65 protein-coding genes, 2 tRNA genes and 1 pseudogene (1 of these 68 only partly in view) are annotated in these 82,043 nt (G+C 37.6%); 41 read left to right on the forward strand and 27 right to left on the reverse strand.

Annotation, left to right across the window (positions count from 1 at the left end):
- From SVZ03_10065 to SVZ03_10110, 10 genes are all read left to right on the forward strand, one after another.
- Positions 1–70, forward strand: the 3' end of a protein-coding gene (locus SVZ03_10065) for a CoA transferase (protein ID MDY6934551.1). The gene continues 1,211 nt to the left of window position 1, outside the view; only the last 70 of its 1,281 coding nucleotides appear in the window; its start codon lies off the left edge, out of view; it ends in the stop codon at positions 68–70.
- 20 nt (positions 71–90) lie between these two features.
- A complete protein-coding gene (locus SVZ03_10070) occupies positions 91–1,314 on the forward strand; it encodes a CoA transferase (protein ID MDY6934552.1) in 1,224 nt (407 codons plus the stop codon).
- Positions 1,315–1,588: 274 nt separating this feature from the next.
- Entirely contained in the window at positions 1,589–7,090 is a 5,502-nt protein-coding gene (locus tag SVZ03_10075; protein ID MDY6934553.1) for an AAA family ATPase, read from the forward strand.
- Between the two features lie 138 nt (positions 7,091–7,228).
- Complete coding sequence (locus SVZ03_10080) at positions 7,229–9,553, forward strand: PAS domain S-box protein (GenBank protein ID MDY6934554.1); 2,325 nt, start codon at positions 7,229–7,231, stop codon at positions 9,551–9,553.
- Between the two features lie 31 nt (positions 9,554–9,584).
- Positions 9,585–10,043, forward strand: a complete 459-nt coding sequence (locus SVZ03_10085; GenBank protein MDY6934555.1) for a response regulator — start codon at positions 9,585–9,587, stop codon at positions 10,041–10,043.
- Positions 10,044–10,198: 155 nt separating this feature from the next.
- Positions 10,199–11,353, forward strand: a complete 1,155-nt coding sequence (locus SVZ03_10090) for an ATP-binding protein (GenBank protein MDY6934556.1) — start codon at positions 10,199–10,201, stop codon at positions 11,351–11,353.
- A gap of 493 nt (positions 11,354–11,846) precedes the next feature.
- The gene (locus SVZ03_10095) at positions 11,847–12,728 is read left to right on the forward strand and encodes a MaoC/PaaZ C-terminal domain-containing protein (protein ID MDY6934557.1); all 882 of its coding nucleotides are present in this window, start codon (positions 11,847–11,849) and stop codon (positions 12,726–12,728) included.
- Positions 12,729–13,352: 624 nt separating this feature from the next.
- Positions 13,353–14,534, forward strand: coding sequence for a pyridoxal phosphate-dependent aminotransferase (locus SVZ03_10100; protein ID MDY6934558.1), 1,182 nt, complete (start codon positions 13,353–13,355; stop codon positions 14,532–14,534).
- A gap of 6 nt (positions 14,535–14,540) precedes the next feature.
- Positions 14,541–15,839 (forward strand): hypothetical protein, encoded by a 1,299-nt coding sequence (locus SVZ03_10105; GenBank protein ID MDY6934559.1) that lies wholly within the window; start codon positions 14,541–14,543, stop codon positions 15,837–15,839.
- Between the two features lie 164 nt (positions 15,840–16,003).
- A complete protein-coding gene (locus tag SVZ03_10110; protein MDY6934560.1) occupies positions 16,004–17,032 on the forward strand; it encodes a DUF3943 domain-containing protein in 1,029 nt (342 codons plus the stop codon).
- A gap of 35 nt (positions 17,033–17,067) precedes the next feature.
- Here SVZ03_10110 and SVZ03_10115 read toward each other — a convergent pair whose 3' ends face one another.
- From SVZ03_10115 to acpS, 4 genes are all read right to left on the reverse strand, one after another.
- Positions 17,068–19,035, reverse strand: coding sequence for an aldehyde ferredoxin oxidoreductase N-terminal domain-containing protein (locus SVZ03_10115; GenBank protein ID MDY6934561.1), 1,968 nt, complete (start codon positions 19,033–19,035; stop codon positions 17,068–17,070).
- A gap of 23 nt (positions 19,036–19,058) precedes the next feature.
- A complete protein-coding gene (locus tag SVZ03_10120) occupies positions 19,059–20,786 on the reverse strand; it encodes a cation:proton antiporter (GenBank protein ID MDY6934562.1) in 1,728 nt (575 codons plus the stop codon).
- A 211-nt stretch (positions 20,787–20,997) separates the two neighbouring features.
- The gene (gene mazG / locus SVZ03_10125) at positions 20,998–21,777 is read right to left on the reverse strand and encodes a nucleoside triphosphate pyrophosphohydrolase (protein ID MDY6934563.1); all 780 of its coding nucleotides are present in this window, start codon (positions 21,775–21,777) and stop codon (positions 20,998–21,000) included.
- A gap of 112 nt (positions 21,778–21,889) precedes the next feature.
- Positions 21,890–22,270 carry a holo-ACP synthase gene (acpS, locus tag SVZ03_10130; GenBank protein ID MDY6934564.1) on the reverse strand — a complete coding sequence of 127 codons (381 nt, stop codon included), beginning with the start codon at positions 22,268–22,270 and terminating at the stop codon, positions 21,890–21,892.
- A 302-nt stretch (positions 22,271–22,572) separates the two neighbouring features.
- Between acpS and SVZ03_10135 the strand changes: the two genes are divergently transcribed.
- The 20 genes and pseudogenes from SVZ03_10135 to SVZ03_10230 all read left to right on the forward strand — a co-directional run bounded on the left by SVZ03_10135 (position 22,573) and on the right by SVZ03_10230 (position 43,459).
- Entirely contained in the window at positions 22,573–23,562 is a 990-nt protein-coding gene (locus tag SVZ03_10135; GenBank protein MDY6934565.1) for a FecR domain-containing protein, read from the forward strand.
- 247 nt (positions 23,563–23,809) lie between these two features.
- Positions 23,810–24,046, forward strand: a complete 237-nt coding sequence (locus SVZ03_10140; GenBank protein ID MDY6934566.1) for a hypothetical protein — start codon at positions 23,810–23,812, stop codon at positions 24,044–24,046.
- 304 nt (positions 24,047–24,350) lie between these two features.
- Positions 24,351–25,034: pseudogene (rpsB, locus tag SVZ03_10145) on the forward strand (30S ribosomal protein S2).
- Positions 25,035–25,537: 503 nt separating this feature from the next.
- A complete protein-coding gene (tsf, locus tag SVZ03_10150) occupies positions 25,538–26,134 on the forward strand; it encodes a translation elongation factor Ts (GenBank protein MDY6934567.1) in 597 nt (198 codons plus the stop codon).
- 3 nt (positions 26,135–26,137) lie between these two features.
- Positions 26,138–26,869 carry a UMP kinase gene (pyrH, locus tag SVZ03_10155; protein ID MDY6934568.1) on the forward strand — a complete coding sequence of 244 codons (732 nt, stop codon included), beginning with the start codon at positions 26,138–26,140 and terminating at the stop codon, positions 26,867–26,869.
- A gap of 12 nt (positions 26,870–26,881) precedes the next feature.
- Positions 26,882–27,439, forward strand: coding sequence for a ribosome recycling factor (frr, locus tag SVZ03_10160; protein ID MDY6934569.1), 558 nt, complete (start codon positions 26,882–26,884; stop codon positions 27,437–27,439).
- Positions 27,440–27,444: 5 nt separating this feature from the next.
- Positions 27,445–28,161 (forward strand): polyprenyl diphosphate synthase, encoded by a 717-nt coding sequence (uppS, locus tag SVZ03_10165; protein MDY6934570.1) that lies wholly within the window; start codon positions 27,445–27,447, stop codon positions 28,159–28,161.
- A complete protein-coding gene (locus SVZ03_10170; GenBank protein MDY6934571.1) occupies positions 28,158–29,039 on the forward strand; it encodes a phosphatidate cytidylyltransferase in 882 nt (293 codons plus the stop codon). The genes uppS and SVZ03_10170 overlap by 4 nt, the downstream gene beginning before the upstream one ends.
- Before the next feature lie 17 nt (positions 29,040–29,056).
- Entirely contained in the window at positions 29,057–30,223 is a 1,167-nt protein-coding gene (dxr, locus tag SVZ03_10175) for a 1-deoxy-D-xylulose-5-phosphate reductoisomerase (protein ID MDY6934572.1), read from the forward strand.
- Positions 30,220–31,788 (forward strand): RIP metalloprotease RseP, encoded by a 1,569-nt coding sequence (rseP, locus tag SVZ03_10180; protein MDY6934573.1) that lies wholly within the window; start codon positions 30,220–30,222, stop codon positions 31,786–31,788. Before dxr ends, rseP begins: the two co-directional genes overlap by 4 nt.
- A 91-nt stretch (positions 31,789–31,879) precedes the next feature.
- Positions 31,880–33,061: a radical SAM protein gene (locus SVZ03_10185; GenBank protein MDY6934574.1), complete on the forward strand. Its 1,182-nt coding sequence runs from the start codon at positions 31,880–31,882 to the stop codon at positions 33,059–33,061.
- 141 nt (positions 33,062–33,202) lie between these two features.
- A complete protein-coding gene (gene ispG / locus SVZ03_10190) occupies positions 33,203–34,300 on the forward strand; it encodes a flavodoxin-dependent (E)-4-hydroxy-3-methylbut-2-enyl-diphosphate synthase (protein ID MDY6934575.1) in 1,098 nt (365 codons plus the stop codon).
- 25 nt (positions 34,301–34,325) lie between these two features.
- Positions 34,326–35,126, forward strand: coding sequence for an SUMF1/EgtB/PvdO family nonheme iron enzyme (locus SVZ03_10195; protein ID MDY6934576.1), 801 nt, complete (start codon positions 34,326–34,328; stop codon positions 35,124–35,126).
- A 386-nt stretch (positions 35,127–35,512) separates the two neighbouring features.
- Positions 35,513–35,929, forward strand: a complete 417-nt coding sequence (locus SVZ03_10200; GenBank protein MDY6934577.1) for a PaaI family thioesterase — start codon at positions 35,513–35,515, stop codon at positions 35,927–35,929.
- Between the two features lie 228 nt (positions 35,930–36,157).
- Positions 36,158–36,241 (forward strand) — tRNA-Leu (locus SVZ03_10205).
- A 254-nt stretch (positions 36,242–36,495) separates the two neighbouring features.
- The gene (locus tag SVZ03_10210) at positions 36,496–37,983 is read left to right on the forward strand and encodes an AAA family ATPase (protein MDY6934578.1); all 1,488 of its coding nucleotides are present in this window, start codon (positions 36,496–36,498) and stop codon (positions 37,981–37,983) included.
- A gap of 490 nt (positions 37,984–38,473) precedes the next feature.
- Positions 38,474–39,220, forward strand: a complete 747-nt coding sequence (locus tag SVZ03_10215; protein ID MDY6934579.1) for a flagellar filament outer layer protein FlaA — start codon at positions 38,474–38,476, stop codon at positions 39,218–39,220.
- 49 nt (positions 39,221–39,269) lie between these two features.
- Complete coding sequence (locus SVZ03_10220) at positions 39,270–40,115, forward strand: flagellar filament outer layer protein FlaA (GenBank protein MDY6934580.1); 846 nt, start codon at positions 39,270–39,272, stop codon at positions 40,113–40,115.
- 494 nt (positions 40,116–40,609) lie between these two features.
- Positions 40,610–43,321 carry a transcription elongation factor GreA gene (gene greA / locus SVZ03_10225; GenBank protein MDY6934581.1) on the forward strand — a complete coding sequence of 904 codons (2,712 nt, stop codon included), beginning with the start codon at positions 40,610–40,612 and terminating at the stop codon, positions 43,319–43,321.
- Positions 43,322–43,375: 54 nt separating this feature from the next.
- Positions 43,376–43,459: transfer RNA gene (locus tag SVZ03_10230), tRNA-Leu, on the forward strand.
- 19 nt (positions 43,460–43,478) lie between these two features.
- Here the strand turns inward: SVZ03_10230 and SVZ03_10235 are convergent.
- The 3 genes from SVZ03_10235 to SVZ03_10245 are packed head-to-tail and all read right to left on the reverse strand — an operon-like array spanning position 43,479 to position 45,207.
- Positions 43,479–44,474: an FAD:protein FMN transferase gene (locus SVZ03_10235; GenBank protein ID MDY6934582.1), complete on the reverse strand. Its 996-nt coding sequence runs from the start codon at positions 44,472–44,474 to the stop codon at positions 43,479–43,481.
- A 51-nt stretch (positions 44,475–44,525) separates the two neighbouring features.
- Positions 44,526–44,942 carry an HAD hydrolase-like protein gene (locus SVZ03_10240; protein MDY6934583.1) on the reverse strand — a complete coding sequence of 139 codons (417 nt, stop codon included), beginning with the start codon at positions 44,940–44,942 and terminating at the stop codon, positions 44,526–44,528.
- A complete protein-coding gene (locus SVZ03_10245; protein ID MDY6934584.1) occupies positions 44,917–45,207 on the reverse strand; it encodes a hypothetical protein in 291 nt (96 codons plus the stop codon). Before SVZ03_10245 ends, SVZ03_10240 begins: the two co-directional genes overlap by 26 nt.
- A 131-nt stretch (positions 45,208–45,338) precedes the next feature.
- Here SVZ03_10245 and SVZ03_10250 point away from each other — a divergent pair, with 131 nt between their 5' ends.
- Both SVZ03_10250 and hisC read left to right on the forward strand, forming a co-directional pair.
- Positions 45,339–46,298 (forward strand): dihydroorotate dehydrogenase, encoded by a 960-nt coding sequence (locus SVZ03_10250; GenBank protein MDY6934585.1) that lies wholly within the window; start codon positions 45,339–45,341, stop codon positions 46,296–46,298.
- Positions 46,295–47,347, forward strand: coding sequence for a histidinol-phosphate transaminase (gene hisC, locus SVZ03_10255; protein ID MDY6934586.1), 1,053 nt, complete (start codon positions 46,295–46,297; stop codon positions 47,345–47,347). Before SVZ03_10250 ends, hisC begins: the two co-directional genes overlap by 4 nt.
- Here hisC and SVZ03_10260 read toward each other — a convergent pair.
- The 18 genes from SVZ03_10260 to SVZ03_10345 all read right to left on the reverse strand — a co-directional run bounded on the left by SVZ03_10260 (position 47,331) and on the right by SVZ03_10345 (position 66,678).
- Positions 47,331–47,891 (reverse strand): hypothetical protein, encoded by a 561-nt coding sequence (locus tag SVZ03_10260; protein MDY6934587.1) that lies wholly within the window; start codon positions 47,889–47,891, stop codon positions 47,331–47,333. The two genes, hisC and SVZ03_10260, sit on opposite strands and share 17 nt — an antisense overlap.
- 296 nt (positions 47,892–48,187) lie before the next feature.
- Positions 48,188–49,060 (reverse strand): 3-keto-5-aminohexanoate cleavage protein, encoded by an 873-nt coding sequence (locus SVZ03_10265; protein MDY6934588.1) that lies wholly within the window; start codon positions 49,058–49,060, stop codon positions 48,188–48,190.
- A 148-nt stretch (positions 49,061–49,208) separates the two neighbouring features.
- A complete protein-coding gene (locus SVZ03_10270; GenBank protein MDY6934589.1) occupies positions 49,209–49,646 on the reverse strand; it encodes an acyl-CoA dehydrogenase in 438 nt (145 codons plus the stop codon).
- A complete protein-coding gene (locus SVZ03_10275; protein ID MDY6934590.1) occupies positions 49,631–50,341 on the reverse strand; it encodes an acyl-CoA dehydrogenase family protein in 711 nt (236 codons plus the stop codon). Before SVZ03_10275 ends, SVZ03_10270 begins: the two co-directional genes overlap by 16 nt.
- 42 nt (positions 50,342–50,383) lie before the next feature.
- A complete protein-coding gene (locus SVZ03_10280) occupies positions 50,384–51,571 on the reverse strand; it encodes an acyl-CoA dehydrogenase family protein (protein MDY6934591.1) in 1,188 nt (395 codons plus the stop codon).
- Positions 51,572–51,629: 58 nt separating this feature from the next.
- Positions 51,630–52,991, reverse strand: coding sequence for an MmgE/PrpD family protein (locus SVZ03_10285; protein MDY6934592.1), 1,362 nt, complete (start codon positions 52,989–52,991; stop codon positions 51,630–51,632).
- A 336-nt stretch (positions 52,992–53,327) separates the two neighbouring features.
- Positions 53,328–53,741: a cobalamin-dependent protein gene (locus SVZ03_10290; protein MDY6934593.1), complete on the reverse strand. Its 414-nt coding sequence runs from the start codon at positions 53,739–53,741 to the stop codon at positions 53,328–53,330.
- Positions 53,742–53,822: 81 nt separating this feature from the next.
- Entirely contained in the window at positions 53,823–54,047 is a 225-nt protein-coding gene (locus tag SVZ03_10295) for a HypC/HybG/HupF family hydrogenase formation chaperone (GenBank protein ID MDY6934594.1), read from the reverse strand.
- A gap of 129 nt (positions 54,048–54,176) precedes the next feature.
- Positions 54,177–55,178 (reverse strand): hydrogenase expression/formation protein HypE, encoded by a 1,002-nt coding sequence (gene hypE / locus SVZ03_10300; GenBank protein ID MDY6934595.1) that lies wholly within the window; start codon positions 55,176–55,178, stop codon positions 54,177–54,179.
- Positions 55,178–56,245 carry a hydrogenase formation protein HypD gene (gene hypD, locus SVZ03_10305; GenBank protein MDY6934596.1) on the reverse strand — a complete coding sequence of 356 codons (1,068 nt, stop codon included), beginning with the start codon at positions 56,243–56,245 and terminating at the stop codon, positions 55,178–55,180. The genes hypE and hypD overlap by 1 nt, the downstream gene beginning before the upstream one ends.
- The gene (gene hypF / locus SVZ03_10310) at positions 56,238–58,511 is read right to left on the reverse strand and encodes a carbamoyltransferase HypF (protein MDY6934597.1); all 2,274 of its coding nucleotides are present in this window, start codon (positions 58,509–58,511) and stop codon (positions 56,238–56,240) included. Before hypF ends, hypD begins: the two co-directional genes overlap by 8 nt.
- A 123-nt stretch (positions 58,512–58,634) precedes the next feature.
- Positions 58,635–60,065: an MATE family efflux transporter gene (locus SVZ03_10315; GenBank protein ID MDY6934598.1), complete on the reverse strand. Its 1,431-nt coding sequence runs from the start codon at positions 60,063–60,065 to the stop codon at positions 58,635–58,637.
- 184 nt (positions 60,066–60,249) lie between these two features.
- Entirely contained in the window at positions 60,250–61,092 is an 843-nt protein-coding gene (nadC, locus tag SVZ03_10320; GenBank protein MDY6934599.1) for a carboxylating nicotinate-nucleotide diphosphorylase, read from the reverse strand.
- Positions 61,093–61,096: 4 nt separating this feature from the next.
- Positions 61,097–63,097: an excinuclease ABC subunit UvrB gene (uvrB, locus tag SVZ03_10325; GenBank protein ID MDY6934600.1), complete on the reverse strand. Its 2,001-nt coding sequence runs from the start codon at positions 63,095–63,097 to the stop codon at positions 61,097–61,099.
- A 279-nt stretch (positions 63,098–63,376) separates the two neighbouring features.
- A complete protein-coding gene (locus SVZ03_10330) occupies positions 63,377–63,982 on the reverse strand; it encodes a hypothetical protein (protein ID MDY6934601.1) in 606 nt (201 codons plus the stop codon).
- 100 nt (positions 63,983–64,082) lie between these two features.
- Positions 64,083–65,465 carry an alginate export family protein gene (locus tag SVZ03_10335; GenBank protein MDY6934602.1) on the reverse strand — a complete coding sequence of 461 codons (1,383 nt, stop codon included), beginning with the start codon at positions 65,463–65,465 and terminating at the stop codon, positions 64,083–64,085.
- On the reverse strand, positions 65,462–65,920 hold the full coding sequence (locus SVZ03_10340) for a hypothetical protein (protein MDY6934603.1): 459 nt from the start codon (positions 65,918–65,920) through the stop codon (positions 65,462–65,464). Before SVZ03_10340 ends, SVZ03_10335 begins: the two co-directional genes overlap by 4 nt.
- Positions 65,917–66,678 (reverse strand): FecR domain-containing protein, encoded by a 762-nt coding sequence (locus SVZ03_10345; protein ID MDY6934604.1) that lies wholly within the window; start codon positions 66,676–66,678, stop codon positions 65,917–65,919. Before SVZ03_10345 ends, SVZ03_10340 begins: the two co-directional genes overlap by 4 nt.
- A 294-nt stretch (positions 66,679–66,972) precedes the next feature.
- Between SVZ03_10345 and SVZ03_10350 the strand changes: the two genes are divergently transcribed.
- The 3 genes from SVZ03_10350 (at position 66,973) to SVZ03_10360 (ending at position 70,797) form a co-directional block, all read left to right on the forward strand.
- On the forward strand, positions 66,973–68,589 hold the full coding sequence (locus tag SVZ03_10350; GenBank protein MDY6934605.1) for a hypothetical protein: 1,617 nt from the start codon (positions 66,973–66,975) through the stop codon (positions 68,587–68,589).
- Positions 68,590–68,592: 3 nt separating this feature from the next.
- On the forward strand, positions 68,593–69,462 hold the full coding sequence (locus SVZ03_10355; protein MDY6934606.1) for a hypothetical protein: 870 nt from the start codon (positions 68,593–68,595) through the stop codon (positions 69,460–69,462).
- Between the two features lie 546 nt (positions 69,463–70,008).
- Positions 70,009–70,797, forward strand: coding sequence for a response regulator (locus SVZ03_10360; GenBank protein MDY6934607.1), 789 nt, complete (start codon positions 70,009–70,011; stop codon positions 70,795–70,797).
- Positions 70,798–70,939: 142 nt separating this feature from the next.
- Here SVZ03_10360 and dctP read toward each other — a convergent pair whose 3' ends face one another.
- Both dctP and SVZ03_10370 read right to left on the reverse strand, forming a co-directional pair.
- Positions 70,940–71,968: a TRAP transporter substrate-binding protein DctP gene (gene dctP, locus SVZ03_10365; GenBank protein MDY6934608.1), complete on the reverse strand. Its 1,029-nt coding sequence runs from the start codon at positions 71,966–71,968 to the stop codon at positions 70,940–70,942.
- A 282-nt stretch (positions 71,969–72,250) separates the two neighbouring features.
- The gene (locus SVZ03_10370) at positions 72,251–72,493 is read right to left on the reverse strand and encodes a glutaredoxin (GenBank protein ID MDY6934609.1); all 243 of its coding nucleotides are present in this window, start codon (positions 72,491–72,493) and stop codon (positions 72,251–72,253) included.
- Between the two features lie 323 nt (positions 72,494–72,816).
- On the opposite strand from SVZ03_10370, the gene SVZ03_10375 reads away from it, so the two are divergent.
- From SVZ03_10375 to SVZ03_10400, 6 genes are all read left to right on the forward strand, one after another.
- On the forward strand, positions 72,817–73,740 hold the full coding sequence (locus SVZ03_10375; GenBank protein MDY6934610.1) for a LysM peptidoglycan-binding domain-containing M23 family metallopeptidase: 924 nt from the start codon (positions 72,817–72,819) through the stop codon (positions 73,738–73,740).
- A gap of 546 nt (positions 73,741–74,286) precedes the next feature.
- Complete coding sequence (locus SVZ03_10380; GenBank protein ID MDY6934611.1) at positions 74,287–74,778, forward strand: hypothetical protein; 492 nt, start codon at positions 74,287–74,289, stop codon at positions 74,776–74,778.
- Positions 74,771–75,841, forward strand: a complete 1,071-nt coding sequence (locus tag SVZ03_10385) for a hypothetical protein (protein MDY6934612.1) — start codon at positions 74,771–74,773, stop codon at positions 75,839–75,841. Before SVZ03_10380 ends, SVZ03_10385 begins: the two co-directional genes overlap by 8 nt.
- A 393-nt stretch (positions 75,842–76,234) precedes the next feature.
- Positions 76,235–77,038 (forward strand): hypothetical protein, encoded by an 804-nt coding sequence (locus tag SVZ03_10390; GenBank protein MDY6934613.1) that lies wholly within the window; start codon positions 76,235–76,237, stop codon positions 77,036–77,038.
- Positions 77,039–77,706: 668 nt separating this feature from the next.
- Positions 77,707–79,077, forward strand: a complete 1,371-nt coding sequence (locus SVZ03_10395) for a hypothetical protein (protein MDY6934614.1) — start codon at positions 77,707–77,709, stop codon at positions 79,075–79,077.
- Positions 79,078–79,094: 17 nt separating this feature from the next.
- On the forward strand, positions 79,095–82,043 hold a 2,949-nt coding region (locus SVZ03_10400; GenBank protein MDY6934615.1), incomplete at its 3' end, for a chitobiase/beta-hexosaminidase C-terminal domain-containing protein.

The raw sequence follows: 82,043 nt of genomic DNA on the forward strand, positions 1-82,043 counted from the left end.
ACGTAGTGAAGGTGCTCAGATCATCAGGATGCCTAGCGAGGAAGAAATATCTGAGCAATCGAAAGAGTAATAAGTTTAGGAGGATAATGAATGGCAATTACTAAAGGACCATTGAGTGGAATTCGGGTCCTCGATTTGAGTCAGGCGGATGCCGGTCCTGTTACGACAATGCTTTTGGGAGATTTGGGGGCAGAAGTTATTAAGTTGGAGTCTCCATTGGGGGATTTGATGAGATTTGGTGATTCAGAAATAAAAGTAGATGTCAAGAATTATTATATGTTAACCCTTAATCGAAATAAAAAGAGTGTGGTATTGGATTTGAAGGGGAAGCTTGGGAAAGAGGCCTTTAATGAATTGGTTAAGGTCTCAGATATAGTCTTTTCTAATTTTCGAGCGGATGTTCCCCAGAGACTTGGTATTGACTTTGATGCTTTGAAGAAAATTAATCCCAATATTATTCAGTGTAATCTTACTGGCTTTGGGGCCACAGGTCCATATACTGAATATCCCTGCTTTGATATAGTTGCCTGCGGTCATAGCGGTATATTGAGCGTCTGTGGCGAGCCTGGTGGTTCACCCGTGGTGCCAGGGGGAATTGCGTTGGCAGATTTGATGAGTGGAATATATGCGGTTCTATCTATCTTGGCTGCCCTAATTAATAAAAATCAGGATGGGGAGGGTATAAAGGTAGATGCTAATATGCTAGATTCCCTTTTATTTATGCAGAAGGTGCTTTTTCAAAGCTACTTTTCTAGCGGTAAGGTTGTCAGTTTCCAGGGAAGAAGGCATCATATGCTTCCAACGTATGGTATTTTTAAGACTAAAGATGGATCAATGACATTAGGCCCAACCAATGAAGATAAATTAATAGAGCTTGTAGGTCTTGGATGGATGTTGGAAGATCCAAAGTATAACAATATAGTGAGCAGAGTTGTAAACAAGGAAGAGTTTACGAAATATTTTGAGGAGGCATTGCTGCAGAAGACCACAGAGGAGTGGGTTAGGCTCTTTCGCGATGAGAATGACTGGGCTTCAGGTCCTGTTTATAATTATGATCAGGTTACTAAGGATCCGCAGGTTTCGCATAATAATATGATTAAAGAAATGGAACTTAAGGGGAAAAAATATAAGACTATTGGTTCAGTATTCAAGATGCATGGAATGATAGAGGGGGAGCCCGATCCACCTCCTGATCTTGGTGAGCAAACAGAGGAAATATTGAGGGATGTATTGGGTTATTCTGGTAAACTGATCAATGATATTAAATCAGAAAATGAGATTGGCGCCTGGAGAATGAGAGGATGTAAGAAATAATATGATCACCCATCATTTGAAATCATTGAGATATCCACGCAAGAAATGTCTTATAGTACTATCATAAATAAAATTTAGCGATATTTATTTTATGGATTAAATATATCATCACAATAATAAAACATGCCACTGACATAATATAAATAGAATGTCATAGAACAGATACCTACCTATAGAAATCAAGAATTACCCATAGACATTATTAAATGCATGTTTTCTAATATAGTGTTTATTCAATTTGATGGATTTATACAAATGGTCGAAGAGAATGAAGATGATTGAATTATCTGGGTATTTGATCAAGGAAAAGCTCTTTCATGGGTATCATTCTGCCCTTTTCCGTGGAATCAGGAAGAGCGATGACTTGCCTGTAATGATTAAGACTTTTGACAAAGTCGCAGTTTCTGAGGCGCGTTTTGCACATTTTAAACAAGAATTTTCTGTGATACAGAATCTGGAATCTGATTTTATTGTAAAAACCTACAGTTTGGAAAGATATAGCCATGGCCTTGCCCTTGTATCAGAGGATTTCACCGGAATACCACTTAGAGAGTATTATCATAATAGCTATCAAAATATTTCAGTTTTTATAGAGATTGCCATTCAACTTTCAAAAGCGTTGATAGATGTTCATCATTCGGGTCTAATCCATAAAGATATTAAACCTATAAATATTTTAATCAATAAAAATACAAGAAGGATTAAGTTAATAGATTGGGGGATTTCGTCCATCCTGATCAATGAGATTGAGGACATCTATAATTCAGAAGTGTTAAGAGACACGCTGCCCTACATATCACCTGAGCAGACTGGTCGCATGAATCGTTTCATGGATTATCGCACTGACTTCTATTCCCTTGGTGTTGTGTTATACGAAATGTTGATTAAAAGGCTTCCCTTCTTTTCATTTAATCCAATTGAGCTTTTTCACAGTCATATTGCAAAAAATCCGCAACCCCCAGTGGAATATAATCCAGAGGTTCCTGAGGCTATTTCTCAGATCATAATGAAAATGCTCTCTAAGAATGCTGAGGATAGGTATCAGTATGCTGGTGGAATTGTAGAGGATCTGGAAAGATGTATAAATCAAATAAAAAGGGAAGGTAAGATTGAGCCCTTTGTCATTGGTGGCGATGACCTATTACATGTAGATAGAATATTGATCCCTCAGAAAATCTATGGCCGGGAGGAAGAGATCGGCATATTGATGAGAGCCTTTGACCGCATCAGCAATGGAGCATCAGGTCTGATGCTGGTAGCCGGTTATGCAGGTGTAGGGAAAAGTGTACTCATAAATGAAGTGCATAAGCCCATTGTGGAGCATAGAGGTTATTTTTTATGGGGGAAGTTTGATCAATTGAGAATGAATGTGCCATACAGTGCCATTATTCAGGCTTTCCAGGGTTTTATAAGGCAGTTGCTTACAGAAAGCGAGGAGCGAATTAATTTATGGAAAGAACTTTTAAAAGAAGCCCTTGGAAACAATGGCAGGATAATTGCTGAAATTATTCCAGAGGTAGAACTGTTAACTGGGAAACAACCTGAGATTCCTGAACTCAGGGCTGATGAATCTCAAAGGAGATTTCATCTTGTTTTTCAGGATTTTATTAGGGTATTATCTAAAGCAGATCATCCTATTGTTGTATTTTTTGATGATCTCCAGTGGGCGGATTCTGCAAGTTTGGATCTTATTAGGATATTGATTGATGATTCGTCTATACAATATATATTGTTTATTGGCGCTTTCCGAGACAATGAGATTACGCCTTCTCATCGCTTAACGCTGTGGCTAAATGATATTGAAAATTTAGGGATTAAGTTTGATCAAATAATATTACAACCTCTCAGTATAGATAGTATCAATCTGTTGATTGCTGACACTTTAAAGCGTAGTCCCGATGTTATCAATTCTCTGTCTGAGCTTATATATAAAAAAACTGGAGGCAATCCCTTTTTTATTAAACAATTTTTAGAAAAACTTAGTGATGAAAAGTTGCTGGTCTTTTCAACGCAGACTGGATGGCAATGGGATGTTGAAAGCATTGAGGAGATGGATGTAACAGATAATGTAGTTGATCTTATGACTGAGAAGATACTCAGACTGCCGGATGGCCCCCTGGATATTATAAAGACAGCTTCATGCTTTGGAAGCAAGTTTAGTATTGAAGTGCTGGCAGAATCTTACAATAAAACTGTTTACGAAATATATGAAAATATTGTTGTGTTACTTGAGAGTGGTTTTGTGCTTTTAATGCATGATGCATTTAGATTTTCTCATGATCGAATACAAGAGGCTGTTTACTCCATTACCTTGGATGAGGAAAGGAAAAGGAAGCATTATAGAATTGGAAAGCTTCTGCTTCAAAAGGCAGGGATTGAGGAGATATCAGAGAATGTGTTTAATATAGTAGATCAGTTAAACCTTGGAATGGAGCTTATTACTGACCAGGGGGAGCTGAGAGAGCTTGCCAGATTGAACCTTTTAGCCGGGCAGAAAGCCAAGGCCTCGACAGCATATGAAACAGCAGATCTATATCTTGAATTTGGGATAAATCTTTTGCATTGCGATGCATGGGAAAAGGAATATGATTTAGCCCTTTCATTATATACAGAGATTGGCGAAGTAAAATATCTAATTGGAGAAAATGAGCAGGCTGAAATCTTTTTAGATACTGTTTTAAAGAATGCAAAGAGATTATTGGATAAAGTACGAGTATATGAGACAAAGATTACAAGCTTTACCATTCTTAATAGGAGGCTTGAGGCTATAAGTTTGGGGAGAGAGGCTCTTACCATGCTGGGTGTTGACATGCCAGGAGAGGCAAGCCCTGAATTAATAAATGAAGAGATGAATCTTGTGAAACAGAATATAGGGGGTAGAGAAATAGAGGAACTTGCCTACCTCCCTGATCTAAATGACGTTAATAAAATAGCAATTGCCCGTATTCTAATATCCTGCTCAGTCGCTGCATATACGACAACTCCGGAATATATGTCATTGATAATATTGAAGCTGGTAAATATATCATTAACCAGCGGTAACACAAAAAATACCTCCTTTGCGTATGTTGTCTATGGTTTAATATTATGCGGTAGATTGGGGGAAATTGAACTTGGGTATAGATTTGGTAGGCTCGCGTTGGAGCTTGTTTATAGATTTAATGCAGTAGAATTTAAAGCAAAGGTATTTTATGTTTATGGAGATATGATAAATCACTGGAATAATCATTACAGGGAAGATCTTCCCTATCTCCTTGAATCATACAGAAGCGGCTCAGAAACAGGGGACCTGTCATATGCGTCATATGCTGTGAACCATCTTATTATTACTTCATTCCTTATGGGTGAGCCCTTAGGTGAATTACGGGAAATGATAGATAAATACTATGAAGTTATACTGAAGTACAAGCAGTTAAGCGTTATTCAGGAGTATAAACTTTGGTACCAGATGGTGATCAATCTCTTGGAGATGAGTGAGGATAAGCTGTTTATTAAGGGTGAGATATGCGATGAAAAGGAGATAGTTCAGGAATGGGAAAGAACAAATATGCTTACTGGTATTGGATATTATACTGTAGCAAAACAAATAATTTTATATTTATATGGCGATTATAGAAATTCCATAACTATATCCGAAAAAGGTGAAAAATCCATAAATACTATGATAGGCATGAATCTTGTAGCTGAATATTATTATTATTATTCATTATCATTGCTTGCTTATTATCCTAGCGCAAGCGATGATAAACAAGCGGATTATCTGGAAAAGGTAGAGTCTAATCAGGAGAAAATGAAGAAGTGGGCTGCACACGCGCCGGAAAATTTTGAGCATAAATATTTGTTTGTTGAGGCGGAAATATCCAGATTATGGGGAGAAATAAAGTCAACTATCAACCTTTATGACGGAGCGGTTGAATTGGCCAATCAGAATGGATTTATTCAGGATGAGGCCATGGCTAACGAACGCGCTGCTCATTTTTATCTTTCTGAAGGAATGGAGAAGATAGCTCGGGTATATATGCAGGAAGCTTATAGAGGATACAGACGCTGGGGAGCTGTTATTAAGGCAACTGATCTGAAGAATGAATATCCTTATCTTTCAGAATTGCATAATCATTTACAATCTGATGCAACAATAATGCTTGATTACTTAAGCATTGTAAACTCACTTCAAGCGATCTCCAGCGAGATTGTTTTAGAGGAATTGCTTGATAAATTGATGAAGATCGTTCTTGAGGGTTCAAGCGCAAACAGGGGGGTTATAATTCTAATTAAAGACGATAAACCTTTTGTAGAGGCTGAAAGGATAGTGTTGGATAAAGAGTTATCTATTATTAAAGCTGTACCTCTTGGGGAGAGGGATGACCTGTTAAAGCCTGTTATAAATTATGTAAAAAGATCATTGGATTTTATCGTTTTAGACGATGCCCCCAACAAAGGAGATTATAGATTCGATGCTTATGTGGTTAAGAGCAAACCGAGGTCTATATTCTGTCTGCCTGTAATAAAACAGGCAGAATTGATTGGTATTCTTTATCTGGAAAATAATATAACTGCAGGCGCCTTTACCCCTGATCGGGTGGAGCTTCTTCAGTTATTAGCTTCTCAGGCAGCCATTTCCCTTCAGAATGCAATGTTGATAGACGATATGAGAAAAGCAGATGAAGCGCTGAGGGAATCAGAGTTTCGTTATCGCACACTTTTCGAGAGAGCCCCCATTATCATTGGCATTACTGATCATAATGGCAAGATCCTTACATGGAGTGAATATACTCAAAAGTTGTTGGGATACTCCAAGTCCGAGATGGCGAGAGTTAATGTAAAGGAAATGTATGTGAATATATTAGATCGCGATCATTTAATACAACAATTACAGACCGATAGCATGCTCCCCGGTAGAGAAGTTCAATTTAAAAAAAAGGATGGATCGTATTTTTATGCAAACCTTTCTTTACTTCCATTTAAATGGGAAGGCAAGGGTGCGATCTTGTTAATGGCACAGGATATTACCGAACGGAAGCGAATGGAGGAGAAGATACGTACCCTTAATGTGGAGTTAGAAGAGCGCGTAGAGGAGCGTACAGCAAGGCTTGAAGCCGCTAATAAGGATCTCGAATCCTTTTCATATTCAGTTTCGCACGATCTAAGAGCTCCGCTGCGCGCCATCAGTGGGTTTGCTCAAATTATCAGTCGGCGTCACAGGGACAGCCTGAATGAAGAGGGTAGGCATTACTTTGATAACATTGTACAGGCAAGCTCTCAGATGGATCAGCTTATTAATGATCTGCTCGATTACTCTCGCGTTGGGCGACAATCAGTATCAATTCAACCTATTCCATTAAGTGAAGTTTTTTCCTGGATTAAGAGTAGCCTATCTGACCGAGTAAAAGAAACAGGATCACGTATTTGTGTATCCGATGATCTGCCGGTAGTATTGGGTGATAAAACCCTTCTTATACAGATTTTTACAAATTTGATCGATAATGCTCTAATCTATCATGACTCTAGCGTTATTCCTGAGGTCAGGGTAAGCTGGTGTAATGAGTCTGACCGCGCTGTAATTTATGTTTCTGATAATGGCATAGGCATTTCCACTGAATATCATGAAAAAATATTTCGCATATTTCAACGGCTTCACAGTCAGGATGAATATCACGGAACTGGCATTGGTTTGGCTATTGTAAAAAAATCTGTGGAGTTGTTGGGGGGGCATGTAAGTGTGAAGTCGGAGGTGGGAGGGGGTAGCACCTTCATTGTGGAGTTGCTGAGTGTGTAATTATATATAAGATAAGGCAGGTCATTAATACTGAAGATAATTATATAGCTATTCATCTATTTTCGAATTAATTAATGTAACAGGAAAATTAGATATCCTTAGGTTGAACGCTATGAAGTTTCATATTAATGAGGATGTATGAAATCCAAGGGGATACTCATTACACTTTCAATAATATTTGGTCTGATTGTCTGGTTCATCGATGCTGCTGTTGATTGCTTATTTTTTTATGAGGTGTCATTCTGGGACTCTCTGATTCTTGGTATCCCTAATCATGAGATGTTTATGAGATCTTTAATGATGATAAGTCTTACTGCATTTGGTTTAACGATATCAGGAATAATTGCAAGTCGTGAAGCTGCAAGGAAGGAGATGCTGGACTCAGAGGCTCGTTGGCATAGGATTTTTGAAAATGTACCATGCGGCATAGGCCTTATCACTCAAGACGGTGTGATGCAGTTATGTAATAGGTTTATGCTTAACATGATTGGCTACACTAAGGAGGATATAAATCGAATAAACCTGAGAGATATTTATCAAAATATAGAAGAGTATGATTCAATGTTGAATCAACTCCAAAGGGACGGTTCCATTCATAGTTATGAAGCTAAATTGAAGCGCAAGGATAGTGCCTTAATGGATGTTGATGTTTCAATGCATACGCATAATCTTAAGGGGGAGTTGGTAATTATTATTATATTGCGGGATATTACCGAAACTAAGCTGAAGGGGGATCGTCAGTACTTAGCAACTCAAGTTCTGGAAATACTCAATCAGTACGGAAATAAGCAAGATGTAATACAGAATATTCTTCGAAAGATTAAGGAGATTACTGGATTTGACGCCATTGGTCTCCGTTTACAGGATGGTGAAGATTATCCATATTACATGATAAATGGTTTTTCAACTCAGTTTGTTGAGGTTGAGAGATATCTTTGTGCAAGAGACTCAGTTGGGAGGCTGATGCGAGATTCGACGGGCAATCCAGTTTTGGAATGCATGTGTGGCAATGTTATTTGCGGAAGAACTGATCCTTCGTTGTCATTTTTTACTGAGGGCGGCAGTTTTTGGACAAACAGCACAACTGAACTTATTGCTTCCACTACAGAAGAAGATCGTCAGGCTCGTACCAGAAACCGATGTAATGGGGAGGGCTATGAATCTGTTGCGCTTATCCCTCTTCGCTCAGGTAGCGAGATCATTGGTCTTTTGCAATTAAATGATAAGCAAAAGTACAAGTTTACTCCGGAGATGATCACATTCTTTGAAAAGATTGTAGAGAGCATTGCAATTGCCCTTGCAAATAGAAAGTATCAGGATACAATTCAGAAGGAGAGAGATACTACAAGGAAATACCTCGATATTGCAGGAGTGATGTTTGTGGCGATAGATTCAAAAGAGAAGGTTACACTTATTAACAAAAAGGGTTGCGAGATTCTTGGATATCCTCAAGAGGAGATAATTGGTAAGAACTGGTTTGAAAATTTCCTTCCGGAAAAGTTAAGTGAAAATGTGAAATCAGTTTTCCAGAAATTGATGTCAGGGGGGATCGAACCGGTTGAGTATTATGAGAATCCAGTATTAACAAAAGGTGGCGAGGTGAGGATCATTGCCTGGCATAACACAATTCTAATAGATGAGGTGGGAGACATCGTTGGCTCTCTCAGTTCAGGAGAGGATATCACTGAACGCAGAAAAGCGGAGGAAGAGCTGGAGAGGTATCGCGATCATCTGGAGGATTTGGTAAAAGAGCGGACAATAAAGCTTGAATTAGCAAACAGGGAGCTTGAATCGTTTTCATATTCAGTATCACACGATCTGAGGTCTCCACTTCGCGCTATCAGTGGATTTGCTGAAATAATTAGCCACCGCTATTGGAATGACTTGAATGAGGAGATCAGGCATTACTTTACAAATATAATTCAAGCAAGCTTTCAAATGGATCGACTTATAACTGACCTATTGCGTTACTCCCGCCTTGGACGTCGCTCTATAGCTTTTAGACCTGTACCATTAAACGGGGTGTTTGCATTGGTTATGGGTAGCCTATCTGATCGATTGACGGATATGGGGGCAACTATTAGCATTCCTGATGATCTACCGGTTGTTATTGGTGATAAGACCCTTCTGATCCAGGTTTTTTCAAATTTGATCGATAATGCTCTAACATATCATGCCCCTGATGTTATTCCTAATATTATTGTAGACTGGCGCAATAATGCCAAGAGTATTATTGTCAGCGTGATTGATAACGGCATAGGTGTTCCCATTGAATTTCACGATAAGATATTTCATATATTTCAACGGCTGCACAGTCAGAATGAATACCCAGGCACGGGCATTGGTTTAGCTATTGTGAAAAAATCATTGGATTTATTGGGGGGGCAGATATGTATAGAATCTGCTGTGGGACAGGGGAGTTCTTTTATTGTAGAGTTGCCGTTAGAATCATTATTCACATAACAAATACAAATAATAGTAAAAGGAAGATAATATGGCTAAAGCTGCAAACATTCTTCTTGTAGAAGACAATCTCATGGATGTGGAGTTGATACTCGACGCCTTTCGAGAGGCACATCTGGGAAATAAAATCAATTATGTTAATTGTGGCAAGGATGCGCTTGACTATCTTTTTGGTAAAAATAAATATTCAGACAGACAGAAATATCCTATTCCTGACTTGATTCTTTTGGATTTAAAGATGCCTGGTGTTGATGGTCATGAGGTGCTGCAGAGGATTAAACAGGCTCATGGTCTTAAGCGAATACCTGTTGTTATACTTACGTCATCTATGGAGGATGGGGACAGGGCTTTAAGTTATGACAATGGCGCAAACAGCTATCTGGTTAAACCTGTATCTTTTGAAGGTTTTATGGAAGTGATTCGGAAAATAGATGAATATTGGATGCTGCTAAATGTTGGCCCTCCGGATTGGATAAGTAACAAGGAATGATTTTTATGTTTTGTATTTAAGATATGCTTTACCAAAATTAAATTGTTTAATTGTAACGCAATTCCTTCTCTTTTACAGGGGGGAGGGGTTGTGCATTTTCTTTTGTGGAATTTCATAATTAACAATAGTTGATTGTTTTAGTATAAGGGGAAATTATGAGTAAAATGAATCGTATTCTATATATAGATGATAATTCGCTAGATAGAGAACTGGTAAGGGATTCGCTTGAAATTGAGTATGGGAATTTTCAGGTAATCGAGGCTACTTCAATTGAGGAATTCAATATTCAGTTGTCAGATGGAGATTTTGATCTCGTTCTGAGCGATTTCAACATTCTAGGTTTCGAAGGGCTGGAGGTGATCGATGCAGTTAAGAGAAAAGATTTCTCTTTGCCGATTGTAATTGTCACTGGCACAGGATCAGAGGAGATAGCTGTGGAGGCGATGAAGAGGGGGGCTGATGATTATGTTATCAAAACCCCAAGTCATATCCGACGGCTTCCGCAGACCATCCATGCTGCTATTGAGAAGAAACGATTACAGGTTGAGCATAAATTGGCAGAGGAGGAACTGGTAAAATATCGCTATCATCTGGAGGAACTGGTTAAGGAAAGGACAAAAGAACTGAATGAAGCTCAGGAGAAGCTCATCATAGCTGAACGACTGGCTGTTCTCGGCGAATTTTCGGGAAATCTATCTCACGAACTCAGGAATCCTCTAGGTATTATTGAGAGCTCTGCATACTATATTCAAACAAAATTATCAGATTCAGATTCAAAATTGAAGCAGCATATCAATCGTATCAGAGAACAGGTGAGACGCTCAAGAGATATAATTAATAGTCTTGTGAATCTAGCAAATCTGAAGAAGCCAAGGAAAGATAGGATTGACCTCACAGTAGCGCTGAATTATGCTATCTCGACATTAAACATACCCAATACAGTGGAAATTAATGTAGATATACAGGATGAGAAGGTGGCGGTTTATGGGGATATGGAACAACTCTGTATAACCTTTAACAATATCATTAATAACGCCATTGAAGCGATGGAAGGAAAGGGAAGGCTTGCGATTAAAATGAGGGTCTCTAATGAAGACGATATTGTCGAAATCATCTTTGAAGATACAGGCCCAGGTATTGCTTCAGAGAATAAAGATAGAATTTTTCGGCCGCTTTTTTCAACAAAGAATAAGGGCATTGGTTTTGGTCTTTCGATATGTCAGCAGATAATATTGAATCACAATGGAATAATAGAGGTTGAATCAGAACCCGGAAGGGGGGCATGTTTCATCATACGTCTTCCCATTTAAGAGAAGTATTTATCAAGGGATAACAATTTCATGCTATGTAATTTTAAATATAAATGCTGTCACCTGTTATCTGTATTCAAGTATGTGATAAATTATGATGTATGAATTTGGTTTTAATGCATTAGAAAAAATATTTGCTAAGTTTATAACTGAGGAAACTGCGTTGTATCGACTCCCTTAGTGAATCAGGATATGGGTAAACATCCATTACTCATACATAAAATTATTTCACTCTCCCACCAAAAGATAGTGATTCATTAATCCAACTCAAGACTGGATGAATGTTATTCAGGTTACAGAGTGCATTACGAAAAGGAACAAAGCTCATGAATTCACTTGACAATGAATATATGTTCTGTGATATGGTTCTATGAATTAAAAGATTCTCAATCTTTAATCAGAGTTAATAATTTTAAACCAATCTTAGGGTTTCCATTAGTATACTACTATTGGATTCATCCCTAAATAGTACTTACAAAGGAGGATTTGTTATATGCCTATTGACAGAGAAAAAGCATTAGGTGCAGAGCTGGAAGGCGGAGAGTTTACTTGGGATGCTGACAGGCTCATACTCTATGCATTGGGAGTTGGAATTGGGGTTAATCAGAATCAAGTTGATCCTAAAAAGGTGCTTCAATACACCTATGAGAATGGGCTTAAGGCGCTGCCCACTTTTGGTGTTGTTCCTGTATTCGGGGCCATTGGCAATCTTATTAGTCTGCCTGGTTTAGATATCAATTTGATGATGCTACTTCATGGAGAGCAGTATACTGAAATTGTTAAATCTCCCCTGCCAATAAACGCCAAAGTTATTAGTTCAGGCAAGGTGACCGGCATTTACGACAAGGTTAAGGGAGCGCTGCTTGTAATGGATGTTGATTCCAAGGATGCTGATACCGGTGAAATTATGATAAAAAATACATTCTCGGCATATATTCGTGGCGAGGGTGGATTCGGGAAGCCGGATGATCCTAAGGCTCCTGAGCCTGGTAATGAACCGCCAGATCGAGAACCCGATAAGGTAATTGAATATCCCACAATGACACATCAGGCAATTCTATACCGCCTATCCGGGGATAAGAATCCGCTACATATTGATCCAGAAATGGCTAAAATGGGTGGATTCGATGTGCCCATACTTCATGGGCTCTGTACATACGGAAATGTGGGTCGAGCTGTAATTGAAGCCTATACGGACAATAATCCCGAGAAATTCAAGAGCATTAAGGTTCGTTTCTCTAAACCAGTATTCCCTGGCGAAACCATTGTTGTTCAGATGTGGAAAGAGTCGAATACAGAAATCATCTGTAAGGCAAAGGCTAAAGAGAGGGATATTGATGTTATTACTAATGCAAAGGTAACCCTAACTGGTTAGTCTTTTTTGTAATGGTGGTGAAGGAAGAGGCATAACCCATTGGGAATAGCCTCGTTTTATGCTTCCCAATGGGTTGCTGTGAAATGATTGTGCCCTAGGGAGAAGAAAAATCTCACCCCAAGGGGGAGAAATTAGAATCTATTTCAGTAGGTATCTTTAAACACTTAAATTCAGTATTCTCGTGGGATTTTTTATATCCCACCTCCCTGCTGAAATAGATTTTGAAAATTATTGCAATGGAAGGTTTAACAGTCACAAGGTTGCACATGCAGGGGGGAACATAGAAATAGACTCTGGTTAGCCCTTTGTATATCTCTATCTTGTAATTTGAAGATATAATTTGTCTAAGCTCCCTTTCTCATTTATGTAAAGAAACATACCTTTGCCAATGGATAATAGATCATTAGAAATGACTTTATCGCTCAATGGGGTGTTGAGATATAATTTAAACCCCAACCAGAAAATACATAATAATGCATATTGGATATCATTGTTATAATATTAGTATTTCCCTCTATGTATGAAAAAGTCTGGATAAATAATCTCTCTCTTAATCTTTATTAAATCACACATAAGCCTGTTTTATGTATTATCAATTTTTTTCAAATAGGGAGTATAGCTTTAATGCACATTTCAGCAAAAATTATTGATTCTATTGAGAGGTCTTCATGGATCAGGAGGATGTTTGAGCAGGGTGTTAAGTTAAAATTGAGGCTTGGCGAAGAGGGAGTTTTCGACTTCAGTCTGGGGAATCCGGATTTGAATCCCCCAGAAGAGTTTTACAGTGTGTTAAGGGGTATAATAGAAGATCAGAGTCCTGGTGTTCATGGGTACATGCCAAATGCTGGATTCCCTGATTCCCGTGAGTCGATTGCTAAAAGGGTATCCCTGGACCATGAGATCCATATTGATGGGGAGCATGTTATTATCACCTGTGGCGCAGCTGGTGGATTGAATATTATTTTAAAGACGATCCTAAATCCAGGTGAGGAGGTTATTGTTCCGAAACCATATTTTGCTGAGTATGGGTTTTATATTGATAATCATCAGGGCAGGATGATCCTCGTTGATACTGAGGAGGATTTTTCCCTCAATATTGAAAAAATTGATAAATCCATAACCAACAAAACAAAAGCAATACTTATCAATTCACCAAACAATCCCACTGGGATTGTATATTCCGAGGATGAGATAAGAGAACTCTCAGGATTATTGGAGAGTTATGCCAGGAAGAATAGAATAATCTATCTTATTTCCGATGAGCCCTATAGAGAGATTGTGTATGATGGCATCAAAGTGCCAAGCATTTTGAAGCAATATGCTCACTCAATTGTTGTATCATCCTTCTCAAAAACATTCTCTATTCCAGGCGAGAGGATCGGATACATCGCTGTAAATCCTTCAAGCGTTGAGTGTGATATGCTTATGTCAGGTCTCATCCTCAGTAACAGGATTCTTGGGTTTGTTAATGCCCCGGCTCTTATGCAGAGGGTTGTTGTACAGATCTGTGATCTCTCGATTGATGTTGATGTTTACAAAAGTAGAAGGGAGCTACTGGTGAACGGGCTGCAAGAGGCGGGATATGAGTTTACAAAACCTGGAGGGACATTCTACCTATTTTGCAGATCGCCAATTAGTGATGATATTAAATTCGTTGAGCATCTGCAGAAGTATAATATTCTTGTGGTTCCTGGAAGCGGATTTGGTGGTCCTGGCTATTTCCGGATATCCTTTTGTGTCTCTGAGGAGGTGATCCGTAGGGCTCTCCCGAAATTTAAGGAGGCCATTGATTCAATAAGGCGATAAAGTATTATGAAAGGGATATTAAAAATAGTAGACACAGCTCTTAGGCTTTACCTGATCGCAATACCCTCTCTTCCAGTTTTTGCCTTTTCTTCAAATTCCGAAAACATATCTCAAGAGGAGATTCAGAAGAACATTCATTATCTACTTCGTGAATACAGGCAAATCCTTCAGAAGAAGGATTGGAAGGTTGTAATAGAGACTAATCAACTGAGAGCCTATTATTATAATTATAAATACAGAGAGATCAGAGCACAAATTGAAGTAGCAGAGGAAACAGACCAGATTAAATTTGTTATATCCCTTGCTAATGGGGGTCAGCACTGGCAAAGGAATTTTATTATCAAAGAGAAACTCCCACTGGATAATGCTTATGCCAGGAATATGATGCTAGCCTTCATGTTGAATCCATTATTTTCAGAGGACAGGTCCCAGGTTAATAACCAGATATTTTTTTCACATGTGGCCATAGGATACAACAGAACCCATGATAATAGAGAGTTTTATCCTCAATGGAAAGAGGGTAGCATATATTTTGCAGGAGAACTGCAATACGATCCTTCAATAAACACCAAGGAGAGGGATATCCCCTTGTCAATAGGGGATTATATGTCATTTGACTTTTATGTTGCCTATGATTCACAGATTAGGGAGAATTATTCAAATATTGACATTCTCTTATTTGGCAAGCATAAATACGGAATTTCTGATTCCAGCAGTACTAGATCCCTTCATGGCTTTTTCAATGGTATAGAGTATTTCCGACCGAGTTTCAGGGACTCAACAATGCATTGGGATCACCAAATATACAAAAAACAGCCCCACATTCAGTTCTTCCTGTATAGAGTCCTCTCGTGGGGATTTATTAGGTCCACAACTGGACAAGGTATATATACAACATCATTTATGGCTGGAATTGGTCCTTCAATAAATTCTTCTCTCACTGCCACAGGTATCTCAAGAGCAGAAGAGGATAATCTCAGTCACATCTTTAAATCATACCCAGTATATCGAAGACAAAATTTTTATTACAGTGTAGCATTACCCCTGTCTGTTTCATTCTTGGTTGATAAAATCCACAACCTAAGGTTACAAACCGGATATAACTGGTATCTATTTTATGCTATAGAGAATGAGAGAGCCTATGAAATGCTAAATATGCTAAAATTATCTGTTGGTTACTATTTATTGGATAATCTTTTATTTGACATAAATTATGAATTCTGGAATATAAACAGCAGAGTAGCAAGTGACACAAAACAGCATCAATGGAATAGGATAGTGCTTGAAATAGAATATCTCTTATGATGTTTTATACATCTTAGTATAAACCAAAAGCAATGACTAATTTAAAGAGAATAATGAAATCCTGGGAAATAATATGCATTGTTTGCATAATATGTGTATTGATATCCGATATCCTCTACTCCAAGGGTAATCATAACTATAATAGTAGGATAAATCTGATTGATATGGATATAAATTCTCCTGTATTGAAACTAATGCAAAATACGGGATTATTCAATTACCATAGCGCTGATGTAAACTATTTATCAGATAGGTATAAATTATTCGACTCTAATGATCAGATAAGCATCATAAGCAATTCAAAAAATTACGAAGGGGCGGATTATATCGCCTTTGATATATACTCCAAGGATAATCAAAATCAACAATTTAGGCTTAACTGGGACATAAGGAATGATATTGAATCGAACTCACTCAGGGATGAGTCAATGAAGAAGATTATGAATTTTGTTATGTCCACACGTGGAAGAGATATAAATGAAGTGATTCTTAATGACACTATATATTCTAAAGAGATTAAGAATTTCAATTTAGCCTTTTATGATGATGAAGGTGGGAGTCATACAAGTAACTATTCCATTACTTTCGAATCAAGTCCATCATTTCAATATCGGTTTTTAAGAACCAGTGTGGAGATTATATTTTTGAATGGCCTCGGTGTTGCAAACTATTGGATAAACAAACATGAAAATGAGGTTGATTGGGAATACGGATATAGCTGGAAAGAACAGAAACGGAAGGTGGAAGAGGGATGGTCCTTGGATACAAACAATTTTCGGACGAATACGGTCTATCATATCTATTCTGGGGCAGTCTATTATCAAGCCGCTAGAAGTAATGGTTTCGGTTATTCAGCATCAACAGCATTTGCCTTTGCAGGAAGTTTGATGTGGGAATATTTTGGTGAGTTTCATGAACAGGCTTCTGCTAATGATATGATATTCACAACTATGGGGGGCGCAATCCTTGGAGAGGCTTTAAGAAATGCCAGTATCTATGTTGAAAGAAGGTTTAAAGTGGGTCTCTTTGGTAATATATTTGCCTTTCTGCTTGATCCCCTCAGGATTATTAATAAATACATTGATTCCAAGATGGGAGATGACTATAATTTTAATGTTACCTTCTCCAACCCTGCTCAAACCATCCTAGGAAGAAATATTGATGATATTGTAACATCCAAAGATGGGAGGTAAAACATCAAGCTCTTTTGCTGCCCTATTACTAAGGATCAAGCGAGAAGGCCTTCACTCTCAAGTGTTTGAGCCACATCTTTCATATTGAGTTCATTTAGCTTGGCCTTTGTTTGGAGACCTGTGGATACATCCCAACCCCTGATATCATAATATTCGTCCATCATCTTCTTAAATGCCTCTCTATCAACAACCATACCCCTTCTTGAAAAGGGTTCTCCATCCTTTCCAGGCACAAGGCATTCTGGATTGCCAAAGTCTCCTTTTAGGGGATCAATGAAATTGAACTCCTCCAGTGTATCATACTCTCTTCCCTTGCGTCCCTCTCTATTATGAACCGCTCTTTGTAGATTATAGATTCGTTCACCAATTTTGTATAGTCCATTTTCATCGATCTCCTGACCCGTTACTGCTGTATAGAGTTGGCTCTCCAGGGTGGGATCGCCCACATGGTCATCAGATACAGCCGAATATAGGATGGGCCATGTGAAATCACATAGAATGAGACTCTCCTTTGCATATTGACGATCCTGAATCCTGACTCCAGCCATGGCCTTGCCCTCATATGTTGAAAAATCAGCAGCTACCTCGCTTCCCCAAAACCTTTTGCCAATCCCTCTAATCGCATCAGAGCTGATGCCAATATTTCTCAAGCTGTCTAACATTGAAAATTCTCCAAGGGGAGATTGTGAAGTTGATGCTTGGGCTTGAATAGCCCACCTAACGGCCAAGGTGCTTACTTCATGAAGGAGTTGGATCGGAAGCCTGGGCTCAGTTGCATAGAATATACCAGTTGTAAGGTACATCCTTGCCCCATAGACAGGATTGTAACCGGTTTTTGTGATATAATCTGTAATGAGCTTCTCTCCCTCTTCACCTAAAGTACTGGCTGCCTTGTGGGTGCCTTGGGCAAGCACATCTCCAAAATCCTCTCGATGTGATATCTTTCTTATCAAGGTCTCAATAAATTCCCTGCTTCCGATTTTAGAAATGGGAATGCCGGTCTGTTCATCTGTTAAAAGCCCTGACTTATAGCATCTGCTCAACCACATTATCATTGTCTCAACGCCATGGGTATCTAGGCCATAATCATCGCACAGCTTATTTGCCAGATATGGGACCTCATTGTATTCACCATAATAGCGAAATGCTCGAATTTCATAGAATATAGAAGATTGACACATGAACTTGCCCCTCTTGCCGTCCTCACCAGGAAAGGTCGCGCGTATGCATGCTCCCATACAACCATAGCATATGTTTTTTTTTAGCCTATCTATAGGAATCATTGGAGAGAGAGGTAAAACCTCCTTAACAGGCCCTCCAATCATTACCAGTATCTTTTCCTTTATATCCCGAATCTTTTGGCGATTAGCTACATGGATCTTGTTCTCCCCCCTTACAGCAATAGCCTTTAGGTTTTTAGAACCCATCACAGATGCTAATCCGCTCGATCCGCTGGAGTCGCTGTCCGCTAAGAAGGTGGAAAAGGTTACGCCATTCTCGCCAGCAGGGCCAATGGCCACTACTCGAACGGAAGAGCCATGTTTTTCCTTTAGTTCTTCACGGCAGGTAATTGCGCCCTTGCCCATAAGGTGAGTTGCATCCCTTAGCTCTATATCATCTCCATTGATCCAAAGATAGACAGGTTTATCCGCCCTGCCGTGAAGAACCAGGGCATCAAAACCTGCATGCTTCAATTGAGCGCCCCATGCGCCGCCTAGATTGCAGAATGAGAACTGATTGTGTATAGGTGATTTTCCACAGACCTGCCACCTGGAACCGGCAAAACCTGTAACCGCTGTCACAGGGCCAGTAGCAAAGATGAGCCTGCTCTCTGGATCAAATGCCTCAACATGGGGGGGGGATTCATCCCAATATATCTTGACAGCGATACCCCTTCCCCCTAAGTAAAGATCAGCATAGTCTTCTGTAGGGACTCTTTCATTTAAACCTGTCGAAAGATTTACCTTTAGAATACTTCCAGCATATCCTTTCAAGTAAGTCATTTAATTTCTCCTGTATGTTTTAATTAAAATTTTCGGAACACAGCCAGTACGTCATTCTGGCTAATGATTCCTTTAAGACGATCAGTCTCATTTTCATCAACTACTGGGAGATAACTTATATTTTTATGTTTCTTAAAGATTTTGAGGACATCACCTATTGTGCTGTTTGGATGAGTTACTATTTGAACCTCTTTAACCAGATCGAGCGCTACTATCAAATTTGTAAGAATTGGATCGAATAATACATTACGAATGTCGCTATAATCAATTACCCCCACAAAGCGTCCCTCTTTATCTAGGATTGGGAAGCGATCATAGCGACTGTGAGCAATTAAATGCAAAAGTTCGTCAAAAGGAGTGTCTTCATGTATTGTATTCACATTAGTTCGCATTATATGCTTCACTAATATATCCTTGGCGTTATCTACACTATGCCCCATGGGTATTCCGATAGAAGATCTGAAGTAGTTGACCACCTGGTGTACTCCCTCAAAAGAACCAATAGGCGCCTTTTTAGCTAGTAATGTGAGAAGTGGCACCTCCCCGGCTCGAACAAGCCCGAACCGAATGCTTATTGGTCCAATGAGTTCAAATATTACAACCGAACCCAATACTACTGTGCTAATTATTTCTTTGCCAGGCATATTCATATCCCTTAATGAGTGACATAAGCCAATAGCTACTCCTGCCTGGGCTAGCATCGCAAATCCTGACCAATTCTGTTCAGGATTTTTGAATTTGCCAAATTTAGCACCAAGTCGGCATCCTAATAATTTCCCTATAATTCTAGCCACTATATAAGCAAATCCCAATACACCAATATGAGTTAATGCCTCCAAGTGCAAAGTCGCTCCTGCTAATACAAAGAAAATCACATAGAGGGCATAATCGAACTGTTTAATAGAGTTTAAAACCTTATCCGCTTGTGGAGAGAAGTTTACAAACAACATCCCACAGGCAAAACTCCCAAGTAAGAAATTATATCCAAATAATTTGCATAAACCAAGAACAGCTATGTTGCCTCCAAGTGTCAATAACTGAAATTCTGTTACAAGTTCGAGTCGTTGAGCCCAAATACTCATGATGAATCCTAAAATCCCACCAATTAGAATAGGATTTATAATCTGCGATAATAAATCGAATATGTTGTCTTTAGGGGTTATTAACAAAAAAGTAGCGATAATAAATGCTATAATTGTGAAGAGATTATTAAAGCCAATAAGTGTAGTTACTGCATCTGTTACAGGTCCCTCAGATTCGTATTCACGAATTACCATAAGCGTTGCCGCAGGCGCTGTAGCAATGGCAAAAATGCTCAAGAATATGCTAAGATAAAGTGGAAGGCTAATATCATGCGTAAATCCTTCGATTAAATGTTCAGTATACAGGAGTGAAGCAACAAGGATACAGAGGAAAACCAGGCTACATGTGATAACTATTTCAGATATCGAGAAGATTATGATGCGACGCTTCCATCGCTGTAACAATTCACCCCGAAATTGCATAGCAATAGAAAATACAATCAATGTTAAGGCAATTTCCGATATAGTATAAAGCCGATTTAATATATATGCATTTAAGATGGGTTGTATGTTGAATAAATCAGCAAATGATGGTCCAACAAATAAACCGGTTAACAGATAACCAGTAACCCTAGGAATATGAAGCCTGGCGACAAGTCTGCCGATAAATAGCGCTAATAGAAATAGAACTGCAAGTAAGACAAATGTTGTGGCTAAAGAGTCATTCATATACTAATTCCCCTACATGTTGTTGAGCAATAAATGGGAAAAGGATTTATTTTAGTCCCGAAGGAGGATATATATACTCACCATTAGAGTGTTATTCGGGTTTCATTACATTTGTATACATTACACATAATAAATAACATCCTCTTTTGTGATGGCATTACACAAATAGCCTATAGTTATTACAACCTTCATGCTGGCACAGTTGACACCATTAAGGTTCTTTTGCTCTTTCCCAGATTTCATCTAACTCATTAAGGCTCATCTCATCCATCTTTTTCCCAGACTGTAATGTCTCTTTTTCAATATATTGAAATCTCTTTATGAATTTTTGTATAGTCTTTTTAAGCGCCTCTTCCGGATTGATTCCAATAAAACGAGATATATTGACAAGTGTGAAAAAGATGTCTCCAATCTCCTCATAAATCAATTCTGGATCATTTTGAGATAGCGCCTCCCTGAATTCTCTGATCTCTTCTTCGAGTTTGATGTTTACATCTTCAATCCTGTCCCAGTCGAAACCAATTCTGGAGACCTTTTGTTGTACCCGATAGGCCTTTAGAAGGGCTGGTAGATGTTTGGGTATCCCGTTGAGGATGGATTCCTCTGGTTTTTTTTCTTCTCTTTTAATATTTTCCCACTTCTTTATAACATCCTTCTTGTTATCAATCCTTTCATTTCCAAATACATGTGGATGTCTACGAATTAGTTTATTGATGATGCCCTTGGCAACATCGTCTATATTGAAGTTTTTCTCTTCACTGGCCAACTGTGCATGCGCATAAACCTGGTATAGTAGATCGCCAAGTTCTTCTTTTAAATTATCTATGTCACCATTTTCAATTGCGTCGATAACCTCATAGGTCTCTTCAATGAGGTATGGTTTCAGGGTATTGGAGGTCTGAGCTTTATCCCATGCGCAACCTTTCTCTCCCCTTAAAATTGAGGCGATATCCTGCAACTGATATAGTGGTTCATTTCTCTTTAACTCCATAAAGCAACTCCAGTATAGAAAAAATATAAGTAATATTCATTTTAATAATAACTTATCCCTCAAATTAGCAAGATAAATGATGTCTGTCTAAATAATATCTATAATTAAGCCTCTATGGTATTTCAATTATGACTAAGGCAATAGCATAATCCCTTTCATGGCTTATGCTAATGTTGACAATAGGTTGCCCTGCATCAATGTGTATGGATAGCTTTTCCATAATTATGCTTGTGTTATTAATATAGGGTTTACCTTTATGGTCATTTAAGATTTCAATTTCACTATATCTAATATCATGTCTCTCTCCCATGGCTTTAATTATTGCTTCCTTAGCCGCAAATCTTCCAGAAATATAAATATGCTGATTCAGATCATGGAGTTGTTCTATCTCTGCCTTTGATAATATCCTTTGAATAAATCTATTATGATAGATATCAATAAGTCTTTTGATTCTGTTAATTTGAACGATGTCAATACCAATGCCATAAATCATTAATTGCCCTATAATATAGTAATATATTTTCTTGGAGAAGTGTTCATTATGCCAATCAATGCATTGAATGGGTCATCTTTTCTATTGATTTTATAACTGTCACTAGGTTTTTTGTTGATCAAATCGAATTGATACCAAATATGCTTATATCCCTTCCTCCACTTTACAACCTTATGGATGGTGTTATAATAAAGATGATTTTAGTAATTTTTACTTGACGCTCCCTTTTTGTACTGTAACTTTAATCAACATTGTTGTGATGATGGAAAAGTATTGATTTCTTTATTACCTAGGAGGAGTGCATGAAACGAGTAATTTCATTTTGTGTTTTACTTTTTATCATTATTGGATTAAACTGTAAGAAGAAAGACGAATTCATTGATATTAGTGGTATTATTAACTTTATCAATGGAGATGTCAAACTAATTCTTGAGGATGGGAAGATAATCAAGGCTAATGTGGGTGATGAGATCAGACAGGGGATAACCCTAAAGACTAGCGGTGATAAATCTTTTGTTGATATATATTTCGGAGATAATATTGTAAAGGTCTTAGGAAATACTGTTGTTAACATTAAGAGGCTTTTATCTAATGTTAATGCTGATACAGAAGAGTATCAATTCTTTGTTGAAAAGGGGGGGATGTTTTCGAGAGTCAAGAGAAAACTTGCAAAAGGGGATGTGTATAGCGTTATGACTCCCACAACCACTGCTGGTGTTAGGGGTACAGATTTTCTGGTTTCTGAAGAGGATGGTCAGGCTAATGTAGCATGTTTATCCGGCCTCGTTTCAGTGTTGAATAATTCATTAACAGATACCGAGCCTGTTGTGTTAGAGGAGAGGGAAGAGACTGATATCATTCCTGGGCAGAATATGGTCAAGAAACAGATTTCAGCGGATAGAATGAGAATGTTGAATATTCTTCTTGAAATAAAGGAGATGAGGGAAGAGATAAGAAGGAAGTTTGAGAAGCAGCGGGAGGAGATCAGGAAGCATGTAGTTGATCAAAGGGAAAAGGACAAGGATATTCTGGATAAACAGAGGGAAAAAGATCGATCCCTTGTGGAGGATCAGAAGAAGAGAGATCAAGGGTTGATTAAGGGGATCCAGGATGAGACAGAGGGATTGAGGGATGATGTGGTGGGAGATGCTAAGGGGAAGATGGATGAGGCAAAGGATGTTGATAAGGAATCAGCAAAGAAAAGGGCTGAAGACCAGAAGGAAGCTATGAAGCCAAAAATTGAGAAGTTTAAGTTTAATAAGGATCAATTTAAGGGAAAGCAGAAAGAATAATTAGCCTTGATCCCTAATATTGATTGGGGATTATATATAATTAAGCGCCTTTGTTTTTTATTATTACAAATGATGCTATTTTATCAGGATTTAAAAGTGGGATGCAAATCCTTATCCTGCAAGTGTATAAATCTGCTATTGTGATTTGATGAGAAATTATTTGGAAGTAACAGACTTAAGAGAAAACTAAGCGTAAATAGCTTGACAGAAATTTATATGTAGAGGAAGTGTTGAAAGCAAATTTATTATGACTTTTATTAAAGGGAATCTTGGTTTTTTTATAGTTTTTCTGATAATCGGCGGTATTTTGGGTTCAGCAATGGGGACGCTTTTGGCTAAATTGTTCCCAACCTTATCTATTGTAAAGAGTAATTTGACTGCACCAATTGGATTTAATTTAGAGATTATCAGTTTCAGCATTAGATTGAATTTGGCAGCCATAATAGGCATGATTGTTGGAATTTTTATTTATCAGAGGGTATAATTTATTGAGCTTAGGGCTGTATATCATATATAACAGATTCTTGCTGATAAAGTCGCATCTCCAGATAGGTTAGACATATATTCCTTATAATTGAAAAATCATTCATAATACAAATGACGTAATTATAATGATGTTGTATGTTTAATGAAATTTAATTGTAATAAGCAGCATAGATATTATGGATATAGATTTTTTAAAGGAATGCTAAAAAATAGATACAATTTGAGTACAATGAGCATTTTATTTCATGTGCTTATATAATTAAAAATACTGAAGAGAGGAGACAGGTTAATTGGGAGTAACAATGAAGGAGCTTTTAGAGTCTGGTGTACATTTTGGGCATCAGACGAGAAGATGGGATCCCAGAATGTCCTATTATATATTTGTAGCTAGGAACGGGATTCACATTATAGATCTTCAAAAGACGATGCAGTTATTGAAGGTCGCTATTAAGGCAATGAAGAATATTGCTGCTGAGGGCGGTAAGGTGCTTTTTGTAGGCACAAAAAAACAGGCAAAGGCAGCTGTTGTTCAACATGCTGAACGCTGTGGAATGTTTTATATCTCAGAGAGATGGCCAGGTGGTTTGTTGACTAATTTCCAGACTGTTAAAAAATCAGTCCAAAGATTGAAGGATTTAGAGGGGATGCAGGAGACTGGTGTATGGCAGGCTGAGACTAAAAAGGAGATTCTTGATCTACAGAGGGAGTTAGCTAAAAAGAACAAGATGCTTTCCGGTATTAAAGAGATGCATAAATTGCCTGACGCCCTTTTTGTAATAGATCCCAAGAGGGAGACTATTGCAGTAAGGGAAGCGAGAAAGCTGGGAATACCCATAATTGCTGTTGTAGATTCTAATTGTAATCCAACTGAAATTGATTATCCAATACCTGGTAATGATGATGCTATCAGGGCTATTGATTTATACTTAAGCGTTATGGCCAATGCTATAATTGAAGGCATTTCAGCCGGTCAGTTAGTAGAAGAGAATGAGTTAAAAGAGGAAGGGGATACAGTATCGAGTGGAGAAGCTGATGTGGCTGATAAAGCTAATGCGGAGGCTGTAGAAGGGAGCGCGTCAAAGGATGTTGTAGCAGGTGTTATTGAAGATGGAGCGGTTAGCGAAGCTGTATCGGAGGTTGCGGAAGGGGAGGTCTCTAATGATGTTGTAGCTGGGGGTGTTGAGGATCAAGTAGTTGATGATGTTAAAACTGAGGTTGAGGGCGCATCTGAATCTGTAGCAGAGGTTAATGAAGATGAAGTGGTTGGTGAAGTCGCTTCTAAGGTTGCGGAAGAGGTTTCGCCTAGTGATGCTGTGAAAGGGGTTGAAGAGGAAAGGAAAGCTGATGAGGTTGATGCTGAGGTTGGGGGTGAGGATTCAGAAGATAGCGCCAATGATGATCAAACTGGTTAGGACAGTGGTGTTGGGACGAGATATCGGAGAATGAAAATGGGATTTGATGTTCAAAACAACATGTTAGGAGATATCGAATGGCAGAAATAACAGCTGGAAAGATAAAGGAATTGAGGGCGGCGACTCAAGCAGGCATGCTTGATTGTAAGAAGGCATTGGTTGAGTGTGATGGTGATATTGATAAATCAATAGAATATTTAAGGAAAAAGGGTCTTGCCTCAGCCGGGAAAAAGATGGATAGAATAGCAAAGGATGGTATCATTGCTTCATATATACACAACAATTCAAGGCTTGGAGTGCTTTTAGAGTTGAATTGTGAGACTGATTTTGTTGCCAAAAATGAGGATTTTGAGGAATTAGCAAGGGAATTATGTATGCAAGTAGCTGCAGCAAATCCATTATATGTGTCCATTGATGAAGTTCCTGAAGAGGATAAGGAGAGAGAGAGAGAAATTCTACGAGAACAGCTTAAGGAGTCAGGGAAGCCACCTGAAATAGTGGAAAAGATAGTGGAAGGGAAGATGAAAAAATTCTATTCTGAAGTCTGCTTGCTAAATCAGGAATATATAAGGGATTCTAACCAGATAATTGAGGATGTTATTAAAAATAAAATCGCTACATATGGAGAGAATATTTCAGTTGGAAGGTTTGTTCGTTATTCTATAGGGAATTAACAAATGGATAATGAGAATGAGAAGGAACCACCTTCATTTAAAAGGATTCTGATTAAGTTAAGCGGAGAGGCTTTAGCAGGTCAGGATAAGGTTGGAATTAATACAGATACGATAAAGAGGATAGCTAATGATGTAGTAGACGTCTATAGGCTTGGGATTGAGGTCGCAATTGTTATTGGAGGTGGGAATATATTCAGGGGGGAGACAGGAAAGGCTCTTGGGTTGGATCGAATTACAGGTGATTACATGGGAATGCTCGCAACTGTGATAAATTCATTGGCATTCCAAGATGTTCTTGAAAAGATCGGGCTCCCTACCAGGGTAATGACATCAATAGAAATGCATACGGTTGCTGAACCTTACATTCGTAGGCGAGCGATACGTCATCTTGAAAAGGGTCGAATAGTGCTTCTCTCAGGGGGAAGCGGTAATCCTCTATTTACTACAGATACAGCCGCAGGGCTTCGCGCAATTGAGATAGAAGCCGATATTTTAATGAAGGCTACCAGGGTTGATGGCATATATGATAGTGACCCAGAGAAGGTTAAAGATGCGGAAAAAATTGAATCTATATCGTATATAGATGTAATACAGAGAAAACTAAAGATAATGGATCTTACCGCGATATCGCTTTGTATGGATAATAGTATGCCTATTGTTGTATTTAATCTTTTTCAAAAGAATTCTATTTATAGGATTGTAAAAGGCGAGAAAATTGGAACAATGGTTTCATGAAAAGGGTGAATTATGATTGAGGATATTGTATCTGATGTTGAAGAGAGAATGACTAAGAGTATGCAAAACTTGGAGAAGGGATTTGCCTCCATAAGAACTGGAAGAGCGAGCCCTTCCATTTTTGATAATGTTAAGGTTGATGTGTATGATACTGAGATGCCACTTAATCAGCTTGCTACGATCTCATGCCCTGAGTCAAGATTGGTAGTGATCCAACCCTGGGACAATCAAAATTTGTCTACTATAGAAAAGGCGATACTTAAATCGGATCTCTCTCTAAATCCTAATAATGATGGGAATCTCATAAGAATTCAGATACCCGATTTAACAGAGGAAAGACGAAAAGAGTATGTAAAGCTGGCTAAAAAGAAGGCGGAGGAATGCAGAATCGCAATTAGGAATATCAGAAGAGATGGTAATGAAATGGTGAAGGAACTAGAAAAGGATAAGGAGATTTCAGAGGATGAATCGAGAACAGCTATTAATAGACTTCAGAAGATTACAGATAAAAAAATAGAAGAGATTCAGAGATTAACCGAGAATAAAGAGAAAGATATTTTAAATATCTAAATTCAATGAAGGACTATAAAAGGTTAATTGATCCGAATAGAGTTGCAGCACATGTGGCAATCATAATGGATGGCAATGGTAGATGGGCAGAGAAGAGATCGTTACCCAGGTTAGAAGGACATAGGAGGGGGGCAGAAGTAATAGACTCCTTAATGGATGTTGCCGTAGACTTAGGTCTTCAAGTCGTAACTCTTTATACATTTTCCACCGAAAACTGGTTGCGTCCCAAAGCTGAGGTTGATGGCTTATGGGAGATAACTGAGTCCTTTATAATTTCCAAAAAGGAAAAGATAAAGCAAAATGATTTAAGAATTATCTTTTCAGGAATAAAGAATGGACTTCCAGCCTCAACACTCAGAATTATTGAAGAGTTGATCGAGGAGACAAAAAATAATAAAAAGATGACCATTAATTTCTGCGTAAACTATGGTGGGCGCCAAGAGATAGTCGATTCAGTAAATCAATGGATTCAGCACCGCAAACTGAATGAAAGTTTGACAATCGATAAATTGAATAAATATCTCTACACCTCTGAATTGCCAGATGTTGATTTGATGATAAGAACAGGTGGAGAATATAGAATCAGTAATTTTTTGCTATGGCAATTGGCCTATACTGAATTCGTTTTTTTGAAGGTATTATGGCCAGACTTTAAGCCTAATCATCTCTATAAGGCTATTTATGAGTACCAGAATAGGGATAGGAGATTTGGTGGATTGTGAATGATGTAAATAGAGTCACAATAACAAGGATATTAAGCGCTGCCATAGCTTTGCCTGTTTATGTTTTTGCCTTTATATCGGACTACCTGCATTCAATTCCTGTATTGATTGTCTCTATGATAATTTCTATTATTTCACTCTATGAATTTTATCATATGTGTGTTAGATCAAATGATGAGAAGCCATTCATTTTTATTGGGTTATTTACTGGCGCAATTGTTAATATTGTGATGTACTATTTTGCATATGGAGAACTCTATCAATCCATAAATAGCCAAGTCTTTGATGCTAGAATTATCTTTGCAATAATTATTTTTCTAATAGCTACTATCCTAATCCTACAGCTCTGTAGGAGACCTATCAAGGGAGGAATATATTCCCTGTCTGTCACTGTCTTTGGAGTAATGTATATTGGATTCTTCTTTTCACATATTATACTAATGAAGGCCCTGCAGGATGGCTTTTTCTATATTTTGATATTGAACATCGTTGTAATGCTTAATGATACAGGTGCCTATTTTGGTGGGATCCTGTTGGGTAAACACAAGACAAATTTTGCAGTGTCTCCTAACAAGACCTGGGAGGGATACGCTTCTGGTATGCTGATTAGCATTTTGTCTATGATAATAACAAATGAAATATTTATGGCTTTTTATAATAAATACCTCTTCACCTTGATCGAGTCTGTAGTGTTAGGTATATTCTTAAGTATATTTGGGCATATGGGCGATCTCGTTGAGTCCTTAATAAAGAGGGATAGCGTCAGAAAGGATTCTGGCTCAATAATACCCGGACATGGCGGAATGTGGGATGCCTTTGATGCCCTTATATTTACGTTTCCATTCTTCTATTATTATATTGTTCTAAAAGGAGTTTAGTACAACATATCGTAACAATGTCCTCTAACGTTACAATACTTGGTTCAACTGGATCGGTTGGTGTTTCTACATTAAGAGTCATCAAATCCTTAGGCAAAGAATTTCAGGTATATGGTTTAAGCTGTCATCGGAATTTAGATTTGATCAAAGATCAGATACGCGAGTTTGATCCAATAGCTGTTGCTGTTAGCTCAGATGAGATTATAAAATCAGAGGAGTATATAAAATTTAAAGAAGAGTTCCCTGAGGTTGAATTTTTTGATGGAGAGGCTGGAGTAACTGAACTTGCTAGCAGGAGAGTCGATATACTGGTTTCTGCGATTGTTGGAGCCGCTGGTCTTAAACCTACGATATCTGCCATACCGAGTGTTAAAAGGGTTGCCCTTGCTAATAAAGAGACATTAGTTATGGCAGGCGATATCATTTCACAAAAGGTGAAAGAATATGGGACTGAGCTAATCCCAGTAGATAGCGAACACAATGCTATTTTTTTCTTATTAGAAAAAGTTAAAATACAAGACATTAAGAGAATTATTCTAACAGCCTCAGGCGGAAGCTTGAGGGATCGATCAATTGCCGAATTGAAAACTGTTACACCTGAAGAGGCATTAGCTCATCCTACTTGGAATATGGGCGATAAGATAACTATTGATTCGGCCACAATGATGAATAAGGGATTAGAGGTAATTGAGGCTCATCATCTTTTTGATATTGATTATGATTTTATCGATGTGGTAATTCATCCGGAGAGCATAATCCATTCAATGATTGAAACGATTGATGGTGCAGTTTATGCATATATGAGTGTTGCTGATATGGCGTTTCCTATCTTAAATGCGCTTACATTCCCAGATAAAAGAGATAATGATTTTGGGGGTTTGGATTTGGTAAAAATAGGTAATCTTAACTTCCAATCATACGATAATAATAGATATCCAGCATTGGGACTGTGCTATCAAGCAGGGAAAACGGGAGGGACAATGCCTTCTGTTTTGAACGCCGCTAATGAGGTTGCGGTTATGGCATTTCTGAATGAGGAGATACCCTTTACAGATATTGTAAAAATTGTCGAAAAGATTATGGGACTTCATAATACAATATATGAACCAGACATCAATGAGATATTTGAGGCTGATGTATGGGCAAGGGCAGAAGCGAATAGAATAATAAGAGGAAGAGTATGATGACACTAACGTATATCTTGGCAGCTATAATCCTTCTAGGATTTTGCATATTCGTTCATGAGTTAGGGCATCTCCTAGGGGGAAAAATGGTTGGCATAAAGGCTAAAATTTTTTCCATAGGATATGGAAAGGGAATTGTGAAAAAGAAGGTTGGTGATACTACCTATCAAATAACCCTTATCCCTTTTGGGGGATATTGCCAGTTCTATGGAGAGGATCCTAAGGAGAAGAGGGCTGGGGAGGACTATGAATTTCTATCAGCACATCCATTGAAGAGGATCGTAGTAGTTATAATGGGGCCATTGTTTAACCTCTTTTTTGGTATTCTTTTATTTTTTATAATGAATACAATTGGTTACCCTACTGAGACAAATCGAGTGAGTATTCCAGATGCCATGAAATCTGAAGGATTAATGTCACCAGCGTATAAAGCTGGAATCAGGGACGGGGATCGAATTATTGAAATTAATGGCGAAAAGGTATATACATTCTCTGATATTAGAATTGATACCCTCTTTAGCAAAGGAGAACCCTTAAGGGTCAAGGTGGAGAGGAATAGTAAGAATCTTGATTTTCTTGTTGAGCCAAAAAGATTTTCTGAGAAAGGATTTTATGCCATGGGAGTAATGCCCTATGGTGAAAGGGTGTTGATTGTTCGAACATTAGAGGATGATGTTGCAGATGAGGCTGGTATTGAGCAATTTGATGAGATCAAGAGGATTGATGGAAGAATAATAAAGACTCCTAAGGAATTTACCAAATACATAAGAGCAAATCCAGGGAAGGATGTAAGTCTGCAAATATATAGATCGGGTAAGGATATTGATCTTACAATAAAACCCCGATTGAAGGAATTGATTACAATCCAGCATTTTGAGGATAATAGATTTAAGGGGGAAAAATACACAACAACGATTGAAAGATTGGATATTATCCGAAATGCAATAAACGATAGGAAATTAAAAATCAATGGCAAGATTATTGCCTCCTTTGGAGATTTTGTAAATAACCTCAACAGAAATGCGGGTAGGGCAATTAGGATTGAAAATTCTGGCGGTACATATTATGGGATATGCAAATATGAGAAATTTGGTTTTGTTGGTGTGGAGACTGCGGTTTCTTCTGAAATGATTGAAGTTAATTACGGCATATTGAGTGGATTTGCAAGGGCGATAGTAGAGCCCTTTGATTTTATAATAATGAATATGAAGGCTTTTGGAATGCTGTTCTCCGGTAAGTTGAATGTGAGAGAGAGCATTTCCGGACCAATACGAATTGCTAAGATTGCGGGTGACGTGGCGTATTATAAGGGTAGCTCAGCATTTATAATTTTAATGGCAAAGATTTCAATAATATTGATGATAATGAATCTTCTCCCCATCCCAGCAGTGGATGGAAGTTATATCATCTTTTTCATCTATGAGACAATTAGAGGAAAACCTATCAATGAAAAGGTGCTTGAGAAGATTCAATTTGTAGGTATCTCAATACTCATTATTTTGGGTGGATTTGTGATATTTAATGATCTCTCATTTTTTCCTTTTTTCCAGAAGCTCTTCAATTAATTGTAATATCCGGTAATCAATTTGTTATGAAATTTTTATCCTTATTATAGAATCAATATTGCTTTGCAGAGGATAATTATAAAGGTGCCATATGATAAGAAGGGATGAACTCTCCACACTATTTGATGCTGAGTCGGAACGGCTATCTTATGAGAAGGGTCCATCAAGGCCACCAAGCGAGGCGCGTTCACTGCTTATAAGGATTACTCGTGGGTGTCCATGGCATAGATGTATATTCTGCTCAAGTCATCGAACGATGAAGTTTAGTTTGAGATCGGTTGATGAGATTAAGGAGGATATTAAGACTGCTAGAAAGATTTATGACAAGATTAAGGAGATATCCTGGAAATTAGGATTTGGAGACGATCTAAGACGTGCTGCGGCTTTTGTCTATGATAATCCGTTGAATGAAAGCTATGCTAACGTTGCGATGTGGCTGTATTATGGCGAGAATTCTGTTTTTTTGCAGGATGCTGACGCTCTTTCGATGAAGGCTTCAAGATTAGAAGAGGTGTTGAGATTTTTGAAAGAGAATTTTCCTGAAATAAGCAGGATCACCTGTTATGCTAGATCTACATCAGCCGCTAAGAAGACCTTGGAAGAGTTGAATGCGCTTCATGATGCAGGACTTACTAGATTGCATATGGGAATGGAGAGTGGATGCGATGAAGTGCTCGATTTCACCCGAAAGGGGGTTACGGCTGACATTCATATCGATGGCGGGAAGAAGGTTGTTGAATCCGGAATCTCACTTTGCCTATATATTATGCCAGGACTTGGTGGTAGGCGTTGGTCTTCTGAGCATGCCCATAAGACAGCGATTGTCCTAAATGAAATAAATCCTGCCTTTATTCGTCTGAGAAGCATCTCTATTCGAGAGGATATACCATTATTTGAAAAACTTCAGAATGGGGAATATGAATTACAGACAGACGATGAGGTGGTTCAAGAGATAAGAAGCATAATTAGTGAGTTAGAGGTTACAAGCTATCTCGCTAGTGATCACATAGAAAATCTTTTACAGGAAGTTGAGGGCCAATTGCCGGAGGCAAAGGAGGGGATGCTGAAGATCATAGATAAATACCTATCAATGCCATCAGCAAAGCGAATAAATTTTCAATTAGGCAGAAGGGCAGGATACTATGCGTCTATGGAGGATCTTAATAATCATATCAAGTATGAGCAGATTGAGCAGATGCTTCGGAGTATAAAAGCCGGCGGTGAGGATTTTGAAAGGGTGATTTTTAAATTAAAACGTCGTTTTCTTGTATAATTAAATAGAACTCATCGTTAATCTTATCTTCTAATTCTTCTACTACCGCAAGGGATAGGGTAACATAAATCATATAGCGGTATCTATTGTTTCCCTTCAGCCAATCCTAATGCAGACAATACTTCAGGATTATTATATACATTGAACGAAGAACGAGTTCATACTAAAAGAATCAATGTAAGGGGCCTTCCGATCGGGGGTGGAGCTCCTGTATCGATACAGTCGATGACCAATCTTCCCATTGAGGAGGTTGAGGCTACTATTAGACAGATTGAAATGCTCAGAGATGAAGGAGCAGATCTTGTTAGGTTAGCAGTAAGAGGGGAAGATTCCATCATTTATCTAAAAGAGATAAGGAGTATGATTGATATGCCTTTATCTGCTGATATTCATTTTAACTACAGGATTGCAATAAAGGCTATTAAGGCAGGGATTGATAAAGTAAGAATAAATCCGGGCAATATTGGCGATCAGAAAAGGGTAAAAGAGATTGTTCGGGTTTGCAAGGAATTTAATGTTCCAATCAGAATTGGTGTAAATAGCGGTTCAATTGATAGGAAAAGATTTCAGGATGTTTCTGCTCAATCTCTTGTGGCCTCGGCATTGGAGCATATCAATATATTAGAGGATAGTGATTTTTATGATATAATAGTGTCTATAAAATCATCGGATCTATTTCATACTATAGCCGCAAACAGACTCTTTTCCTCACTAAAGGATTATCCTCTTCATATAGGCCTAACAGAGGCTGGATTTGGCGTGAGTTGTGTGGTACATAGCGCCATAGCGATAGGTTCTCTGCTCCTTGAAGGGATCGGTGATACTATAAGGGTTTCAATGACTGGCGATCCAGTTGAAGAAATAGTAGTTGCTAAGAGGATTCTTGAATCTGTAGGGATGAGAAATCCTGTAATTAGGGTTATTTCTTGTCCTACTTGTGGGAGAATTGATCCTTCAGTGAATCTCCTTGATCTTGCAACTGCAATAGAAGAGGAATTAATGTGTAGGTTTGGTAATGTCCTACAGGATGGGAATAGGAATATCACAGTAGCAGTTATGGGATGTGAGGTTAATGGCCCTGGCGAGGCTTCACATGCCGATGTCGGAGTAGCTGCTTGTAGGGGGGGGGAGATGTTGCTTTTTTCTGAAGGGCAGAGATTAAATAAGATTATGAAGAAGGATGCAGTGGCTTCCCTAAAAAAAGAAGTAGAGAAAATTATTTCGCTTTGGAAAAAGTAATCAATTGGTAAGGATTGAAGAGCGAGTGAATATTGATATAGATAGATATGTAGAAATAGAAAGGGGAAGCTATAGTATCGGTGTATGTAAAGACATTATCGAAAAAATGTCTAAAAAAATTGGATGTGCTGATATTAAAAGAGAATTTCTTTATAATTCTTATCCCTTGCATGATGTTGAGATAGAGGGATGCCAGATAGCGAAGAGACTAGTGACACTATCAGAGTTTGAGAGATTTGTTGATGAGAGTGGATATCTGACCGATGCGGAGAGGGATGGATGGGGATGGACATGGGAGGATAGATGGATCAAGAGGAGGGATGTTTATTGGAAGGCTCCCTTCCATGGAAAAGCAGATGATATATACTATAAGAATAAGAATATCATTCCAGTTTTACAAGTAAGCTGGAACGATGCAATTGCCTATTGTGGTTGGCTTTCAATGAAGGCCAATTGTGTGAGACTCCTATACGAGAGGGAGTGGGAGGTCTTCGCACAAGTATCTTCTTTTGCAGGGATGGGGGATATAGATTCAAATAATAACAGAAAGCTGTATAATTGTAAGGTTGATTATTTGAAAGATCTCATCAGTATGATTAATTCCAATCCTGAAGATCATTATCCAGGTATGCTTTGGGAATGGAATTATGATTGGTTCGATATCTATCCTAATGGTATTTCTAATAAGGAATATGGCACAGTGTATAAGGTGTTAAGGGGAGGCTCCCTTCAGAGTTATGCTGTTCAAAGAACGAGAGAGTATAGATTTAGGAGATGCCCGAGTGCAAGGAGTCCCTTCTATGGATTTAGGATTGTGATAGCTTGAATTAAGAATAAGGAATAATTATCAGCATTTTCCCACTACCATTCATACAAGGATTCATTAAGGCACTTGGTAGTTGTACATGTTTAGATAATTACTATGATTATGGCAGATTGATGCATGGCTTATTAAGGTTGAGATTTCTCGGTTAGGCATTGAATCAGTTCTTTTGGCACATAGCTATTAGGATTAATCGTGTGTTAATATACCTAATCATATTAAAATATAGTGATGAATACAGATGAATCTTCCTACCTGTATTGGATTATTACTAGGCTCCATATATAATACCTAAAATTGATTTGAATTTCCATATAAGATAGTGAGTGATGTTCGTGAATATAGAAAAAGTCTTGACAAAGGATAATTGATATTTCTTAATTGAGTCCATGATTGAATTTGAAGATAGCACATGCTTTGGTTGTGGTGAAGAAAATGAGTGTGGACTCAAGCTAAAACTAAAGTATGACAAAGATACTAAAACAACTTATGGCGAGTATGTTGTTTCACAGAGATTTGAGGGACCACCCAACATCATACATACGGGGATTGTGACTGCATTGTTAGATGAGACGATGATGACAATAAATAAGTATATGGAATTGACAGCAATAACAGGCGAGTTATCCATCAGATGTCTTCAGCCAGCCTTTATAAATGAGACCTTACATTTGCGTGGATGGCATGTAAAAAAGAACAAACGGATAATAGAGAATAGGGCTGAGATAGAAAATGAAATGGGTAAGATTGTTGCAAGAGCCAAGGGAAAGTACCTTGAGGTTGATGATATTCCCCAACCCGAATAATTGGGATATAGTGTAACAAAACTCAAGAAGATGCCACTTATTTTAACACATTAGTTTAATGATATAATTCCGATACATTTATTCACAACTAAACTAATTGATTGCCATAATCGATAATATTTTGTAAAGATGAAGGAAAGGCAACCAGGGAGGGATCATCTTCATCAATCATATTAAACTGTCTTATATCAATTTTTTGTAGGTTTGTCTTCAGATTAATTGATTGTTGCCGAAGTGGTGAAACTGGTAGACGCAGCGGACTCAAAATCCGCCGGGGGCAACCCCATGAGGGTTCGAGTCCCTCCTTCGGCATATGAGTATATAGGTTTACTTATTAGAATGGGTGAATTATTGCACTATAATGATAAGGGGTATTCTTACTTAAAGATCTGTTTTTTTCTTGTTTGATTAACCAATGATATATGTTAGAATAGGGTGATTACAGCTAACCTGTTAAGGTGATTAGGTTATTTTAATTAAAATCAATGAAGAAGGAATAGTGCGTATTTTATTTCTATGATATGATGGAGTCTAAAATTATATAGATAATAATTAAGGTATGAAAGATGTCAACTACTTTATTTGATCCCCAGAAGGAATGGGATGAAATGCTTAAAATAAGTTCCGAGAGGATTGCGGAGACCGATGCTGAGACCATCGGTTCCGAATCAGGAAGTAATATTCATGAATCCGACGTCAATTTTGATATTAGACCTGAAGAATTGGAGAGTTATTTAAACAAATATGTAGTGGGTCAGGAAAGCGCTGTCGAGATAATAGCGACCAAGGTATGTACCCATTTTAACAGGATGAAGTTAGAGGAGTCAATACCAGAGGATGAGAAGATTGTCGGAAATATCAAAAGTAATATGCTCTTGATAGGGCCAACTGGTGTAGGCAAGACATATATTATTAAGCTGATTGCAAAAAAGATTGGGGTTCCTTTTGTTAAGGCCGATGCTACAAAGTTTAGCGAAACGGGCTATGTAGGAGGAGATGTTGAAGATTTAGTTAGAGAGTTAGTGCATGAGGCCAATGGTGATATTAGTAGGGCAGAATTTGGAATAATATATCTTGATGAGATAGACAAGATTGCATCTTCAGGTGGGCTTTATGGTCCGGATGTATCAAGAACCGGTGTTCAGAGGAATCTATTAAAGCTTATGGAAGAGGCTGATGTGGATTTGAAGACACCGCACGATTTAGCCTCCCAGGTTGAGGCTGCAATGGAAGCCCAGAGGACAGGACGGGTTATTCGTAAAAAGATAAGGACAAGAAATATACTCTTTATAGTTTCAGGTGCTTTTAATGGATTAGATGAGATTATAAAGAAGAGATTGAATATGCAGGCCATTGGCTTTGATAAAGCATTTACACCAAGTGAGGAAAGACAGGATGTATTAAAGATGGTAAAGACCGAGGATCTCATAGAATTTGGATTTGAATCGGAATTTATTGGAAGACTCCCTGTGACAGTAATTTTGGATAATCTTAATGAAGAGGGGTTGTACAAAATTCTAAAAAATAAATATAGTAGCGTAGTCATAGGCAAGAAGCTCGATTTTAAGGCTTATGATATTGAACTCGATTTTACAGATGATGCATTGAGGTTGTTCTCTCAAAGAGCATACCATGAAAAGACGGGAGCGCGAGGTCTTATTAGTGTATTTGAAAATTCATTAATTAAATTTGAAAAAACATTACCATCAACAGATATTAAAAAATTGCAAGTTACCGGAGATTTAGTGGAATCGCCACAATCGTTTCTTAGAAAGATGCTTTTAGCTGATAATATTAAAAGATTTCAAAAAGAGTATATTTTAAAGCATGAAATATATCTAGAATTTGATAAAGAAGCAATTACTAAAATTCAGGAAATAGCGGTTAATAACCATAAGAGTATCAAACAGGTATGTGAAGAGCTCTTTCATGATTATCATCATGGGATAAGGCTACTGGGTATGGATAGTTTTGTGATTAAGAAGGAGGCAGTGGAGAATCCATCAAAATATCTGGATGAATTTATTCGCAATCATATAAAAAAAGATCAATAGCATCATCCCTAATTACAACTTTCATATTCGTTCGATTCAATTATGTCAATATGCTGCTGTCTCTTAATATTGAATAGATTATGTTTTAGGGGTTATTCCTTTGTTTTGGGATTAGACTATTATACTTAAGAGCTAAATCTCATTATATATTATTTGTTGGAATTTACATTATTAAATTTCATTGTTTGTAATAATTGCATCACTAATCCGTTATTGAAAGATATTACCTAAATTATCCTCACAATATCACACCTATCTGGAATTCAGGGTTTATAAATATTTTCGTATAAAATATCTTTTTATGTTAAATTTCTTTACATTTTCTTCCGATTAATTTATAAGGTATATATACATACTATTAATTGGATATATAATGTTTATTAACAATTAATTAATTATATATCGTTTAATTTATAATTTTATTCAGAGAGCGAAACTAATTTATTGATTCTATCTTAAAGCTAATAATTATTAATAAAGGAGTGCGACGATGAAAAGGGAGGTTAGATCTATTCTATTATCAGTTTTAATTGGTTTTACGGTCTTATTTATAGGGAGTGGGAATATTACTCTACAGGCTCAAGAGGATGTATCCGGGGCTAAGACAGAGGTAAAGAAACAGAAGACGGGATTAATAGAGGATTGGTTTAGTGATTTTGAAACCTGTGAAGACTGGAGGGCGGTAGCCACATCTCCTCTTGGTGATACCAAAATAAGAAAGATACCAGGTAAACCCAAACCTGTTGATGAATCAGGGAAGGTGGTGGAGTTTCCTAATGAGATTGCAGACGAGAATGGGATAACACATAAGACTGAATATGTTCTTGGAGTGAAGACCTATTATTCAGATAGAGGTTATGATAGGGTAGAGGTCTTTCCACCCAATGAGTATATTGTAAGGGGTAAAGCGAAGGAGGTTAAGCTTTGGGCATTGGGCCGAAAGTTCAGGCATACACTGTATATTAAATTTAGGGATTTTCGTGGAAAAATTCATAAGGTAAAGGTCGGCAGATTAGATTTTTGGGGCTGGAGGGAATTGACAACTGTTGTCCCAGGTTGGATGCCACAGGCATCCCGTTATGCGTTATTGGATAAGAATTTACATTTTGTCTCTTTTTTCGTTGAATCTGATCGTTTTGAGCCAGCGGGTACCTTCTATTTTTATTTAGATAATTTCAGAATTATTACTGATCTTTCAGAGTTTACTGGAGATCCATCAATAAGAGATACTTGGTAAAATACTAATACAATAGTTGATAAATTGATCTTGTATGGGAGGATTTACAATGACTAATAAACACAAATTCCTAATGATGACATTCAGCGCTTTCATTGTTGTTGTAATTGGACTATTAGGGTATAATAACGCGAATTCAAAGATAATAACAAATATTGAACCAGATATCAGTGCTGAGGAGTGGAAAGCTGTGGTTATTGAGGATTTTGAAAAGCCGCTTGATTGGAGTCTTGATTCTGTACCCAAGAAAAACACTGAACCCAAAAAGGATCCTACACCAGTTTTAAAATTGAAATATATTCAGGGTGGACCCTCGGCTTTAAGACCGGAAAGGTGGACTGCAGACAAGAGGGGTATGGAGAAGAAAACCTGTTTAGGGATTCATTTCAAGTTTAGATATCCTGGATATAATTCTATTCACCTATTGCCACCATTAGAAGTGAGTTGGGACGATCCTAACAAAAAGGTTTTAACCTATGATTCAAGAACAGGAAAGGAAATCCAGGAGAAGGCTATACAACTTCCAGGTAGGGTTAAGGCAATATCTGTGTGGTTTCATGGTAGAGGGAATGACTATAATTTAGAGTGTTGGATTAAGGATCATATTGGCGAGGTACACATTCTTAAATTCGGATCTTTAAATTTTGTCGGTTGGAGGCCATTAAAGGCGTATATACCTAAATATGTGCCACAAAAAATGGAATCATACCCCATGACAAGGGGTTTGAAAATTGTAAGATTTGTTATAAGATCCACACCGGATGCCAAACCTGTAGATGTATATATGTTTTTTGATCAATTAAAGGCCTTAACTGATACATATGAGGTTAGTTTTGATGGTCAAGATCTTCATAAATCCTTTGAGCAGGGGACTTTGGCGCCTGAAGAAAAATAGAAAATAGGCTTGAATTTTTACATAATATTATTGAAAATACCCATCTAATAAGGATGGGTATTTTACTTTGCTGCATCGCAATATGAATGATTTCTGGTTGATGTTTTACTAATGATTTTCATTCCTATTCTATATCACCACCATCCACTTGTTCAAGTTATATTAGAAATGCGGTTATTGGATATACATAAACTCAATCTTCCCATCTTTTTTCCCATTTTTTGAGGATATGATGGAAAATAATGGATTTAGTATAAATGTTCTTAATCCTAGGTATGTATTATATAGAATTTTATCAGTGTATTAGAGATGGAGGGAACTACCTTATATTATATTCCTGCCTTCAGCTAGTATGAGAGTATATTAACTCCCTTTTCGGGGACCAATCAACAAGTACAAAAGAATAATCCAAAGATGGGTTTGTAAATCTTTGTTTATCAAAGATAAAATGCTTATTTGTGACTAACCAATTATATGGTAATCGGGGTATGATTATGGAAAGAGGGAAAATAGTAGAAAAGTTGAATTCCTTGTTTAATGAAGAGCAGTGGGGACGAATTGAACCAAAGGATATTGGTATATCTAAGTTTAAAATATTAGATGATCTCTTTAATAGTATTGTAAGTGAAGGACTGTTGCAAGAGGTGCTCACTATTTGTAAGGAACATATTGATAATTATTCAGAATCTATTACGGCCTCCTATCTTATTGGACTTATTGGACATCATATTGATCAGATTGAGGATACAGTTCAATTGAGAAAATTGATTGATATCTTTATTCGAAATCATAAATGGATCGTTGTAGAGAGAATTGCTGAAAAAGTGCTAGAATATGGAGAAAATAGCGTTGCCCTCAAGGCCCTTGCCACAAGTCTTGAGAGAATGGGACGAAATAGAGAAGCGATACCAGTATTGGAAAGCCTCCTCAAAATAGATAGATTTGATGCTGATGTTGCTAAAAAGCTTGCCTTTGCGATAATTGAAGATGATTCAGAGAAGAGCATTCAGTATATGAAACTCTCTATTGAAGGATTTATTAAAAGCGGGAATTATGAAGAGATAACTGAACTTTGGAGCAAGCTAATATCTGTATCATGGGAAGATATTCAATTCTTTGAAAGAATTGAGAGGATGCTAATTGAGGCCAGCCAGACTGAAATGGTTTCCAGCCTGCTGAAATTGTTGATGCATAAATACATGGAGCAGGAGAATATTGATCAGTCTATCGATTTATTGAGAAAGATACTTGAATATACCCCAAATGATAATGTAGCAAGGAATGAATTAATAAAATGTTATGAGAAGAAGTATGGAGAGCATTCTCAATACCAACAATTTTTGAAGATATCAAAATTAAATAACTTTAAGTATTCAGTAAAACATGCGATTCAGAATTTTGAAAAGAATATTGTTTTTGATAAAGCGAACTATGTTATCCATCGATCATGGGGGATAGGTAAGATAACTGATATTGACAGTGAATATATAACGATTGATTTTCAAGATAAGACAGATCATAGGATGTCTATTCAGATGTCTCTTCAATCTTTAACCCCTGTTAATAAAGATCATATTTATGTAATGGAGTATGAAGATTTTGGAACAATAGAAGCAATTTTTAAAGAGGACTTCAGACATTTTTTTGAGTTATTAATTAAGTCATACGAAGGCACAATTACATTAGCTGATATTAAAAAGGAACTGATCCCAAAATATATAGATGCAAAGGGTTGGTCAAAGTGGTGGAGCAAGACTAGAGTTGAGCTAAAAAAAGATCCTCATTTCCATTTCTCTGAGAAGAGGAAGGATCTAATTATTATGAGGGATAGACCTGTTACCTTTGCTGAGGAATTGTTAAATATCTTTACTAAAGCCGAATCATTTAGTGAAAAATTAGATGTTGCAATAGAATTTATAAATAATATTGAGATAGAAGATGGAGCGTCAGTATCTCAATATTTTATAGATTATTATACAGATGAGGGTAAGGATGGCTCCCCAACTAAGCGGATTCTATCCTATTTTGTACTGAGAGGCCTTTCAAGGTATATTGATCCCAAGAAGATCAAGATTGACGCCATCAGAGAAAAGGTTGTTCATTTTATTAAAGAGAGTAACGAGATTCCCTTGATATCCCTGAAGATCAATTCATACGATTATAAAAAGGATCTTGTAAATTTAATAGAGGATGTGAGGGAGGACTGGCCCAATATTGTATCTGAGATTCTATTTGAAACACCGGTTAGAATCCACAAATATATATTCAACAACCTGATTAGGGCTCATGAGTATAATATTATAAATAATTTTATTGATAGGGTTATAACCGGCGCAAAACAATATCCAGATATTTTTATCTGGGTTGCTAAAAATATTTTAACTAAAAGCTGGGATTATGATTGGTTGGATTTTTCCAAGGATAGAATGATTCTTACATTTTTCAGATTATTAAATGAATTAAAGAAGATTGAAACCAAGGGAAATCGGCGTAAGAATATGATGATTGATATTCTCTATGATAATGAATGTACTGTCTTGATTGATATTGTTGATCAAAATGAGGAATCATTCATTAGTAAAATATATGATCTCTTTAGTAGTGTAACCTATATAGATGAAACACACATTGAAAAGTTTTATGCTATAATAAAAAATAAATATCCTGAATTTCAAGTGAAGACGCACCTTCAGGTTGCGGAGGATTGGGATATTGATGTAGAGAAGTTGATAGTCTCACAAGAGGGTTACGACAGGATGAGGGCTGAGTTGAATCGAATGGTGAATGTTGAGATGGCTAGTCTGTCAAAGGAGTTGGCAAAGGTGTCTGATGTATCCGGGGATATTAAGGAGAATGTGGAATATAATGCATTGATGGAAAAGCAGGCGATATTGAAGATGGCAATTAATAAACTTGAGGATGAATTGAAAAAGGCTGAGATTTTGAATATAGATAATATTTCAAGGGATGTTGTGGATATTGGGGCTAATGTTATATGTGAGGATATTAAGACAGGAGAGAGGGATAGTTACATATTGCTTGGTCCATGGGATGCGGATTATGAGAAAAAAATTCTTTCCTACAGATCACCCATAGCTAAGGTGCTATTGGGTAAGGGTATTGGTGAGGAGATTGATATGAAGATTGGGGATGATGAGAGACGATTGAGGATTTCAGCAATAGAGAGATATACGGAGATAGGATGATATACCTTCTTGGTCCGTAAGGACATTAACTGGATATATTAGATATATTTTTAGGCCGCGATGGCGGAATTGGTAGACGCGTCAGGTTCAGGGTCTGGTGGGCTTATGCCTGTGAGGGTTCAAGTCCCTCTCGCGGCAATTCAAGATAATTAGGGTGTTAGAACCACTCGATTACCTTGTTACCTAATAGAATAACCCTATCCTTCAACTCTTCGGAGGCAGAGATATTCATATCAAGATCAATGAATACCGCTGAAATATTTTTGTCATGTTTTACAAATTGCATAGCTTTTCTTCCCCCCATAATGAATAGGGCTGTGGCTAGTGCATCGGACTGCACGGGATCAATGGATATCACTGAAACGGAGGAGAAGGTTTTCGATGGGAAGCCGGTTTTAGGATCGATTATGTGATGATATCTCTTATCCTTGTATATGACGTATCTCTCATAATCTCCGCTTGTGGCAATGGATTCCATATCATCAAGGGTTAGGGAAAGGATAATATTTTTCTCTCTGGGATTCCTAACACCTACGCGCCATGGATTATTAAACTTCTTCCCAATTACTTGAAGATCTCCGCCTGCCTCAACAATAGCGCAATCTATCCCTATTCTCCTTAAACATTCGATACCCTTATTTATAGCATATCCCTTGGCTATTCCACCAAGACCAATTCGTGTTTTCCTGTTATTTATTTTAACGCTGAGATTATCAGGATTAAGTTGAATATGTCGATAATCTAACATCGGTAATAGCTTCAAAACCTCATCTCTTCTTGGCGGCACAAAGGGATTTCTACGGAAATTCCATAGATGGGAAATTGAGGCAAAGGTTATATCAAAACAACCATTAGTTCTAGTGGATGTCTCAATAGAGGTTTCTAATAATGAAAAGGTCTCTTCAGATACAATCACAGGTCTCTTCATGGCAAGGTTGTTTATTCTGTAAACATCGCTCTCCTGTCTGAAGGGACTCATTATTTTCTCTAGGCGACCTATTTCATTGAACACAAGTTCAGCAGACCTATTCGCTCTTTTCTCGGAGTCCGTGATTAGTGTAAGATTTACTATAGTCCCGAGGAGAGATGTGTTGTGATTGTAGATGGATTTCTTTTTGCATGAGTTGAGTAATAATGAAACCGATAGAAACAATATTATCACCCTACAAGGACTATATCTATATTGTAAGTTAAGGCTGATCATTTATCTTAATTCCTTTTCAATTGTTCTAATAATACACGGAATCTTGCTGAATCTATTAACTCTCCATTTTAAGTCTTTGAACTCGTTGTTTTCTGAAAATCCGAAAGAGCATCCTATAAAGGGAATTCCGTTCTCTATTGCTGCGATCATATCTGACTCCCTATCCCCGATCATTATAAGCAGATTATTTTTAGAAATGGTTTCCTTATAGTATCTAACAATATCGTTTTTCCCTCGAATCATGTTATCAATGGTTACAATAGGATAGGTGAAATATTTTTTTATATCCTTTGAATTTAGTATTGCTTCAATATAGTCTATTTTTCCATTGGAAGCAACAAGCATTGTATAACCTCTATTATAAATAGTCTCTAGCGTTACATAGACATCATCAAAGAGTTCCCCCCCCCCCCTCACATATTATCTGAGCCAAGCCCTGAGTACAGTAATCCACTACACGTTTAAGGTGATGGGCCCCTAATTCAGGAAAGAGTCTCTTAAATATTATATCTGTAGGCATCCCGATCATTGACATTATTATATCTTTGTTTGGCAAGGCGATATCCATTGATGATTGTTTATTGAATATAGCAATACCAAGCTGGAAAGCATCTATAATAATGTCATTACAATCGAATATAGTGCCGTCTATGTCAAAGGCTATATAGGTCATATAATACATATTTATTATTACTTACTCTTTGTTGCAACCAAAATTGTGTTTATACTTCTATAGAAAGGAGAGTGAGGGATTTTATTCCTTGACTGGAATAATTTGATATTGTGTTTATATGTCAATGTATAAAGACATAAATGATCGTGGGGTATGGCATATTGGATCTATCTATTCAGATAGGGGACTTTAAATTAAAGAATCCTATTTCCCTGGCTTCCGGTACAGCTGGATATGGGGAGGAGTTAGCTGTATTTATGGATATCTCACGTATTGGCGCTATCTTTACAAAGGGAATCTCGTTAGAGCCAAGAAGGGGTAACAGGGGACCCAGAATAGTCGAAACACCATCAGGTGTTTTAAACTCCATAGGTCTTGAAAATATTGGTTTGAATAGATTTTTGAAGGAGAAATTACCCTTTCTTTTGGAAAGGGGAGCAACAGTTATTCCAAATATTGCTGGATATTCTATTGATGAGAATGTGGAATTATGTAGGATATTGTCGAATACCAATGGGATACCTGCAGTGGAGTTAAATGTATCATGCCCGAATGTTAGCAAGGGGGGTATGGCTTTTGGGAGAGAGATGAATATCTTTTCAAAACTTATAAAGAGGGTAAGGAGAACCACGGACAAGGTTTTAATAGTAAAATTATCTCCAAATGTTGCTGATGTTGTTGAGTTCGCTTCTGCTGCAAAAGATTTAGGGGCAGATGCAGTTTCTGCTGTTAACACATATTTGGGTATGAAAATAGATATAGAGAGAAGGAAGCCGCTTTTTTTTAATAAAGTTGCGGGTCTCAGCGGACCAGCGATAAGACCCCTTGCAGTAAGGACAGTATATGAGATATTTGATAGAGTCGATATACCAATAATTGGTATTGGCGGGATTACAGATATTGATGATGTTATTGAATTTATAATGGCAGGCGCTTCAGTAATATCAATCGGCACTATGAATATGATTAATCCAAGGGCGGGGATAGAATGCCTTGAAAATCTTGAAGAATATATGGAAATTCGAGGTATCAATTCCATGCATGAACTAATCGGATCAGCTCATAAGGGCTTTAATAAGAAACAATGGAGTGAGATATGAGATACTGGAATAGTCGATTACAGAAGATGTCAGCATATATTCCAGGGGAACAACCTGATAAGATAAATGAGTATATTAAGCTGAATACAAATGAGAATCCATTTTCACCATCAGAGGTGGTTCTGAATGCGATAAAGAGTGCATGTAATGAACAACTGAGACTGTATCCCAATGTCACCTCTCAGTCTCTGAGGGAATCCTTTGCAAAGTTGAATAATATCGAAGTGGATAATATTTTTGTGGGCAATGGATCTGATGAAATATTTACACTTATATTTAGAGGTTTTATTGATCCAGATGGATCGGCTGCTTTCCCCTATCCATCATATTCACTCTATTATACAATGGCAGAGGCAAATGGTATAAAATATGATAGGATAAATCTCACAGATGAAATGGATGTCGATTTTACTAGATTCCTCGAAAAGCAGTATAACTTAGTAATAGTAGGCAATCCAAACAATCCAACTGGAAAGGGTTGTGATGAGGATGAAATAAGGATTTTTTTAGATCAATTTAACGGGCTTTTGGTTGTGGATGAGGCTTATGTAGATTTCTATGGCGAGACAGTGATTGAATTAGTCGAGGATTATGATAATCTCATAGTGACTAGATCATTCTCAAAATCCTACTCTCTAGCTGGGCTTAGGATTGGTCTTGCTGTAGCAAATAGGGATATAATTAAGGGTTTATTTAAGCTGAAGGATTCTTATAATGTTGACAGACTCGCTGAAGTTGGGGCAAGGGCCGCATTGCTTGATATTAAGGGATTTGAATATAATATCCGCTTGGTGCTCGATAATAAGGAGTACTTAGAGGAGAATCTCGAAGAACTCGGTTTTGATATCATACCATCAAAGGCAAACTTCTTGTTTGTCAAACATCCGGAAATGCCTTCCAAGGATATCTTCGAGTTGTTAAAGGAGAAAAAGATATTGGTAAGGTATTTCGATGGATCAATTCAGTCAGACTATATTAGAATTACTGTTGGCACAATGTTAGAATTGAAAGCACTAATAAAGGAACTAACCTCTATATTGGAAGCCTGATTATCTTTCCATCAGTATTGGTGATAATATTTCTTTCAATAAGCTCATTTAGTGTAATCATATTATTTTCATATTTTAGAACATCATTTTTATCTATCCAGATGTTTAGCATCTCAGACTTATCCTTAAACCTCCAGTGAATTCCAAATACAATTCCGATAATTTCATTTTCTATAAAGAGGGTCTTGCAGGAATTGATGATAAAAAGCATATCCTGGATATTTTCTTTCAGTAAACTAGTCGCCCTTGTAAAATAGGAGGTCTTGGATAACTTTGAATCAGGGAGTGTTAATATATCAATACCTATATAGAGTTTGTTTTTACTATTATTTTTTTTATCATAATAAAAACCTATGCTATTATTCTTAATAGTTAAGTTTTTGCCTTCGGTGATAATTCTGGCAATACCAATGAGATGTCGGTAGTATTTTGTATGATAATGAGTTCCATTGGTCGTATATTGCTCAACCTTAACAAGAAAACGATCATATTTTTTTATTTCATTATCTGAATAGTCCAATATCGCATTTTCTCTTTGGGACATCGATCCGCAAGTAGCAAAATAAAGCAGAAATAATGAAATTAATATTTTTTTTATTATCATATAATATTAGTTATTTTCTGTTCAAATAATAAGTATTCTTAAATGTATAATTTTCAAAACATATTAAGATTTTTTCTGAAGAGACTATAACTAATATTAACATGAAACATATATTAAAAAAACCATTTTTTTGACAAAATGTGATTTATGATATATTGATTTGAATCCTATGGGTTTCAATAATATATACTAAGATTACTCTTAGATATATCGGAGTTGATTCAAATTCGTAATTATTATGATTTGTTTCGCAGGTTAAGTATCTTTCGTGCTTCAGCTGGGCTGGCGATATCTCTTCCTGCCTCGCGAACAATATTGGCCAGCGCCTCAACTAACTGCCCATTGCCTGTAGCCTTTTCTCCGTTTGGCAAATAAAAGGTATCCTCAAGGCCTGTCCTTACATTACCTCCATATTCAACACATTTTCGGTGCAGATCCCATATCTCCTGTCGTCCAATGGCAATCACCTGCCAATGGCTTCCTTCAGGCATCTCCTCAATTAACAGGGGCAGCCAATTCGGTTTGGCCGGCATACCGCTAGCGACCCCCATCACTAATGAGAGGTGGGCATCACCATCGAACATCCTGTTTCGCTTATACAACCCTACGCTTCTCACAATTCCTGAATCAAAACACTCGAACTCTGGCACAACACCATTGGCATTCATGACATCCAAGAATTTTTTAACTTTCTCTACTGAATTATCAAAGAGCATTGGAGGCCATGCCCAGTTGCCATCGCTCTTTAGCTTTAAATAATTGAGTGAGCCTGCGTTGCATGCAGCCATCTCCGGTTTGTATTTTTCAATACAAGCTGCTGGTTCGGAAATATCATCACCACCTACGCCAGTACTCATATTAATTATAATTTCTGGAACGCGCTTTTTGATAGCCCCCAAGATTTTTCCCACAGATTCAACATCCCAAGTAGGAAGGAAACCCATCCCTTCTCTCTGGTCTCTGAAATGACAGTGAACGATAGTTGCACCAGCATTGAATGCCTCCTCAGCCTGTTCAGCCATTTGATCTGGAGTAACAGGCACATTATACACTGCTGGATTAGTCGCAACACCCGTAAGTGCGCAGGTTACAATTGTCTTAGAACTCATTCTTCCCTCCTCATTACATAATAATTGTGACACTATATTTTCTTAAATGATCAGTGACATACGACTATCATCATAATATATTATTAACAAGGCAAATTTGATCTTGTTAATATTATACCTTTTTAGAAAGGTATGGCCAGTTTTCTGCTTATAATCCTAGCTCTCTGGAAACTTTCTTTAGATTGAAGTCAGCATCACCAAAGGCGACCTCCCCAGCTTTGGCTCGCCTGAAGTAGAGATGCATGTCCTGTTCATCACAAAAACCCATGGCTCCATAAATCTGATGTCCCAATATGGTCACTCGATGTGAGGCGCTGCTTGTCCAGGCTTTTGCCATAGCCGCATTCATTGTTGCGGGAAGTCCTTCAGCAATCATCCATGCCGCCTTATATGTAATAAAACGTGAAGCATCTACATCAGTCACCATATTGGCACAGTGATGCCATATGGCCTGGAAAGCGCCAATGGGTCGTCCAAACTGCTCGCGTTGTTTTGCATATGTGACGGTCATGTCCAATGCAGCCTGAATAACCCCGAGCATATCAGCACATTTTGCTACTGCCGCCTTTTCTAAAAGCTTATCCACGACACTCCATCCTCTTCCAACTTCGCCAAGGTGTTGTCCTTTGACACTCTCACATTATCAAAAAACACCTCGCATTGCTTTTCATAGGACATGGTCTTGAGCAAGGTTAGTTTAATTCCTGGGCTCTTGCGGTCTACAAGAAATATTGTGAGGCCCTCTTCAGGAGGGTTGCCTTCACTGGTTCGCGCGACACATATGATATAATCCGCTATATGCGCATTTTCAACAAAGAGCTTCGTCCCATTAATAATGAAATCTTCATTATCAGGTATGGCGCAGGTATGGATTCCATCAGCCTGAAACCATGAGTCTGGTTCAGCTAAGGCAAAGGCAAGTATTAGATTTCCGCTAGCTATTTTAGGTAGGATTTCGCGCCTCTGTCCCTCATTGCCACCAGACAATATGGCTTCTCCCCCAAGCACAACAGTGGAAAAGTAGGGACCTGGCAAACATGATTCACCCATAGCCTCTAGAAGAATTGTAAGATCAACAAAATTCCCACCAACCCCTCCATATTCTTCTGGAATCACTAAACCCATCCATCCCAAATCTGCCATCTTTTGCCATAGCTCTGTTTGGTAGCCCCACTCATCATCCCTCATATCCCTAACTATTGACATGGGGCATTCATTTTCCAAAAAGTTTTTAGCAGTATTCTTAAGCATTTCCTGTTCTTCTGTGAGACTCATATTCATATCATTTTTTCTCCTTTTATTCTAACTAATGTTTGAATAAATTCATTTTCGAGGCAAATTCAATCCCCTCAATGCAATGATGTTTCGTTGAATCTCTGAGGTGCCGGCTCCAATAGCATTAGCTAATGTCCAAAGATACAATTGTTGAATTTTGCCCTCTAAAGGAGTCCATTTTGAGGGCAATTCTAATGGGCCATATAATCCGAGTATCTCCATCCCAATCTTCGCTATGCGTTGGGACATCTCGCTGCCAAAAAGCTTGGAAACAGATGCTTCATGATTAGCGACTATGTTTTCATTTGCCATACAACTTAGCCTATAGGCCAGGAGACGACTCACCTCAATCTCCACAGCACACTGTGCCAGTTTGTGTTGGATTAGGGGATCCTTTGATAAAGGTTCGCCATTTCGTTTTGTCTCCTTAACATAGGTTAGCAGATCTTCTAAAATATGCTGAGAGTCGGCCGTGATATTTATCCCTCCGCCAAAGGATGTTCTTTCAAGATCTAGGGCAGTGGCAAGTATGTACCATCCATTGTTCTCTCCACCCACTAAACAGTCAGCGGGCACTTTTACATCATCAAAGAATACTTCATTAAATGTATGAAAGCCCCGGATATCGATCAGCGGGCGTATTGTGATTCCTGGAGTATTAATATCTACAATGAACATGCTAATACCCTTATGTTTAGATACATTAGGATCAGTCCTAGCGGCGAGCCAGCAGTAATCTGATTTGTGAGCAAGGCTTGTCCAGACCTTCTGACCATTAACAATATAATGATCACCGTCCCTTACAGCTCGGGTTTGAAGGCTTGCCAAATCAGAGCCTGCGTTTGGTTCACTGTAACCCAAGCAGATTTCGATTTCTCCCTTTGAGATGCCTGGTAGGTACCTATTTTTTTGCTCTTCAGACCCATAGAGTAAAATTGTGGGCCCTACCCAAGTGGTGGCAATACTCATTGCCGGCGCGTTATGATAGGCCATCTCCTCCATAAATACTAGTTGTTCCATAGGTGTGGCCGACATGCCACCATATTCCTTGGGCCATGACATTGTAAGCCAACCCTTAGCACCAAGTTTTTTCATGAAGTTTTTATAGAACTCCCATCCTTCTGGAGCTTGAACTGACTCCTCAAGACCTCCCCATCCATCGGGTAGTTCCTGTTTAAGGAATTCCTGAATTTCTTTTCGGAAGTCCTCTTCATTTTTTGAAAATTGAAAGTTCATAATCTCATCCCCCTACCTTGAATTAGAAGGCACAAATTCACCTTCCAGCATATTGTTTTTATTTGCTCCCAAAGGTTAGTATTTCCGTCAAATTAGAAATATCATCAATTGACTCAAGGTTTGAAATCATATCAAGGCATGTCTCTACATCCCTTTGAGATAGGGTTGAGAGAGCGCAATCTCTGAATTTGGCACTTATATTTTCCCAACTGAGAGGATTATGCGCTTCTCCCTTAGGGTAATCAACCTTTTGAGAGACAACCCTGCCATCCTTTAGTTTTATTACAACCTCCGAGGCAAAGGGTGTTGAAAGATCCACTGATTCCTCAGAGAGGTGAACATTTTTCACTTTTGGTATTAGAGCCTGAGCTTCTTTCTGCATCACCTTTTCATCGGTAAAATGACTCAGTGTTACTTCGCCATCGAGAAGCGCTCTGGCTATGCAGTATTCGTTGCTGAACTTCCCTTCCAACCCTTTTTTGGGGCGTGAGTGAATAGTTGCGGTGGATAATCCAGGAAGGGTTATAAATTCAACTTCCTCGACATCGCTAGCCTTAATGCCATGTTTTTCCCTTAAATGCAATGCAGCTTCGATACTAGTGTGAGTCCCTCCGCAGGATGGCCAGGGTTTTATGACAATGCCATCAATTATGTCATAACGCTCTCCCAATCCTTCTCCGATTTTTTCAATCTCAATATCAGCTCCGCCAGCAAAAACCCTACAGAAGCCTTGTGGAGTCTCTAAGATGCTGTCATTGGCAGTAAAGCCCTTTTTTGCCAATGAAGCTGCAACTATACCATTCCTTGACGCATTCCCAGCGTGAAAGGGTTTAGTCATGGTTCCAAAATTTTCCTTTACACCACTAGCGAGAGAGGCCGCAATCCCCAGGGACATCTTAGTCTCCTGAATATTAAGGTTTAACATTTTAGCAGCGGCTGCTGCTGTAGAGATGCTTCCGATTGTGGAAGTTGTGTGCCATCCTACAAGATAGTGTGTCGCACATGCCGGACCAACCTTTGCTCCAGTTTCAAAGCCAATTATGTAGGATAAGAGCACATCTTTTCCGGAGAGATGATATTTCTCTCCTATGGCCAATGCTGTAGGCAAGATTGCAACGGTTGGGTGACCAATAATATAGATCGAATAGTCATCATAATCAAGGGCATGAGCCATAGTACCATTGGCCCAGGCTGCTTGTGAAGCAAGGGCCTTGAAACCGCCACCAAAAACACCGGCTTCAGTTTTTCCCTCTTCTTCCCTCACATATTCTGTAATTATCCTACCACCTGCCTCTTTGCTGCCAGCCAGGGTGACCCCAATACAATCGAGTATTGCCTTTTTAGCATCCTTTATTGCAGCTTCAGGAATCTCTTCGTAACTAGTTCCCACGATGAAACGGCTAACCTTCTCCGTACTCATATAATTAACCTCCCAAATTATAATAGAAACGAGATATATTTTACTTTTTGCTATTAAATTCGCTGTGATGTAATAAAATAAAAAAGAATATATTAGTGGAAGCATTTAATTAGATAGGTGTTATTAGCAGGATTAACTTCAACAAGCATTGGTGTATATGTCAAGGAAATAAACCTAAATTGATGATCTCAATATTCCCATAAAATGAGAGTGAAATTCAGAAGTGTGAATAATTTTCATCACTATTATAAGTAAATGTGAGTGTGCGGAAGAATTCGTATTGATGGGTTGATGGAGTGTGGCAGTACTCATTGGAACATCTCTTTGAGAGATTATTCAACTTAAAGGCTTTACTGTGGAGAGATCCTCTATGATATTTTGGATATCCTTCACGATTGTCTCCAATGGTGTAAAGGGATGGAATACCCCTCTAATCCCCAAGTGCTTAATTAGAAGCTCATCTTTTTCTGGAATAATACCCCCAATTACAACCGGTATATTATCAATTCCTCCCTCTCTCATCTTTTCAAATAGGGATGGAACTAACACTTTAGGAGATCCCTGCATGATGCGATATCCAATAATATCGACATCCTCCTGGATGGCTGTTGCTACTATCTCCCTTGGTATTTGGATACCACCATGGATAACCTCCATGCCGGCTTCCCTTAGGGCATGTATCACTACCCAATATCCTCGCTGATGGTAGAAATCATCCCTGCTCATCAAAAATCTAATTGGAATTCGCATATCTCCCCCCCCCTCAACTACATATAGTCTGGAATTGATTAAAATATCTTTTCCAAGATTGAGTACTTTTTGGAATGTCGCTTATTCCTTTAATAATTCCTCATACTCTTCCCAAATTTTTTCTATTTCGTCTGCCTCTTCAGCATCTAACCTTTCGATTACAAAACCAGCGTGAATAATAACCCTATCATTCAGTTTTAAATCTGGAACAAGAGAGGTGTTAACCATCGTTTCCACACCTTTGGCTTCAGCTATTGCCATCTCTCCGTCAATCTTAATAATTCTCATTGGAATTGCTAGGCACATCTCCATGTCTTCCTGTTAAGATTAAAATCTGTTGAATTGTTTCTTTGATGAACGCAATCTGGAATACGACTAAAAATCAATATTTATATGCTAGGGCAAATTGAATATCTATTGCTTAGCTAGGCTTTATCAACATATTCTGGGTAATTGTTCTTCAATTAAAAGCGGTAAAATTCTTTTCCCTCCGATCGTTGTCTCAATGTAAGCCTTGCCGGCATGCTCTTCAGCTATAACGCCAATGATCTTAGCATCGCATCCTTCCTTAACATCTCTCATGATATCCACAATTTGACTGGCGTCGTCTTCTCTAACAATCAGGAGAACCTTCCCCTCATTGGCAACATACAATGGATCTATTCCTAATAATTCGCATACCCCAATTACCTCGTCTCTAATTGGCAAATCATCTTCAAATAATTTAGCTCCGAGATTGCTATTCTTTACGATTTCATTTAACACTGATGCTACTCCGCCCCGTGTCGCGTCCCGCATGAATTTTATGCTTTTAGGATATGATTCAGTTATTCTATCAATTAAATGATTAAGGGGTGAACAATCTGAGCATAAACCCTTTGAAAAGGAGAGCTTATTCCTCTCAGCCATTACGGAAATTCCATGATCGCCAATGTGTCCGTTTATGATTATTTTATCTCCACTTTCTATAGGAATTCGCTGAACATTTTTCTGCATTATGCCGATACCGGAGGTATTTATAAAAATTTTATCAGCGCCGCCTTTCTCTACAACCTTTGTGTCGCCGGTTACTATTTTTATTCCAGCGTAATCAGCGGCCAGCTTCATTGACGCTAATATTCTCTTGAGCGTGTCAATATTAAAACCTTCTTCTATTACCAGACCGCAGGATAGAAATAATGGTTTTGCTCCCATTACTGCAATATCATTTACAGTTCCATTTACTGATAATTTACCGATATCGCCACCAGGGAAGAATATGGGTGTAACAGTAAAGGTATCGGTTGTGAAGGCAAGCCTTTCATTGCCAATGGACAAGATTGCTGAATCATCAAGCTGTACAGAATCGGGTCCTAGCGTCTTTTTGATTATAGTCTCAATCATCTCGTTCATGAGCATTCCACCGCTGCCGTGTCCTGTTAATATCTTTTCCGACATCAATGCCTCCTATATTTATAAAAGGCAGCGCATGGCCCCTCTGTTGAGACCATGCACGGACCAATAGGGTGTTCCGGGGTGCATGTCTTTGCGAAGAGTGAACATTCATCAGGAGTAATGAGACCCCTGAGAAGTTCTCCGCATTTGCAGCCGGTTGGCTCTTTTGTTGGTGGCAGAGAGACCGGAAACTTCTTGATGGCATTAAATTCTGAAAACTTTTCTCTTAAAGAGAGCCCGCTCTCTGGTATAATGCCAATGCCTCGCCAGTGTGAATGGCACTTTTCAAAAACATGATACATTATCTCCTGCGCCTTTCGATTGCCCTCCTCCTTTACAACGCGTGTGTAAGCATTTATAATTTCAAACCTTCCAGTCTTTATTAGATTCAAGAGAATCAGGCTCCCCCTCATCAGGTCATGATTTTCGAATCCTGATATCACACAGGGCTTTTTGTATTCATTGGATATAAATCTCCAGCCATCCACTCCAATGATTGCGCTAACATGTCCTGGTAAAATAAATCCGTCAATATTTACATCCTCTGAATCCAATAGAGCCTTAACAGCAGGCGGTGTAAGTTTGTTGCCTGTAAGGAGAGAAAAATTTTTGGCATTCCTTTTGCGTGCTTCAAGAACTGTTACAGCCTCAGAGGGTGATGTAGTCTCAAATCCTACGCTGATAAATACTACCTCTCTGTCTGGATAACTCTCAGCTATTCTTACTGCGTCAAGGGGTGAATAGACAACTTCAACATCCATACCATTGGACTTTTCCTTACCCAATGAACTGTAAGAGGAGGGGACTTTTATCATGTCCCCAAAGGTAGCTATTATGGCATTATGCCTTTTGCCAATTTCAATAGCTCTATCTAAATATTCATTCGAGGTTACGCATACAGGACAACCAGGCCCATCAACTAATCGAAGTTGGTCAGGTAAAATATCCCGTACGCCTGTCCGAAAAAATTCCGTGGTGTGAGTGCCGCACACCTCCATAATACGAACAGTCTCCGGTAGGTCGAGGTTTTGAAATTGTAAAGCAAGCTTTTTGATTGCCTCTTTATTCATGTTTTAAAAGCTCCTTAGCAATCGCCAATTGCCCTAGAGCAATGCATCCATCGTTAAAGGGTACTCTCTTGGGATAGTAGATGTCAAATTCTTTTCTCCTAAGCTCTCTTAAAATTAGCTTAAGCAGAAGTCTGTTTTGAAATACACCTCCACTCAACGCAATCCTCTCTATCCCATGTTCTTCTCTAATAATATCAGCAACCTTTGCAGTGGCTAATGCAATTGAATGATGAAAGGCGTAGGCAATATCTTCTTTTTCCCTTCCTTCGTTCAAAAGAGTAATTATATACTCTGTAAGGGATTCAGTCTGCAATATTAGAGTTTTATCCCTTCTGATTGGAATATCAAGCGGTGAAATGCTATTCCCTATCCCCTTTATCGCTGCCTCCTCTAGTAGCATTGCTGCTTCTGCTTCAGTGCTGATGCTTCTGGATAATCCTAGTATGCTCGATATTCCATCAAATATTCTACCAATACTGCACGTTAAAGGTGAGTTTATCCCCTTATCGATTATTTCTAAAATAATCTGGGTCAGAGGAATATCATTCATAATAGGAATATTTGAACCATAACACTTATAGAGCATTGATATGCCGATTTTCCAAACATCCTTAATAGCGCTTTCCCCTCCTGGCAGTGGGAAATAAGAGAAGTGCGCTATTCTTTCAAAATTTGATTTGTCTGCTATTAGAAATTCGCTTCCCCAAAGGGTGCCATCAACACCAAAACCTGTGCCGTCAAAGGAGAGGCCAATTACTCTACCCTCTAATTCTCTATCTTCAATTACAGAAGCGATATGAGCATGGTGATGCTGCGCCTTTATTCCTTTAAGCCCTATTCCCTCAAGCTCATCAGCGAAAAGGCGGGTAAAATAGCTTGGATGTAGATCCGATACAACAACCTCGGGTGAAAAATCATATGTTTTCATAAAATGTGATATTGTTTTCCTATATAACTCATTGCCTGAAGGGGTTGCCAGGTCTCCAAGAAACTGGCTTAGGATTATTACATCATCCTTTGTAAGAGCAAAGCAGTTCTTCAGATCCCCGCCTGTGGCGAGGATGTGGTAGTCAGTTTTGGTTGTATGGATGGGAACAGGCACAAAACCTCTTGATCTACGGATGAAGCACTGATTATCATCCTCAACAAATAAAACGCTATCATCGCTGTGAGCTACGATCTCTCTGTTAAATATTACTATGTAATCGGCTATCTTGCTAAGATCTTTGAATGCATCATCATCTTTACTTATTATTGGCTCATCAGATACATTCCCGCTTGTCATAACAAGAACCATATCCCTGTTATGGGAAAATAATAAATGATGGAAGGGCATATAGGGAAGCATCAATCCATGAAATGATACAAATGGCGCTATATGCCTGCTGACATAAGGCATCTTCTCCTTTAGTATTACAATAGGCCTCTCCTTTGAAAGAAGCAGGCTCTTTTCAATAGGGGAGATGTAGAGAAACTCCTCGGCTTTTTCTATCCCTCCAGTCATCATCGCAAAGGGCTTGAAGGGCCTTGATTTCCGATTCCTCAGTTCTAAAACAGCCTTATCATTCGTCGCATCAACAGCAATCAGAAATCCTCCAACTCCCTTAATAGCAATGATCTTGCTGTCAGATATATGTTTTAAGGTTATAGAAACTACTGAATCCAAGGTATCAGCAATAAGGGAACCGTCACTCTTATATAGTGAAACATGTGGTCCGCATGCCGGGCATGCATTTGGCTGAGTATGAAACCTTCTGTCCGATGGATCATCGTATTCCTTCTGACAGATAGAACACATTGTAAACTTATCCATTGATGTGTTTCTTCTGTCGTAGGGAATGTCAGCAATAATACTAAATCGCGGCCCACAGTTTGTACAAGTGATAAATGGATATTTGTACCTCCTATCCTTGATGAAAGAAAATTCCATAAGGCATTCACTGCACACTGTAGTATCTGGAGGCAGGAAAGTTAAGCGTTTATTCGATGTTTCACTTTTTGTAATTCGAAAATTTTCATATCCCTCTCTATCCCTTTCAACTATTGAAATACTCTGTATAGAGGATAGTGGCGGAGGGGCTTCCCTGATCTCATTGATAAAGGCGTTAATTTGATCATTTGAGCCTTCAGCATGTATTAGCACTCCTTCAGTATCATTTCTCACATATCCATTAATATTGTTCTCATAGGCTATTCGGTAAATGAACGGCCGAAATCCAACTCCCTGAACAATGCCTTGTATTCTAATTTCAAGATGTTTATTCATTATACATAATTATAACATAGGTTTATATTGCTGCAATCAAAAATAGAATGAGGACTCTCCTGTTATTAAGGGTAAAGATGGATTATTCGCTATTGAGTATCAAATCTTTGATATATGAAAATTTTAATTTTCAGGTAATATCTCTTGAGAGGTAATCAGATTTTCTTCAATAACTCGCATGGATTTCCACTTGCCTCCTAAAAAGCGAAACATAAATGCAAATCCTAGGATTATCGCATAGAGCGACGCAATTGTCCATGCAGCATAAATACCTGCATCAAAGTATGTCATAGCGATGTAGCTTGGGATAATCAACACTGTTGAGGAGATGATAACAATCATATACATAACAAAACGCGTGTCGCCCGCTCCCTTAATCGCGGAAGCAAAGATGATATTCAGCGTATCAAATATAGAAAAGATTGCCAGAAAGCGAAGTAGGATCAGTGTAATCTTTCTAATGGGCTCAAATCTATTGGGATCTGCCTGTGAGGCAAAGGGGGAAATGAATATCTCTGGCACAATAACATAAGCCAAGGCTATGCAAAGCATATATAAGAATGTGAAGTGCAGTCCTGAATAGGCGCTGCGTTCAGCAAGGAGCGGATTCTTCTTGCCTAGGTATTGTCCCACAAGGATTGAGACTGTTATGCCAAAGCCCAGCATCGGCATAAAGGCTAAGGTGTTGATGTTGAAGGCAATGTTTGTAGCAGCGAGAGGGGTGGTTCCTAGGCGTCCAATTAGAAGGATAAAAGCGGAAAATCCGGCAATGTCCAGAAAAAATTGAATACCATTAGGAAGGCCGAAATGTATCAATCGCCTAAATAAAATTTTGTTAAACATCCATCCCTTAAGTGTATGGTATCGCATGTTATGCGATTTCCTGCAGAGTAGAATGATGTATGATAAAAAACTGAAACATGAGGAGAGTACTGTTGCAATGGCAGCCCCCTTTACGCCTAGTTCGGGAAAAAATAGTTTTCCAAATATGAGGCAATAGTTTAGACAAATATTGATGCATGTGGCAATGATATTTATCCACATTATTATCCAAGTTTTCCCGCGCCCGGAGAAAAAGCCTGCCATAACAGATGATGCAATGAGAGGGGTTGCTCCAAGACAGAGTACCTGAAAGTAGATTATCTCAAGTCGCTGTACCTCCTGTTGATGTCCGATAAGGTTAAAGAATGTGCCTGCAAAGGGGATCAGGAGCAGATGTATTATCCCTCCAATAATAGCAATGTAGAGACCCTGCCAGATAATCGGGCCAATTTTGTCATATATCGTTGCTCCATAGTATTGTGCAACGAATGTGTTGACATATGATGCTGTTCCCATAAACAAGCTTATGATCGTAAAATTTAGAATACCCGCAGGCATTGCCGCAGCTATTGCTTCCGGGGAATACCATGTAAGGAACATCCTGTCCACGAAATGCTGAATAGACCACATGCTAGTTGTTAGGATTAGGGGAATGGCCATTGTCAATAGTTCGCGATATCCTCCTTCGCATTCCCAGCGTCTTTTTATGTTTTTTAATGTATTCTCAAACAATAATATCAGCCCCTCCTCTGATAAATATGATATTAGAAAGATATTGCATTATGACTGGTTTATAGATATATCAATTGATGTGAAGAAGGGTTGAAAAAGGCCATATTGGGCATCTTAGGTTAATGGAATGGTTTGATAACTTTCACTTGATAGAATTATTAAAACAATATATCAATTCTAAATGTCATAGAAATTTCATTGAATAGTCCATTGACCTGACAGAGTGAGTCAGCGCACCCATAGAGATATAATCAATCTTAAGATTCCTAATCTTCCTAATCTTCACTTCATCAATATTCCCTGAGATTTCAATTTTGGACCTTCCATCTATTAACTCAATAGATCTTTGCATCAGCTCAGGATTCATATTGTCAAGCATAATAACATCCACGCCTGATTCAACCGCTTCCTCCACCTCCATGAGGGTTTTACTCTCCACTTCAATTTTATATTTATTACCATGAGCAGCCCTGACCCGATTTACAGCCTCCTGTATGCTGCCAGCCGCCTTAATATGATTGTCCTTTATCATGACCATATCATAGAGGCCTAATCTGTGGTTATGCCCGCCTCCCATTTTAACGGAATACTTATCCAGCAATCTAAAGCCTGGAAGTGTCTTCCGCGTGTCAAAAAGTTTTACGTCGGTTCCCTCTAAGGTCTTGCAGACACGATGCACTTTAGTGGCAATCCCAGACATCCTTCCAATAAAATTCAATGCCAATCGTTCTCCCATGAGTATGCTTTTGGTATTGCCATCAATTTCTATTGCCATTTCATCTTTAGATATCAGCGAACCATCCTTTATTTGAATTGATATCTTCAGGTTAGGATCTATTTCATTATATACGCAATTCACTACCTCTCCGCCACAGAAGATGCTATCCTCTTTTGCATATATTATTGCTGTAGAGATATCCCTTCTCTGAAAAATGGCGCAAGAGGTGATATCCCCATTCCCAATATCCTCCTTTAACGCTAAAATAATTAGAGGTTTAATTTCTTTATATAGCTGATCTATATTCAAGTGTTTAGCTCCTGGCTAGAAGTTTTATCTTTTTATCTGTCTCAATCATCTGATCCCTTAGCACTGAAGCTTTTTCAAATTCAAGTTCCTCAGCAGCCCTTAGCATCTCTTTCTTGAGATTTTCACTCAGCTTTTTAAGTGAAGATACGCTGTTGCTTCTAAATTGATTCCTATATTTTGCCACATAGTCTATGTATTTATCGTCGCTCTTATATTCCCTGTTGATAATATCCACAATACTCTTGGTAATGGATCTTGGTGTAATATTGTGGTCGATATTGTATTTATGCTGAATCATCCTTCTCCTATTTGTCTCCATTATTGTTTTTTTCATGGATTCAGTTGTTTGATCAGCATACATTATTACCAAACCGTTAATATTTCTTGCAGCCCTTCCAGCGGTCTGTATTAGTGATCTTTCAGATCTTAAAAAACCCTCCTTATCAGCGTCGAGTATAGCGACGAGTGAAACCTCCGGAATATCAAGGCCCTCCCTCAAGAGGTTAATCCCGACAAGGCAGTCAAATACTCCCCTTCTGAGATCTGTAATCAATTCTACTCTTTCAATGGTTTCAATCTCAGAATGAAGATATTCAGCCCTTATGCCAGCCTTAGTCAGATATTCCACGAGATCTTCAGCCATTTTTTTTGTTAATGTGGTTACAAGAATGCGTTCATTGTTATTAGCCCTTTTATTGATCTCCTCTATCAGATTGTCAATCTGATTCTTTGCGGTCCTAATCTCAATATTCGGATCCAGAAGCCCGGTAGGCCTTATTATCTGCTCTACAATCTGCATGCTTTCCTCTATCTCATACTCTGCAGGAGTAGCTGAAACAAAAATAATCTGATCAATCATCTCTTCAAATTCGTCAAAATATAGTGGGCGGTTATCCAGGGCTGAAGGTAGCCTAAACCCATGCTCAACTAGGCTTAATTTTCTTGATCTATCCCCATGATACATGCCCCTAATCTGGGGTATAGTAACATGTGACTCATCGATAAACATCAAATAATTGCCCTTAAAATAGTCAAGGAGGCATCCGGGACGCTCGCCAGGCTCTCTCCCTGTTATTATCCTTGAATAATTCTCAATCCCTGTGCAATATCCCATTTCGAGAAGCATCTCCATATCATAATTGGTTCTACTCTCAAGCCTTTGCGCTTCCACTAATTTCTCCTCTCTTCTCAGCTCTTCTAACCTTCCCTTCAATTCGTGCCCTATTGATTTAATAATATCATCCATTGACCTCTCATATACAACAAAATGCTTTGCAGGATAAATATATGCACTCTCGACTTCCTCCAGAATTTTGCCAGTAAGCGGTTCAATCCTTCTGATATTCTCGATCTCGTCGCCAAATAATTCAATCCTTAAGGCCTCTTGGAGATAGGCAGGGAAAACCTCGATTACGTCCCCCCTTACCCTAAAATTTCCTCTGGTAAAGGATATATCGTTTCTTTCATAGTAGATTGAGACGAGCCTTCTAAGCAGTTCGTCCCTATCCATGTTATCTCCAACATGAACAATAATCGTCATTCTCTCAAAATCCCCGGGCGTACCCAGACCATATATACATGAGACTGATGATACTACGATTACATCCTCTCTGTCCAATATGGCTGATGTTGCGCGTAAGCGTAGTCTATCTATCTCATCGTTAATAGAAGAATCCTTCTCAATGTATAGGTCCTGTGATGCGACGTAGGCCTCAGGTTGATAATAATCGTAGTAGGAGACGAAGTATTCAACCGCGTTATTCGGATAAAATTCTTTAAATTCTCTATACAGTTGCGCGGCTAATGTCTTATTGTGAGTTAGCACCAGGGTGGGTTTTTGTACCTCTTCAATAATCTTTGCCATTGTATAAGTTTTGCCAGATCCAGTTACCCCTAGTAGTGTCTGGGATTTCATTTCGGATCTGATCCCCTGAGATAGGAGTCTTATTGCTTCTCCTTGATCACCTGATGGTTTTAGGCTAGATATAATCTTAAATTTTGGCATTTGAAAAAATCGATATCATAAATAAATATGCCCATATGGTTAGTTTTGGCTGGGAGGGGTTATATTTTCGCCTTCCCTGTATCCCTATTGATAGTACTTTTCATGACCTTTGACGTTGCATTTAATGAAGTTGGGAAAAATACCATTGATAATGCGATCAAATGAAAAGGTCCTTTGGCATGAATGAAATTATGTGAATAGCTTGTTATTAAATCTTACTGCCTAATATATTGACAAGTTCTTAGATTAGCAGATAATGCATATTTTTGATCTCCGATTTCATTTCTTTATATCTGTCTGGTCGTCATTATTATATCTTTCAGAGAGTGTTTTTACCATCTTTGTAAAAAGATCATAAAATTCATTTAAATTATCCCTCTTCCTTAGTGGCCTGATTATTGGAAATTTGCCATCAATGATTTCCTGGATATATTTTGACATTACCTGTATAGGGCCTGAGATCGTATGAGTTGAGGCGATTAAAGAAAAGTATAAAATAATAATCAGAATAATAAAAAGAACTATAGCGTATATCAGAACAATATTATTTGCATTGATTATTTTTTCTAACTTAACAATATTGCTATCCATTTCAGTGATGCTGGTCTTATGATCATTAGTTATTTTATTGTAGGCTGGATCCTTTTTAAATTCCTTTTTATTGTTAAATGAATAAAGTAATATGGACTTTACAATATTATCCTGAGTAATAATGATTTCCTTCTGTTTCTCCACAACCTTGATAAGTTTTTGATTGTTGAATAGAAAATTAGTTCCAATTATTGTAATTATTAATCCTATGATTGTAAAAACAATACCGATAATTGAAAAAGTAAGCTTTAACTGAAACTGTTTATCGATTATTTTCTGCTTTCTTCTTTTCATTATGATACCCCGTGTGAACAATAAAACTACTCTGGAAGATATTGGTTAATGTTTTTTTGTTGTAGAATAGGCACAAACTATTAAGATACGTTATACGATATTAAAAGCTGATAATCAGTCCCCCCATGAAAAAATATCTGTTCTCTTCAGATGAGGGATAAGCGTTGCCTGGGATAAAAATGGCATAATTTACATAAGCGGAAAGGTCATAAAAGATTTTCCATCTTAGCATAACATCATCACCATGCCCAATATCCCTGCTGTTCAATAAGGCCTCGCCGGAGTTGATTCCTGAATTGGAATCATTTTTATAATAATAGGAATGTTTTATGATCAGATTCATTCTTTTTAAAAATTGTCGTTTTGAGTTATAAAATGGCAATATTGAGAGACCGCATCTCATAACATGGATATTCGACAGCAGGGGCCTTAAAGCGTACCCTCCAACATATGTGCCAAAATAAATGAAGCCGTTATCCTTGCCGGACTCATTTCCTGATGGAGATTGGTAATTGATCCTGTTTTTGTCGCTAGAAGCATAGGCATAATTTAGCAACAACACAGGATTATAAGAGAGGTTTAGATAGTATTGAAGGCCAAAAACTGCAGCGAAGGCGTAAATATTTTGCTTTTCATAAAGGCCGGTTATTGGATCTGGATCGGATAGATAGCTCTTACCTCTCTCATGAATAAATTCTCCAAAATAGTAGGCATTTTGGAAAACTCCTGTAAAACCAAGGCCATAGTATTCAGAATTATATTTACTTTTTATACCTGCTGAATCTTTACCCTTATCTATTTGTGCTAGGCCAAAGAGATATACTTTCTGATTATAGATAATCTTTGATATGGTGCCGCCGGTAAAGATTCTTTTTGAGCCATCTGAGATATCCTTATCGCTAAGGTTGTAGGGATTGTTGTCCTTTTTTAAATATCCTGAATAGACCCCGATTAGTCTAAAGTCTACATATTTCGAGTTGAGATCAAATTGACAGCCATCCCCTCTGCCATTAAATATGAGGCCGGTTCCGATTATGAAGAATTTTCTTCCGATGTATAATTTAAGTGTGTTGTTTGAATTGGAGATACTCCAGTAACCAACATCGAGGTCAAAAAGATTATCGCTGTTATCGATATCAATATTCTTCTCCCTTAGTATTCCTGTGTATACATCTTTTACACGAAGATAGATGGCGCTTCTTTCCCATAACCATGACTTTACCCATAATTTCCCTATTGTTATTGATGAGAGTAACTCGTTTTTGCCGTCACCATTCCTCTCATCAATGACTATTGGCATTAACCATCCACCATAACTAAATGTGAAGGGCTTTTTCTCAGCCTTTGGTATAATCATATCCTTATCATTCAGGAAAGCTGGATAAAACATATCATCGGTTTCTTTTATATCACTACCTATTAGAGATGAGGCTAACATTAGTATTAAGTAAGGAATCGTATAAAGTGCTATTAACCTTTTCAATGCTCTACTCCTTGCCGTTCAGACACATTGGTCATTATCTCTATCAACTCGCCTCCGCTGATTATATCCCATTCACTGCAAAGATAGTCCATTATACCGTTGGCTACACATGCCTTGAATGCATACCTCTCTATCTCAAAGATCATAAACAATAGGGAATCCCTTAAATTTAGATATTTTGCAATCATCAGAGATAGAGTGCCCCTTCTTAAGGGTGTGTTTGTCTCTTTGTTAACGCTCTCGACAATTCCCTTGGCGTGCAGATATTTTATATTTTTTTCATAAGACCTGGACTTTCTGCCCATTGTCAAAATAAAAAATTTTACGGCATCCCCAAAGGTTGCCGCTTCCTTGTCCGCAACATCATTAATGAAGATGATATTATTCATATCTTGTGAGAATAGATTTATCGGCATAAATAGAACGCAGATAATAATTAAGCTATATTTCATCATTTTACCTTCTCATCCGGCCATTGGAGTGAAACACTAACGTTAGCATTGCCGCTTGTGAAAGAGCTATAGTAACCAACGTTGGATAGATGCCCAACAGCGCTCTCTGAGTTGTCTACTATCTCCTCTCCATAGAGTTCATGAAAGCCCCTCTCATCCTTGGTAATATCATTATAGAGGGATATTATAGAAGCATCTCTAACATCGCAAAGCAGATTTTCTGGCCTTGACTCGTCCGGTCTTAAACGGAAAGTATATCTACCCTTAATGGTATTATTTATCCCATATAAATTTTCTCCCTGAACAGAGCCCTCAATCACCTTTATTGTCATGCCAGTTTTTGGTCCATAGGATACGACTTCTTCAGTGCCCCTTACGCTTGAAGTTGCGACAGGGGTGGTTATCTTGAAGCTGGTTTTCAATCGTCCTATCCTCTTGATTCTGGCATTCAGGCTTCCACGCTTCAGACCTAGGTGGGTATATCTGCTCTTTGCTGTTTTAGTATTCCTGTATATTTTCATCATTGTCAGTTGTTTCACTTTTAAGGTATTATCGTCAATTTTTATAATAGCAGAGGACCTGACACCTGTGCTTATCTTTGTCCCTTCCGATAGTCTCTGCCCTTTTTTTAAGGATTTCCATTGCCTGCCTTTTTTATAGGCAACATCTCCCTTTATGGATACAACAAGGATTTTCGTAAAGGCCTTATCTGTAAAGAATAAAGTTGCAAAAAGAACTGTTATAATCAGACTCTTTTTCAATTTTTTCCTCCTTTATGTTGATTGGTATATGTATAATTTAGGCTGACGTTAAATAGTGATTGCTATTTGGGGGGATGTCAATTATTAATTTTTTTATCTCCTGATATTCTTACTCTGTATCTTTAATAGTATTCTTATAAACCACTATCTATAACCCTCTGAATAGTTTGGTATAATTTTAAGACTCCTTTTGGAAATATAATTTTGTAATTGACTCATAATTATTATTCATATACTGTTATTGCTAATCTAATGTATATCAATAATGCTGTTGAAATAGGAAAGGAGATGTTGATGCGTTTCAGGGCTTTTATCTCTATACTTGTAATTATTTTATGCGTTTTAATATACCTAGGTTCTTCATGTACAACAAACAATGAGGAGTGTACAATTGTAACCATTGATGTTGGACTAAAGGGGCATGGCAGTTTAATCTCTTCGATTTTGAACAGGGTGCTTTCTTCTATTCCGCTTTTCAATACCAAAGCATTCGCTGATCCACCTGACGATATTACAGGGATCGCTATAACCATATCTGGATCAGGAATGAACACAATTCAGACCACTATACCTGTGGAAACTGGAATCTTAACCCTTGAGGTTCCCTCAGGCTCAGCGAGGCAATTCCAGGTATTGGCAGAAACATCAAGTGAGGCCTATTACTCAGGTTCAGCGCAGCAGGATTTAGCAGGCGGAATGAATGTTACCGTTTCAATAGCAATGACTCGTTATGAGACAGAACCTGCGCCGACAACCTCTAGTGTTACGATCAGTCCCGAGTATCCCCAGGGAGCATCCACAAATATCACAGCCTATACGGTTACCATCACTGGTGCGGATATGGCTGATGTTGAGCAAAGCTATTCATCAGGGGCTATTACCCTTGAGGTGACTGCTGGAGCTTCGAGAAGCTTTTCTCTTATGGCTGATGTTGATCCCGATGATGTCGGAACTGTTAAATCATGGTCAGGAAGCGAGGTTGTAGATCTAACCGCTGGGGAATCGATCTCGTTCACAATTGACATGAGCATTTATGAGACCAAATTGGTGATACCTGATCGCCTCTACCCCCCTAATGGTCGATTAGTGCAGGTTGATGATATGGAGGGGAATGGTTGGACACCTCTTAGTGCTTTAGATATTCGTCCTTATGATGTTGAGCTTGATTCGATTGGTCGAATTTATGTCGCAGATGATGATAATACTGATAAACGTGTTATTAGGATGGACAATATTTTGCGAGATAATTCAATAAGTATAACTTGTGATCCCCCTGTAAGCGGTGCGGTTAGGGCTATTGCAATTGATAGGAATAATAATCTTGTTTATTTCTCAGATGGGAACAATCTTGCAATATCTGATCTTGATGGTAACAATACAGACGGACTTACAATAACTCTTGGAGTGGAATCCATACAGACTATTAGTGGCATGGCGGTAGATGAAAACGGTATATTATATATAGCAGGAACTACTGGTGTTATAGCTCCAAGTCCCAGAATATTCCGATATGATCCTTCGGATCAGATTGTTACTACAACATATAATAATACCTCGATTCTTAATACCCCCTGGGATGTTATCGTGAAGCCACCCTATGCCTATGTCGCTAATCTTTATGGCGCTGATGGATATAGGATTCTACAGCTTGATTTAGATACCCTAGCGTTAACCGGCAATTATGGGAATCAAGCAAGCACCTTTCCCAATACGGACCAGGGTGAGTTTTATAATCCTTATCGTTTTGTTGCTATATTAAATGAAAAGATATATATTATCGATGATATTATTAATGTCGGTAATAATTATGACAAGCTAATATCGATGGATGATATACAAGGTTCCAATTGGGAAACTCTTCCGGATACTGGCGATGGACAATCCCTGTTTAGATTCTATTCACACTGCTAACTGATGAAGATCGTCTACTATACCTCAGGACTAACCGGTTGGGGGCGGGTTGTTATTGGCATCTCCATAGGCAATGCTCTTAAGAGGAGGGGGATTGCAGATGAATATACAATTTTGAGTAACTCAAGCCCTCCATTTATTGCAGATTATTACAGACATATTGAGATTCCTCTTGAAGATGAGGAGGCCCTTTCAGAAAAAAATTGCCATACATCAATTCTCTATCGGACGATGATGGAGATTAATCCTGACGTTATGCTATTTGATCTGATCTGGTTTACTACCTATCATTTCATTCGTGAATTCCCTTGCAAGAAGATATTTCTATGCCATCAGGTGTCGGATGTTTTTTTCTCAATGCATCTGCCCGATAAGGAGCTAATATTTAATCCAGCACACTATGATCGCGTCTTGGCTATTGAACCCTTTATGAGCGCCATTAAGATGGATTCAATCAATCCAATAGTAATTAGAAACAGGGAGGAGATATTAACAAAGAGGGATGCCTTAGAAAGGCTAAATATTACAGGTGATGAGAAGGTATGCCTCTTTTCGTTTAATTCCGATACAGATGAGTTTGATAGAATTAAAGAAAAATACTCATACCTTAAAGATTATTATAAAATGATATATACTTTTGATTACACTGATGGCCTTTTCCCGGAAGTGGATTATTTCAATGCTATTGATTTTATTATATGCGGAGGGGGATACAACCAATTCTGGGAGGCAGTCTATTTTAATAAAGAAGCTGTTTTCGAAGCAGTCCCATTAGTATTTGAGAGCCATTCTCGCAGAATTAGGGAGTGTCAGGAATACTATTTTGAGGAGAATGGCGCTGATCAGCTTGTTGAAATTATAGTGAATCTATAGAAATTTGAATGTTGATTGAGCCTATTAGTTAAGTATCAATTAGCAATGCTCACTGAGAGTAATTTGCAATTTGAGTCGTAATTTATGGGGCATTCTATCATGCTGAAATATCGATAAAAGGGCACTAACGCAGATAGAATATCTCTTTTTTTCTTAGGTAACTCAATTTTATTAAATTAATATTTGCAATTATCAACACAATGAATTATATATTATTTTAAATGAAAAGAGTTCTAATCTTACCAAAGCCATTGATGACCATAATACAGGATAAAATTATTCACTTTCTTTCATCTATTATTCTAATGTTTATTTAAATACAAAAATTTAAATTATATTATTGTAGATTGATGCTGAAATATACTCAATCCACTTGAGATTGCGAATTTTTGATATTTCAGATTATAGTTAACACATCTTTATGTCCTCTATTTAAAATGGGTTATGGAGATAATGTGGTTAATTTTGAATAGCAATTTTTCTGTAAACCTATTTTGATTGAGTATAATTGCATAGCAGGAGTATAGTACATGGAGGTATATAGTCATGAATATGCCCAAGATATTGGCCATAGATGATAATGTTGAATATTTAAAAGTCATCACAACCCTATTAGAAAAATTTATACCTGACAGCATAGTCGTTACAGCTGAATCCGGATATGATGGAATTGAGATGGCGAGGAAGGAATTCCCTGATGTAATACTTTTGGATATAAAAATGCCGGGAATTAATGGTTATGAAGTCTGTAAGGGCTTGAAAGAAGATGATAATACTAAAAATATTCCAATAATTATGCTAACAGGATTAAGAACAGAAGCTAATGATCGTGTGAGGGCCCTGGATATAGGGGCAGACGCCTTTTTATCAAAACCAATTGATAAATCGGAACTGATTGCTCAGATCAATGTTATGTTGCGAATTAAAAAGGCAGAGGAGGAATTGAGCAAAGAGAGATATACCTTAGAACAGATGGTACAGGATAGAACAGAAGACCTGCATGCTGAAAGGAGCAATTTATATAATATTATTGAATCGATTGCAGACGGCATTTACATCGTAAACCGGCATTATGATATTCAATATGTTAATTCCATCCTCGAAAAAGACTTTGGACCTTATGAAGGTGTGAAATGTTATAAATACTTATATAATAGGGATGATGTATGTTCATGGTGCAAGAATCAGGATGTGCTTAATGGAGAAAATGTAAGGTGGGAGTTGCAATCATCTCACAATAACAAAAATTATGATATAATTGAGATTCCTTTAATCAATACAGGAGGATGTGTTCTAATACTTAAGGTGTTACGCGACATTACTGATCGTAGATAAGAAAAGCGGTTGGGTTCACTTTATCAGGGTTAAGTGATAATTCCTTCAATTTAGATTAATAATGTACTTAAATTGTGTGTAAATATTGTTGATTAAGCGGTTATGTAATACTCCTCTAGGCTAACTTAATTTATAAAATATATTATTTTGCTTTTTTTCTACATTCCTTTAAATGATATAAAATCTCTTCTAATATCTCTTTTGGATACTCCTTGCCAGCTAGCTTATACCAGAGAGGGATAGTCCTCTTCCTGAATACTTCGATCTCATCTGAGGTCATATCCACCTTTTTTACCCCATAATCGATCATTCCCTGTAGGCACTTTTTGTTGCTCTCACGAATGTATTCACAAAACTCCTTTTCAAATTGAATTATTGATTCGTCAAATTCCTTCTTGTATTTCAATGGTATGCTATTCCAGGTTTTTTGTGTGACAATAACTAATGCAGGGGAATATCTTATGGGGAGTGGATTTACATACTTCGTTATTGTATAAAGCTGTGCACCGACCCACCAGATGGCGGGGGAGATGGATACATTACATAATCCGGATCTCATAGATATCACAACTTCAGGCACATTAACATGAATCGGACTCGATCCGAGCGCCTTTAGCACCTCAACCTCCAGGGCTCCATACCAAGTTAAAAATTTGCTATTCCTGAAGTCCTCAGGATTTCTCATCTCATATTTCAATGAATAAATCTGGTCAAAATCTTGGTCACCCCAGAGCGCCATCTTATATCCATTTTTCTCAACAATCTTGCTGATTTTTGTCCTTAACTTTTCTCTAATATAATCTACTTCATTATAACCATTAAATAGAAAGGGAAGCTCCAGCACTGCCATCTCGGGACAGGCCATAACAGTTCCTGCGCCAGATAGACCCGCTCCATGCAGTTGTCCAATTCGCATCTTAGCTATATAATCTTCATCATCACCCATTACCCCTCCCCAGTACATGTCAATGGCAACCTCACCATTGGATCTTTCATCGATTAGTTTTAAAAATTTATCTCTAGCAAATTTAGCCCATCCAATCCCGTCAGGCGCGAGGGTTGCTACTTTCCATACATATTTGGCCTTCCTCTTTGCTGTAGCGTCTGTTTGCATAAGACCAATATGTAGTAAAATAAATAAAATTATTGGATAGTGTTTCTTTTTCATCATCTGTTGACTTCCCTTTTTTCCTGTTAATACTAGTTGATCATTATAATAAGTGTGTTATTGCAAATACTCATAATAAGATTTTTCTTGTGTATTAAATTTTATCAATTAAATATAGAAGTGAATCATAGATTAATGGAAAAAATCTAAATTACTTCATCAGGATAAATCTTCTTTGGATAAGTGCTGAAAAGCGCTTTTAACGATTAAGCTGCTTGATTTCCATCCATTAATTATGCTGAGACTTAACAAAGTGTTAGATCTTTGCCACTCACCAATATGATGTTAATCGGTTGGATAGTGTTCATCTATCCATTTGATAATATCATCAGATTCTAACATCGCTTTTCCATCTATCATTAAACAGGGGACTTGCTTCTTTCCGCTAAGTGAGATCAATTCCTCCATTATTTCTGCGCTTTCAGTAATATTCTTCCAAGGAATCTTCACACCCTTTTTTTCCAAAAAGTCGATTACTTTAATGCAATAGGGGCATCCTGGTTTGTGGTATAGGACTAACTCTGGCATATGCAACTCCTGATTAGAATTTTGGAATTAGTTTTATCGGGTTCATATCAGCTTTACTCTTGATACTATCGATATTTTATAGATTCATTTTAATAATTTAAATATATGATTCCCAATAAGTCCATAATAATTTGAATGTCCGTTAGAATATTTTTTATTTCACAATAATAAGTAACTAAAATCCAATTTTTATAATTGTCTAATTATGATAATGTAAAATGATTTCAATTTAATCTTAAATAATGTTCTGAAATATCCGATCTAATAAGAAATGGTAGATTCTTTGTATGAAATATTCAAATAGGTGTATTTAGTCTTATTCAATGAAAAAATATCATCCATATTGTGTAAAATATATTGCTGTTCATATCTTATTGCTCGCTTTCAATGCTAAGTTAAATGCTAATTATCCAAATATAGAGACACTAAAAAGCATTAGTATACAGAATGCCAAGATTAAAGCGCTAAGAAATGATGTAAGCAGATCAATTTATATAGTAAAGAGCAACAAGGATTCAAATCTTCTTCCAGAATTAAGGTTTTATAAATATAAGGTTCGTAAATATGATAGTTTTTGGAGGATATTGTCCACTACTTCTCTTAATATTGATACATTGGCTACCTGTAATGCTCTTTCATCACCCATGGATATCTACCCAGGTAAGGAGATATATATTTCCAATATGCGGGGTATTATATATAAGACAAAAAGGAATGAATCAATTGATGAAATAGCGAGAAAGTATAAAATAGATAAGAAATATATATATAATGTAAATAGGATAAACAAAGGTAATAAGAGCCATCTTTTCATTCCCTGTGCAAAAATATCAAATCTTGAGAAATCCCTCTTTATGGGTGTTGGATTTAAGTTCCCATTAAAAAGAGGAAAACGAACGTCAAATTTTGGACGTAGAAAAGATCCATTTAACAATAGAAATCAGTTTCATAGCGGAATAGATATTGCTTGTCCAATGAGGTCAAGGATATATGCAGCCAGATCAGGAAAGGTCTTTTTCATCGGTCGTAAAGGGGGGTATGGTTTGTTAGTTATAATCAAACATCCCCATAATTATTATAGTTACTATGGTCATTTAAGTAAAATCCTTGTTCAAAAGGGAAAGGATATTAAAAGGGGAAGCGTCATTGCTTTGTCTGGGAATAGCGGCAGGACAACTGGCCCTCACCTGCACTTTGAGATTAGAAAGGGTGACAAACCAATAAATCCAGGAATTCTGTTAAAATAGCTGAATAAGGTTATTCCCCAACACCAAAATATTTGATTATTTCATTTAACTTCTATACTAAACAGGGCGTGATAAGTCAACTTGCATCTTTCCGGATCAATTGGGTACAACTTCCCCTATACAAATTCTCCTGTTATGTGGGATAGGAATCAGACTTCTCAATGAGAGAATGAAAATTTGGTCTATTTTATAGCTTTGGAATGGGATCGCGTTAATATATTTGGGATTTCATCAAATAGTAATTTATCCAAATCATTTATTTTTATTAGAAGTATAAAATATTTACTAACGCTATTAGATTATGTTAAATCATACTTGATTTATGTATGCATTCTTGACATAATATCTTCTATAAATTGATGCTATCATGGATAGGGGATGCTGATCATTAGCCTGAGTGGGTTAGTACAAATAGGTGACTATATCTTATAACAATTAAAAAAATTCTATAATGATCAACTATCCTATAGAATAACACTCAATTACAAAAAAGACTGTTATTTGAATCTCTAGTCATATATACACTAATACCAATAGCTTAATATTATGAAGACACCACAAAAAAAAGAAAAAGAGAATAAGAAGATTAAGGATGATAGCCTTTGGGGCCTCCTTTCCCCCTATAAGGCAAATCATACATATTTTCGATTACTTATATGTGAAGAGGAAGATAATATTGTCCTTCAAATAACTGATAATCCTAAGAATTGGTTGAACCCGATGCAGGATAAATATCGGAGTTACAAACAATTAAAAAGGTCTGAGATTGATACTGTAAAACTTTCTACAAAGTATCTTTTACCCAGGCATCTTATTAACCAAATAGGACCAACATTAGGAATGAAGTTACCCTCTGATAAGTGTACGATAATTGATAATATTGATGAAGATGGATGTTTCAATATTGAAATCCCCCTTGAGTTTATGGCTGAAATTGTTCAAAATGTTAAGAAAATAATAAACCTCTCTCCGCAAAAGAAGTATGAATTATTGGAAAGATATTTAGCTGAAAATTCTGAGGAAAAAGAAAATGGCTGATGAGATATCACAATATGAATCATTAAATGAAAAATCAAAGTTAATTGATATAGCCCTGAAACATACTAATAATGATATGGGAAAAGCCAAACTTATGGCGTCAGGAGCCTATTTTGATGTGGAAATAATAAAGGGTAAGTTTGCCATAGAAAGAACGAGTGTTTTTGGTGTTTTTCTTGTCTTTATTAACATTATAAATGAATACATAATGAATATGAAAGCTTTACTTTTGAACACTAATATCGCTTATTCAAAAGTGAATATTTTCGATAACTGGAAAACCTATAATATCGATTTTGAGAATTTTGTTGAAAAGGAAGGGGAAAACGCAATCCAACCATACAACTTCACAAATCATATAATCGAAGCCCTGGAGGGCTATAATATCTTTAGTGATGTCGGGGAAGAAGATATTGAAAAGTTAACCGCAATAATTAGAGATGTGATCATGAAGTTTTATAAATCTGATAGGTTGAACTGTCAAATAGCTATGGAAAAATCCAGTTCGTTAGCCCTTGAGCTAGAGGGTATTCCAGTCATAGCTGCAACGCAATCGGAAAAACACGCAGAGACTGAGGATATTGAGAAAGGGGATGAGAATGTTTCTAATATTGAAAAAACCGCTGATCATGTAATTGATGGGAGGGTGATTGTTTCACCTATTAAAGGGAAGTATATCAATGATATAAAGGTTGGCGATAAGATTAAGGTTTTGTTTACCAGCGCTGATAACAAATCGCAATATATTGCTAAAAAGCTGGATGCTTTTTCAGAGGATGGGGAATTTTTGCCGGTAAACGCTAGAGTAAAAGAAAAGATACAGTTAGATAAAAGCGGATTCCTTATCTATGGATTAATCGCAAAAAACATACTCGTAAAAATCATTGAAGAGGAGAATGTAAAAATTGAAGTAGACTCCTATCAAAGCAATATCCAAAGTGAAAAAAAAGGTTATAGTAAAAAAGAGAGAGGGAAAAAGGAATCTGATAGACTAGTTTATTATATAATTTTATCGATAGGACTTATCGTTGTTTTAGCTTTTATATTATTATCAATGTTATAATCTAATTTGTAATTACCATCAACCCCCTGACAAATGCATAACGCGATTAACTGCAATCAGCATACATATTGATTTAGGATAAGGCATTTAATTTGTTGGATAGCGCCTTACTTAAATTGATTGACCTGCATATATGAAAGGACGTATGTGTCATTTAGCGTGCCTCAACCGCGCTTAGTAAACATTAAGCTTGGGAATCATTCTTGTTTAAGGAAATATCTGAAATTCTATTTTTTTGGGGAAGCATTGAAGCGATGCATCCCTGATAGGTTTAACCTCTTTTATATTAATATTTGTTAAAGAAGATAGATATTAATGTTTTACCCCTTCTCTAAAAGTATAGTAATCTCATTTATCATTTTTCTATGCATGTATGGGATATCTTTATCCCAAATGCCGGATTGGATATTGATTATTGATAGAGACAGGAATAAATTTTTTTTTGATAAAAATGGGAAGGTGCGGACGTTAGGGGAACCCGAATTTGAATATAAGTCAGTTTCAATTGAGGGCTTGGATTATTACCTAAATCACGGCATTGAGCTTATTCATAGGCATCATAAGGTTGATGGCTTGACGCTTTTGAAATCCATTATGACCCTGCCAGTAACAAATCATATGATCTATGAAGCCAAATCCCGAGCCTCTAGGGAGATAAATTATATGAAAAAGAAGGAAGGGGTTCGGTTTGAGATACTAAGTAATAGGGCTTCACTTTTGTTATGCCGAAATGATGAAATTACAACACTTACTAACGACAGGATGCTCTACTCAATAAAGTTACCCAAGGGATTCAGGATTATTAATAAAAATGTGAGAGAAAAACCAAAATATTTATATTATGGTGTTTCGTTAGGCATTAACCTAGAGGGCAGGGATATTGATAATAGCGGCTATGATTTGTTACTAGCAATCGATAGTGAAAGATTTTCCGCTCCTATCAGATCAGTAAAAAGGCTTGAAGCAAACTGGAGAAGAATTCTTGGGTCAGATACATTTATTAGAAAAATAATAGAGGTTGGCAAAGATAAAATTGTATATAGCTACAGGGATAAGGCCCATCCAAATTATGCAGGTATTGAGGGGTTTTATTATAAAAATAGATATGGTTATTTTCTGAAGATAATCTGTGCAGGGGAAACCTTTATCAAATACAGAGACAGAATTCTTATGTTAGTGAAGAGTTTTCACCTATAGAAAATGTTTTGTATAGTGGATAACGTTAAATATTCAATTTATAAGTATTTGTATGCAGGATTGATTTTTGATCCTTATCATGTCACTTATTGCTAGGAAAGTAGCGTTTATGCTTTTGCTTATTATTTTTATCTATAAACTCTTGACTTTTCTTCAATAGTTAGTTATTTGGTATGTTCAAATACTTCAATTCAATCTTATAATCTCGGCTGGAATTTTATCACATATAAATAAATTGTAAAAAAATTTCCTTTCTGTTGATAGTTCGTAGTTAATGCTATATATTATATATATAATCAGTTTATAGTGTTATAACAATGAGTCGATATCTATTATTGATATTGACTATATCCAATTATATGTGATTATGACAGAATATCTTAAGTACACTTATAACATAAGTCTTTATAAGTTTAGTTATTATAAAAACTTAAATATATGAGATTCTGTCCTACCAAAGTTAGGGGTGATCTTTTCATCCAAATATCTCAATAAATATTATATATTATATAATTTAGTAAATTTTGTATATTTAGATTAACATTTGTTTTGATGAAACGATGGGAAAACAGGGATGAATTATGGTCTAATTCTTAGACCTAGTAAAGATTAGAAAAGGGAGTTTTATTTTAACATTGAGATATTTTAAAGATTAGATGAGGTAAAAAATGAAAGTAGTGATTGTTATAATGCTATCTTTATCTTTATTCATAGCTGGTTGTGTCACAATTACTGGTGAATATACTGGCCATTATCTATCTGATAAAAGGCACGGACAGGGCACCTGCATATATGGAAATGGAGATAAATACATTGGTGAGTGGAAGGATAACAAGAAACATGGTCAGGGAATTTTGTATTATGTTGATGGCGGAAAATATGTAGGTGAATGGAAGGATGACAAGATGCATGGAGAGGGAAAATTATATTATCAGGATGGCAGAATATTCGCAGGTCATTGGGAGAATGACGAGCGACTTAGTCATGGAATTTTAATATGGGAGAATGGCGATAAATATATTGGTGATTTTATTGATGATATTAGACATGGTCATGGTACGTATATTTATAGTGAAGAGTCAAGATGGGCAGGCAATAAATATATTGGCGACTGGAAAGAAGACAGGATGCATGGATCAGGGACCTATTATTATGCTGATGGCTCAAAATATGTAGGTCAATGGGAAAATGGCGCTCAGCATGGGCAGGGCACAATGCTCTATTCAAACGGCGATAAATACGTTGGCGATTGGAATAATGATAATAGGGATGGTCATGGAACCTATTATTATGTTGATGGCAAGAAATATGTGGGTCAATGGAAAAATGATAATATGTATGGAGATGGGGCATATTATTACTTATTAAAGTCATCAGAAGAGAATATTGAGGAATTGGTTATCGCATGGGAAAAGGTGGAGAATGCCGAGAAATATATCATATCCAGGTCACCGTCATTAACCGGCAATTTTACAGAAATAGGGACAACAAATGATACAACCTATAATGATACAAGAACAGAACCTGGAAGCGTTTATTATTATAAGATTCAAGCTCTTTCTTACACAGATGAGGTTTTCAATCAATCAGCAACAATAAATAAGGATCTATACCTGAGAAGCATTATCCCTGGTTGGGGTCAATACTATTCAGGCAAAACCACAAAGAGTTACATTTTTGCTGGTGGTTTTGTGATATCAGGGGGGCTGCTGGCATGGTCTCTGTCCAATCAAAGGAGCAAGTACCAAGATTATAATGATTTACATGACGAAGCTGATAGATCTGCCTATGACAAGAAATGGGATGATTATGAAAAGGCAACTTATTTAACATGGGGAATGGTGAGCCTTTTGGGAGTCGTTTATGCCTTGAATTGGATAGATGTTTTATTTTTTAATGAGATTGAATTTGATCAGGAGAAGCAATTAATAACCAGCGCAGCTAATGATTCTAGCGCTTATTTCAGGTTTAATATATTTCAGGATGAAAAACCTATCAACGGCAACGGTGTTTTTTTTAGTATCAATGTCAATTACTGATAGGAGGTTGTGACAACATGAAAATAAAGTATTTTTTTCTAATTATTAGCATAATCACATCAGTGTCTTTAATAAGCGGGTGCAAAGAGGATAGAGATAATCCTTCAGATTATATTAATTTTGAGACCGTAGCTTCTCCAGATTTCTCGCCAGCGCCTGGAAGCTATGATCACGACATCAATGTAGAAATAACATGTGACACGACTGATGCTGAGATTTATTATACAACCGATGATTCACTTCCTACTAAGGGTTCGCCAATCTATTCATCAGGAATAAGTGTTGTCGGTCACGGCGCTACAATTAAAATCATGGCAATGGCTGCTCGTGCCATGATGAACGACAGCACTGTCATAACCGCCGAATATACAATAGACTACAACAGGGTGTCCAGGCCTGAGTTCTCACTAGAAAGCGGAACATACCACCAGGATGTAAGCGTTGAGATTAGCTGCTCTACAGAAGACTCGACAATCTACTATACTACTGACAGCAATGATCCAACTATAGAATCAAATGAATATTCAGGTCCGATCTCTGTTTCCGGTCATGGCACTGTTATGGAAATTAGAGCCATCGCAGTGAAGGACCAGATGCTGGATAGCGAGGTAGTTAGCGCTACTTATGAGATAGAATACGATACTCAGGTGATTACACCTACATTTAATCCATATAACTCTTCAGGATATAGCTCACAGAAACCTTTTGATGTAGAAATTGAATGCGCCACATCAGACGCTACGATTTATTATACTACAACAATCACAACTGATGGCAGTGAACCTGCTGATCCTGCTGATCCTACTGAAACCTCAGATGTATACACATCGCCGATTTCATTGGTTGCGGATAATACAAAAATGAAAATAAAGGCATTTGCAGTTAAGAGTCAAATGCTGGATAGTGAGATTAGAAGCGCTTTTTATGAAGTACATTACGACCAGGTATCGACACCACAGTTTGTTCCTCTGGAGGGTACATATAATGAGGATAGAGATATCGTGATAGCTTGTAGCACAGAGGATGCTAATATTTATTATACAATAGCTACTACAACAAATGGTGATGATCCAGGTGACCCAGGTGATCCTTTAGTTGTGGGAACTCCATATGCAGGATCGATTGAAGTGCATGGTCATAATAATAGAACGAGAATCAATGCTGTTGCGAAATGCGAGGGTTGTCCAGATGCTCCATTAAGTGATAGTACTATAGCAAGTGCATATTATATAATATTGGATAATGTTCGTCCTGCCGTAACATCCTTTGTCGTATCACCAGGTGATGAGCTGACAAACAATAGAAATATTACATTTACTTTAGCAGGTGACGATGATGATGCTGTAACAGGTGGAGTCGTAGGGTGGTTGATAAATGAATCACCAGCGACACCTGACCCAGATGACGTTGGATGGATGCCGGGCACACCTATCCCTTCTTCCTATGAATTATCTACTGGTGATGGAGTTAAGACAGTATTTGCATGGGCAAAGGATGAAGCTGATAATGTAAGTATTTCGACTTCCAATTCTCAATTTAGTGTAGTTTTAGATCAAACTCCGCCAACAGTAGAAATTACGTCGAGCGAAACAAGTCCGACAAGCAGTGATCCTATTCCTGTAACTATCACCTTTAGTGAAGAGGTGACAGGTTTTGTTGTAGGGGATATTTCTGTAGGGAATGGTGTTGCAAGCAACTTGTTGACTCCTCCAGCACCTGATCCTGACAATAATGTTGTATTTACTGTAGATATTGAACCGGATGGAGATGGTACGGTTACAGTCAATATATCAGATAGTGTTGCTCAGGATTTGGCTGGTAATGGGAATATTGCAGCTAGTGAATTTAGTATTCTCTATGATGGAAATCCTCCCACAGTGACGGGAGTAACACCCTTGACATTGAATGATTCAGATGTAGGTGCGGTGAATGTTACAATTACCTTCAGCGAGTCAATGGATACGTCAATAAATCCTTCACCTACAATTTCAGGATTAGCGAGAGCTTATATTATTACAGGTTCTAGTTGGGGCAATGGCAATACTGTATGGAGCGGTACTTTTATGTTTGTTGATGATGATGAAGATGCGACAGGAACGTATAACATTAGCGGTTTTACAGATGTAGCTGGCAATGTTATGTCATCTGATAGCAGCAATACAGTTAGTGTTGATACTCAAAATCCCACGGTGACAGGAATAACGCCGTCGTCTTTGAATGATTCAGATGTCGGCGTAGTGAATGTTACTATTACCTTTAGTGAGTCAATGAATACATCGATAAATGCTTCGCCAACGATTTCAGGATTAGCGAGAGCTTATATTGTTTCAGGTTCTAGTTGGGACAGTGGCAATACTCAATGGAACGGCACATTTACGTTTGTTGATGATGATGAAGAAGCGACAGGAACGTATAACATTAGCGATTTTACAGATGCCGCTGGCAATGTTATGTCATCAGATAGCAGCAATACAGTTAGTGTTGATACTATGCAACCCACAGTATCCATTAGCTCGAGTGAGTCCAGTCCCACGAACAACAATCCGTTTCCAGTGACGATAACCTTTAGTGAGGTAGTAAGCGGTTTTGCCGTTGGAGATATTTCAGTAGGCAATGGTAGCGCTGGTAATTTTAATACCTCAGATAATATAGTGTACACGGTTGATATAACCCCATCTGGAGACCCTGTAACAGTAGATATAGGTGGTGGAGTATGTGTTGATTTGGCTGGTAATAGTAATACAGCAGCAGGTCAGTTCAGTATTGCTTATGATGGGATTGCGCCTACAGTATCCATTAGCTCGAGTGAGTCCAGTCCCACGAACAGCAATCCGATTCCAGTGATGATAACCTTTAGTGAGGTAGTAAGCGGTTTTGCCGTTGGAGATATTTCAGTAGGCAATGGTAGCGCTGGTAATTTTAATACCTCAGATAATATAGTGTACACGGTTGATATAACCCCATCT

Source organism: Spirochaetota bacterium, from assembly GCA_034190085.1.
Taxonomy (GTDB): Bacteria; Spirochaetota; UBA4802; order UBA4802; family JAFGDQ01; genus JAXHTS01.

Excerpts from the sequence above, each read along its gene's own strand:
- hypF (MDY6934597.1), bottom strand. The coding sequence starts at position 58,511 with ATGAATAAACATCTTGAAATTAGAATACAAGGCATTGTTCAGGGAGTT.
- SVZ03_10290 (MDY6934593.1), bottom strand. The coding sequence starts at position 53,741 with ATGCGAATTCCAATTAGATTTTTGATGAGCAGGGATGATTTCTACCAT.
- hypE (MDY6934595.1), bottom strand. The coding sequence starts at position 55,178 with ATGTCGGAAAAGATATTAACAGGACACGGCAGCGGTGGAATGCTCATG.
- uppS (MDY6934570.1), top strand. The coding sequence starts at position 27,445 with ATGAAGGACTATAAAAGGTTAATTGATCCGAATAGAGTTGCAGCACAT.
- SVZ03_10390 (MDY6934613.1), top strand. The coding sequence starts at position 76,235 with ATGCCGGATTGGATATTGATTATTGATAGAGACAGGAATAAATTTTTT.
- SVZ03_10185 (MDY6934574.1), top strand. The coding sequence starts at position 31,880 with ATGATAAGAAGGGATGAACTCTCCACACTATTTGATGCTGAGTCGGAA.
- hypD (MDY6934596.1), bottom strand. The coding sequence starts at position 56,245 with ATGAATAAAGAGGCAATCAAAAAGCTTGCTTTACAATTTCAAAACCTC.
- rseP (MDY6934573.1), top strand. The coding sequence starts at position 30,220 with ATGATGACACTAACGTATATCTTGGCAGCTATAATCCTTCTAGGATTT.
- SVZ03_10095 (MDY6934557.1), top strand. The coding sequence starts at position 11,847 with ATGCCTATTGACAGAGAAAAAGCATTAGGTGCAGAGCTGGAAGGCGGA.
- SVZ03_10085 (MDY6934555.1), top strand. The coding sequence starts at position 9,585 with ATGGCTAAAGCTGCAAACATTCTTCTTGTAGAAGACAATCTCATGGAT.
- SVZ03_10265 (MDY6934588.1), bottom strand. The coding sequence starts at position 49,060 with ATGAGTTCTAAGACAATTGTAACCTGCGCACTTACGGGTGTTGCGACT.
- SVZ03_10075 (MDY6934553.1), top strand. The coding sequence starts at position 1,589 with ATGATTGAATTATCTGGGTATTTGATCAAGGAAAAGCTCTTTCATGGG.
- SVZ03_10340 (MDY6934603.1), bottom strand. The coding sequence starts at position 65,920 with ATGATGAAATATAGCTTAATTATTATCTGCGTTCTATTTATGCCGATA.
- SVZ03_10210 (MDY6934578.1), top strand. The coding sequence starts at position 36,496 with ATGTCAACTACTTTATTTGATCCCCAGAAGGAATGGGATGAAATGCTT.
- SVZ03_10140 (MDY6934566.1), top strand. The coding sequence starts at position 23,810 with ATGACTTTTATTAAAGGGAATCTTGGTTTTTTTATAGTTTTTCTGATA.
- SVZ03_10100 (MDY6934558.1), top strand. The coding sequence starts at position 13,353 with ATGCACATTTCAGCAAAAATTATTGATTCTATTGAGAGGTCTTCATGG.
- SVZ03_10295 (MDY6934594.1), bottom strand. The coding sequence starts at position 54,047 with ATGTGCCTAGCAATTCCAATGAGAATTATTAAGATTGACGGAGAGATG.
- SVZ03_10260 (MDY6934587.1), bottom strand. The coding sequence starts at position 47,891 with ATGTCCCAAAGAGAAAATGCGATATTGGACTATTCAGATAATGAAATA.
- SVZ03_10105 (MDY6934559.1), top strand. The coding sequence starts at position 14,541 with ATGAAAGGGATATTAAAAATAGTAGACACAGCTCTTAGGCTTTACCTG.
- SVZ03_10090 (MDY6934556.1), top strand. The coding sequence starts at position 10,199 with ATGAGTAAAATGAATCGTATTCTATATATAGATGATAATTCGCTAGAT.
- pyrH (MDY6934568.1), top strand. The coding sequence starts at position 26,138 with ATGGATAATGAGAATGAGAAGGAACCACCTTCATTTAAAAGGATTCTG.
- greA (MDY6934581.1), top strand. The coding sequence starts at position 40,610 with ATGGAAAGAGGGAAAATAGTAGAAAAGTTGAATTCCTTGTTTAATGAA.
- SVZ03_10215 (MDY6934579.1), top strand. The coding sequence starts at position 38,474 with ATGAAAAGGGAGGTTAGATCTATTCTATTATCAGTTTTAATTGGTTTT.
- SVZ03_10360 (MDY6934607.1), top strand. The coding sequence starts at position 70,009 with ATGAATATGCCCAAGATATTGGCCATAGATGATAATGTTGAATATTTA.
- dxr (MDY6934572.1), top strand. The coding sequence starts at position 29,057 with ATGTCCTCTAACGTTACAATACTTGGTTCAACTGGATCGGTTGGTGTT.
- SVZ03_10110 (MDY6934560.1), top strand. The coding sequence starts at position 16,004 with ATGGATATAAATTCTCCTGTATTGAAACTAATGCAAAATACGGGATTA.
- SVZ03_10280 (MDY6934591.1), bottom strand. The coding sequence starts at position 51,571 with ATGAACTTTCAATTTTCAAAAAATGAAGAGGACTTCCGAAAAGAAATT.
- acpS (MDY6934564.1), bottom strand. The coding sequence starts at position 22,270 with ATGATTTATGGCATTGGTATTGACATCGTTCAAATTAACAGAATCAAA.
- uvrB (MDY6934600.1), bottom strand. The coding sequence starts at position 63,097 with ATGCCAAAATTTAAGATTATATCTAGCCTAAAACCATCAGGTGATCAA.
- SVZ03_10370 (MDY6934609.1), bottom strand. The coding sequence starts at position 72,493 with ATGCCAGAGTTAGTCCTATACCACAAACCAGGATGCCCCTATTGCATT.
- mazG (MDY6934563.1), bottom strand. The coding sequence starts at position 21,777 with ATGGAGTTAAAGAGAAATGAACCACTATATCAGTTGCAGGATATCGCC.
- SVZ03_10245 (MDY6934584.1), bottom strand. The coding sequence starts at position 45,207 with ATGTATTATATGACCTATATAGCCTTTGACATAGACGGCACTATATTC.
- SVZ03_10250 (MDY6934585.1), top strand. The coding sequence starts at position 45,339 with ATGATCGTGGGGTATGGCATATTGGATCTATCTATTCAGATAGGGGAC.
- SVZ03_10350 (MDY6934605.1), top strand. The coding sequence starts at position 66,973 with ATGCGTTTCAGGGCTTTTATCTCTATACTTGTAATTATTTTATGCGTT.
- SVZ03_10395 (MDY6934614.1), top strand. The coding sequence starts at position 77,707 with ATGAAAGTAGTGATTGTTATAATGCTATCTTTATCTTTATTCATAGCT.
- SVZ03_10380 (MDY6934611.1), top strand. The coding sequence starts at position 74,287 with ATGAAGACACCACAAAAAAAAGAAAAAGAGAATAAGAAGATTAAGGAT.
- SVZ03_10285 (MDY6934592.1), bottom strand. The coding sequence starts at position 52,991 with ATGAGTACGGAGAAGGTTAGCCGTTTCATCGTGGGAACTAGTTACGAA.
- tsf (MDY6934567.1), top strand. The coding sequence starts at position 25,538 with ATGGCAGAAATAACAGCTGGAAAGATAAAGGAATTGAGGGCGGCGACT.
- hisC (MDY6934586.1), top strand. The coding sequence starts at position 46,295 with ATGAGATACTGGAATAGTCGATTACAGAAGATGTCAGCATATATTCCA.
- SVZ03_10220 (MDY6934580.1), top strand. The coding sequence starts at position 39,270 with ATGACTAATAAACACAAATTCCTAATGATGACATTCAGCGCTTTCATT.
- frr (MDY6934569.1), top strand. The coding sequence starts at position 26,882 with ATGATTGAGGATATTGTATCTGATGTTGAAGAGAGAATGACTAAGAGT.
- SVZ03_10385 (MDY6934612.1), top strand. The coding sequence starts at position 74,771 with ATGGCTGATGAGATATCACAATATGAATCATTAAATGAAAAATCAAAG.
- SVZ03_10115 (MDY6934561.1), bottom strand. The coding sequence starts at position 19,035 with ATGACTTACTTGAAAGGATATGCTGGAAGTATTCTAAAGGTAAATCTT.
- SVZ03_10200 (MDY6934577.1), top strand. The coding sequence starts at position 35,513 with ATGATTGAATTTGAAGATAGCACATGCTTTGGTTGTGGTGAAGAAAAT.
- SVZ03_10080 (MDY6934554.1), top strand. The coding sequence starts at position 7,229 with ATGAAATCCAAGGGGATACTCATTACACTTTCAATAATATTTGGTCTG.
- dctP (MDY6934608.1), bottom strand. The coding sequence starts at position 71,968 with ATGATGAAAAAGAAACACTATCCAATAATTTTATTTATTTTACTACAT.
- SVZ03_10355 (MDY6934606.1), top strand. The coding sequence starts at position 68,593 with ATGAAGATCGTCTACTATACCTCAGGACTAACCGGTTGGGGGCGGGTT.
- SVZ03_10375 (MDY6934610.1), top strand. The coding sequence starts at position 72,817 with ATGAAAAAATATCATCCATATTGTGTAAAATATATTGCTGTTCATATC.
- SVZ03_10135 (MDY6934565.1), top strand. The coding sequence starts at position 22,573 with ATGAAACGAGTAATTTCATTTTGTGTTTTACTTTTTATCATTATTGGA.
- SVZ03_10275 (MDY6934590.1), bottom strand. The coding sequence starts at position 50,341 with ATGAATATGAGTCTCACAGAAGAACAGGAAATGCTTAAGAATACTGCT.
- SVZ03_10120 (MDY6934562.1), bottom strand. The coding sequence starts at position 20,786 with ATGAATGACTCTTTAGCCACAACATTTGTCTTACTTGCAGTTCTATTT.
- SVZ03_10070 (MDY6934552.1), top strand. The coding sequence starts at position 91 with ATGGCAATTACTAAAGGACCATTGAGTGGAATTCGGGTCCTCGATTTG.
- SVZ03_10330 (MDY6934601.1), bottom strand. The coding sequence starts at position 63,982 with ATGAAAAGAAGAAAGCAGAAAATAATCGATAAACAGTTTCAGTTAAAG.